The sequence below is a fragment of the Leptolyngbya sp. Heron Island J genome (assembly GCF_000482245.1).
Taxonomy (GTDB): domain Bacteria; phylum Cyanobacteriota; class Cyanobacteriia; order Phormidesmidales; family Phormidesmidaceae; genus Leptothoe.
In genome coordinates this window covers 1-115343 of sequence record NZ_AWNH01000098.1, presented here as the reverse complement: position 1 = coordinate 115343, position 115343 = coordinate 1, and the positions used below count along the sequence as shown (strand labels likewise).

Genomic DNA, 115343 nt, shown 5'->3' with positions numbered 1-115343 from the left:
AATACGAAAGCTATCTTAGTTTCTGAGCTGGGTAACTTGACTAGGAGCGTCCTTGCTCAGAGTCGTTATTAACCGACTCTAGCTGATCGCACCATCCCGGGGACAATCCTTTTTTCTAAAGGTATCTTCAGATGGCTTGTTCGGGTGCATGGGCAATTATGTACGTAAAATTGATCGTTTTTAGCCTGAACTAACACTGACCAAACTGAAGGTTAAAGAGAATCAATTTAGTGATTTATAAAAAATATTAAGCAAAACTTAAGATTCACCATTACAATGTGACCGGTGGGAAGGAGAACGCAAATGTTTGTTCGACTTGCAGAGCAACACCGCCAATTCGTAAAAGATTTGGTCCTAAACCTAAAAGCGCTAGCAATTGTCCTTGAGAATCAAGGCTATCTAGCATCTTGTTACACGTGCGGTGATCAGCTCAACAGTGCTTCGTTTATGGTCAGCTTAGGCAATGACCATTTGATTCGTTTCTTGGTATCAGACTATGGCATCACGTGGACAGAAATGCGTGATGATCGAGAGTTGATGAAGCTAGAAGGTGCTGAAGCAATTAATCAGCTTCAGGAACTTGCCAATCTAGTGAAGTATCGTATCCAGCCTGTTGAGTATCAGGTTGCCTATCGTTCTGCATAGTTACAGATTTAGTCAGTTATTTGTAACTTGTGCTACAAGGATATTAGAAGGTGGCATGTAAGCAATTCATAGCCATCACTTTGTAGTTTGGTTGGAGCCGCATCGTTGAGTTGGGAACATCAGTACGTAAAAGCTAATTCCGTGCAGCTCCATTACGTAACTCAAGGCAGTGGCAAGCTTTTAATCTTGCTACATGGGCTATTTGAATTTTGGTACTCTTGGCGTTATCAGTTACCTCACCTATCGCGACACTTTAAGGTGGTTGTCCCCGATCTGCGAGGCTACAACGATTCTGATAAGCCTCACAATGGCTACGACCTAGATACATTAAGTACCGATATTCATGCCTTAATTCATACGTTGGGATACACTAAGGCCCACGTTGTTGGGCATGACTGGGGTGGCACCATTGCCTGGAATCTGGCCCGGCGTTTCCCTAACAGTGTAGAGAAGTTAGCTATGTTGAGTACTCCTCAACGCTGGCAAACGGTACTGACTCATAGTCTTTCCAACAGTTGGGAGCATCTACAGCGAAATTGGCATCTCCTAGCGTTACAAACCCCAGGCTTACCCCAGTGGTTAATCCAGGAAAATCTGCCGTCTTTGCTGACCTATCTCTTTCAACAGCAATCTGTTAGGAAAAGTGCTTTTACGCAGGCAAACGCTGATTTATACCAGGCCGCATTGCAAAAACCTGGTGTGATGCCAGCCGTTTTACAACACGTTCGTCACTGTTTCAGCTTGAATGAATGGGTCAATAGCTGGCTCAATCCGCTACGACTTGCCCCCCTTCCTTTGAAATCTCCCACCTTATTCATGTGGGGTGAGGATGATAGCCTGGTGCCAACTAAGGGTAGTTTCTCTCAGGCGTTATCCAGTGATGCTTACATCAGACGAGCTATTCCTGATTGTGGCCACTGGATTCAGCAGGAGGCTCCTGATAGCGTTAATCGAGAACTTATCTTCTTCTTGAGCTAGGTCGCCAACTATGAAAGAGACGTTGCCAGAAAAATTTGCACTAAAGAATTTAGTAAGCGTCTCCTAAGCGAAGTCGAAGAGGGTACTGTCTGGGAGTGTTGGCTGCGACTTCGCTCAGCCAACGGTATCGGTGGGACAGTTAACGAATTTATCGATAGCTAATCACTAAAACCAGTGCTGCAGCTCGTAGGTTTTGACTGAAAATCATGCGAAAAAGTAAAAATAGTTGTTTAGCTCTGGGTAGTTAATCTCCGGAAGATTAATCGTTCTTTCACAATATTTCCGATCAAATTCAAGGTTTTATAGAAATGCCATAGTGTGTCCCACGTTACGTCAATCTTGACGAATACTGGAGCTAGACATCTAGTTTTTGAATCCATATCGTCACTAGTGAATTGGGCTCAAGCTAAACGTTCTATTTGAACTTTTTATGGTTTATCCAAACAACCTAGCTGAATATCGCATGATGTTCTCTGCGGCTGATAAAGCAGAGACAGACGCCAAGCTAGGCCTATTGCAAACTTTTTCTAAACTCTATGAGCATAACCGGGAACTATTGGATGACATGCTTGCCATTGATGTGGCTAATCCAGCACAGCTTGCTCAATATATTCAAGGGATGATTTGTGAGCAGCAAGTTTACATTATTAGTAACTTAACAACTGGCAAATCTAAAGGCTTTTATTCCAAAGATGGTCTGTGGACCATTGGCCGCGATCCACGACAATCGGATATTGCTGTTCCTGACAAACGCTTGTCCCGGTGCCATGCTGCGTTGCAATATAGCCAAGATCAAGGGTTTATCCTTTCCGATTTAGAGAGTACCAATGGTACCTACGTTAATGGTAAGAAACTGCAAAGGGTATATGCATTGCGAGATGGCGATCGCATTCGCATTGGTAGCTCCCTATTTCATTTCTTTAGCTGCAGCTCTTGTGATACTAAAGCCGGTAGCTCATGTGACTCAGTAGATAGTGCAGACGGGGGCAGAACCTTACACTAGTTAACCTGTGCAAGGATTTTATGTCTTTAATATAGAATCTACTAAATCCTTACACATCCAGCTGAAGAGCTTATCATTAGGCTCTTCAGCTGGATGTGTAAACTAATCAGGATTTACTCTTTTTGGAGGTCTTACCCCCATTATTTTCGGCGGCTGGTGTTGTGTCAGTAGTATCTTCCTCTGCCGCAGCTGCCTCTCCACCGATTTGTAAGGCCTGACGTAGCTTGGTCTCAATTTCAGCAGTCACGTCTGGATTGTCAACTAAATAGCGAATGGCGTTATCGCGCCCTTGGCTAATATTGTCTCCGTTATAGCTGTACCAGGCTCCCTTCCGGGTGAGAATGTTGCTTTCTTCAGCCAGATCGACGATACATCCCAGGGTAGAGATACCTTCCCCAAAGATAATGTCGAATTCAGCGATTTTAAATGGGGGAGCAATTTTGTTTTTAGCAACCTTGACTTTTGCTCGAATCCCAAACTGATCGTTGCCTTTTTTCAGGGTTTGAATACGGCGAATATCTAAGCGCACCGATGCATAAAACTTCAGTGCATTACCCCCGGTGGTTGTTTCAGGATTACCGTAGGTGACACCAATCTTGAGGCGAAGCTGGTTTAGAAAAATTACGGTACAGCCGGACTTGCCGATATTACCGGTGATTTTGCGTAGGGCCTGGCTCATGAGGCGGGCCTGCAAACCGACATGGGAATCTCCCATTTCTCCTTCGATTTCAGCCCGAGGCACCAGTGCGGCAACTGAGTCGATTACCACTAAATCGATAGCAGATGAACGTACCAGCTGATCCACAATTTCTAAGGCGGCTTCACCTGTATCAGGTTGGGATACTAGTAAATCATCAATGTTGACCCCCAGGGCTGCAGCGTAGACTGGATCAAGGGCATGCTCAGCATCTACAAATGCAGCTACCCCGCCTTGTTTTTGGGCCTCAGCGATCGCATGTAGCGCCAAAGTTGTTTTACCTGAACTTTCTGGGCCGTAGATCTCGATAATACGGCCCTTTGGCAAACCGCCACCCAGAGCCAAATCGAGCGTCATCGCCCCAGTTGGGATAGTCTCAACTTTCATGCGCTGTGCATCCCCCAGACGCATGATGGTACCTTTACCAAAGTTCCGCTCAATTTGATTGAGCACCATGTCTAGCGCTTTTTTGCGCTCGTTGCTTTCGGTGGATGTTTTTGCCATGCTGCCTGAGTTTTGCGATAAGGGTGGCCGAGTTCAGCAATTATAAGCTCACTCCGCAGGGGCGGGTTATATCAACCCGTGGAGCTTGCTAAGGACATCATGCCCAACTTTATTAGTGTACCCGAAAGTCATACAAATGTACTATTAAGATGCTGTTTAGATTGTTAAGAGATTGAGCACTTTGCTATGGCGACGGAGACTTTAGACTTCAAGGCGGTCAGTGTAACTGGGATTACCGAATATATTCAGCTGCTGCTGGAAGGGGATGAAAACCTCCGGAATATTTGGGTGATTGGTGAAGTGTCTAGCGCTCGGCAGCATGGGAGTGGTTGCTTTTTTTCGTTGCAAGAAGCAGATGGCTCAGCCACGCTCAATGCTGTGGTGTGGCGCAGTCAGTTGCCAAAACTGAGCATTGTGCCCAAAGTGGGTGAACAGGTAGTGGTTCTAGGGCAGCTTAAGGTTTATCCCAAACGGGGTAGCTATCAGCTGACAACCTGGCAAGTGTTACCTGCGGGAGATGGGCTTCAGGCGTTGCGCTATCGCCAGCTGCGCAACCGATTAGCAAGTGAAGGACTGTTTGATGCAGATCGTAAACGTCCTTTACCTACTTTGCCCGCATGTATTGCAGTCGTCACCTCACCTCAAGCTGCCGCATGGGGGGATATTCAGCGGACCCTGACTCAGAGACATCCAGGGTTAAAGGTGTTATTGTCACCGGCTATTGTGCAGGGGGAACAAGCTCCCAGGTCTATTGTGCAAGCAATTGAGCGGGCAGGTGCTGATGGTCAGGCGGATGTTTTATTACTAGGGCGAGGGGGTGGTGCGGTAGAGGATTTAGTGTGTTTTGACGATGAGCGGGTGGTGCGTGCGATCGCAACCTGCCCAATACCAGTGATCACCGGGATTGGGCATGAACGGGATGAATCCCTCGCTGATCTGGTCGCCGATGTTTGTGCTCATACCCCCACCGCTGCTGCCGAACAGATCGTGCCAGCCCTGAGCACTCTACGCTACACCCAGGTCCAATTGGCGCAGCGCCTCACCCAAGTGACTGGCACACAGCTATATCAGCACAAGAGAGAACTAGAACAGTTTTACCAACGGTTACAGCGACTACATCCCGAACGCCATTTAGAACAGATCAGACAGACCCATCAATGGCGTACACAGCGATTGATCAAAGCGTTACATCATCGATTGAAAACAGTAAAGCATCATCATCAGCTGCTCACTGAAAAACTCACAACTCTAGATCCTGCAGCTGTTCTTCGACGTGGCTATGCACTGGTTAGAGAAGAATCAGGCGATGTAGTTAACCAAGCCAGCCATCTTAATGTTGGCGATCATATCTCTGTGCAGTTGGGTCAGGGGCAAATTACAGCAGAGGTGTTGGGTATCACCGAGAAGCCATCAGTGTAAGTTTGATTCCTCAGGTATCCCAGCCCTTTTGATGTCAATTTTCACTAGCTGCTGTATAGTTTCAGTCTTGCAAACTGCTGTTGAGGCGTTAAGGACGCCACAGTTTAATCACACCGTCCGTGCTGCCACTTGCCAATAAATTACCCACTGGAGAGATGGCTACAGCGAGCACCGGGTTTGTATGTTGCTGATTGGTAGGAATCGCTAGCGGTTCCTCTTCGGCTAAATCCCACAGGCCCACCTGATCGCTGTTATCGCCGATAAACAGAGATTGACCATCGGCTAAAAAGACCATTGTGTTTACCCGTTTACCCACTTCTAGCTCGATTTCCTCCTCAACCCTTAAGCGCCCGCGTCGAGTACGAATAGACCGCATCTCTACACCTTTAAAGCTGCTACTGGCTAAGATTTCACCATCGGGACTAAACGCCACACTATCAACGCCATTACCCGTATCAATGTTCGTCAAGCGCTCAAATTCTTCTGCTGGGTCTAAACTCCACAGGGTAATGAAATCATCATGGCTGCCCGCTGCTAAATAGGCCTCATCTGGGCTAAATGTCAGTGAAGAGAAACGTCCATCTAGTCGAGACCCATCATGGGAGCCTGTTTCGGGTTCTAGTACGGCCATAATTTCACGACTGGCCCAATCCCAAAGGGTGACTGTGCCATCAAAGTTGCTGGCGGCTAACCAGCGACCGCTGGGGCTAAATTGGACCACGGGGGCTACACCGATATAATCACGATCTAGAATTAGCTGAGAATTGCAGACGGGACGCTCTTGCTCACAGTTATTGAGATCCCAAATGCGCACGTCTCCGTTATAGGTGCCGGTGACTAAATAACGATTGTTGGGGCTAAAGGCTAATGAAGTGACATAGCGATCAGAGCTTGGAATACTTATGAGTCGTTGCATCCAGCGTTCTTCATCTCCTTGCAAGGTGAAATTGATATCCCATACTCGAATCAAACCGTCTCCCCCAGCGGTAGCTAGCATTTGTCCATTGGGGCTAAATGCGATCGCATTTACATTCCTACCATGTTGAATATTCCGCAATAGCGTCAATTGGGCCGGAACCTGAGCGATCTCAACGGGTGACAATTGAGCTAAGGCAATTGAAGGTATGGCTAAAGCGGATAATACTGACGCCAAGCCAAGTCCAGCAGATACTAAAAGCTTGACACAGGTGTTAGAGACCGAATTGGATAGTTGCATAACAGGGAAAACCAGATAAAACTGCTGCAGCCAATCGTGCTCTTTACGGCAAACCATCAAAGAGCACTGCACTACAGCAGCATCCTGCTAGGCACTCAAAGCTTATTCCTCAACTTAAAAACAGTTGACATGTCTTGACGGCGTAGTTGCGGAAGGCTTTCGGGTAGGCAACACTATCCTTAAAGCTGCAACTCCTAAATCCCTATGCCCAGAGCTAAAAAGTCTGCTGACAACTGGAACTATGAAACCTCAGTTGAACAGGTTGAAGCTATCATCACCGATTTAGAAACCGGCGATCTGCCCTTAGCCGATATTTTTGAACAGTTTGAAAAAGCTGTCACCGAACTCAAAAAATGTGACAACTTTTTGCAAGACAAGCAGCAGCAGGCTCAGCTTCTGATTGAGACCTTGATTCCGGAATCAGATGAGCAGGTAAGTTAGTCAGGGGCGACTGCCAGCAAAATTGTAAATGCAGTACCTTTACCTGGGGTGCTACTGACCGCGATAGAAGCCCCGCAGTGAGCTAGTAATTGTTGTACCAGAGTCAGTCCCAAGCCACTACCTTCAGAAGTATGGCGGTAAAACGAATCAAACACCTGGTGTAAAACGGTAGATGGAATGCCGCGTCCATTATCCTGAATGATTAGCGCAATTTTGCCGTCATTGCGCTGATGAGCTTTCACCCATATGCACCCGCCAGCATCTGTAAACTGAATACTATTACTGACAAGACTAACCAATACTTGCTTCAGGTATGCCTCAACGGCAAACACAGGGGGCAGATGACTTGCTACTGTGTAGGCCAATAAGAGATTGTGTTCTGTGGCTAGGGGTTGATAGGTGCTGATCACCCCCGGTACTAAATCCCAAAGCTGAACTTTTTTGAGCGGTCTCGTTGGGGGAGTCAACTGCAGTTCCAGTAGCTTAAACACGCTATTGATCAGATGACTTTGCCGGTCACAGGCCTGGCCAATCATTTGTAAATAACGTTCGCGCTGTTTGGGTTTCAGGCTGGAAGAGTTGAGCAGCGTTAAAGCGGCCTTAATGGTTGTGACGGGGTTATTAAGCTCTTGGGCCGCAGTTTTGAAAAACTGGGGGTCAACCTTCGGAGCCGATAAGTGCGTTATTGATGTGTCAAAACGAGTCGTAGTGAATGTGGATGATGTCTCGACCGTGGAAGCGTCCATAATGACTCTAAAATATGCTGAGCGCGTATTAAATACAGCATCTATAGGGTCTAGGTTAGTTAAGGGCAATAACAGATAAATGGGTATTTCTACTTAACTTTCCGTACTAGCGCGGAGTTTCTCCATTAGGACTAAAAAATAATTAAGATGCTAATCGCTGTTTAAGAGCTAACTGCGACTGCTCACGATCGTCGAAGTGAATTTTTTCTGTGCCTAAAATTTGGTAGTCCTCGTGGCCTTTGCCAGCAATCAGTACTCCATCACCTGGTTGGGCTGTGAGGATGGCGTGTTGAATGGCAGCAGCGCGATCGCAAATCACTTCATCCTCGTTTAGCTCAGCCTCAATGCCAGCCACGACATCGGTCAGAATCTGCTGAGGATCTTCGGTGCGGGGATTGTCGGAAGTTACCACCACTCGGTCTGCTAGTTCGTAGGCAATGCGTCCCATCTGGGGGCGTTTAGTGCGGTCTCGATCGCCACCACAGCCAAACACACAAATCATTTGCCCAGTAATAAACGGACGGGCTGCCCGTAGTGCATTTTCGAGACTATCGGGCGTATGGGCATAGTCCACAATCACACTAATATCTTGAGCAGGGCTAACCTGGACCCGCTCCATGCGACCCGGCACCCCGCCAAATGCGGCTAATGCTGCGATCAAAGACTCCAGGGATACCCCGAGATGCAAGACCGCTCCTGCTGCTGCTAGTAAGTTTTCTAAGTTAAACCGACCGACTAAAGGGGACGTAAACGGTGCAGAGCCCATGGGGGTAATCAGGCTACCACGGACACCAGCAGCGCTGTAGGTCAAGTCTGTTGTATGGAGATCAGCGGCTAGATCATCAATGTGATAAGTCCACACCTGTTCCGGACTCAGCCGGTTAATCAGTTTTTGACCATAGGGATCGCGGCTATTGATAATGGCGCGACCCTTAAGATAATCCGGACTAAATAGAAGCGCCTTTGCTTCAAAATAGTCGTTTAGATTTTTGTGATAGTCGAGATGGTCCTGGGTGAGATTAGTAAAAACGCTTACTGCAAAGGGACACCCCCAGACTCGCTTTTGGTCCAGAGCATGGGAGCTGACTTCCATCACTGCGTGCTGACACCCTGCACTCACAACTTTTGCCAGTTCTCGCTGCAAATCAACGGGAAATGGTGTAGTGTGGACGGCTGTTTCTTGATGGCCTGGCCAGCGGGTGTAGAGGGTGCCGAGCAAACCAGTAGGGATCTCAGCGGCATTGAGAAAGTGCTCAATCACATGGGTGGTTGTGGTTTTGCCATTGGTGCCAGTGACCCCAACTAGGTTTAGGGTTTTTCCCGGATAGTTGTAAAACGCCGCTGCTAGCTCACCACAGACGGTTGGTATGTCATCCACGGGAATCAGCAAGGTGGATGCATCGGTGGCAGGCTGTTTTTGGCAGGCGTTAGGAGAAATGATGGCTGCGATCGCACCTTTTTCCAGAGCACTAGGCCAAAATTCACCCCCATCCACGCGAGTTCCTGGCATGCCAATAAATAAATTCCCTGGCTGACAGGTTTTGGAATTAGTACATAGCCCAGTCACGGCCTGATCTAAGCCGGGATAATCAGGGGCGATAGTAGGTATCAATTCAGCGGGTAATTTTGCCAGTAACTCACGCAACGTCATACAGATCTCCCTAAACCTGAATGCCGCTATTCTGCCTCAAAGGGGCCTAAATATGTCTGCAACATTTTTTCTAATTGACGCACCGGAGCCCGCGGGGAAAGACGAGGCAATGGCTGTTCCTGTGCCAATTCAGGTGTTTCAGGATGGTTAATCAAACGGCACAGTACTGGTATTTCGTATTGATACTCCGCAAACCAGACCGGGTTTTGGGTAATGTCACGGGCCTCAATATCAAGCGGCAGGTGATCTAACTGAGCCAGTTTTTCCTCTAACCCCTCGCAAAGGTGGCAACCGGGTTTTGTGTAAAAAATAAGCTTTTTCATGTTTGTCATTGTCCTACGCTATGTGGGCAAGATGCGAATGTTCGGTTAACGCCCTATCCTTGATCGGATAAATCTACATTTCCCCGGTGGGTTATGGGAGATTGTTGCGATAGGATATCTCCAGTGTTCGTTTATGGGCTGAAATCCCAATTACAGACATGGTTTCTTGCATAGAAGCGCAAGCGCTTACTCCCGCCAGATCAACTGAATGCCTTGCGTTTGATCCCAGTCAACTGGATTTAGTTGAACTTAATCAGCGGTTTGAATCCGCTACTCCCCAAGAGATTTTGGCATGGGCTGTGGCCACAGTGCCCAACCTGGCCCAGATGACATCTTTTAGCATGCTGACTATTACCCACATGCTTTATCACGAACTGCAGGCAAAGGTGCCAGTCATTTTTCTCAATACGCTCCACCTTTTCCCAGAAACACTGGAGACTGCCCAGCAGGCCCAAGCGCGTTATGGTCTCGATCTCCACATTTACCAGGCCACTCAAAGTCAAGAAGAGTTTATTGCTCGCTACGGTGATCGGCTTTGGGAACAGAACGTGGAGCGGTTTCATTATTTAACTAAAGTGCAGCCCATGGAGCGAGCCTTAGATGAACTGGCTATCCAAGGGTGGATCACCGGACGACGTCGCGATCAGGCAGCTACACGCCAAAACATGGCAATTTTAGAGCGAGACCAGCATGATCGCCTCAAAATTAACCCCCTGGCCAATTGGACCGTTAAAGATTTATGGCGATATACTTTTGCCCATAGCGTCTCATACAATCCGCTGCACGATCAGGGCTATACCAGCATCGGCGATCAGCCTTTGACGACTAAAGTGCAAGCTGGTGAAGATGAGCGTGCTGGCCGTTGGCGCGGCAGTGTCAAAACGGAATGCGGTATTCATTGATCACTCCTGAGAGATTAGAGCAACCTCTTCTTGATCTATGCAAGGAGAGACATGAGATCCCGCCGACAATTTTTCTTAACAGAGTCCGAAATTTTTAAGCTAAAGATTGATTTAAAGGCTACAGCCAACCAATGGTTCAGCCTAGATACATCTCAATAACCTGTGGCTGAGATCCCCCTGAATGCAGGCACACACTTATGGAATCCTCAAGTAGCGTAATCGGAAAACTCTGGCGGAGCCCCTCCGTAGGTGGCAACGGCGGTAAAGACTTCTCAGATATTAATTGGCCCCCAGCGGGCAGCGATCAAATTTTTGCCCAGCAAGCGCAACCTAGCGAAGTTAGGGTGCGGGTAGGTCGATATGTTGACCAAGTGCAGATGATTTGGGCTCACTATGAGCTACCGGCCCGTGGTGGAGAGGGCTCAGATTTAGAGTCGTTTATTCTTAATGCAAACGAATATATTACTAATGTTAAGCTGACGGGCGACCGTTACATTGGCTCCATAGAACTGATTACGAATCAGGGGCGGGATTTTCTCTTTGGTAAACAAACGGGAACAGTCACTGACCTGGCGGTCCCTGCCAACCATCATGTAATTGGCTTCTATGGTAATAGTGGCCGTTGGATAGACCAGCTCGGCGTGATTGCGGTGCCAGTGCGTGAACAAACAAGTGAACCTCCGGAACGGCCGCAAGTTCCTCAACCCGAAAGACCGTCTGATCCTGTGCTGGATAAGATTCCTCGGTCTGGTATTGAGCTAATCAAGGAATTTGAGGGATATGCTGAGGCCCTGCCTGATGGTCGGGCTAAGGCGTATGCCGATCCGCTTAAAGGCTGGTCTCTACCAACAATTGGCTATGGCACAACTCGCTATCCCAACAATGTTCCAGTTAAAGAAGGAGACATTATTACTAAAGATCAATCAGAAACGTATCTGATTGATCATGTGGATAAGTACTGCCGTGGAGCCCTAGAAAAAATTCCTACCTGGGGGCGCATGAATAGCAACCAGCGGGGGGCTTTGTACAGCTTTGCGTATAACTTGGGTGCGGGCTTCTATCGGGGCGATAACTTTGAATCGATTACACGGGTTTGCGATTCACCCGAACAATGGAATGATCACCGCTGGGTCGAGGCACAGTTTGTTAAATATAGAAATCCAGGTACGTCTGTTGAGGAAGGGCTGCGACGGCGACGACTGGCAGAGGCTGCTTTATTCTGTAAACATGTGACCTCCGCAACTCCAAATTGGGATGACGATCATGATGAGGCCGGTGAGGCAGGCGATCGCAAACCAGAAGAACGGTTAGAGCGCATTGTGGATGATGTTAAGGGGAATCAGCCTGTTGGGGCTCGCCTCACACCAGCCATGGACTTTAATACGCTGATCACCCCCCACATTACCTACGGTGAATTTGCTCTTTATGATGAGGCACGTCGGTTTCAGCAAGATTTTCAGTGCAAAACGGCCTATGAAATTTGTCTATTTCTAGAGAAATGCCGCGATCACTTTGGCGGTAATCCTCTGGTGATTACCTCGGGCTATCGCCCCCCTAGCATTAATGCCAAAGTTGGGGGTGCTCGTCGCTCCGAGCACCTTTATGATGCACCGAATACCGGCGCTGTTGACTTCTACATTAAAAATGTCAGCATCTATGAAGTGGAGGCGTGGTGCGATCAACACTATCCTCACAGTATTGGTTATGGTGCCAAACGGGGCTTTGTCCATTTAGGGATGCGCCCAGGTAAGCCACGTGTTCGGTGGGTTTATTGATTACTCTGGTAAGGCACATCTTATGAACAGCGGACACGGTGGATTTTTCGGTGTTGCCTACCACGGCATTTATTCGTCCTGATGGTAAAAATCAGGATGCGATCGCAACTCTTCTACACCAAGTAATTGACCAACTGGTTGAAATCATGGCTCAGGCAACGGAACGCTCTCCACTGCCTGAGCCTTTAATGTCAGATGACTATGTCTGGGCCACGGTACCCCACACCTCTGCGGACATTGCAGCGCTGTTAGTTGAGGTGAAAGCTCAGCTGCACCATTCTATGAATGCTGCCCATCCAGGCTATATCGGTCACATGGACTCAATTCCAACCACCGTATCGGTGATTGCCGATTTGCTGATCGCTGCCCTCAATAACAATATGTTGAGTGTGGAAATGTCGCCGGTGTTTTCGCGGTTAGAAACGCTAGTTCTAAAGCAAATTGCTCAGCTATTTGGTCTGGGGCCTCAGGCTAACGGCGTCTTAGTCAGCGGTGGCAGTCTGGCCAACCTGCAAGCCTTGATTGTGGCCCGTAATCAAGCATTCAATTCTCTAGAGCATGGCATTCCTGCAGGACAGCATCCTGTTTTCTTTGTTTCAGAAGCTGCCCATACCTCCTTTAAGAAAGCTTCGATGGTCATGGGTTTGGGCACCGAGGCGGCGATTCCAATCGCCACCAACCAAAATTCGCAAATTGACATTGACGACCTCAAGACTAAGCTGGCCCGGGCTAAGGCAGACGGTCAGCAGCCATTTGCGATTGTCGCCACAGCCGGGACTACGGTCACTGGCAGCATTGATCCTATAGTTGAAATGGGCCATATCGCTAAACTCCATCAGCTTTGGTTCCATGTGGATGCCGCCTATGGTGGAGCCCTAATATTTTCAGACCGCTATCGCTCTCAGCTAGCAGGCATTGAACAGGCTGACTCAGTTACCTTTAACCCACAGAAATGGCTATATGTGGCCAAAACCTGTGCCATGGTGATGTTCCGCCAATTTGAGCAGCTGCAGCAGCATTTTCGGGTGTTGGCCCCCTATATGCACGATCACGACGACTGGCCCAATTTGGGTGAACTCACGGTTCAGGGTACGCGCCACCCCGATATCCTCAAGCTATGGTTATCGCTACAGCACATAGGTCGTGACGGGTACAGTGCCATCATTGACCATAACTATGAAATCACGCAAACCTTTACGGCTGCTGTCAAAGCACGCCCATTTCTGACCCTGGCCAGCGAACCCCAAATGAACCTGGTATGTTTTCGTGCTCAGCCACCAGAATTAAGCCCCGATAAACTGGATGATTGGAATCACGGTCTGCAACAGCATCTGCTGCAGACAGGACATACCTTTTTGTCATTGCCGGTATACCGAGGTCAGCGTTGGTTGAAGGCCGTTTTGCTAAATCCATTTACGACTGCAGACCAGATTCATAGGCTGTTTACCCATATCGACGGCTATCATGCTGCCTCTAAATCTTGACGTTCTGAACTAGGACAAAGATACTGATAGCGATCGCAAAGTCGTACCGCACTATGGTAAAGCTTCTCCATCTCTCCGATATTCATATGGGTAGTGGCTTTAGCCATGGCCACATCAATCCAGACACCGGACTAAATACCCGTTTGGAGGATTTTGTTGCCACCCTCAGTCGTTGTATTGACCGCGCCCTGAGTGAGCCTGTCGATCTGGTGCTATTTGGGGGGGATGCTTTTCCTGATGCCACTCCTCCCCCCGTGGTGCAGCAGGCCTTTGCCCAACAGTTTCAACGCCTGGTTGAAGCCCATATTCCAACCGTGATGTTAGTTGGCAATCACGATCAGCACTCCCAGGGCATGGGCGGAGCCAGCTTATGTATCTATCGCACCCTGGGGGTGCCTGATGTGGTGGTGGGTGATAGTTTAACTACTCACCACATTGATACCCAGGCTGGTCCCGTTCAGGTGGTGACCCTTCCCTGGTTGACTCACTCCACATTGCTGACTCGCCCTGAAACGGAAGGATTATCCCTGGGTGAGGTCAATGAACTCATGCTCGACCGGCTACGAGTGGCCCTCGAAGCAGAAATTCGCCAGCTCCATCCAGAGATTCCCAGTATTCTGCTGGCCCATTTGATGACAGATACAGCCCGCTACGGGGCCGAGAAGTTTTTGGCCGTTGGCAAGGGCTTTACCGTACCGATGGCGCTGCTGGCACGTCCGTGTTTTGACTATGTTGCCTTAGGCCATGTCCACAAGCATCAGGTTCTCTGTCAGGATCCGCCTGTAGTCTACCCTGGCAGTATTGAACGGGTAGACTTTAGTGAAGAAAAGGAAGAAAAAGGCTTTGTTCTGGTTGAGCTCCAGCCTGGTCACACATCAGTAAACTTCTGTCCCCTGCCTGTCCGTATCTTCAAAACCATAGAAATAGACCTCTCAAAAACAGATACTCCTCAGGCACGGTTAGAAGCAGCCTTGACCAATGCTGATATCAACGATGCGGTCATCCGTCTGGTTTATAAACTTAGTCCGGCTCAAATTGATCAAATTGACCATGCTGCTCTGCATCAGGCATTAGCTACAGCCCATGCCTATACGATTCGTCCTGAACTGGTTAGTCAGCTATCTCGCCCCCGTCTACCCGAGCTGACCTCTGAGCATACTCGCGATCCTTTAAGTGCCTTGCAAACCTATTTAGCTAATCGCGATGATTTGACTGCACTGGCGGACGACATGATGTTAGCTGCCCAGGCTTTACTGAATGGGGATAACATGTCCCCTGAGCTTTCCGTCGAACCCGATACTGACGTCCTGGCTGAAGAGCAAAATCAGCAGCTCCGACTTCTGTAGCTGGCATTATCCCGTCGCTGCTGTTTTTTGCCATGCTGTGACATTGACTATAGCTTGGCAATACTACGCCCCAGACCGACACACACTTTAGTCAGAAATTCCAAGTCTAGTGTGGCGAAGGTGTCGGTTGGTGCATGATAGTGCGGGTTACGCAAATTAGCTGTGTCCGTCACCATGATGGCGCTATAACCTGCATCCCAAAAAGGGGCGTGATCACTGCGTCGGGTATCTGGTAGAAATTTCCCATGCTGAATCATCGGTAACCAGACACCATTAACACCTGCAACTCTCAATGCTCGTCTGATGTGCCACAGTGTAGGGATTGTTTGCCAATTCCCAATCAGAGCAATAAAGTCTCCTGTCTTGGGATAAATCGCCTCTAAAGCCGCAATGGGATAAGTCTGACTGGGCTGCTCTTGTGAAGCATCGACGCAATACCCCAACATCTCTAGGGACATCATTAGATGAATCGGGTCTCCCTTCAGTGATTTTACGTAGGCGCGACTCCCAACTAAACCATATTCTTCTAAATCAAAAGCGACCAAACGCACCGGTCGTCGTGGCGGCAGGCAGGCAAATTGTCTGGCTAGCTCTAGCAGAACAGCCACACCCGTCGCATTATCATCAGCTCCAGGACACCCAGGCACTGTATCGTAGTGGGCTCCCACCACCACTGGCGACAGGGCTTGGCGACCAGGTAAGTCAAGACAGAGGTTGTAATAGTCTCGTCCCTGCTCAGTAAAGCCCATTGTCGTTGCCTGTCCCCACTGGCTTAACTGAGCATAGATGTATTGCTGCACATAATAATGACCCTGGGTGGCGAGGTACGGGTCGCGTTCACGAATTAATTCTTTGAGGTGGTTAGTTAGGCGTTCTTTGATGTCTTTGTTGGCCATACCTAAGCTCTGTAGCCATTTGGCAGCTCTCAAGACAGTGCCGTATGACTATCAACTATATTTATTTGCTTAAAAGATTAAACTTACTTATTAGCGATCGCAAATTCTAGCTCTGATCGAGCAGGGCAATGACTGATGGCATCTATCTTTAACACATTACGTTTGCTCGACATCCTCATTGGAGTAGCTAATGAGTTGATGACAGACCGTGATGAATACTCAAAACAGACTGTATACTGAACGGATTGTAATTTTAGATACAATGCCCGGCCAGCGGCTGACGTTATTTCCTACTTTGCTGGCGACAGCTACCACCCAATAAATGTTGAAACTACGGTTTCTGTTTGAGGGTTAGTGCTGTTTCTTTAAAAAGTGTTCATCTGTAAGCTCTTTTATGTTTGATGTACCGGTTCCTGAAGTAACCGTATCTTCAGTACCTGCATTTATTGACGGCATCGGGCAAACTACTCAAACACCTCTACGCACACCTCAAGTTGCTTCCGCGTTACTCAATGCGCTGCCCGTATTAACTCAATCCAATCAGAAATCCAATCAGACACAGACATCGCCACAACTAGTAGTTGAAGCCCAAGAAGGCGATGTTCAGACGCTGCTTCCCAATGGCTCATTTCAACGGCTAGAGCCCCTGAATTTGGCAGCTGCGACCGATGCCCTAGAAAAGGTTTTTGCCTACTCACTGGGCAATTTGCCAACTCAGGCTACGGCAGCATCCCCACTCTCTGCTTCTGAAACTCGGACGGCAGCTCTGGCGTCCCCAGATTCTCTTGCACCAGATGTCGGTCTGCAATCATCTGTACCTCAGCCCCATGCAGACGGTATTGACTTAGCTCAACTAACGTCAGGGTTGATTTCTAGTGACGCCTTACATCAGTGTATTGACGTCTCCTACGAGGCCGTTGCTCCCCAAAGCATTCCTACTACTACCTTGCAAGTGTGGAGCAGAGGCACTTACAGAGGTGATATCCGTAGTGTGGAGAACGTTGATGATGTGGTGCGTTCTCTAAAAGAAATCTTGGTAGATGAGTCCTTTAACCCCGATGCGATCGCGCCAGTCTTAGGTACGGAGCAGCCTGCTATTGATTTGGGTAACGATATTACCCTCCAAGTTTTGTCTCAAGCAGCTACTGATGAACTCCCACGTACGGCAGTAGATACCTCTAGCTTGAGTAAACAATGGGCAGCCATCGTTTGGAGTGACCAGTTACGGCAAAAACTAGGGGCAACACCGCTGGATCCTGGCAATATTCAAGTAATGCTCAAAGAATTACAGCCTGCAGGCCAACAGCTCAACGGCACTGCATCCTGGTACGGTCCCTATTTCCACGGTCGGCTGACGGCTAATGGAGAAACATTTGACCAAAACACTCTGACCGCAGCTCATAAGACCCTGCCGTTCGGCACAATTCTCCAGGTACGTAATTTAAAAAATAATCGGACAGTGGTTGTTCGTATTAATGATCGAGGTCCCTACATTGGTAAACGCTCTTTAGATTTATCTAAAGCAGCGGCTCAATGTCTGGGCAGTGAAACAGCCGGGGTGATTCCCTATGAGGCGACTATTTTGGAATCAGTTTCCGTTGAGTAATCGGCAGGCTCGTTTGCCACGCTAGAGAGCTAACCTCCGATCGACAGCTTTCTAGGTTTGTCTAGGCTGCAGACTGTGAGCCATGGATTTCCCTTACCAGGTTGGATCAACGTAGAGATTGATCACATAGGGGGACTGGGTTGCTGGAACAGCCGAAATACAAGCACAGATAGGCTCATCTTGGTCTTCAATATCAACTTCACAGGCATGGCATGACCCCATCAAGCATCCAGTGGGAATGCTCACTCCGGCACGTTCGGCAACTTGCAAGATTGGTTCTCCTGGAGTTGCTGAAACAGTGACGTTATCAGGTAGAAAACGAACCTCAACACTCATAAATATTCGCGAATATGAATTGCTAAGAGACATTAATAATCCTATCGCAAGATTTCTGAAGCGGCTCTCTCCAGTCAGTCAGGCTCAAGCACAGATTCCTTAATCGCAGCAGTTTGCTCTAGATGGCGACGTTTCGTGTGCCACCAATTTTGCATGTCACTGGAAAAAGTAATCATGTAAAGCGTCACGACAATCGGCTGAGCGCGATACCCTTGCCCAATGATTTCAACACAGTAGGAGGGGTGACGTCTGGTGGACAAATCAACGATAAAGCGTCGGCCAATGCGTCGCCAACTGGGTTCTTTTCCTCGCCACTGCAGACGGCAGCAGGGCCAGGGTAATTGCTCTCGATCAAAAAGTCTGCAACAGGGACCAATAACACGATAGGTCAAGTGGGCACCGGGGCTTTGAAAGATATGCCCTGTTGGCCAGGGGTGCTCACCAGTTGGAGGATTAGAGGATAGTATCAACTGCCTAGGCAAGAAGAAATTACGGCTGCAGAACTCGGCATAGATGATGATGTATTGGCACAATCATGTCAAAGACCAGCCTATGATTTAGAACAGTAGTGTACGAAATTTTGTAGGAAAATTCTATGGCCGAGGCAATCACTCCAACCGTTAGCGATCGCATCTGCAAACACATGAATGACGATCATGCTGATGCTGTCCTGCTTTATGCCCAAGCGTTTGGCAACGCTATCAACGCTACAGCGGCCACGATGAAAGCCATTGACACTACTGGCATGGACTTAGATGCGACAGTAGACGGTCAAAATACCGCCGTTCGTGTCAGTTTTGAACGGCCCTTAGCCGATGCCAAAGACGCTCACCATGTACTAGTTGAAATGCTGAAGCAAGTGAAAAAGGCTTAGTGAGGTCAACCAAGTTTGAGTTTTGAATGTCTAAATTTTGAGTTCTACATCAAAGAGAACTCGACAGAGTCCTCTTCACTCAAAATTAAACACTCAAAACTCACAATTTTTCCTACTCTTCTAAGTCAGTGACCGGAGTATTACAGGCCCTTCTATAATCATTGCCGCCCCAATAGGTTGAACCGCAGAGGTTGGCCCCTGTTAACTCAATATCGTGTACAAAGGTCAAATCGAAATTGGAATCCTGGAGTTGGGAGCCGACAAATTGAGTCTTATGAATATAGGCTTCATAGAAATTAGCCTCCATCATCTCTGCGCCGGAGAAATTCGCATAGTTCAGTAATGCACCTTCTAAGTTCGCCCCCACAAATTGGGCTGGAAATTCAATAATTTCTCCGGTGCTATCACTGATCAATGTCAGCGCTCTCACATAGGATAAATTGGCCGAAGTGAGATCCGCGCCCGAAAAATTCGCCCCATCCAAAATCGCATAGAAAAAATTGGCACCAGAGAGGTTGGCACCAGAGAGGTTGGCACCAGAGAGGTCCAAACGACGTAAATCGGCTCCCTCTAAGTCACAACCTGAACATTCCCCTGTTTCAATCAAGCGTTTTAGATCACCATCATCTAATGCTTGAGCTGCTGGGCTGTGGGCTAACACCAGAGCCAATAGTGTGACGCCCGCCAAAGCGACCGGATTGCGATCGCAATGCCATAGTCGCTGGGTTATTCCTTGAACCATGGGTTCTATCCTCTAGGAGCTTCTTCACAACATGTCTATCGTGTCAAATCCACGATGACCCCGGCAAGTCTATATGGTCTAGTTTCCGTAATGGTACCTGATCGATAAGAAGCATAAAAGCGGCCATAGGAGCCCAGGCATAAATTTGTGTTGCCTCCTTTAATGCCATAAATAACCCTAAAAAAGTCAAAATAAAGGCTTTGGGTTGAACGTTAGTCCGTAGGGTAGAAACAATAGGCTAATACCTATTGTTTTCAAGCTAACGCTTCCATCAAGAAAAATTACTGTAACGTCACAATCCCTATGCCCATCGGGCAATATGACAAATCAGGCCCTGCTTCATAGTTCCAATAAACGAACAACACCATGAAATCACTACGCTTAGCTATCGCTGCCGCGACTGTAGCCACCCTGACAATTTTTGGAGCGACTACCCGCGTAGATGCCCAATCCTTCGACAGTATTGAAGTTGATCAGGAAGACTTTGTGCTTGTGGCCGCTCCGGGCGGTGGTCTGCTTGGTCGACCTCAATTGATGATCATCGAACAACGAACTGATGAGCGTCTATGCTGGAGTGAGTCAGGCTCACAGCCAACCGAAATTGATCCGCTATTGCTGAACTTCGACTTTAGCGGTATCTGCGGACGTAGCACTGATAGCAACGGTTACTCAATTCGCGCTGGTGACGGCGATGTGGGTAGCAGATTCAACCTTGAAATTAGAGAGGAAAATGGTGAATTTACTCTCATTGGTCGCCCCAGTAGCTTCCCGACCAACCCCTATCGCAACTCTTCGCCAATAAATCTCGGTCGTACGTTTGGTCAGGCCAGTAACGGGTTTACCAAAGTCTTTTTAAATCCCGGCTGGCGTTTAACGCGTCGCTCATTAGATGGGCGAGTCCTCGGTCATCTCTATTTAACGAACGATGCTCCCCTGGCCACCCTGGTGGAAGGTGGTGAACCTGTTGTAACCGAGCCCCCTACCACACCCGATGAGCCCACCCCTGTCACCTTCCGCGATGTGACCAATGATGTTTATGCAACCGAAATTGGTCGTGCTGTCGAAATTGGTTTTATTGCTGGCTTTCAGGATGGAACGTTCCGTCCTCGGACAGCCGTGACCCGTGAGCAGCTGGTGTCAATGGTGATTGAAGCGCTCGATGCTCAGGATAATATTTCGATCGCGCTGCCCAGCCAGGTTACCAGCTCACCTTTTACTGATGTCGCTAGAGATCGCTGGAGTGCCGCGAAGATTCAGTTTGCTAGCCAGAGCGGTATTGTCAGTGGTTATCCTGAAGGCGATTTCCGCCCAGCCCAGGAAGTGACCCGTGCTGAGATGATGGCTGTATTACGTCGGGCTGCTGAATATCGTAAGCGCGTCCTTGGCGAAGGGACTGCTTTAACACCGACTCAAGCCGTCTTTAATTTCTCAGATACGCAAGGTCATTGGGCAGGTGATGTAATTTCTAGTCTCTCAGCCTACTGTGGTATCGCCAGTCCTGTAAATGAGAGTGGTACAGCGTTTGCTCCTAACACCGATGCTCTCCGTAACTATGCGGCCACGGCTGTTGTGCGCTTGGTCGATTGCTCTAATTAACTTGTAGAACAATCAAAGGGGGCTGACTAGATAGCATTTAGTACAACTCCATCTCGCATAGCCTGGGTAGGATCGCGTCTACCTGGGCTTTGTGTTGAGTACAGCTGAATGCTTTTATTCAGCCTATGGGCGGAGTCATCGGGGACGGCCGCACATCTTAAGATAGGGAGACAGCGTGTCTATTGCTGTAGCTCTCCCGTATGACGACTCTGCGAGAAAATTATCAATGACCGTTTCAAGGACTGTATGCATTGGCTTTTTAACGGTCATTACTGTTGGCACAATACTGTTGATGCTGCCCATCTCCACGGCATCCGGTGCCTGGAATAACCTGATTGTGGCGTTATTTACCGCCACTTCAGCAGTGTGTGTAACTGGCTTAATTGTCGTCGATACGGGGTCGTATTTTTCGCCCCTGGGTCAGGGGATTATTTTGCTACTTATACAGCTGGGCGGTTTGGGCTATATGACCGCGACTACAGTACTCCTGCTGCTTTTAGGCAAACGATTGGGGTTAAAAGATCGGCTAGCCATTCAGCAGTCATTAGATACAACTGAACTGTCATCTGCGGCATCCCTGATTAAATCCATCATTGCCATGACAATGATTTTTGAGCTGAGTGGGGTGTTTTTGCTAATGCTGCGTTTTACCAGTGACTATGGTGCGGGGCGTAGTCTCTGGCTGTCAGTTTTTCATAGCATTAGTGCGTTTAATAATGCGGGCTTTAGTCTATTTGCCGATAGTTTAGTGCAGTATGCGCGGTCTCCCTGGATTAATGGGGTGATTGCTGCTCTGGTAATTCTGGGTGGTATTGGCTACCAGGTGATTATGGAAATTTTTATCTGGGCTCGCGATCGCATCCGTCGCAAACGTCAGTGTCAGGTTTTTTCTCTTCACTTCAAGGTGGTGACTAGCACTTCCTTTGTTCTGCTGGTGTTGGGAACGCTGGCCTTTTTTGCTGTAGAGTTCTTTAACCCCGCAACCTTAGGCCCTGAACCTGTAAATGTGAAACTGATCGAGGCCGGGTTTCAATCGGTGATTATGCGCACCGCTGGGTTTAACTCCATTGATATTGGGGCAATGGAGACTAGTTCGTTATTTATTGCGATCGCGCTGATGTTTATCGGTGCTAGCCCCGGCAGTACTGGTGGTGGTATCAAAACCACGACAGTCAGAATTTTGCTCAACTGCACCCGCACCGTTCTCAAAGGCGAAGATGAGGTGCTGGCCTATCAAAGAGAAATCCCAGACAAGCGAGTACTTAAAGCCGTTGGGGTGGTGGTTGCCTCGGGTATGACTGTCGTCATGGTCACCATTTTGCTTTCGCTCACAGACCCAGGCATTGAATTTATTGACCTGCTGTTTGAAACCGTTTCTGCCTTTGCCACAGTGGGACTATCTACAGGTATCACCTCAGAGCTATCCACCCTGGGTCAGCTAGTCATTATTGGCACCATGTATATTGGCCGAGTCGGCATCTTACTACTGATGTCCGCCCTCCTCGGTGACCCAAGACCCAGCACTATTCACTATCCCGAAGAAGATTTGTTGGTTGGCTAGCAACCTCGTCAGAGTCACGCATCTAGCTATATCGAGACCAGAAAGCCTTACCGACATTGCCAGGTCTTGAGTTAAGACTGCCCGCTCAAGAGGTTTTTAGTTAGCTGTCTTTGCCAGATTATCCTGTCCCACAGTACCTCTATAGAACAATTATTCTCCGTTACCAGCAACAAACTCAATCTTACGGCTTAGGCCTTAGTAGCTAATTTAATGAAATCGCTACAGGCCATTTCCGTCTCTTTAAACTGATTGTTCTGGAATGGTGATGTCTATCGGGGTAATTTTAACTTCTTCGGCTAAGGTCCCAAGTGATGGATTAATTGCATTGATATTGCCAACCACAATGGTGACTAAATCGCTGGGCTTCAAGTTACGCTGAGCTGCTTCTAGCACTTGCTCTACAGTGGCAGACTCAACTGCCTGCTGAAACTGGAAGACAAAATCTGATGGGTAGCCATGGTACTCATAGCGAATCAGGCGGGAAAGCGTTTGCTCTGGTGTGGCAAAGTTAAACACAAAGCTGTTAAGCACAGCATCTTTAGCAAATTGAAGCTCCTTCGCCGAGATGGGCTCCTCGCGCACCCGCTGGATTTCTTTGTACATGGTTTGAATAAACGGCACGGTTGCCTCAGACCGCGTTTGACCACCGCCAATAAACAATCCAGGATGGTCATAGCGAGGACTCCAGAACGCATAGACCACATAGGCTAATCCCTGGCGGGAACGAATATCGTTAAATAACCGACCGCCAAAGCCATTGAGGACTTCGTTGAGAATCACCATGGGGGCATGGTCAGGATTATCCAAACGACCGCCTAAATGCCCGATATGAATATAGCTCTGGGTTAGCTGGGGTTGATCGACAACATATAGGCCATTATTTTGCTGTGCTACCTTGGGTAACTCTACGTTGGCTTTTGCTCTCACCGAAGGTGACCAGTCAGCAAAAAATTCTTCAATCAGTGCTTTCATTTGGACGGCATCAAAATCGCCGCTAATGCCTAAAATTGTGCCTCTGGGTTGAATCGCTGTTTGGTAAAAGTCAACGATGTCGTCGCGTGAAATGTTATCGATATCGCTGTACTCCACCATGCGAGCAAACGGGCTCTCATCTCCGTAAATCAGTTTGCGAAACTCGCGGGTGGTGACATCATCAGGATCATCGTTGCGACGGGCAATGCTGCCACGATACTGGGTTTTAATCAGCTCAACTTTTTCTGGTGCAAAGGCTGGCTGCTGAATCACCTCCGCAAAAATCGAAAATACGTCAGCTAAGTCTTCGCTCAGGGCATTAAAGCTTGCACTGCCGCTGGTGGCACCAAGACTCGTTTCAACTGATGCGGCCCGCTGCTCTAAAAACTGATTGAGCTGATCGGGGCTATAGTTTGCAGTACCTCCAACCCGCATCGCTTGCCCCATGATGCCGGCTAAACCGGCTTTATCGTCGGGCTCCATAAATTCCCCAGTCTTAAATGTTGCAGAACCGCCCACCAGAGGCAAATCGTGGTTTTCCATGAGATATACCACCATGCCATTGGGCAACTCATAGCGCTCAAAGTCAGGAATTTGAATCTCGCTGAGGGGGCCAAATTCTAAGTCAGTGTAGTGACGTGCTGTCACAGCATTGGCAGGTTTACTCCAACCCAAGGTCAGCACCAAGCCCAGAGCAGCCATGGCCAGAATGATACTTTTGGTCAGACGACGTTTGGAAAACCAGAACATAGGGGTTAAGGGAAATAGGAAATGAGAAGAGTGGGCAAGACCTATGGAACAATGCGCGTTATGGTCTACCAATGGATTAGGGCTATGACTCAGCCGAGAGCAGTCTACCAACGGTGCGGTTGCTGGGTACGAAGGTTGCTTGAGCTACACGCTGAACGTCTTCGGCACTTACTGCTTCAATGGCTTTGAGTTCTTCAAATACGTTGCGCCAGTTGTTTGTTTTGGCTTCGTATTCCGTGAGCAAACTGGCTATTCCTGAGTTGGAATCCAGGCTACGCAGCATTGAGGCTCTGGCTTGGGTTTTGACTCGCTCTAATTCCTCAGGTGTCACGGGTTCTTGCTTGAGCTGGGTCAGCAAGACATCCATGCGCTCAGCCATCTCATCAACCGTGTGATCAGGTGCGGTCAGTCCGTAGAGCAACAGAATATTGTCGTAGCGGTCTCCTGGGAAACCATTGGCACTGCCAATGTTGAGGGCAACCTGGGATTGCTCCACCATATCTTGGTACATACGGGATGTACGCCCCCCCACTAAGATGCTTTCAATCATGGAGTAGACCACATGGTCGGGATGATTGATACCGGGCCGATGGAAGCCTTCTAGATACCAGGGCTGACTGGGTAGTCTGATTTCAAAGGATTTAGGAGCTGTCTGCTGGGGTTCTTTGATGGTAACTTCTGGCGGCAAGCTACGGGACTGGATGCGGCCAAAATAGGCAGTGGCTAATGCTTTGACATTATCAGGATCAACATCCCCCACTACGGCGGCAATCAAATTGCTCGGTCCATAGTAAGCATCAAAAAATTCGGTAATATCTTCGCGGGTGGCCAGGCGTAGATCTTCCTGGTAGCCAATGACTGGTCGACGGTAGGGATGCTTGTCAAAGGCAACCTCTAAGAATTTTTCGACGATTTGGCCAATGGGGGAGTTGTCTACCCGCATGCGGCGTTCTTCAAGGATGACTTCTTTTTCTTTATAGAATTCGCGGAATACTGGATCGATAAAGCGTTCAGACTCCAGAGACATCCAGAGTTCAAACTTATTGGAGGGTAAGCTGTAGAAGTAGCGGGTGGCGTCGGCAGAGGTGGTGGCATTAAGACCACGACCGCCAGACTGCTCAATAATTTGACCAAACTTGTTTTGTTCGACGAACTCTGCAGCTTGTGCTTGCAAAGTATCGAACTGCGATCGCAACGCCGTCACCTGTTCTTCATTCCCTGTTTTCTCAGCCGCCATCAGCTGGTCAAACACCACGTCCATTTCTTGTAGCAGAGGTGCTTCTGCTACATAGTCTTTGGTGCCAATTTTGGTCGTCCCTTTAAATGCCAGATGCTCTAGATAGTGAGCAACACCAGTATGACCATCGGCCTCATTCACTGCTCCTACATTGGCATACAACATCATCGACACGACCGGAGCCTGATGACGTTCCAGCACGATGAACTTCATGCCATTGTCGAGGGTGAACTCACTAACATCATTAGCCACTCGATCAATGTAGGGCTGAATCGAGTTGGCTGGACCTGTATCAACAGCCAGCTGCTCTTGAGCAGTTACAGGCTCAGAAACTTCAGCCCAGGCGGGGTCAACCCACACTAACCACATAGAAATTGTCAGGACAGCGGCCCATAGCAATACTACTTTTTGCCTAGCTAACGGAGTGACGCCCATAGCACCTCAGCGCAAAATACCGTTACCAGCATAGATACTTTTCTTTATATTGTGACAACAAGATAGTTGATAGTCCGCAGAATCGCTGATATTTGCCCTGATGTCGCGAGAGTAAATACCTAATGGGTGAATAATGCATGAACCTAGTGCAGACGTACTTATGCGCTATTTCAAGTAGAGATACTTGTAGAAAGTAAACATCTCAAATAATCCGCCTACCATACTCATGGTTAGGCAAATGATCACAAATCCGGCCACTACATCACCAGCACCGAACGTGATTAAAAAATCTATCAGATGATCTTTGCCAACATCACTGATCGTAGCCAGTGGCGACCAAGTTCCTAGGGTCAATGCTCCCCATGCCATGCCTAGTCCGATAGCAGGTAGTGCAAAGCAGATAATTAATGTCAGAACTAAAGAACTCAACAAATGCAAGCCCATCTCTACCTCCCGCTGTCATGCGCCTGAATGGGCGTAAGAAACCACCCCAAAGATAATCAGCTGTCTACCAAAATAACGGTTAGCTTGAGGAATCTTAAATTTTCATAAAATTACAGAGCATTTGTAGTCTTGCCTTAATCCATTAGCCGTTGCTGGTTTATGAGGAGGAGCTAATCGGTTAGAAATGTGATGCAGTGACATCCTACTCTTGAAGGGAAACTATGCCGAGGATCAGCAACTCCACCCATTAAAATAAGTAGCCATTGCCGCCCCGCCTCTAGGAGCTATTCTCTGTGTCCGCTGCCTTTCCTACATCGAGCCTAATTAAATGGGGCCAGCGTTTGATGGCTGCCATTCTACTCGGTGGTCAAGTTATTGTGCATTTAGTCACTCGACCGTTACATCGGCGTAACACTATTGAGCAAATGGCTGCTGTTGGTCCAGAGTCCTTATTGATTACTTTGGTAACAGCCAGCTTTGTTGGCATGGTGTTTACCATTCAAGTTACTCGCGAATTTATTAACTTTGGAGCCAGTACAGCTGTGGGTGGGGTCCTAGCGTTAACCCTGGCCAGGGAGTTAGCCCCTGTATTAACTGCTGTGATTATTGCGGGTCGGGTTGGGTCTGCCTTTGCTGCTGAAATTGGCACTATGCAGGTAACTGAGCAAATTGATGCGTTGCAGCTACTCAAAACCGATCCAGTAGATTATTTGGTGCTGCCTCGGGTTGTTGCTTGTGCGCTGATGCTGCCGCTGCTGACCCTCTTGTCATTTGTTACGGGAATGACGGGTGGTCTACTGATTTCAAGCACGATGTTTGATATTTCTCAAACCGTTTTTCTGGATTCAGCCCGTTTGTTTTTAGAAGTGCGGGACTTGGTAACAGCCATGATCAAGTCCTTAGTATTTGGCAGTTTGATCGCAATCATTGGTTCTAGTTGGGGGTTGACCACAACTGGGGGAGCTAAAGGTGTAGGGCAGTCAACTACCACGGCAGTAGTAACTGCCTTACTAGCCATCTTTATCAGTAACTTTTTTCTATCGTGGCTGATGTTTCAAAGTGGCTTTGGTGCATAATTCAACCCTTAACTTACAAGGGTCTTAGGTATTGGGAAGGTTGGAAATGGAACATTTTACTAGATTTTGATCGCTGAAACCCTTGATACAAATGGATTTATTTATGCACCAAAGCCTTTCAAAGTTCGATTTTGAATGCTGCAGCATGATTTGAGCACCTAAAACACTCTTGACGCCAGGAACAGCCTTGGTTGGCTATATTTCCACTTCAGTCAGCTTGTTGAGATAGCGTTCGATTAGCAAAATTGCCACGATGTCATCAATCGGTCGTGGAATGCTGCGCATACTCTGGGGCAGAATGCGGTTGAGGCCTTTTGGCGGAAACATTTCCCAGTAGCGATCGCGAGCCTCTAAACTGCTGTAGCGTTCATCTACCAAAATAATATTAGGTCCCTCTTTCAGCTGTTCCAAGAGTGCCTGTTTCCAAATTTTTGCTCCAGTCTGATCACCCATCACAATTAATGAAATCGGGTAGGTCTGACGTAATGATTTAATTTGTTCGATCACATCATCTGCTGAGACCACTTCGTGGTAACACAGTGAGCGATCTAAACCCACAATCGCTAAGCCACACTTATAGCGGCCAGGGTCAAACCCCAATATGACGGGTTGCGACAGCTTAGAAAAAACAGTGGAGGTCACAAGGTTAGGAAAAAGGCACTATGAACAAACTGGAATTCAAAGGGCTTATACCCAGAGCTGCATTTTGAACAGATCACCGTCAGCGCTCAACTGGAATATAGCCTAGACAAAAAGGGCCTTTGTCTTCCTTATAACCATCTTAAGGCTATCCACAGGTAGCCTGCAGCAAACACATCAATTCTGGAAATTCAATAAGGTTCGCTGGCTATTGCAACAAAATCTGGCAGACTGTAGTCTGGCGAGATGACTGATTCGCCTCCGATGACCAGTTGGATTGTTCGATCTTTTTGATTTAACCCACCAAGTCTTGCCGTTTGGAGTGCAGTTGTTTCAGTAGCTGTTGATCACCATTGCACTGGCTCTACATGGAACGCAAATGCTATGGTTTAAGTACACTTGTACGCACTAATGCGAGTGCGTTTGCTTTGTGTACGTAAAGCGAGTTGAACTTTCCCACTTTAAATCTTTTGGAGGCACGACACAGGTTCCTCTGCTACCAGGGTTTACGGTGATTTCTGGTCCCAATGGTTCGGGAAAGTCGAACATCCTAGACGCACTGCTATTTTGTTTAGGGCTAGCCAGTTCTAAGGGCATGCGGGCAGAGCGCTTGCCAGATTTGGTTAATCAAAATCATGTCAGTCGACGTTCCACGGCAGAAGCCAGCGTTACCGTCACTTTTGACATTAGTGATGTGCCGTCAGAACTGCTCAGGGATGACAGTAATGACGACCCCTCCGCCCAGCGTTTGCTTGCAGATGAGACAGAAGCGATCGCAACAGATTCTTCTCCCACAGACGAAGCAGCGTCCACCACAGCATTATCCACACAAACAGCAGCAGTAGAGACCGATACGGCTAATGCTGATACCTCGGTCCCTCCCACCCCCGACAATGTGGTTCCTCTGCCGCGAGAGTGGAATGTGACTCGTCGTCTGCGAGTTACGGCTCAAGGCACCTATACCTCCAATTATTTTATTGATGGCCAGCCTTGTACCTTAACTGAACTGCATGAGCAGCTACAGCGATTTCGCATTTATCCAGAAGGCTATAACGTAGTGCTGCAGGGGGACGTCACCAGCATCATCTCGATGAAAGGACGGGAGCGTCGGGAAATTATTGATGAGCTAGCCGGAGTGGCCTCATTTGACCGCAAGATTGACCAAGCTAAGCTTAAGCTAGATATGGTGCGGGAGCGAGAAGAACGCTTTCGCATTGTGGAGCGTGAGTTAATTGATCAGCTAGAACGGCTCGATCAGGATCGCAAAAAAGCAGAGAAATATAAGCAACTCAAGGCTACACTTCAGGAAAAGACCCAGTGGCAAGCGGTGCTGGAATGGCGACAGCACCAACAGCAAGCTCAGAAGCTAGGGAATCAGCTGAGCCAGGGCAAGGAGCAGGCTGTGCAGCTAGCTCAGCAGCGAGCAGCTCTAGTTAAGCTGATTGAAACTACGACTGCCGAACTGGATGGATTGAACACAAAGGTCAAGGCCCTGGGTGAAGATGAATATCTAGCTTTGCAGTCAAAGCTAGCCACTCAGGAGGCCGAACTGCGGCAGCTGGAACGACAGGAACAAGCACTCAAACAATCGATACGAGACTTGGCCACCAACCTGCAGGCGACTCAGGTTGAGTTACAGCAACGTAACCAGGAACTAGTGTCTCTAGATCAGCAGCTAAAGGTATTGAGCAGCAATGAGATCGCCCAGCTTCAGACAGAGCACGATCGCGCTGCCCAGGCAGTGGAGGCCAGTCGAGAGGCGACAAGTGCGATCGCAACCGCCTCCCAAGCCTGGGTCGAAACCCAAACCAACCTGAGGCGCGAAGTTGAATCCCTGCTCAACGAACTTGAACCCCAGCGGGCTGAACAAGTCCGATTGCAAGAGCGTCTGAATCAGCTCCAGATCCAAATTACGGCTCAAACCAGTGCGATTCAAACCCTGGAGACTGAACTGGCGGGCTCACCTCAAACAGCAGGTACTGAGCTGTCTGCTATGGAAGCCAACATCCAAACCCTAGCCCAGGCCATTTCAGCGGCTGAGCAGGACCTGAAGACTCAGCGAGAAACCCGTGACCGGTTGCTGCGCGAACAGCGAGAGAAGCAACGCGAGCTAGATAAATTAGAGGCTCAAGAGCAAGCACTACAGGAAACCCGTGGCACCCAGGCCACGGAAGTATTGATTCAAAGTGGCTTAACCGGGATCTGCGGTTTGGTGGCGCAGCTGGGGCGAGTGGACCCCAAATATCAAACCGCTTTAGAAATTGCCGCTGGGGCTAGACTTGGCTATTTGGTGGTTGACAATGATGGTGTTGCCGCCAGGGGCATTGATATTCTGAAACGTAAGCGGGCTGGGCGAGCGACATTTTTACCCCTAAATGCAATTCGCGCACCGCGTCATCAGAAGTTAGGTCGCTGGGAACGTCCCGATGGGTTTATAGACTATGCGGTTGACCTGATTGAGTGTGACGACATTTATCGCGACGTGTTCGCCTTTGTGTTTGGTAACACAGCCGTCTTTGAACGACTTGACGATGCGCGCTGTCACTTGGGTAAGTTTCGCATGGTTACCCTGGAGGGTGAGGTGCTAGAAAGCAGTGGTGCCATGACTGGCGGTAGTTTACGCCGTCAGGGGCGGTTACATTTTGGCACAGTCGAGGCGGGAGAATCGGCGGAAGCCCAAGCCCTACGTAAACGTCTGCAGGAAATTGAGCAAATTTTGAGTAGCTGCGATCGCGTGCTGACCCAAGCCGATACTACTGTCAAAGCCCAATCTAAAGCGCTGATCGAAGCTCGTCAAAGCTACCGAGAACAGCAGTTACGAAACACCCAGGTTCAGCAACAGCAGCTGCAGCTGCAGCAACGATTAACCAATGCTCAACAGCAACAACAGCAGTATCAGTCTGAGTACAGAGCGGCGCAGCAACGGTTACAGGAATTAGAAACAGCGTTGCCTGCCCAGGAAGCCCTAATGCAGCAAAAGCGGCAAGAACTGACGGCCCTGGAAGCATCCCAGCGTCATAGCGAATGGCAGCAGGCCCAGGAGCAAGTCCGAGCTCTGGAAACTGAACTTACACAAAGACAGCAAAGCCTGCAAGCTGCCCAGCAGCGCCAGAATGAATTGGCAGCCCAGTATCAGCGGCTCCAGGAAAAAATCCAAACCCATCAGCAAAGCCTCGATCAGGGGCGTCAACAGCAGCAAACTCAAATTAATCAACAAACAGAAACTAATAAGCAGCAGGTCGCTCTAAAGCAAGAAATTATTGCTACCCAGGCGGCTCTGGCTGAACTTGACAAGACCCTGGCTGGTGAGAAAGCAGAGCGCGATCGCAAAGAATATCAGCTCCGTGAGCAGCGAAATCAGCTCCAGCAGCTAGAGTGGCAGCAGCAAAAACTCAGTGAAACCCAGCAAGAGCGACAGCAGCAGCTCAATGAGTTACAAACCGTCATCGCCACCAAACAGGCTGAACTGCCTGAACCATTGCCAGAACTACCTGAAGACCTGACCTTAGAAGCTTTGCAAAAACAGCTTAAGTCGCTGCAGCGTCGCCTGGAGGCGATGGAGCCTGTCAATATGTTGGCTCTTGAGGAATATGAACGCACTCAGGAGCGCTTAGAAGAACTCACCCATAAGCTCACCACCCTAGAGGAAGAACGAACAGAGCTGTTACTGCGGATTGAAAACTTTACTACCCTACGCCGCCGCGCCTTCCAAGAAGCCTTTGAGGCCGTTAACAAAAACTTCCAGGCGATTTTTGCCGAACTGTCCGATGGCGACGGCTATTTACAGCTCGATGATCCGCAAGATCCCTTTAATGGCGGTTTAAACCTGGTCGCCCACCCCAAGGGCAAGCCGGTGCGTCGGCTGGCCTCAATGTCTGGGGGCGAAAAATCCCTCACCGCCCTAAGTTTTATCTTTGCTCTGCAACGCTACCGGCCCTCACCTTTCTATGCCTTTGACGAAGTAGACATGTTCTTAGACGGTGCTAACGTTGAACGTCTTTCAAAAATGATTCGTCACCAGGCCCAGCAGGCCCAATTCATCGTCGTCAGTCTGCGCCGCCCCATGATTGAGTCTGCTGAACGCACGATCGGTGTAACTCAAGCTCGCGGAGCCTACACTCAGGTGCTCGGTATTAATCTGCAGAGAGCCTCCGCTGGAGGCTAAAGCCAGGTTTGCAGTTTGAGTTTCCTCCCCAATCCGGTTTCGGTTTCACACACTGTCAAAAAAACGAAGTATAGGGTGTAATGTGAGGAGGCACGTTTCTTGAAATTAAGAAACGTGCATTCTGGTTAAGCAAATCCCTTAGACACCACACAGTAGACCCCCAGCAATGAGTTTTGAACAAAGTCGGCTACGTTCCGACATGATTGGCACCCAAGTAATTACCCGTTCTACAGGCCGTCGTTTAGGGGTGGTAAGTCAGCTGTGGGTCGATATAGATCGCGGTCGTGGTGAAGGTGGCGAAGTAGTCGCCATGGGTCTTAGGGATAATATTCTGTCTAAAGTGGTCTCGGGGCCTGAGCAAATTATGCTGCTCAGTAGTATTCGTCAGATCGGTGACGTTATTTTGGTGGATGACGATTCGGTCATTGAGGATGACATTAGCGTTGCTAACTACACCACCTTGATCAAGAGTGAAGTGATCACCGAGTCAGGGGAAGGGCTGGGGCGTGTTCGTGGATTTAAGTTTGATGTGGTCAGCGGCAAATTGGAGTCGATTGTGATTGCCTCCATGGGGTTGCCTCAGATTCCAGACCAGGTGATTAGCTCCTACGAGCTACCGGTTGAAGAGATTGTCAGCACAGGACCAGACCGGATTATCGTTTTTGAAGGCTCGGAAGAAAAGTTAAAGCAGATAAGTGTCGGTTTACTTGAACGCCTTGGTTTGGGCTCAGCCCCCTGGGAGCGTGAAGATGACGGCTACATTATGCCGACTTCTGCCAGTAACCAACTACCCTCAGGTATCAAGCAGGCAGCGCCTGAAGCACGTCGTGAAGCGGCCCCACCTCAACGCCTTGAACTGGAGCAACCAGTCCGTCCGCCAGTGGAACAGGCTAGACCTGAAGAAGAGCCGTACCAAGCTCAGCCATTAAATATTCCGCAAAAGAAAAAAGTTATTGAATACGAAGAAGAAGATTTCTAAGGTTATGGCAGGATGGATATTGCCATTTGGGGATAAATCGATCTACGGTATGCGCGATATCGTTCTCGATATTACCCAGTTATTTTCATTCATACGGTTACTATAATCTGTGCTTGTTCTTCCAGCTTCCCTCAATCAGTTGCATGTTATGGGCTTACCGGTACATCAGAGTGCCGACTACGTGGGCTGGCTTTTAGAAACTATGCGCTCAGGTCACAGTGGTCATATCGTCACCCTGAATGCTGAGATGTGTGTCCAGGCTGAAACGAATGCTGAGCTGCGGAGGATTATTCAAAATGCAACTTTGGTTCTGCCCGATGGAGCTGGCATAGAGCTTTATTTTCAGTGGGTCCAGCGACGAAAAGTCAAACGCTACCCTGGCATTGAATTTGCAGCAGATGTCTTACAGCAGCTCCAGCCCACAGAATCTGTTGTATTTTATGGTGGGGCTCCGGGCATGGCTGCTGAAGCGGCTCAGACCTGTCAGCAGCAGTTTCCAGGTTTGCAAGTTGCGATCGCACAGCATGGATACCTATCTGACACAGAACAAGTAAACTTCCACAAACAATTGCAAGCGCTGCAGCCCAGCATAATTTTTGTCGGTCTTGGGGTACCCCGGCAAGAATTATGGATTGCAGCCAATCGCTCCCTTTGCCCTCAATCGATCTGGATTGGTGTAGGCGGTAGTTTTGACATCTGGGCAGGAAAAAAGCAGCGTGCTCCTGCCTGGATGTGTAACAACAACTTGGAATGGCTCTACCGGCTCTATCAAGAACCCTGGCGTTGGCGGCGCATGTTAGCCTTGCCTAAGTTTGTGTTCCGTTCCGTTGGCTACGATTTGGGTTGGCGTCCATTCTAGTCAAGAAAATTTTTCAGACGTTCTATCTATAGACCGTGCATTAAACCTCAATAAAAATTGTCAAGGGGCTAGACATTCCTCCTATTACCTATATCCTTGTACAGAGGCAAAATTAATTCTCAAATTTTCTTGGCAATCTCTTCACAATCTGTTTTAGATAGCATTCCCCAATGACATCCACCGTGACTCCGCCCCAAACCCCTTACAGTCGCCGCCGTCCTCAGGATTCGCCAACCAGGCGTGCTGTAAAGTTTCAGACGGTGCCGGTTAATCCATCATCTCAGAAGGCCAATAAAAAATCCCAAGCTAGCCCCAACAGCGCTCAATCTCCTCTGGTGGCTTTAACTGGGGTTAATAAAACCTACGAAAATGGTAGCCAGGCATTACGCAACCTCAATTTGCAGGTTAGACGCGGTGACTTTTTATTTGTGACAGGGCCTTCCGGTGCTGGCAAATCTACCTTACTCAAGTTGCTCTATGGTCAAGAGCGGGCCACATCTGGAGATATCCTGGTGGATGGACAAAACCTGGCAAAACTGCGTGGCAATCGGCTAGCCATGTTACGCCGTCGTATTGGTATTGTTTTTCAAGACTATAAGCTGATTCCTCGTCGTACGGTTGCGGAAAATGTTTCCTTTGTCCTTTGGGCGCAGGGATATAACCGGCGAGAAATCAATCGTCGCCTACGACCCACGCTGCGAATGGTAGGTTTGCAACATAAGGCAAATTGCTTCCCCGACCAGCTATCAGGGGGAGAACAGCAGCGAGTCAGCATTGCTCGTGCGGTTGTCAGTACTCCTCCGCTACTGCTGGCTGATGAACCTACTGGCAATCTGGACGTAGATAATTCCCGTCAGGTTATCAAGATTCTCGAAAAACTCAACTCCATGGGCATCACTGTCATCGTTACGACCCATGATGAACAGCTAGTACGATCATCGAGTCATCCTGTCGTTCAGATTAAAGACGGACGTTTGACCTATGTCAGACATTAAACAGCTCTGAAGTGCGGGTGAGTTCTCACCACCTTGGTCTCAATCTCACAAACCCAATCCACCCAGGTGTTATCTATTTGAGGCTGCTCTTGGGGCAGGGCTCGTTTGAGCAGCAACGCAATGTACTGGGATTCGCAGCAGATGATGACGATATTGCCCACCTTGGTACGGATCATGGCGTGGTTTAAATCCGGTAACCCCATGGTCGAGACCATCAATTGCTGCAGCCCTAATGACTGGAAAACCAGCTTCACCCAGTCGATATCTTCGTGCTGTGACGTAATGAAGTAGTCACGCGGTAAACCAACCGCATCGAAGACAGCTAAGCCTAGTATCTGCTCAATATCAGGTAAACCAACCGATCTCAATGGCTGTGGATTTGAAGTAGACACCAAAATAGATTTCAGTTTCTCAATGTGCGGCTAGATCTGAAGTCTTGAGTTTCCAAACTAAACTAGACACTATATTAGTAAATACATGAGCCACCACTGGCACCAACAGATTTTGGCTAACCAGAGCGCTATAGCCTAATATCCCTCCCACACAAGTTGCCCACACCATATATGGCCACTGGCGTAAATCACTCATGTGTAGCAAGCCGAAACATAAGCTAGACAGCCCCAGTGCCAAGTAGTTAGCTCCCAAAGCCGGTAGCATAACTCCCCGAAACAGCAGCTCTTCACTAATGCCGGGCAGTAGTCCTAACCACAGTACATCTGGTAAGGCGAGGGGCTTCAAGATGTAGTCCAGATAGACTTCGGCACTGCGACGATATCGAGGCCAAATTCGATAGAAGAGACTGCTGACCAGGGTAATTCCTATTCCCAAAAGTAAACCTATACCGACTGGATAGATCCCAAGCTGACTGGGCAGCTGTTCAACAGTATCTAGGACGAGCCATAGACGAGCCAAAATAAACAGCACCAATGCGGTTGCTGCGATCGCAACTAGTACCTGAGTGCGGGTCAAAGGCTCCATGCTTAAATTAGGTGGGGCAGGCTGATTCAAAAAGCAAGACGGCAAGGTTATGCCGTAATAACAGACAATACTATTTTACGCTGTTCGAGAACCCTAACCTATTGACAAAATCATAAGACTTCTAATTTAGCATCTGTAAACACTCGCTACAAAATTGTAGCTTTTGAAGTACATGCTTTGTTTTGCAAGAAAATCAATCAAATATGTGATTAAAAATACTTCTAGAAAACTTTTTAGTGTGGCTTAAGTCAATGCATTATTCTGAATTATTTTAATTAACTAAAAAGCTTACTGGTCTAATAAGGGTTTCTAGGAAATCAACATTTCTGAAAACATTAGAGACGGCTCAAGGCTAATTATTTCGGTAATTTATGAAAATATAAAGGAAGTATATATCAGGTTCTATTGAGATTTAGTTGATTGTAAAAAGTAGTTTTGTTGGCTATTTTTTTGCTGCTTACTCCTAAAATGAATCAACCGAATCAGATGTTATTGCTTAGCAGAAAGTGGGCTCTATTTAACTAGTTGAATTCTTCAAGGCAACAGTAATGCGTCAACTATCAGGTAAATCTGATGTCAATCATCTCCTATCCCCTATCCGGCTTTACTTTTCGCGTTAAAGGTCCATCCCTGGAACTAAACTATGGAAAAACGTCCTGGCCAGTCCAGCCAAACCGACAATGTTAACATTTATGAATGTGAGGTCCATCTCAAGTTTCGCATTATCGAAAATGAACTTTCCCTTGATAGCACGGACAACAGTGCATTGATAGAAACCCTGGTAGATGCCTATAGCTATGGAGAGGATGAGTATTTAGAATCCCTGGAATCGCAAATCAATATCCAGGAAATTGCTGCATTAGAGGCATCACCTGAAATGCGGCGGCAGCTTATTCGACTACGAAACTCTCGTAAGTTAGCTTAATTTGCCTGATCGACATCCCCTTCACAGCCAATACGACCAGAATTTAGAAAAAACTACCGAGATAGGTTTGACATTGATTCCCTCAAATTTGTATATTTATATAGGCAAGGGCAATTAAGCCATGCCCATAGGCCCCCATCGTCTAGAGGCCTAGGACACCTCCCTTTCACGGAGGCGACGGGGATTCGAATTCCCCTGGGGGTATTAAAAAGGGGTCGCTGATAAACTTATCAGCGACCTCTTTTGTCTAATACGTGTATATAGCGAGCACAATGGTCTTGTTATGAGCATTGTGCAGCCTACCTGCTCGCGATATGACGTCCGTAGCAGATAGAAAGTTTGTTTAGAACAATTTAGAGCATTAAAACTCTACGGATGCAAGTACCTTCTGCATTCCTGCCTCCTCATTATTTCTTGTATGGTCTGCCGAGTGTTGGCTTCGGGGCAGAATAACCCAAAACCTGATCCCATTGCTGGGGCCCTAGAACCTACTCATCATAAATAAGATAAATACGGAAAAAGCTGTTTACTTAAGCAAATTGCTCTGTGGCACGATCGCAAATTGCCATCAAATTTTGAGTCAGGTTGTGACAAATGTGTCTCTCAATCAGCTGTACAGGCATTGCCAGCGGTGGTTGTACCATCAGCTCATAGGACAATATTGTAGCTGCCTCATCACCTAACAAAGCAGGGCTTAACGTCCATCTGCCCATGAACTTTTTGAAGTCACCTTCAACCATGGAAAACCCAATTTCTTGAGGGAAGACTTCTGTCATATCCAAAATGACCCGAGCGCAGAATTGAAAGTTCAGAAAACACTGCGCCCCAATTTGCTCTAAACGAATGCCACCATTGGGACAACTTAACAGACGACTGCTCGTCAAGTTAGGAATAAAATCTGCCAATCGCTCATAATCTGTCAGCACCACCCACACCTGCTCCAGTGATTGTGGGATAGCCACAGAGGCCACAATTCTACGCTGTCGAGGAGCAGATTTTTCAGTTTTGATACTTACTTGCTGACAAGCATCATCACTCAGACGCACGATAGAGTGATCGTCTGCAGCGGCATCATCAGAAGTAAAAGTTAAAATATCCCGATTCACACTAACTAAACCTATAAGACAGCAGATGTGTAACTAGGTATCTATTCCTAGTAGCTTAACCTATCTCCCTCCAATAATTGCATTGGTAAATGGGATTACCCAACCTGTTCTCTCTTAGAATGCCCAATTCATGACCGGGTTAGGGATGCAACTAGTCTAATCACGACTCTATGTTCATAACTACAACAGCAACGGCATCCATACCGAAAAACTTTTTGCCTATCTATATATATGTAGCGATACATATAGTGAGTCATCGCCCCATTACCTTCGCCATTTACACGTGGCTTATGGAATTATTTTCTATTTATATAGAGATAGAGAATTTTTCTTATATATTTCCCTCTATACATAGATGATACAGAAAGCAAATTAACTCAAGCTAGATTTTGCTGGTCTAGACTAAAACCCATCACGAAGCGACCGCTCCAGTCCACGCCTCAGCCTTTAAGATGGACAGGTGCCACGCTTGCAAAACGTAAAGCGCTTACATCGGAGTAACATCGTGCTGCTGTCAAAAGGGTTTGAAGTCGAAATGTATACTGGCCGCACCGATGGAGAAATCATCGGTCTGTCCGACAAAATTGTGAAATCCTTAAGCGGATTTGTTCGAGAACCCGACAGTCGCAACGTTGAGTACACTACTCCACCCTTACATCAATATGAACAGTTGCTCTGTGAATTGGTTACTCCCCGACGTCGACTCAGACGTTTTCTAGATAGCCTCGATTCAGGCTATACCCTTATTCCTGGTAGTACTTTATCCACCGGCAATAGTCAGGTCTTTTATCGATCCGATCCACAAAATCCTTATCATGCCTACATTGAGAACACTTATGGTACCGATGTAGTAACTGCTAGTATCCATATCAATATTGGTATTAGTGACCCAGAGGTGTTGATGCGTGCCTGTCGGCTAATTAGGGCTGAAGCTCCTTTAATTTTGGCCCTAAGTGCGTCATCTCCGTTTCTCGATCACCAAGTGACTGGCTATCATTCCACTCGCTGGCATGTGTTTCCCCAAACTCCTAAACAAGTTCCCCTATTTGAAAGTCACGCTCACTTTATTCAGTGGACGGAAGCCCAGCTCAAGCTGGGTACGATGCAAAATGTCAGGCACCTATGGAACTCAGTGCGCCCCAACGGAGATTGCCGTCCTTATAATCTAAATCGTCTTGAAATTCGGATTTCGGATTTAGTGACCGATCCGATTCATTTGTTGGCAATTACGGCCCTCCTCGAATCACGTATTCTTCAACTTCAGCAAGATCCAAGGCTGGACCCTCTGGTATCCAGTCAGTTGCCTATGAATAATCGTCATAATGATTTGCTAGCGATTATTCATGCCAACGAACAAGCAGTTGCTAAGGCGAGCCTCAATGCCCAGTTGCGACATTGGCATAACGGTAAAGTGATTAATGCGACGGACTGGATCACTCAGCTTTACAACCAGGTCCTACCCATGGCTAAAGCCCATGGCATTGCCTGTTTTCTAACGCCTATCAAACAAATCTTGAGGGAAGGCAACCAGGCACAAAACTGGTTAAAGCAAGTGGAGTCTGGCTCAGACGTATCCCAGGTAATTGCTCAAACCATTCAGATTATGGAGCGGCAGGAACAAGCACTACAAAGCGATTTATGCCAACCTGCTTAGCCTCACACCTTCAACGTTTCTCGATGAAAACCTATAGTTATATATTAAGAAGCGATTGATTGGTCAATGCTATGGATTGATAGTGTATTCAGCCGTTTCATCCATCAGGACATTTAAAAACGGGTCTGAGCCAATTACTTCGATCGATTGATTAGTAACTCCTATATAAAAGTGGTTCGAAATGGGCATCGGAACACAAAAAAGCCTAATTGAGACAGAAGAGTGCCCTATTTAGAATGATGTCAATGCCCAAAATTGTCCTTGTTTATCCCGAGATCCCGCCAAACACAGGCAATATTGCCCGTACATGTGCTGCCACAGCGACTGAACTCCATCTTGTGGAGCCGCTTGGGTTTGAACTTAGCGATCGCTATCTCAAGCGAGCGGGATTAGATTATTGGCCACACGTTAATTTGCAGGTCCACCCAAACCTCGGAAGCTTTTACCAATATCAACAAAGTCGGGGGGGGAGACTGATTGGCTTCACGACCAAAAGCACATATAGCTACGTAGAGATTAAGTATCAAGAGGATGACTGGCTATTATTTGGCAGCGAGAGCCAAGGTCTTCCTGAAACATTGCTAGAGTCATGTGAACACACGGCTAAAATTCCCATGCTGCACGATAGCGTGCGGAGTTTGAATCTGTCAGTGAGCGCGGCAATCGGACTTTTTGAAGCCCTGAGGCAGCTTGATCATCTATCTTTCCCTGCTGAAATAAAATAGCCTCAGCACAGCAATACCCTGTCTGGTATGGTAACCAATCAGACTATATATCTATGAACCTATAGATATATAGATCACTTTTCTCTAACCACTGTTTAACGCGAGACGATGGGTTGGCAGCGAGAGTCATCGTCTTCTATTGCTGTATGAGCCTCCAATTCAGCTCTGCGCTCATTTGCCAGATACTCTGTTTAGCCATTTATCCCCTTCCCTAGGACAGTTACCTGAGATACAAATCAAGCATTCCTGCGATAAAAATTTTCTATCATGGTCGAGCCATCTCCACCTCAGCATTGCGTTCAAATGCATAAAACAACTGGGAAACCTAGGATACAAGACTGTTTAGAGCACTCAGCTCTAGCATTCACTAGTGAGGACGGTTTGGCGTACTTTTGTCCATAAATGCTTCCTGAGACAACTTGAGCACGATGGCTTAAACAGTCTCCTACAAAAGGATTTCGGGAATTCCAGAAAGCAGTCCTAACCCCTTATCCAAAAAAAAATCCATAGCAAATTCAATTTTGTGTTGATTTTGGAGAGTCCAATGGAACTTGTTTTGTGCAGGATTGATCTTTTGATTAAGTCGTGTAAACTTGCCTAAGTTGGGTAAGAAAGGTATTAGCCTGTCAGGAGTATTTTTCAACCCTGCGCATGTGCCTCATCTACCTAATTCAACTTGTAGTCAACGGCCTGCTATCGGGCAACTGCATAGGGACAAGTTGGTTTCGAACAGTTGAACGCTGGTCATTTAGGAGGTTATTCCTTGAAACGAGCAAATTTTCAGGAGCCCAAGTCTGAAACAAGCCATTCATGTTTTTCCTGCGTGAATGCTGTTGTTGAGCAAGCTCCGTCTGGAAACGCTGGCAGGTCAAAGTCTGTCGCTATGCTGGGACTTGCACTCTCAGTTGGTGCATCTGGAGTTTTATTCGCAGATAGTGAAGCCACCGCAGCTGTTGAATCTTTCGCGATTACAACCTCGGCAAACTCAAGCGAATCACCCCAGTTGCCATCTGTACTCCACGGTCGTCTGGAGCAACCTTTAGTCAATGGTCAAGCCGTGTATCACACGGTTGAGCAAGGGGATAGTCTTTGGCAGATTGCCAAAGAGCATCATGTTGAGATTCAAGATATTAAGCTTGCAAACCGTATATCGCCTGATGCTACTCTTCAAGTCGGCCAGGTTATTAAGGTTCCTAGCGAAGAGTCAGTAACGTCACCAACCTTAGTTTCTCTCCTTCCAGGTGTTCAGGGAAATTTTGGAGAGCAGACTCAAACTCCCAATCTTGAACGCTTGGTTGCAGGCATTCCTAATGCTGACAACAGCACTGTTTCAAAATTGCCACAGGCTGCTAATGAGCTGTCGAGGACAGTAGATGCACCAGCTGTTGTGGCTACTGAAGAGCTAACTGGAGACGTTTCTCTTCGCTCAGCTGGTCTTGTGTCTCAGTCTGATGGGTTCCAGGCTGATCTAAAGCGGCTTGAATCGAGCAATCAGACCAATAGCCTGCAAACTGAGACGGTTGATGAACTGCAAGTTGAATTACCTACATCGACTGCAGATGCATCAATTGCCTCATCGTCTGAAGATTTGATGCTGCAATCACCTGCAGGTTATGAGGTCCGTCCTGGCGATACCGTTGAGGACATTGCCATTTCCTTAGGGACGACTTCTGATCGCATTGCAGAGACTAATGGCCTAGATGATCCTGACTTTATCGTAGCTGGTGAAACCTTAGCCATGCCAGAGGAGGTCATTGAAGATCTAGGAGTTGCTGAGGAGATGGCTTCCTTAGATCAGGATGCTCCTGCCCTTACTGCATCCTCGTCTCTTAGTGATTTTGATGGCACTCGTTTAAGCCGATTGCAGTCAACGGTTGAGAACCGAATCAATAGTTCCTCCACCTTACAGCGATTGCGTGGTGGACAGGGTGGTGCTATCGTTGCCCAGCCTGACACACTCGTTGAGTCAGAGATTTCTACTGTCACTGTTGAAGATCCCTATACAGCTGATTTGTTGGCAGAAGTTAGCTCTGCTCAGGAGTTGCTTGTATCGGCTGACACTGAGCTGGCCTCGGATGTTGGTAGTTTGGACGCTGACAGTGATATTGCATTGAATCCGTCAACCCTAGCCCCTGATACGACGGTTGTTAATCCGGAGTTTCAGAGCGATCGCTTAGAAGCAAGAGCTGTTTCTACTAGTAGCTCGTCTCAGCAGTCTGAGTTGTTGGCAGCAGCTCCCCTCGATCCCAGCGTTTATGTATCTTCGCCCACTCCAGCGGCTGGGCAAGTGGTATCTCCTGAGATGCCGATCATGCCGTCTGCTGATGAGTATTTGCCAGAAGCACCTGACTATTTCAATGGCTATATCTGGCCTACCCATGGCACTTTGACTTCTGGTTATGGTTGGCGTTGGGGACGTATGCATCGCGGTATTGATGTGGCAGGCCCTGTGGGCACGCCGATTGTATCTGCAGCGGCTGGTGTTGTTGAACGCGCTGGCTGGAACTCGGGTGGGTATGGCAATTTAGTTGAAGTTCGCCACGCCGATGGCAGTATGACCCGCTACGCTCACAACAGTCGGATTACGGTTAGACCGGGGCAACGTGTGGCTCAAGGTCAGCACATTGCTGATATGGGTAGTACTGGCTATAGCACTGGGCCTCACTTACACTTTGAGGTTCATCTACCTGATCGTGGCACAGTGAATCCCATGGCAATGTTGCCCAACCGATAAATAGTTTAGTGTTGCTGATTTCGGTTGATTTCAGGTGCAAGATGTTGGTATCTGACGCTTTTAGCAACTCGATTTATCCTCTCAATCAGCCACGGTATAGTTTTGGTCTCTAGCTCCTTTGATTATTAGAAACGCCAGTCTTTTAGAAGGCTGGCGTTTTTTTGAGCCAGGACCAGGATATAAACCTGATAAAAGCTGCACTCACAGCCCCTGATAAAAGAGACTGATAAGTACTTCAATTCTCTATGTGGTTCCTTGACATTTCGTGATAAATTTAATGAGTTACTGCATCTGAAGTAACTAAACCGGCTCAGTAGCTCAGTGGTAGAGCAGGGGACTCATAAGCCCTTGGTCACGTGTTCAAATCACGTCTGAGCCATTTTTATTTTTTTATTTGATATAACGCGGTACTCTAAGGACTGTGCTGCTAGTTTGGTGGAGCCGATCGAGTAAGTGTATCTAATGACTTGTGTCTGAAAAGTAAGCGGTGCTGATATCGAGCGTTGCTTTTGCTGGTGAATGACTTACTTTGAAATCATCTGTGGCTCATGTTTGCTGGCACAGTAGTTAATTGGATTTTTTGTGGGAGACAAACGGATGATTACCCCAGCGGAAGGATGTCTGCGCGTTGGTCAACCTGCTCCTGATTTCACGGCAACCGCTGTAGTTGATCAAGAGTTTAAAACTATTAAGCTATCTGACTATCGTGGCCAGTACGTTGTTCTATTTTTCTATCCGCTAGATTTCACCTTTGTTTGCCCGACTGAAATCACAGCCTTCAGCGACCAGTATGGAGAATTTAAGGGGTTAAACACAGAAGTATTGGGAGTCTCGGTTGATAGTGAATTTTCTCACTTAGCCTGGATTCAAACTGAGCGCAAAGAAGGTGGCCTGGGTGACTTAGCGTATCCTTTAGTCTCAGATATTAAAAAGGAAGTTAGTGCTGCTTACAATGTACTGGAGCATGAGGCAGGAGTCGCTTTACGTGGGTTATTTATCATTGATAAGGATGGGGTAGTACAGCATTCCACTATCAATAACCTATCCTTTGGCCGTAGCGTTGATGAAACGTTGCGTGTTCTACAGGCAATCCAGCACGTGCAGTCGCATCCTGATGAAGTGTGTCCGGCAGGGTGGACGCCGGGTGAAAAGACGATGAATCCTGATCCTGTGAAGTCTAAGGAATTCTTTGCGTCGATTTAGCGACCGCCTTACTGACCGCAAGCTCTTAAATCTCAACTTTTAGTCATCAATGACAACAGCTTTCAGGCTGACCTCTATGGATTTTCGAGGGGTCATTAGTCAAAGGTTTGTTAAAAATTTTTTGCCATTACCTGCACTTAGCAAGTTTCGAGTAGGTCAAACCCTACCTGATTTTGAGCTATCTGTAGTCGGCCAAAGGGCTCCCATTCAGCTGTCTAACTATCGTCAGAGGTCAGTTGTAGTCATTGTATTTACACGTATTTTTACGGAAAAGCAGTACTGCCCGTTCTGCTATCCACACATTGTGTCGATGGTGGTTGCCTATAAGAAGTTTGCACAGCTAGGGGCGGAGGTGCTGATGATTACAAGCACTGATATGCGTCAAAGCAAAATTGTCCATAGTGATTTGGGGCTAGAGATGCCGCTCTTAGTGGATCCTGACTGCAGCGTGTTTCGCCAATATGGTACAGGTCAGGCGTTGGGAGCACCGTTGCCAGCCCAGTTTGTTGTAGATCGCTCAGGCCGCCTCACATTTCAGCATTTGTTTTCCTTTGCACATCCAAACGCTAGCTCAGAACGGCTACTATGGGCCGTACACAATGCCAGCCGTTAGCTGATGAGAAACGATGAAATCAAAACGGAGAGGGAGGGATTCGAACCCTCGATAGAGCTTACGCCCTATAACTCCTTAGCAGGGAGCCGCTTTCAACCACTCAGCCACCTCTCCAAGGTCAGAGCTGCATTATAACAAGCTATCTTCTGTAGGGTAAAGCTCTCTGGCGCTCTTTTTTTTCATAATCCGCGGTAATCGGTGTTTAAAGCCGCATAAAATTTCCCATGAAATCGTGCCAATGCCTTTGGCCCAGTCGTCTGCGGTGATTTGGTGGGAGGCCGAATTGCCGAGCAGGGTAACGATATCGCCTTCCCTGAGACCGTGGATGTCAGACACGTCTAGCATCAGTTGGTCCATGGTGATCGCGCCAATCTGACGAATGTGCCGATCGCCAATTAACACTGTGAGCTGGTTCGACAGCTGACGAGGGACACCATCGGCATAACCAATGCCTACTACGGCGATGGTCATGGGATGTTGGGCAATAAACTGATGGCCATAGCTGACCCCAGTCCCAGCCGGAATAGTTTTAATGTGGGTAATACGTGCCTTAACTGCTAAGGCGGGTTTAAGTTTGAGTGAGGATTGCAGGTGTGGTGCAGGCGCTAGGCCATATAGACCAAGCCCAACCCGTGCCATGTCGTACTGTAGTGCGTTGGCATCTGTAAGGGTCGCTGCTGTGTTGGCTAGGTGTAGATGGGCAGGTAATTGGTTGTGATTTTTGAGAGTTGCGATCGCACTCTCAAACCGCTCATGTTGACGACGCATTTCTGTCTCATCTGGATCGTCTGCTGTTGCAAAATGAGAATAAAGGCTAGTTATTTGCAATGCCGGCAGTCTGCCTACAAACTCAATAAACTCTAAGGCCCGCTGCCAATCAAAGCCCAACCGTGACATCCCCGTATCCAACTTAATGTGTACGGGTAGTGGTAGACAGGCGTCGCTCAAAGCTTCAGCAAACACCAGCGCTTGTTTGGGCGTGACTATAGTGGGCTGCAGTTGCCAGCGAGCCAGAGCCCGTACTTCTTCGGCATGATGTAACGCTCCCATGACCAAAATAGGAGCATTTATTCCAGCCTGACGCAGTTCAATACCTTCGGGTACCGTTGCTACCCCCAGCCATGTCGCCCCCGCCGCTAAAGCAGTTTGAGCCACCGCAACAGCACCATGACCATAGGCATCCGCTTTGACCACAGCCATCAGCTCAGTCGTCGGTCGCAACAACCCACGAAACAGGCATACGTTGTGATAGACCGCATCCAAATTGACTTCTACCCAGGCGCGTGAGCATCGCATGGCTGACACACTCGGCGTATCATCCCACTTCAACATCTTGTATCTCCTTGACCAAAACAGCACACCACAGACACAGTATCGCAAGTGTCAAAGCACCTCAGCGACCTGTGTTAGTATCAAATCACAACTTTTCGATGAACCTCAATGAGCAAGGTTCTAGTCTTAAATGCTTCTTATGAGCCCTTGAACATCACAAGCTGGCGTAGAGCCATTGTGTTGATTATCAAGGGTAAAGCCGAAACTGTGGAACATAACGGTCGCTCTGTATACGCGAACTTTCCCTTACCCACAGTTATCCGCTTACGTCACTATGTTCGCATACCCTACAAGGAAATTCCCCTAACGCGACGTAATCTGCTATATCGCGATAATCATACCTGTCAGTACTGCGGTTATGCTGGTGATGGGCTGACCCTAGATCATGTCGTTCCCCGGTCTCGTGGTGGGAAGGAAGTCTGGGAGAATATGGTATCAGCCTGTGTGCGTTGCAATGTTAAAAAAGGAAATCGTACACCTAAAGAGGCTAGAATGCCGCTGCGGATTACACCCCGCAAACCCTATAGCAGTCTTTATTTTGAAATTGCCCGCCACACGCGTGGAGATGCTCATCAAGAATGGCGTAAGTATGTAATTGGTCTCACGGGTTAATCCACTTACGTTCTTCCAATTATCTTCTTCAACTCCAACCTAATTTCTTGCACGCATGGCATCCCAAGACGCATTGCTTAAATCTACTAACCGGACCAGTTACAGACCAAACGTGGATTTAAGCGATGGCCCTGCGGCATCACTACGTCATTTATTAATCACCCATGCTGGCAGTCGGCAGCTGGTTGTAATTCAAGACTTTCCCGATCCTGATGCGCTCTCCTCAGCCTGGGCGTATCAGCTAATTGCTGCTGCTTATGATGTGGACTGCGATATTTTCTATTCAGGGACGCTGAGCCATCAAGAAAACATTGCATTGGTGAAGCTTACTAACTTACCGGCCAAACGCTGGCAAAGTAAAAAGAAACCAGATTTATCGCAGTATGTAGGCTATGTGTTGGTCGATACTCAAGGCACCACCAGCCAACTCCTGGAGCAGGTTAATAAGGCAGGTGTGCCCTTATTAGTCGTCATTGACCACCATACTGTGCAAGGTAAGTCTCAAGCAGAGTTTGCAGATATTCGTCCAGAAGCCCGAGCCACCGCCACTATTTTGACCCAGTATTTGCAGGCTGGGCTCCTGGATCTCGACCGTAGCAATAGTAAACATGTCAAATGTGCCACTGCGTTGATGCATGGATTGAGGTCGGATACGGGGCAACTCATGCAGGCGGCTGAAGCAGATTTTATGGCAGCGGCTTATCTTAGTCAGTATTGCGATGCGCAGTTGCTTAGCGCTATTCTCCAGGCCGCTCGCTCAAAACGTGCCATGGATGTGATTGAGCGATCGCTACGTAACCGTAATATTCAAAACAGTGTCTCCATTGCCGGGGTGGGCTACTTGCGCTACGAAGATCGTGATGCGATCCCCCAGGCTACCGACTTTCTTCTAACTGAAGAGGACGTTCACACTGCGGTTGTGTATGGCATTGTCCATGACGAAGACGACGAGCGCGAAGTGGTGATTGGCTCCCTACGCACCAGTAAAATCACCCTTGATCCAGATGAATTTATCAAAGAAGCCTTTGGCCAAGATGACCAGGGTCGCTTTTTTGGTGGTGGTCGTTCGACGGCTGGTGGTTTTGAAGTGCCCGTGGGCTTTTTGTCTGGCTTTTATGAGAATAGTGACTATAACCGGCTGAAATGGGAAGTGTTTGATGTGCAGATCAAACAAAAGCTGCTGAAACTAATTAACCCTAAGGACGGGGTGATGAATACGGACTAGGGCGACTAGGGCTAGGTATGGCACATTCCCCTGACTACGTGACAACGGTGTACTTTATTCGCCATGGGATTGCCGCCGAGCGCGGTACCTATCTTGACGACAACCAGCGCCCCCTAATCGAAAAAGGAATTCGTAAAACTGAGAAAACTGCCCAGCGATTACTGACCCTGAGATTGCGATTTGATATGTTGCTAACCAGTCCATTAGTACGGGCGGTTCAGACGGCTGAAATTTTTTGTCAAGCTGGTTTAACCCAGAATTATCAGGTCTTCAAACCATTGGCTCCCAACGGTAGTGTCCAAGACTGGTTAGATTGGTTAGGTGCCTGGCAGTCGGTTGACCCTATGAGCCTGGCCCTTGTCGGCCATGAACCGGATCTGAGCCAATGGGCTCAACTGCTGGTACAAGGTAGTATCGATAACCGCTGGGTTTTGAAAAAGGCTGGCATCATTGGGGTAACCGTGCCTGCCGCGAGGAGCGCACTTGGCCATAGCCAACTTTTTTGGCTCGCGCCACCTCGCTTAATGCTCTAGTGAAACGTCATTTTCCTTTGACAAAGACTTATATCAATCAGAGGAAAATATCGGAATAGCACACTTCTCGATATCCTTAAAGAATAAAAGAGAGCAGCGATAGGACGGCTAAAGATGACCCTATGCGAATATCGCCCTGGTTTAGAGGGAATTCCTGCGACAGAATCCAGCATTAGTTATGTGAATGGTCAGGAAGGGATTTTAGAATACCGAGGCATTCGTATTGAAGAGTTGGCTCAGAAAAGCACCTTTCTAGAAACGGCTTATTTATTGATTTGGGGCGGTTTGCCCACCAAGCAAGAACTGGATGCCTTTAAAGATGAAATCCAACATCATCGTCGGTTGAAATATCGCATTCGGGACATGATGAAGTGCTTTCCGGAAAGTGGTCATCCTATGGATGCTCTCCAGGCCTGTGCGGCTGCATTGGGACTGTTCTATTCTCGCCGGGCCTTGGAAGATCCAGCTTATATTCAAGCTGCCGTTGTCCGGCTATTGGCTAAAATTCCGACCATGGTGGCGGCGTTCAAACTCATTCGTAAAGGAAATGATCCGGTTCAACCTCGTGACGATCTGGACTATGCTGCCAATTTTTTGTACATGCTCAATGAGGAAGTTCCCGATCCTCTGGCAGCTCGAATTTTTGATGTGTGCCTGACGCTGCATGCTGAACACACCATCAACGCCTCCACATTTTCAGCGATGGTGACGGCTTCAACCCTGACCGATCCCTATGCCGTTGTTGCCTCAGCAGTGGGAACCCTGGCTGGTCCACTTCATGGTGGTGCTAATGAAGAAGTGATTGCGATGCTCCAGGAGATTGGCTCGGTGGACAATGTCCGCCCCTTTGTTGACGATCGCATTGCCCGTAAAGCTAAGATTATGGGCTTTGGCCATCGGGTATATAAGGTTAAGGACCCCAGGGCGGTGATTTTGCAAGGGTTGGCTGAACAGCTATTCGATAAGTTTGGGCTGGATGAATACTACGAAATTGCTCTGGAGCTAGAGACGGCTGTTACTGAACGTTTGGGCCACAAGGGGGTATATCCCAATGTGGACTTTTACTCAGGCTTGGTTTATCGGAAGCTAGGCATTCCAACGGATTTATTTACACCAATATTTGCGATCGCACGGGTCGCTGGTTGGTTAGCCCACTGGAAAGAACAATTAGCCGAGAACCGTATTTTCCGACCGACGCAAATATATACCGGCCCCCATGAACAGGCATACACCAGTGTGTCAGAGCGTCTACAGCTTTGGGACAAGAAGGCCCACCCCCCCACTGCTGTACGCAATGGCTCCGTATAGATCCTGATTTCTTCCTTGTGATGGGCATCACCCCTCTTGTCAATACTGATAAATCCAACGAAACTGATATCAGTGACGATTTTCAGGAACTCCAGCCCCCCTTGATATGCATCAAGGGGGGTTTTTGTATGGGTAAGTTTGCATAACTAATGTTTAATCTATGTCCATGAGTAGTAATTCCTATTGGTGCTACTCCAGTAATTTCCCCTTTGAAGACATATTAAGCGTTAGAATCATTAAGGAAATTGGCCGTTGGGCCCTCCACTCCGTCTATATACGCTGGGTATGAGTTCTGGAATTGACCTACAAGCGAGCTTTATTGAAATATTAGTCTCACTGGGGTTGCCCCCAGCCGTAGCCAAAGTGGTTTGGATGCCACTACCGATGTTGTTGATACTTATTGCCGCCACAATTAGTATCTTTATTGCAGTTTGGTTAGAACGAAAAATATCAGCCGCTGCTCAACAGCGTATTGGCCCTGAGTATGTTGGCCCCCTCGGTGCACTGCAAGCCACTGCCGATGGCGTCAAACTAATATTCAAAGAAGATATCAATCCTGCTCAGGCAGATCCCTGGCTCTTTACATTGGGACCGGCCTTAGTGGTGATTCCAGTATTTGTCTCTTATCTGGTTGTGCCTTTTGGGCAGAACATGGTGATTACTGACCTGGGCGTAGGCATCTTCCTGTGGATTGCCCTGTCGAGCATAACGCCCATTGGTTTTTTAATGTCTGGGTATTCCTCCAATAACAAGTATTCGTTGCTTGGAGGTTTGCGAGCGACAGCCCAGTCCATCAGCTATGAAATTCCTCTGGCATTAGCTGTGCTGGCTGTAGTGATGATGTCCAACAGCCTCAGTACCGTAGATATTGTTAACCAGCAGGCAGGCTACGGCATTCTGAGCTGGAATATTTGGCGACAGCCGGTTGGTTTTATTTTGTTCTGGATTGCAGCTCTGGCTGAATGTGAGCGACTGCCCTTTGACTTACCTGAAGCAGAGGAGGAGATTGTCGCTGGTTACCAAACTGAATATGGCGGTATGAAGTTCGGGCTCTTCTATGTTGGCTCTTACGTCAACTTAGTTCTGTCGGCCATGTTAGTTTCGGTGCTCTACCTGGGTGGATGGAGTTTCCCGGTGCCTGTAGAGGTGATTGCTGATGGCTTGGGAATTAGCGAGACTACTCCCTGGTTGCAGGTGATTACAGCCGCCTTGGGGATCATGATGACCCTGATTAAGGCCTATTTTCTAGTATTTCTCGCCGTCCTTTTGCGGTGGACCGTACCTCGCGTTCGTATCGATCAGCTCTTAGACCTGGGCTGGAAGTTTTTGCTACCGGTTGCCTTGGTCAATCTACTACTTACAGCAGCACTCAAGCTCGCATTCCCATTTGCGTTTGGAGGGTAAAAACAATGCTCAACTTTCTAAAGCAGGTTGGCGACTACGCCAAAGAGACCGTCCAAGCCGCTAAGTATATTGGTCAGGGGCTATCTGTAACCTTTGATCATATGAAGCGTCGCCCTGTGACGGTGCAGTATCCCTATGAAAAGCTAATTCCATCTGAACGTTATCGTGGTCGTATTCACTTTGAATTCGATAAGTGTATTTCTTGCGAAGTCTGCGTCCGTGTCTGTCCTATCAATCTGCCTGTGGTTGACTGGACCTTTGATAAGGCGACTAAGAAAAAGGTACTAGACCACTACAGCATTGACTTTGGTGTTTGTATTTTTTGCGGCAACTGCGTAGAGTACTGCCCCACCAACTGTCTATCGATGACAGAGGAGTATGAGCTTGCAGCTTACGATCGCCATGAGCTGAACTACGATAGTGTTGCCCTAGGTCGTTTGCCCTATAAGGTTACCGATGATCCAATGGTGACCCCGATGCGAGAGCTGGCGTATCTACCCAAGGGAGTTATGGACCCCCATGATTTGCCCGAAGGAGCTCGTCGCGCTGGTAAACTACCTCAAGAGATCTTGGAAGAAATAGAAGCATCCAAACCATCAACAACTGAGCAAGCAACCGACTAGGTGGTTTGTTATCGTCTGTTTGGATAGCTAGCTACCAGCCAAGCTTATAGCAGCCCAAATAATCGGAGTAGCCGTGAACTTAGCAGAAGGCGTACAATTCGTTTCCTTAGGCATCCTTGGTGTCTTGATGTTGGCAGCAGCTCTAGGGGTAGTGCTGCTATCCAACATTGTTTACTCAGCATTTTTGCTGGGCATGGTGTTCGTCAGTATTTCAGGTCTTTACATTCTGTTGAATGCAGGGTTTGTTGCCGCGGCTCAAGTCCTGGTTTACGTGGGTGCTGTGAATATCTTGATTCTGTTTGGCATCATGCTGGTGAACAAGCGAGAAGACTTTCAGCCAGTGGCCAATGCCTGGATTGGTAAAGTGGCCACGGCTGCTGTGTGTTCCGGTTTGTTCGCGCTGCTGAGTTCCATGGTGTTAGCAACGTCCTGGCAGCTGTCTTCAGCGATTCCTGCTGGTGAAGCTTCGATTGAGGTCATTGGTCAGCACTTCTTCAGTGATTTTCTGTTGCCGTTTGAATTGGCATCGGTACTGTTGCTGATGGCGCTAGTTGGAGCGATCATTCTGGCCCGCCGGGAATATGTTCCAGACTATGAGCCAGCTGATGAGCAGAAAGTTCTGACCTTGCGCGAGCGTCCTCGTGAGCTAGTAGCTGCTAGCAGCGATACCCAGGACAGCTAAGGCAGATATGCGCCAGTATCCATAAGAGGAAAAATTTAGAACCCATGCAACTAGAGTACTTTTTGATTCTTGCCGCTGCGCTTTTCTGCATAGGTATTTACGGTCTTGTTACCAGCCGCAATGTCATTCGGGTACTGATGTCGATTGAGCTGATGCTTAACGCGGTTAACCTGAATCTAATGGCGTTCTCTAATTATTTGGACCCAGCTGAAATTAAGGGCCAGGTATTTGCGGTGTTTGTGATTACGATTGCTGCTGCAGAAGCGGCTGTGGGTCTAGCCATTGTGCTGTCGATCTATCGCAACCGTGACACTGTTGATATGGAGCAGTTTAATTTGCTGAAGTGGTGAGTCCTGGCTGCTAAGCTGATCTGTTTTTTCATTAGAAAAGCGCCCAAGCATTGCTCGGGCGCTTTCTTGTATTTGATTTTTGAGCGACTAGAGAATTCGTTGCTACGATCGCACCCTAGATTTATTCTTGCCAGCCACTTTCAGACTGAGCTTTGACGTAAGCGGCGACATCGGCAATGGCTTTATCGCTGATTCGTCCCTGAAAAGAAGGCATTGCACCTCTACCATTAGCGACCTGATATGCGATCGCATCAACATTATGCTCGGTACCATAGTTAAACAAATACTGCTCCAGGGCTTCTTGCTTTAGGGTCTGCGAAGATATCACAGCATTGCTACCACCGGCGTGGCACGTGGCACAGTTGTTAGTAAATACTCTCTCCCCAGCGGCAACATCACCTGCATAGGCAGGCGTGGCAAACATTACACTGGCAACGAGCGCCAGGATTGCAGTCAAAATTGCTCTCATTCCGATTAATTCTCTCAACAGAGTAGACTGTCTGGATCACAGACCAGCGTACTAACCAATATAGATAGGGTTTTAGCGATGTTGAAACATGCAACCGTAGATCTTACGGTTTTGTAATGTCAGCCTAGGTCTGAGTTGGCATTTCTGGTGGAATATGTCCTAATTGAGTTCATAAAACTCACAACCCTCGTTGATGGGCGGCAATACCTACCTGCTAGCTGGGGGAACACCGACCCTCTGATCTTGGGGGATTTGCCTAGAATGCAAACAGGCGCACATGAGGAGGCTTGGCTATGCAACCATCAAATCCTAATCAGTTTACTGAGCGGGCGTGGGCTGCGATCGCAACCACGACCGATCTGGCAAAACAGTGGCAGCATCAACAAATTGAAACCGAACACTTGATGTTGGCGCTGCTCGATCAAGATGGCTTGGCCAGTCGGATTTTGCAAAAAGCCGGAGCTTCCGTCGATCAGCTGCGCACTGCTACTGAAGCTTTTTTGCGGAAACAACCCCAGCTGCAGGGTCAAGGCGACAACCTATATTTAGGTCGGTCTTTGAATACCCTGCTGGATAATGCTGAGGCCTTTCGCAAAGAATTTGAAGACGATTATATTTCGATTGAACATTTACTACTGGGCTACCCTGAGGATGCCCGCTTTGGTAAATCCCTGCTGCGGGAGGCGGGTATCAACGCCAAGCAGCTCAAAAATGCTGTTAAACAAGTACGAGGCCATCAAAAGGTGACCGATCAAAACCCTGAAGGTAAATACGAAGCGCTAGAGAAATATGGACGTGACCTGACTGAGTATGCTCGCGAGGGACGTCTCGACCCGGTGATTGGCCGGGATGATGAAATTCGTCGAACTATTCAAATTTTGTCCCGCCGTACAAAAAATAATCCGGTGCTGATTGGTGAGCCGGGTGTGGGTAAAACGGCGATTGCTGAAGGTATGGCCCAGCGGATTATTAATAATGATGTGCCTCAGTCGCTGCGCGATCGCAAACTAATTGCCCTAGACATGGGTGCATTAATTGCTGGAGCCAAGTATCGCGGTGAATTTGAAGAACGTCTAAAAGCGGTACTCAAGGAAGTCACAGACTCCCAGGGACAAATCATCCTATTTATTGATGAAATTCATACCGTAGTTGGCGCTGGGGCAACTCAGGGAGCCATGGATGCAGGCAACTTGCTGAAGCCCATGCTAGCCCGTGGCGAGCTGCGCTGTATTGGTGCCACTACTCTTGACGAATATCGCCAGTACATTGAAAAAGATGCCGCTTTAGAGCGTCGCTTCCAGCAGGTGTATATTGATCAGCCCTCAGTGGCCGACACAATTTCTATCCTGCGGGGTCTGAAAGAACGCTATGAGCTACACCATGGTGTCACCATTGCTGACAATGCTCTGGTAGCCGCTGCAACGTTGTCCACTCGCTATATTAGCGATCGCTTCTTGCCCGATAAGGCGATTGACCTGGTGGACGAAGCCGCCGCTAAACTCAAAATGGAGATTACCTCCAAGCCCGAAGAACTAGACGAAGTCGATCGCAAGATCCTGCAGCTAGAAATGGAGAGACTCTCACTCAAAAACGAAACCGATGTCGCTTCCATTGAGCGTCTGGAACGCTTAGAGAGAGAACTTGCCAATCTCAAAGAAGAACAAAGTACCCTCAACGCCCAGTGGCAGTCAGAAAAAGACGGAATTGATCAAATTCAAGTCATTAAAGAAGAGATTGACAAAGTCAATATCGAAATTGCCCAGGCAGAGAGAGATTACGACTATAATCGCGCAGCTGAACTTAAGTATGGCAAGCTTACCGAGCTGCAGGAAAAAGTCTCCCATGCAGAAAACAAGCTAGCCGCATCCCAAGCCAGTGGTCATACCCTATTGCGCGAAGAAGTCACCGAGGCTGATATTGCCGAGATTATCTCTAAGTGGACCGGCATTCCCATCAGCAAGCTAGTGCAGTCAGAAATGCAAAAGCTGTTGCTATTGGAAGACGAACTTCACAAGCGAGTCATTGGTCAAGACGAAGCCGTCACCGCTGTTGCGGATGCCATCCAGCGCTCTCGGGCTGGGTTGGCAGACCCCAATCGACCGACCGCCAGCTTTATCTTCCTGGGGCCAACCGGTGTCGGTAAAACAGAGCTAGCAAAAGCCCTGGCCAGCTACCTATTTGACACAGAAGAAGCCATTGTCCGCATCGACATGTCCGAGTACATGGAGAAGCATGCCGTTTCTCGTTTAATCGGTGCCCCGCCGGGATATGTCGGCTATGACGAAGGAGGTCAACTCACAGAAGCACTGCGTCGTCGTCCCTATTCAGTGATTCTCTTTGATGAAATTGAAAAGGCTCACCCCGATGTGTTCAATGTCATGTTGCAGATCCTCGACGATGGTCGCGTCACCGATTCTCAAGGCCGCACCGTAGACTTCAAGAACTCGGTGATCATTATGACCAGCAACATCGGCTCCCAATTTATTTTGGATGTAGCCGGTGATGATAGTCGCTATGAGGAAATGCGGAGTCGGGTCATGGATGCACTGCGTTCCAACTTCCGGCCCGAGTTTCTCAACCGGGTAGACGAGATGATTATCTTCCATAGCTTACTGAAGTCTCAGCTAAGAGAGATTGTCAAACTTCAGGTGCAGGCCCTAGAGAAACGATTGGCGGATCAAAAGATTGGCCTATCGTTATCAGAGTCAGCCTTAGACTTTTTGGCTGATGTCGGTTACGACCCCGTATATGGAGCCAGACCGTTAAAGCGGGCGATTCAGCGAGAGTTAGAGACAACCATTGCCAAAGGTATTCTTCGAGGCGATTACAAAGGTGGAGATACTGTTGTGGTTGATGTGGAGAATGAGAGGCTGGTGTTTAAGGTCAAAGTTGTCGTGTAATGCTTTGAGCTAAGACTAATTTGGCAGGGTGGGCATTGGTCCCGCCCTTTTCAATACATTGAAAACGATCGGGTTTGATGGTTTGCCCCACCTCTAAGAAGCATGATTGTAGAGGCGTTCCATGGAACGCCTCTACATCCAAAAATAGACCTTGGTTAACTCTTAATTCCTTGGTGTTCGTGAATTTTTCGTGTATTTGGCGAGTCCGGCCAGATCGTTTTTTCCGTTTTTATTTTTTTGTCTGACAATGAAGTAAGTGCGTCAACTAGCTTACTGTTGTTACTGAATTTACAAAATGTCAGTTCCCTCGCCTTTTGTCGCTCTCACTGTTGGTTTAGGGGTGACGACCGCAACCCTGTCGGCAGTGCCTGTCATTGCAGCTATCGTCTCTAGACCCCCGGTTGTTTCCGTAACTGTAGGTGCCGAAACCTTCAACTTAAAGACTCGCACTACCAGTTTCGATGAACTGGAGGCAGATCCAGATTTTGACCGTTTAGTTCCTTTCTTTGAAGATGCTGATTTGGCACAAGAATTGGCATCCCTGGTTGGTCCTGATTTGGGACTGCCATCATTATTTATGGGCTCTGCGAGTGGGCCGTTTTTTGTGATCGAAGAGGGTGAGTTTTTACCGACATTTGAAGGCGAGGATGTAGAGGGGGTTGCTTTTTTTGAAAGTGTCGATACTCCTGGTGTATTGGCTCTCCATCGTTTTGCTGTTGTGGATTATGTCGTCGTCGATTTGGAACCTGACACCACGGCGGCAGCTGTGCCTGTACAGGCTTTTCTCCCTGAGATGGTGGATGTGAGTCTGACTGCTGTGTATGAGCAAGATTGAGAACGGTCTGACGATAGCGCGTGTTAGAGAGTAGCCTCAAAGTTCTGCTCCCTCGGAGAGAAGGATTTAGGATGAGGGCAAATAAGGCTACAGTGTACACACAAGTGATCGAAAATGGCGATTACGATTGTATCACCCCCTCTAACTCCCCCTTGGTAAGGGCTACTGTGTATACACATCTAGAAGATAGTGCTTTGAATGCTTCATACCTTGAGTTGGCCCTCTCCCCAAACCCCTCTCCCGCAGGGAGAGGGACTTTGAGCTGACTCCCCTTCTCCCACGGGGAGAAGGGGGTGGGGGATGAGGGCTCGAACTCTAGAGCTATTCTCCGACTTATGTATACACGGTAGCTTGGTAAGGGGGAGGATATGAGATGGCTTACAACCGTTTCATCAGGATGCTGATGACGTCGCCCTGGTCGGGGGTGAGAATCAGCTGATGGTCGGGGATGTCGATGAGAGGGCTCCACTGGCTGGGCTCGACGTATTTGAGGTTGTGGAGCAGGTGGATAGTTTGGCGGATGCCGCCGGGGCTGCCGAGCAGAATATGGCGGATGGTTTCGCCAGTAGGCAGGGTAATGGATAGATCGGCGGGTAGGGAAGTCGGCTGTGAAGGTACGGTCATGGGGCGTTTTCCTTTGGTTTATGGGTATGGCAATGACGAGTTAGTTTGAACGGTGTTGAGTCCTGGAAATTCAATGGTTCCAGGAGTTTTTCGTTCTTACGCTTTCGTCCGTTGCCGTGGGTCAGGAAAGCGCCCAAAAAGGTAGCCACCCTGCAACTAAAATCAGGGTGGCTGTAAAATGCTCACAGCTCGTGCGACACGAAGTCGCACAAATTGAGTGATGGTGCTACAACATCATCCTAGCCAGTGTCTAGGCTAGTTCCCAATCGGTCCATGCGTCGGTGGTAACAACGGGGTGTGAAGCAGCTGATAAAGCCCAAGGAAGCCTGCAACCACAAGCCGGTGACCGGGCGAGGGAAAGACCCAAGCGATAGTCATCACTTTGTGGTTTGGTATTTCTCTTGGTGGTGATTAGCTCTAGTTCAACATTTTGTCCTCCGTTCTATTCTCACGTGCGCTGGCAAGACTCCCTGGAACTATGCCCGTTTTCTCAACTACTGTGCCGAACGTCGTTTGCTCCAGCGCATTGGCGGACGCTATCGCTTTATTCACCGCGATCTGCTAGATCATTTTGCAGAGATGTAAGCGATGGGTGTCGGATTCGTTGGGTTGACGAGATGTGAGTGTGTAGGCGATGGGGTTGGTTTTGTAGCAACCCAACCTACGATTTCTGTTGTCTTGCCCAGGCGCGGAAATTGATTTCGGCTTCTACTTCGTTCTGTTGACAAACGGCTAAAAACTCGTAGAGTTTCTCTTTCGCTACCATAGGAAATGTTGGTGAGCGATCGACCTCTACATAGGTGTTCTCCTGCAGCTGATAAATCCGCCAGGCTTTTCCATTAAATCGCCAAAATTCTGGCACGCCCATCGCTGCATACAATGCATTCTTATCAATGTCCGTGTGGGTAATATCAACCTCTACGACTAAATCTGGCGGTGGGTCTACAGCTAAATCAACTGTGCGTCCAGTGACTTGGGGTTGATTTTGGATGTAGTAGCCATTGTCTGGTTCAGAACCTCGGTCTAAATCCTCCCTATCCAGAGTGGTTGGCCCTAAAGTCTTTATCTGTAACCCCAGCTCTACAACCAAAATACGGATAAATAGCTCAATCAGCCGAGCATAGAACTCATGAGGTTCGGAGGGCATCGTAATTTCTAAAGTGCCGCGATCATAGGTTAACCGTGCTCTAGTGCGTTCATTGAGTAACGCTTTCATCTGCTGGTAGGCAAGCCAGTCTAGCCCTCTGAGGGCGACACGCTTTTCGCCAGGGGCAACGGGTAGCTTATTGGTAGTAGAGTTGGCTAGCATGGGATTTTGCCAAACACCTATGAGCCTATAGGATAAACCATTTTAGAAAATCATTCACGCGATGTCCTTGATGTAGATGGGGGTTGGATTTGTTGGGTTGATGAGATGTTGGTGTAGTGGTTATCAATGTTGAAGGGCAACCATAAAGGATTGCCCTTATATTGGATTTGTGGTGTTTTGCAGACCAAAAATCTCTTTATTCTGACAATGTTAAAGACTGGTTGACGGTTAGTGTAAGATCTGTATCAGGATTAACTGAAATCACTTCTACTCGTTCTCGTCCTAAGAACAGTCCACCGATTGCTCCGGCTACAGTGCCTGTCAATACTTCCCAGGTTTGAATCTCATCATCCCCGGTTACCGAACCAACGGCGGCAGCAGCTCCAGAACCTAATACAGCTCCAGCAAATACCTCGCCAACGCTGGCTCCCCGACGAATGGTTTCAGTGGTGGTGATCACGCTAGACTGAGCCTGGAGCTCAAGCTGACGCCCGCTCTCTAATACCAAAGTTTGAGCAATAAACTGAGTGCCTTGCTGGCTCCCGACAGTAATCGGGCGTAATTCTCCAATAATTTCGCTGTTGCGAGGAATGAGTACCTGGCCTTGATTATCCCGAATCGCTTCTGTTACCTGCAGTGTGAGGGGCAGTGTTTCATCGGGTAAGAGAACAATTTTGTCTCCGTCGGTGTAAGTGACTGGAATTGTTGTTCCTTCTGTAATGGTTGACTGAGCGGTTGTTGTGGTTCTTCTTACTTGAACAATATAAGGAGACTGGACTGTCGCTACCTGATTCTGGCTGGCTAGTGCCTGATAGATAAAGGCGGCTACATCTGCCCGTGTGGCGGTTTGATTGGGGCGCAATGCCTGGATGTCGGGATAGTTGACGACCATGCGTTGTTCGGTGGCAGCGGCAATACTGGCAGTGGCGTAATTAGGAATGGACTGCGAATCGCGATAAACGTCGGCACTGGCCAGGGTAGTCGCTTGATAGTCGAGACCATTGGCTAAGGAGACTAGTACCTGAGCGCGGGGAATGTTTTGATTGGGCTGGAATACGTTGTTGGGATAGCCAGATAGAAAACCCATACGATAGGCTTCATCAATGGCTCCGGCGGCCCAGAAGTTGGTTGAGACATCTACAAAACTGGTGGAGCTGCGTATATAGCTTGTGCTAAAGGCTTTGCGTACCATGGCGGCATACTGGGCACGGGTGACTGGCTCATCGGGGCGAAATGTGCCATCGGGGAAGCCTGCGATGATCTCTTGTTCGGCCAGGCTGATGATAAACTGGCTAGCCCAATGGCTGGCAGTAACATCAGTGAACTGGATTTGGGTTTGGGCAACAACTGGGGCGGGAGTGATCAGGGGTGAGAGTGTGCCTGCACTCATGCTTAGGGCGATTAATAGAGCTGTTGTTGTTTGAAGGCGTTTCATGATCAATATAGTGAAGATTTCAAAAATGATGAATAGTCAGGCTGTACCTTTTGCCAGCCCTGTAATATCGGTAATTATTGGCCAGGCTGCTGGATTCTGTAATGTGGAAGATAAAGAACTAAAACAATTTGAGACTTGCCGTTGCTGATTTAGAGGATGTACCGATCTAGCAGCAATGCTATTCATCTGCAGCTTGTAGATGGAATCATGCCGGGGTTTAGCAACGCCGAGATTTTATTGGTTGAGGCTGACGGAGAGATATGTGGGGAGAAACGTGATGTATGGTTCTGAATGTAGTTGGCTTGATACTTCAGACGGACTATTCGACAAAGTGGTAGAGACCCTGTCAACGGTTTGACTTTAACAGGGCTGGTTTTTGATATTCGAATGGTATCGTTACGCCTTTTTAACTGGCATAGTCGATGTTTGGGATATAAAGTGTTGACTTCAGAGTGCTTATTTTTGGCTGCAGTGTGGTTTGAGCCTGCAATGGATAAGATGTCTTATTTTCTGGGCTTTGGGTGGGGTTTGTAGAAAACTACAAATGGCTGTGTTGTTATTTTGAATCTGCTGTTTGTGGTTGAAACTGGCACAGTCGATGGTAACAATGTTGGGGAGTATTGTTGGGTTGGTGAGGTGTGGGTTGAGTGGTGAGATTTTGGGTTTTGTTCAACCCAACCTACGGGGTGGTGCGATGGGGGATAACGATGTTGTTGGGTGGATTGTTGGGTTGGTGAGGTGTGGGTGTGGTGGTGAGGGGTTTGGTTTTGTTCAACCCAACCTACCGGGGGGCGTTGCCGGCTTGCTGGCTGATGAAGTCGCGGACGGTGTCCCAAATGGCGGCGGGGCCGATGCCAAAGAAGATTTGCAGCCCTAACAAAATTAGGGCTGCTAAAAAGGCTGTTTTAAGGGTGGCCTTGACGACCTTTATTAACCAGGTGAAGACCAGGATCGAAATAGCGATCGCACCAATCACAACCACAATGTCGCCCATGGGTCGTACTTCCTCTTAGAATCTGACCAATCTTAACCTATGAGCCTAGGGCTACAACCTGACGTTCGATCAGCGTATTGCTGACGTTAATCACTTCCTGGCGGGCCCACTGGTCGGCATCAAGGATGTCCTGGAGGGAAGGGGTGGCGGTGAGGTGGTCGCGGTTGCGATCGCATACCTTCTCAATCACCTTAGGAATGTCTAGATAATGAATCTTTTCGTCCAAGAATAAAGCCACGGCTTGCTCATTGGCGGCATTGAGTACAGCTGTCATGGAACCGCCTGCTCGTCCGGCTTCATAGGCCAGGTTGATGCAGGGATACTTGGCGTGGTCGGGTTCCTTAAAGGTGAGGGTGGCGAGTTGGGCTAAATCTAAGGACTTCCAGTCAGTGAAAATTCGCTCGGGCCAGGAAACGGCATAGAGCAGCGGTAGTCGCATATCGGGCCAGCCTAGCTGGGCCAGCATTGATGTGTCCTGGGTTTCAATCAGTGAGTGAATAATGCTTTGGGGATGAATCAGGGTATCAATGTGGTCGTAGTCCAAGCCAAATAGGTAGTGGGCCTCAATCACTTCCAGCCCCTTATTCATCATGGTGGCGGAATCTACGGTAATTTTGCGACCCATGGACCAGTTAGGGTGCTTAACCGCATCGGCCACGGTGACATGCTTCAGTTTTTCAACCGGCCAGTCGCGGAAGGCTCCGCCGGATGCGGTCAGGATAATGCGGCGTAGGCCACCTTCAGGCAGTCCCTGCATACATTGGAAAATGGCCGAGTGCTCAGAGTCTGCGGGCAATAGCTTGACTCCGTGCTTTTCCACCAAGGGTAGAACGACTGGGCCACCGGCAATCAAGGTTTCTTTATTGGCTAAAGCAATGTCTTTACCGGCTTCGATGGCGGCAATGGTGGGGAGTAGTCCGGCGCAGCCGACAATGCCAGTCACAACGGCTTCTGCGTTACCGTAGCGGGCGACTTCGACAATGCCATCGTCCCCGGCCAAAATTTGTGGCTGGGGATCGACATCTGCGATCGCTTCTTTTAATTCAGCTAGCTTACTTTCATCACAGATGGCCACAATTTCTGGCTTAAACTGACGCACTTGCTCAGCTAACAGCGTCACATTGCGACCTGCTGCGATCCCCACCAAACGAAATTTGTCAGGGTGATGCTCAATAATATCCAGGGTTTGGGTGCCGATGGAGCCAGTTGAACCAAGCAGAGTGATTGCCTTCACGGGAATTGCCTATTGCTAGAGGTCTACAGCTGACCGGGAACGCACCTGGCCCGCCCTGTTTTAACTATAGATTCTTAATGTCTTTTCACAAAATTTAAGGGGCGAGGTGTGAATGGTTCGCTTTTAAAAATCATGACCATAATTGATTTAAGGAGACGTTAGCGAATCGCCCTAATTATCTATGGAAGCTTTTTCCCCTAACCCACCTCAGTGGGTCGAGTCTGCAACTCATGCCCTGACGTTTTCCTGCCCGCACTGTGGTGAATCGGCCAGTGTAGCCACGGCTGTTTGGATTAATCGCCGAGCCCCTGTGTATACCCACAACCATAAGCGTAAGTGGCAAGAGTTTTATCACTGTAAATGTGGTGTAGCCTGGTGGGCGTGGAGTAGCGATCGCCCACCGAATTCCTGGCAAGCAGATGATCCCCAGGAAGAAATTCCCCCGAGTTTAGACCCATTAACCGGGTTAGGTGACAGTTGGGGTAGTTTGGAACCTTAAGCGTATGGTTTTCTAATCTCGACTCACCCTATGCCTATCATCGTCTTTGGCAGTCTCAATATGGACTTGGTGGCCCAGGTGCCTAGTTTGCCTCAGGCTGGAGAAACATTATTGGGTACAGCCTTTACCACGGTGCCAGGGGGCAAAGGAGCCAATCAGGCGGTGGCGGCGGCTCGTCTGGGCCTGCCGACGACCATGGTGGGTCGGGTTGGTAATGATGGTTTTGGTGTGGCGCTGTGCGATAGTCTGCAGACCGCCAATGTGGCGACGAATTTAGTCCTGACCGATCGGGGGCCATCGGGGGTGGCATTGATCAATGTGGACGAAGCTGGTGAAAACCAAATTGTTGTAGTGCCTGGGGCCAATGGCAAGGTGGATGTATCCGATGTAGAACGTCTGCCTTTGGGCACGCAACCTGCGGTTTTGCTAATGCAGTTTGAAATTCCCTTGATGGCCGTACAGGCGGCGGCAAAACGGGCTGCTGAGCATTGTGTGATTGTAGATCCGGCTCCGGCTTGCTCAGATTTGCCTGCAGAGTTTTATGGCCTGGTGGATATTCTGACGCCCAATCAAACAGAAGCGTCTCAGCTCGTGGGTTTGCAGGTGAAGGGAGTGCCTGCGGCGATGGAGGCTGCGCAGGTGTTACGGCAGCGGGGAATCTCGACTGTGATTGTCAAATTAGGGAGTCAGGGGGCTGTGGTGGCATCTGATTTAGAGGTATTTCATGTGCCTGCATTTGAGGTGAATGTGGTGGATACGGTGGCTGCAGGAGATGCCTTTAATGGTGGGTTAGCCGTTGCTCTGGCAGAAGGAAAATCCCTGCGTTCAGCAGTAGTGTGGGCCAGTGCGGTAGCGGCGCTATCGGTGACAAAATCTGGGGCTCAGCCATCTATGCCGACCCGAAAGCAGGTCGAGGAATTTTTACTCAGTCACCATTCAGGTAGTTTAGAGTCTTGATGCTCTAGACTGAACTAGTACTGCTTGTCATTAAGCTCCCTGCGCTTCAATGCCTTCAAATCAACCGGATATCATTTTTTTGGTGCTCGACACTCAGCGTGTGGATCGCCTGTCGTGTTATGGCTATGAAAAGCCGACATCGCCAAATATTGATGCGTTTGCTAAAGGGGCAACTCGGTTTAAGGTTGCGATCGCACCCGGCCAATGGACCATCCCTTCCCACGCGTCCATGTTCACCGGGTTATACCCATCACAGCATCAGATGCAGCAGTCCTACTCAGTGCTGCCACCCCACCTTAAAACCCTGGCAGAGCGGCTGCAAGACGGTGGCTACTACACCGCTGCCTTTTGCAATAACCCCCTAGTTGGTGTCATCAATAACGGCCTGCGCCGTGGGTTTTACAGCTTTCTCAACTACAGTGGTCTACTCAGCTCCAGACCTAATCAAGCCGGTATCCCCTCCAGCTTTTTAGATAAATATCGCCAGCTGTTCAAACGTATTGTTGCCAAGGCCCTCAACAAAGTGCAAGATGCCTTTGCCCGGTCTGACTGGCTGCTGGCATTATCGTTTACACCGCTGATGGTCCCCCTATGGCAAACAGCCCTCAGCTTTAAAGGAAATACCCGCAAGTCTTTAGACGATGCCGCCAAACTGTTGATTGAACGTCAAGGTGTTGATCAAACTCAGCCCGTTTTTACCTTCATCAACCTGATGGGCACCCACATGCCCTATCATCCCCCTCGCGAGTACATTGAAAAATTTGCCCCCAATGTCCTCAAAGATCGCGATGCCCAGACGTACCTGCGTCGGTTTAACAGCGATGTCTACGGTTGGCTAGCCCCCCTAATGGGAGCCTTAGGAGGCCAGCAAAAAGACACGCTAGATGGCATGTACGATGCTGAGGTAGCTGCCCAAGACGCTCAGGTCGGGCAGTTCCTAGAGCAGCTAAAACAGTCAGGGCGTTTAGAGAATACCTATATTGTTGTCTGTGCCGATCATGGAGAGCACCTCGGAGAGAAACAACTGATCGGCCACAGTCTCTCGATTTATAACGAACTGGTGCAAGTGCCATTAATTATCCATGACCCTAACGATGCGATTGATCGGGGCACGGTACGCGAAGATGTCGTTTCCACCCGTTGTTTATTCCAGACGGTGCTGGCTGCAGCCGGTCTGGCGACACCGGAAGAGGCCGAGTTCAGCCTGGAGCATCAAAACACAGGCAAGACTCTAGAGGAGATCGAACCCGAGCACTGTGTTTATGCAGAAGCCATCACCCCACAAAACGTACTGAACCTGATTCAAAAACGTCAGCCTGAACTTATCTCCCAACATGCCTGCGACCAGACGAGACGGGCAGTGTGGGTCGGTAACCATAAGCTAATTGAAATCGAGGATAATCCTCCAGAACTCTATGACGTACAAGATGATCCTGGCGAGAGTCTTGACCTAAGTGAGATTTTTCCAGAGATGGTGGAATCCTTACAAGATTCTCTCTCTGTCTTTGGTCAAGATGCTGATAAACATCGGGCGCTATATTCTCAAGCCCGCGCCACTGGATTTGACGATCCAGAAGTTCGTCGCCGTCTCAAAGACCTTGGATATTTAGAAGAGTAAATATGTATCCCCCAGTAGATCCGACCATTGTCGAAATAGGACCGTTTGCACTGCGTTGGTATGGTTTACTCATGGCCACCGCCGTAATTACTGGTTCCTGGTTTGCCAGTAAAGAAATCGAGCGCCGTGGTAAGAACCCTGAAGACTTCTGGGACATGTTGATTTGGGTACTCATCCCAGCCTTTCTCGGTGCTCGTCTCTACTATGTGTTTATCCAGTCGGGTGATAGCGCCTACTATCTCCAAAACCCTGGTCAGATTTTACAAATCTGGGGTGGTGGTATTCATATCTTTGGTGCGTTTATCTTTGGCAGCATCGCCCTCTGGCTATTTACCAAGGTGCGTCGTTTGCCCACACTGGTGTATTTAGATGCAGCTGCAGTAGGGTTGCCCATTGCTCAAGCCATTGGCCGTTGGGGTAATTTTATCAACCAAGAACTTTATGGCCCACCGACCAATTGGCCCCTGGGTTTACGTATCGACCTGCAGCACCGTTTAGCCCCCTATAACGACTTAATCGCGTATCCCGAAGCCACCCGATTCCACGCCTTGTTTTTATACGAGTCTGTGTGGAATTTTTTAGGGTTTTTGTTCTTATATTGGGTGTCTAAACGCTTTGCGAACCAGCTCAGACCAGGTGACCTATCGCTGTTGTATTTGGTTTGGTATCCCTTTGGCCGTTTCTTTATTGAATTCCTGAGAACAGATTCCTGGTTCTTTCCTGGCACACCGTTTAATGTGGTCCACATTCTGTCGCTGGTGGCGGTTGTTGCTTCAGTTGCCACGCTGGTGCTACGACGACGGCTTGGGAAGACGGTGAATAATTATTGAATTTCGGTTAATGTTGGGACGGCTGGAATTGTTGGGTTTCGTGCCTCAACCCAACCTCGGTTTTGTTTGTCGATCGATCATCTTTTATTGCTGCTGCTGTTTTTCCCATGCCTTCTTCTCCTCGCCTGATCATCATTGGCCTTGACTGCATGGAGCCTTCCCTGGTGTTTGAGAAATGGCGGGATGATCTGCCAAATCTCTCACAGCTGATGAGCCAGGGAAGTTACGGTCGTTTGGAGAGTTCGATCCCAGCCATTACGGTCCCCGCCTGGAGCTGTATGATGACCGGGCGTGATCCAGGAGAGCTAGGTATCTATGGCTTTCGTAATCGAGCAACACGGGCCTATCAGAACATGACCATCGCTGATGGTCGAGCTGTGCGCTTCCCGCGCCTATGGGATTATTTAGGCGATGCTGGCTGGAAGGTGGCAGCTCTGAGTGTCCCAGGTACATCACCACCCTATGAGGTGAATGGTTCGATGGTGTCATGTTTTCTGACACCTAGCCCCCAAGTTACCTTTACCCATCCACCGGAACTAGGCAACCAGATCCTGAACTGGATGCCCGATTTCATGATGGATGTGCCAGAGTTTCGCTCAGAAGATAAGGCGGAAATTCTATCGAACATTCATAAACTATGTGACCAGCGTTTTACCCTTGCCGAAAAGCTGATTGTCCAAGATCAGCCAGACTTTTTGATGCTGGTGGATATGGGTGTAGATCGCATTCACCATGCCTTTTGGAAGCCGATGGACCCGCGCCATCCAGACTATCAGCCGGATATGCCATTCTCCACCGCGATTCATGACTACTACTGTCATGTGGATGAACGGGTAGGGCAGCTACTGGCTCAGTGTGATGAAGATACGGCTGTTCTTGTCGTATCCGACCATGGAGCGCAGCCGCTAATGGGGGGCATCTGCATCAATGAATGGCTGATGGACAAGGGATATCTCACGCTCAAAGAGAAACCAAGCGAACCGACTGCCCTGGATAAGGTTGAGGTGGATTGGGAGAAAACTAAGGTCTGGGGTGCAGGTGGTTACTACGCTAGGATCTTTTTGAATATTCAGGGACGAGAACCTCAGGGAACAATTCCACTAAAAGAGTTTAGAGAATTTCGTAAGCAGCTGATTGAGGAATTAGAGGCGATTACGTACCCCGATGGTTCTCCCATGGAGGTGAAGGCCTATGTGCCTCAGGAGACTTATCAAAAGGTGCGGGGAATGGCTCCAGATTTGCTGGTGTATTTTGATTGGCTGGCATGGCGGTCTGTGGGTAGTGTAGGTACAGGGGAGCTATATGCCAAGGGGAATGATACTGGGCCAGACGATGCTAACCATGCTCAGTATGGACTGATGATTTTCCACGATCCAAAGGAGCCTAAGGGCGGACAAGTGTTAGAGAATGCGCAACTGTATGATATTACACCGACCATGCTAAAGCGTTACGGTGTGGATGGTCCTGGTGATTTGCGAGGTAAAGTTTTATCTGTATAAAAGAATAAAAGCTGGTCAGATGATTATTCGGGAATGCTGACTAATTTTTGAATCTCAATTGCTACATCGGGAAAAGCAATTGGATAAATAATTCCATCGCTGCTCGTATTTTGAGTTAGAAAATCACCGTTTTGTAAGTCTCTAAATACGGTCAATTGTCTTTTGGTTACGTCAATGACCCAATATTCTTGGATGCCTGCTGACGCATAAAGCTTACGTTTGGTATCCAAATCATAGGAGAGAGTGGTGTCTGCTACTTCGACCAGCCAGTAGATATCCTCTGGATAAGGATGACGCTCTAGATAGCGAGTATCAGGTAGCCGAACAATAGAAACGTCTGGCTGTGGTTCAGAGTCAGCAAGAGTAATGGGATGAGCTTCAAAAACCTTGGCTTGACCTTGCAGAACTCGTCTGAGGTACTCGGCACCGCGATCGTTAATGAATCGATGAAATGTACCCTCTGGAGCCGTGTCCCAAATTTCTCCGTTGATGAGTTCGCAGCGGCGGTGATCGAGAATGCCTAAATCTCTCATGTGCTGGTAATCTGCGACTGACCATTTGGTGAGTGTGCGCATGCCTTGAACCCTCTATTGCCGGTGGATGGCTATCCATATACTAGCGTTACAGGGCTATCCGCTTCAGGTGTCTAAAGAGCGATCGCACCCTCCTGAGACAGTGCGATCGCATAGCCCTAGCTAATCTTCACCTTTTTGGTCAAAATCGCCATCACTTCATTGGGTCGCCCGGTGGGTAGTGGACGGCTCCAGTCGTTGGGTTCGGTATAGTTGAGTTTATGCAGTAGCTTGATGGTGGTTTGCACAAAGGTCAAACTGCCCAGCAGCAAATGCCGTCCGGTTTCGTAGGAAGATTCTGGCAGCGGAGTAGGTTGACGAGTGAGCGCATTTGCGCCCTGGGTTGGGTCTTGAAACATGGTTCTGGTTCTCCAGAGAAACGATAAGGAAAGCCAGAACCCAACAGCTCAGCCCCCGCGATGCATGGCAAATCGCAGGGGTTGAGGCATAATAAGCCCAGCCCAAGGATTGCTCTGGAATCCGCGGGTCAGCCATCGGTTAGGTGTAGCAGCACCTACCGATGGTGCCAAGTTATTAGGTTCTAGTAGAACAGCTGCACTTGCAGCATTGAGTCACTGTAGACTGGGGGTTAGGCTTTCGTCAAGCAGGCTGTTATGGGCTGTATGACTCTGTTATCAAGGCGCTTAGGGGATACTTCTGACCTGGAAAATTCTCATTTCTCTGGTTTAGCTGTCAAAAACAGCAGATATTGACCCCAATGGGCAAGAACATTCTTAGCGATCCACTAAATCATCACTCATCATGGGTGTGATTGTTTAGTGGGCTCAATAGTATTTGAACTAGTAAAAGAGACGTTAAGCTTTCTGGATAACTACGACTCTGAGAGTGTTATCCAGAAACTTTCTAGGCGATATGCTTATAGGGAGTTATCCAGAAACTTTCTGGATAACTCCGGTCTGAAAGGTATTATCCAGAAAGTTTCCGTATATATAGTAGTTATGCGGCACCGACAATTGCTGTAAAAATCTATTTCCCATTATTGACTTGATCTAGCCAAGATCCTGCCAGTTGCTTTACCTTCCTCACAAAATCCTCACCTTTTTGTTCCAGGATCAAAATGTAAGAAGGAGGTATATTTTTGTCTCTGAGTGCGCCGCTCAACTCGATGAAATTATAGGCATGGAGAGAGATTGTGGAGGTCAGCCCATGAAGAGAGTCACTGCGTTCGTTGGAAGCGCCCGAAAGAAGCACACATACAACGCCGTCCGCAAATTCATGGATCACCTGCAATCGCTAGGTGATGTTGAGTGCGAGATCGTCGCCCTCAGCGATTATCAACTTGGAACTTGTAGAGGTTGTAAGCTGTGCTTTGAGAAGGGTGAGGAGTTCTGTCCCTTGAAGGATGACCGGGATGTGCTCATCAAGAAAATGATGGCGTCTGATGGCGTGGTCTTCGCATCTCCGAACTACGCGTTCCAGGTCTCCGCCATCATGAAGATATTCCTCGACAGGCTTGCCTTTATCTGCCATCGCCCACGCTTCTTCGGGAAGACCTTCACTAGCATTGTTACCCAAGGCATCTGCGGCGGCAACAAGATTGTACGCTACCTCGATTGGGTCGGCAAAGTTCTGGGATTCAACACTGTCAAAGGGAGTTGTCTCACGGCGCTTGAGCCGATGACAGAGACGGAAAAACTGAAGATAGACAGGGCGATTGCGAGGCATAGTAAGCGGTTCTACAAACGACTAATTAAGTTGGATTATCCGGTGCCAACGTTGTTCAAGCTCATGGGTTTCAGGATGGCCCGAACGAGTATGCGACTGGAGCTCGATGATACCAACTGTGACTACCGATACTACAAAGACAAGGGCTGGTTCGAATCTGACTACTACTATCCCGTGCGCTTAGGCGTACTGAAGAAGGCAGTCGGCAACCTCTTTGACTGGGTCCAAGCGAGAAAGGCTAGGAACCGGAAGGCGCTGCCACTTTAGCCTAAGGGGGGCTGTGTCAAGGCATCGTCAGAGACGCTAAGACAGGAGATGCCAAGGCATGTCTATCCCCCCCTAGCGGGGTCGTGACGCCTGTTGTTGATTATCTGTTGACTCGGCCTGAAGTGGAGCCTACCTCTACGATCTCCGCCTAACTATCCGGTTGCACCCGATGGAGTACAGTTGATCAGCGAATATATTGAAATAATCTGCCACGGGTGAACCGGGGCGTTAGACAGCAAAAAAATAAAGGAGAAGCAAATGATTCGAAATTACAGAGAGTCAGATTTTGAATATTGTCAATATCTCGTAAATAGAGTTTGGCATTTTGATAAGCATTTTTACCCACCAGAACTCGCTAAGGTCTTTTCGCAAATATATGTCGCCAGTCCATTGGCACTAAGTAATTTCATTAAAGTAGTTGATGTAAACAAAAAGCCATGTGGTTTTTTGTTTGGAAGAGTGGAAAATCTACCACGAAGAAAATCAGATTACAGTGGACTTGTCGGTCAACTAAAGATCATGAGCAAATTGTTTTTCATTCCAGGTGTGTCCTTAAAAAGAAAACTATCCTATTTCCATAAGATCTACCTTCATGAAACAAACAGGAGGAAAGCTGAAAATGAGATAGATAGTGAAATTTTACTATTGGTAGTCGATCCAGATAGCCAGGGGAAAGGATGGGGAAAAGAACTTGTAAATACTTTCATCGAATCTTGTGTTGAAAATGAAGTAAAAAAGGTGGTGCTTGAGACCGATGCTGAAAGTAATTATGGTTTCTATAACCATTTAGGATTTTCAGTTAAAGGTGATTTTTATTCTCCACTTCTCAAGGAATTTTCTGGCAAATCGGGCAAAACGTATATTTACGAACTAGATTTAGAGCAATTATCTGCCCTAAGTAAGCGGTCGAACGGACAATCCTTTCGGAATTAAAGGGGTCGGGATAGAATTATTTTCCAGGCACCAAATCAACCCGCAATCAATCGCCTAACGAACGCCTTCAGCCCGACCGCTCGCTACGCTCGCAGCGGCTGAGGCTGGCGTTAGACAGCAGCGCTAATATAAGAGCTAACTATTTTTGAGTATCCGAGACGACGACAGTTCATATCACCTGCATAACAAACTAGCTGCTCAGGTACAAATGATATCCTTTACATAGGCAAGTCACCCATTTAATACCTATGGCTTCCATCACCATTGAGCTTCCAGATAGCCATCTAAAAAACCTACAAGAGTTAGCCAACGCCCATGGTATTCCTCTTGAGGTGCTTTTACGCTCCAGCTTAGAAAACTGGATAAGTTCTCAGAACACTGATTTCGTCAACGCAGCTGATTATGTCCTGGAGAAAAATGCTGAACTGTATCAGCGTTTAGCATGATGCGTTATCTAACGCTAATCGAAGTATTAGAGCTACATTGCAGGATAATTGAACAATCTGGGGGAGCATTAGGTATTCGAGATTTTGGTTTATTGGCATCAGCGATTACTCAACCCAAAATGATTTTTGGAGGAGAGGAGCTTTACCCAAGCCTACTGGAAAAATCAGCCGCCCTAGGATTGGCCATCATTATCAATCATCCGTTCATAGATGGAAACAAACGTGTAGGGCATGGGGCATTGGAAACTTTCCTGATTTTGAATGGTGCAGAAATTGGCGCGTCGGTAAACGAACAAGAGACTATTATACTGGCACTGGCATCAGGCGAAATGGCTCGCGCAGCATTCATAGAATGGTTGCAGCAGAAAACCATTGCCCGCTAAACTTTACTTTGACGTTGCTTCTACAATGACAACTGGTAGAGGGCTAGTTTCTACGACTGTGCGTGAAACGGAGCCAACGAGAAAGTTTTCTAGATAGCGATGTCCTCGCTTACCCATGACAATTTCGGCTGTTCCGTAGTCTTGAGCGATGCGTAGAATTTCCGTTGGGATGGCCCCAGATGTAGTAATAAACTGGTGGCGAATGTCGGCTAAGTGTTGTTTAGCCTGTTGTTTTAAGTATTTGATACCTTGAGGATCGTCAATACGCGAGACATGTAAAACCACTACATCACCATCACATCGACGGGCCAGGTCAGCTGCTTTTGTGAGAACTTGCTCAGCTAGCGGAGAGGTGTCAACTGCTGCCAGCAGAACAATATGGCGATTTACAGAGACTTTGGTTGGGTCTACCTCACCCCGTTCTAACAGCTTAGGTGCAAAGGTGGGAATGGCCCAGGCACCTAAGGGAGCTGTAACTAAAATCGATAGGGCCGCTAGGGCAAGAATTGTGTCGCCTCCAGTAACACCTTGCGCTAGGGGAATCGCTCCAATCGCTGCTTGTACCGTAGCTTTTGCAGAATTGCCTGAGAGTAAAAACAGGCGTTCTCTGCTAGTCCAGTTGCTGCCTAACGTAGCGAGATACCAACCGAGAGATCGTCCCACGAATGTGCCGATGGCTAATATTAACAGCCCAACGAGGAGAGTATCCTCTAACACATTGAGCTGAATACTGGCTCCCAACAACACAAACAAGATAATCTCAGCGATAATCCATAGACTGTTGAACCCTTCTCTGAGTCGCCTTGCTAGGGGAGCGTCTAGTTCAATCAGAAAGAATCCGGTGGCCATAACGGCTAAATAACCAGAGAAAAGGGGAATATGTTCTGCAAGGACAACAAGCAATAATGCAACACTGGCGGCAACAAGGCCATCTTGGACAGCATTCTGGGTCCAGTTTTGTTTGGCTAGCAATATCACTAAGAAACGAGCAGTGAGCCAGCCTAACAGAATTCCTAAACTGACTTGTAGAACAACCTGTAGCGGTAGTAGTTGTACAGGACTGAGACTGAGACTGCCCAATGTCATCCCTGTAGCGGTTTCTTGGGTGAGAAAGGCTAACAATAGACTAAACACCAGCAATAGCAGCACATCGGACAGGGCACTGCCGGTCAAAATAGCGTCGGGAATGCCTTTTTTGACGCCCCAGCCCAGGCTCTTGAGCCGTAGCATGCCGGGCACGATGACGGCGGGAGATTCTGCTCCGAGGATGCAGCCGAGCAGGAGGCCGGTGGCTAAATCAAATTGGAAAAGCCAGATAGCGGCTAGGGCAACGGCGATGGCTTCGCAGGTGGCGGGCAAGAAGCCAAGGCGCAGGGCGACGGTACCTTGCTGGGCTAATTTGTCGCGATCTAGCCCCAGCCCCGCTTTCATCAGGATCACCATGACGGCGATGGTGCGCAGGGAGTCGGCAGCATTTAGTACTCCAGGACTGAGTCGGTTGGCAACCTGAGGCCCGAGCAAGATGCCTGCGAGAACCATGCCGACCAGGGCTGGAGCTTTGAGCCTGCGAGCGAGCTGTCCGGCGAAAAAGCCTGTGAGGAGTATCCAGATGATGCTTTCTAGCATTGGGGAGATGACTAAGGGCAGTCATCACCATACCGTTCTTCTACTGGGTGCTTTCTGCCTGGTAGTGACCTCCGGCCATCATCAGGTCGATGAGGCCGTCGACCATGCGATCGCACTCCAGCGGCATCATATTTTTCCCACCCAGCATCTCCTGCACAATCAAGTAATGCACCATCGCACCTGCAAATGTCCGAGCTGCAACCTCTGGGTCGGCAAACTCCAGCTGAGGATGGTTCGCCAGATAGGCCGTGAGCTTTTCTAAAAAAGGTTTAGTTAATACCCGCACAAATGTTTGAGCCAGCTCAGGAAACTGCTCAGACTCGCCAATAATCAACCGCATTAGTGTCAAGAATGGCTTATTGCTAGCCGCTTCACTTAAAAAAGAGGTGGCCATGGCGCGCAATGGGGCTTCAGGGGATGGGGGCATTTCAGCCACCACCGGCAAGCTCAATGCCATGTGATTGCTTTTGTGCAGCAGCTGTTGCACTACTGCGATGAATAACCCCTCTTTGTCTTGAAAGTAGCTGTAGAGCGTCGGTTTCGATACGCCTGCTGCTTTGGCAATGCGGGCCATACTCGCTGCTGCAAACCCCTGGCTGGTAAATACTTCAAAGGCCCCTGCCAAGATGGCATTGGCTTTGTCAACTTTGGGATCTGAGTTGGCAGATGGGACAGTGGGGGTCACTCAAACAGCTCCGGGTACGGCATCTAATTTTACTAAATGGTGGAATTGTATTGACTTTACTAAACGGTTTAGTAAAATAAAGCCATGCTGAGTGACAAAAACTCTATGAATCTAACTGTGTTACGTCATCAATCCGTTGCTATAAACCGCCGTTGGTTAGTTGTTCTAGGGACTGTGATTTTGGGTGTCATGGGTGTGATGGCATGGCGCGGCATCCAGGCTCCAGAAGAAGAGCCGGTAGCTGTCCTGCCGGAAATTACTACTGTAACGGCCTTGGGGCGCTTAGAGCCGGAGGGAGAAATCATTCAGCTGACGGCTCCCACCTCTGCTCAAGAAAGTCGAATTCAAGCGCTTTTAGTGGCAGAGGGGGATGTGGTGGAGCAGGGACAGGTCATTGCGATTTTGGATAATCACGATCGCATGGAAGCTGCTTTCCAAAAAGCCGAACAGCAGGTGCAAATCGCCCGCGCTCAACTAGCCCAGGTAAAAGCCGGTGCCCAGACCGGGGAAATTCAGGCCCAGGAGGCAGAAATTGCCCGACTGGAGGCAAATCAGGCGGGTAATGTCAGTGCTCAACGGGCAACGGTTGCCCGTCTAGATGCTGAGGTGCAAAATGCCCAGCTGGAGGCCCAACGCTATGAGACGCTTTATCAGCAAGGGGCGGTGTCTGCCTCCCAGCGAGATAGTAAGCAGCTGACCTATACGACGGCTCAGCGTCAGCTCCAGGAGGCCCAAGCGGCCCTCAGTCGGATTGAGTCAACGGGGCAAGAGCAGATTACCCAAGCCAGGGCTACCCTCGACCGGATTGCGGAAGTGCGTCCGGTGGACGTGGATGCAGCAGAGGCAGAGGTGCAGTCTGCGATCGCAAGTGTTGCCGAAGCCCAGGCCAATCTCGACCAATCCTATGTACGTTCTCCTGCCAATGGCCAGGTCCTGGAGATTCACACCCTGGCAGGAGAGACCATTGGTAATGACGGTATTGCTACCCTGGGTCAAACTCAGCAAATGTTAGTGGTGGCCGATGTCTATCAAGACGATATTACCAAGGTGAAAATCGGTCAGCCGGTGGCGATAATAACCCCCGTCATGGACGAAGTTTTGCAGGGAACAGTTCAGCGTATTGGTCTGCAGGTGAAAGCTCAGGATGTGATTAACGAAGACCCGGCAGCAAACATCGATGCCAAAGTGGTCGAGGTGCATATTCAGATGGATGAGGATGATAGTGAGACGGTGGCGGCGCTGACCAATTTACAGGTAACGACGACTATTCAGATGGAGTAGAGAATATGCATCCTCTCAAGATTGTCAAAGCGCTGCAAGAACGAACGGCCCTGGGATTGTTGCAGTTGAAACACGATCCGGTACGGTTGTTGACTGCGATCGCAGGTATCACCTTTGCTGACGTGCTGATCTTTATGCAGTTGGGTTTCTCAGACGCGCTCTATAAAACCAACACCCAGTATCCTCGCACGCTACAGGCAGATATTGTTCTGATTAACACCCAGGCCAAGAACTTTGGTCAACTGCGCACCTTTCCTAGACGACGGTTATACCAGGCCCAAGATGTGCCAGGGGTGAGTGCCGCTGATGCGCTCTATATCGGCTCTGTGCAATGGCGAAATCCCCAGACTCGCAAAAAGACATCAATGATGATTGTGGGGCAGAATCCCAATCGTCCCGCTTTTGATTTACCGGAAGTCAATGCCAAGATTGCCGCCACTCGGATGCCTTACCATGTGTTGTTTGACCAGGCCTCACGGGGGGATTATCAAGAGATGATTGCCCAGGTAGCAGCGGGGCAGCCTGCGAGTACGGAGATTGGGGTCAATACGGCGCATATCTCCGGGCTATTTACGGTCGGGGCATCGTTTTCCGATGATGGAGCCTTAATCACCAGCGATCAAAACTTTTTGCGCTTTTTTCCAAAACGTCAGCCGGGAGCGGTCAGTCTAGGATTAGTGAATGTCGAGTCTGGGTATGACATTGAGCAGGTCAGACAACAATTAATGTCTCGGTTATCTGACGATGTACTAGTGCTCACCCATGAGGGCTATATTGAGTTTGAGTTAGCTGAGATTCAAGCAAACTCTCCCATTGGCTTTGTGTTTGGCTTGGGAACGGCCATGGGTTTTATTGTTGGTGTGGTGATTGTCTATCAGGTATTGTCCACGGATGTGAATAGTCACCTGGCAGAGTATGCCACATTTAAGGCGATGGGATATCGCAACAGTTATCTCCTCGGCGTGGTGTTTGAAGAAGCCTTGATTCTCTCGTTTTTAGGGTTTTGGCCAAGTTTGGCAATTGCCCTGGGAGCCTATCAGCTGACAGCAGCGGCCACAGCCTTACCGATTGCGATGCCTGTGAGCCGGACATTTGTGGTGTTTTTGCTGACGTTGGTGATGTGTAATGTGTCGGGGGCCATTGCCACTCGTCGTCTGCATGCGGCTGATCCGGCTGATATTTTCTGATGTGAACTACGAGAATCAACGGCCCCTGTTACCCCATCACTCATCTACCCATCTACAGCCTCAACCTGGAACTTTATTTTTGTGCAATCCTCTTACCTATGTGATTGTTTATTATGACTATTACATCTGCTATTTCTGTTCACAAACTAGATCATTATTTTGGGTCTGGGCAGCTGCGCAAGCAGGCTCTGTTTGATATCAATTTAGAAATTGCAGCGGGTGAAATTGTGATTATGACTGGTCCCTCTGGGTCTGGTAAAACTACGCTGTTAACTCTCATTGGCGGTCTGCGCTCAGCCCAGACTGGTAGTTTAAATGTGGTAGGCCATGAGCTATGTCAGGCTAGTGAAGCTGCTCTGGTCAAAGCGCGACGCAATAATGGGTATATCTTTCAGGCTCACAATCTGCATGGGAGTCTCACGGCTTTGGAGAATGTGCAAATGGGCTTAGAAGTGCAGGGGACATTTACTAAAGAAGATCGTCATCGTCGCGCTGCAGACATGCTAAAACAGGTCGGTCTGGAAGAGAGAGTGGATTATTATCCGGCAGATCTCTCTGGTGGACAAAAGCAAAGGGTTGCGATCGCACGTGCCCTAGTCAGTCATCCTAAAATTGTGCTGGCGGATGAACCCACAGCGGCCCTCGATAAAAAATCAGGCCGTGACGTGGTGGACATCATGTATCGGCTGGCCAAGGAACAAGGCTGTACAATTCTACTCGTCACCCACGACAACCGCATTTTAGACATTGCTGATCGCATTATCTATATGGAAGACGGGCGCTTATCCAAGCAGCCAGAAAATTAGATTGCATGGAGTCGTGATCTCCATGTTTATGGTTCATCTTCTCTACGAAGCATGTCAGCGTAATCATTTATTCCTGCTTCAGCCAATTCTGTCGCTAATGGAGCTAATTGCTCAGGATTCAGTAAAAGGCGACGACGTTTTGACTGAAACTTTAAGAATGCAATGAAATCTATGCCTTGTTGCAGCTGATCGGTCGTGAGTTCGTCAAGATCTTGCTTAATTGTTCCAGTGCTGATCGACATAACATTTTATCTATCGGTGCTATAAACAAACTCATGCAGGTCTTTGACTGTCTATGGTAGCTCAGGTAGCGATTAAGGCTTGTACTGCATATGGTTCTGTAAGGATGGCAGGACATGCTCAAGACGCCTCTATAATTGAGCTATTAAAGCCATATTTATAGCAGTTTCCAGCATGGGTAAACCCGTTGATGTTTTCATTTCTTACTCCCATAAGGATGAGGATTTGAAAGATGAGCTGTACGTGCATTTAGCTCCTTTGATTCGTCAGGGGCAGATCAAACCTTGGCAAGATCGGGCGATTGAAGCTGGGGCGGAGTGGGAACAGGAAATTAAGACACGATTAGAATCGGCGGAAATAATTCTGCTACTGATTACACCCAGGTTTATTGCATCTGACTATTGCTTTGATAAGGAAATGCAGCGGGCCATGGCTCGTCATAATGCTGGTACTGCTAGGGTGATTCCTGTGATTATGAAGCCCTGTTACTGGCAAGGGTCTGCCTTTAGTAAGCTGCAGGCATTGCCCAAGGATGCCAAACCCGTCACGAGATGGGATGACTGGGATGAGGCATTGCTCGATGTGGTTCAAGGAATGCTTAGGGTGATTGCAGGTCGTCAGCAACAGGGTGATTTGGAACAAAAGCCTGCTCCCGCAAAACAAGATGCTGTTCAAAAACCTGTGCCTATTGATGTACCTACGGTACTTGATCCACCAGTGGTAAAGGAGCAGGCATCTACAGATGATTTTACAGAGCGTCTGAGCAATGGTGTTGAGTTAGAAATGGTCAAAATCCAGGCAGGGCAGTTTTGGATGGGATCTCCTGACAGTGACTCACAAGGTGATAGCAGTGAACGCCCTCAACATTTGGTGGCAGTGTCTGAATTTTGGTTAGGTAAGTATCCAGTTACCCAGGCTCAATGGACTGAGGTAGCAGCTTTACCAAAAGTAGAATGCGAATTAGAGCCGTTCCCATCGCACTTTAAAGGGGCTACTTTGCCAGTGGAGCAAGTCAGCTGGTATGAAGCGGTAGAGTTTTGTCAGCGGTTGTCCCAGGCAACAGGACGTGCCTATCGTTTGCCCAGTGAGGCAGAGTGGGAATATGCCTGTCGGGCTGGGACGGATACTCCCTATTCCTTTGGAGATACGATCACGGGGGAACAAGTAAATTGTGATTTTCGAAAAACTGTTGTTGTTAGTGAAGGTTTAATGGGGTTGGGGCGTAAGGAAGAGAAGCGAGGCACTTACAGGGAAAAGACAACGGCGGTGGGTAGTTTCTCGTCTAATGCCTGGGACCTATACGACATGCACGGAAATGTTTGGGAATGGTGTGCTGATCATGGGCATAGCAATTATTATGATTATCCTTCTGATGGTTCTCCATGGTTGTCTGATGATGAGTCATCTTCTCGTGTAATACGCGGCGGCTCCTGGCTCATCGATCCAGAGTCTTGTCGCTCTGCCCGTCGCTACATCTTCTTTCTGCCCGACTACCACTACGACGAGGTCGCTTTTCGAGTTGTGAGTGCTCCCCCCAGGATTCTTCAATAGCCCTTTTCTCTCTTACCCTTTTACGCTTTTTGCCAAATTCTTTTCTCTCGTCTTTGGCGCGAAGCGCCTCGATTTTTTTACGATTTTTGGGGTGACTTAATCTTGCAAGAGATGGTTAAATCCGAATTCCTTAACCTTGATTAACCATGGCCATCTCCATAGGGGCACACCCTTGTGATTGCCCTTCGATATCCACCGCAGATAACCGAGATTTCGGATGATTCCCAAGATAAACAACAAGCTTCATAAACAGACATTGACCAGTACGAGATCCTGATCCATAGCAATCGTTATCCCAGTGCAGGCACAAGACCTGCCCCTACAGAATAGTCCCTTTTGAACTAGGTGAGCGAATTTAGATTTATGCTACTCTGCCAGTTTTGTCAGCTTCTCTAGAAACTGACCGATATCTTGTTTTACAGAACGACTGGCCTGTAATGCTGTATCAATATTCGGCTGCAGCTGACTCAGCTCGATTTCAGTGCCATAGGCATGGCGAAACATATGGCGAAAGCTTCTCAGCTTATTCAGCGCGTCAAACGCTTCCTCAGATAAAAAAGCTGGCCTGATGCCCTCTACAGGTTGGCTTAGCCGTAATAGCAGAACCCGATGCCATTCACTACTGGTGCCGATCCGATTCTCAAAGGCATTCGCGATGAGCTTTAGTAAATCTTCGATAGAGCAGTACAAGTTGTGAATCTGATAAGCTATGCTATCCAGCTGTCCTGGCGTATCAAGCCCTTCATCAACACGTGCCTGCAACCGATTGCTGACTCTCTCGATCAGTCGCCACTGTCCGTTAATTTCTGCGGTGAGTCCAGCGAGTCGTTCACGCTCCATGGCATTCCGATGCGGCGAATCTTATCAGCAAAATGACACTGGTCTAAGGGTACTACATCTACATCACGGTTTAGATGTAACGATAGATAGCCCATCAAGCCACAAATATCACCCGTCTTCCAGGTATCCACCGCTATGTCAATATCCGACGTCTGAGTAAAGCGTCCTGGTTCAACCACAGATCCAAAAATATACCCGTGGGTAATACCGTAGGTAGCTCCATGGGTTTGCAGCCATTCTAACGCTGACGACAATAATCTCTGCCGATCTGCTTCATTCTTTTCTTTTTCCCTTGCTAGCCTTGTGTCTAGTAATGGTGTTGGAAATGTCATGAACGACTTGCTAACTACTGCTGGTCAAATGTCAGATGCTCTCTTCTATCCTAGTAGCTTAGTCATGATGATTACCAGATTTGGCTGTGGGTTGAAGCGCTTTAAACGATGATTCTGTATAAAATAGCTGTCATACCCAGAGTGAGAAGATGTAGGGGCGCTAGCTTCAGCCACGGCTGTTGAGCAATACGCTGGGTTAGCAACACACTGAAGCAGGCCCCTAAGATTAGGCTAACGCCTTGCAGAAATGCAATCACTGCCGGGTGCGCAACGACTATAGGCCCTGTAGTGGCAACGCCAAAACTGGCAAACGTTATAGGGATAATGCGACCTGCTTCGGTAAGACCGAGGCGTAAGTAATGGGCCAGACTACTAAAGAGGACGATGGGTAGCCAGCCATAGGCGACTTGGATAAATGGACGGGCTGCAAGCCGAGGTCGAATTAGCTGGGTGAGTTTGTGGGTTGCCCAGGCTAGAGGCCATGGCGCAAACAGTAACAAAATGGTTGCGATCGCATGTCCTCCAAACCCCTCAACCATGGCTGAAATTCCCAGCTGTGCTGTTACCTCTGGCAGCCGATGCACAAACACCGCGCCCCATAACAATAGCAACAGCGCCACTTCATGATGCGTTGGTGTATGGGTGGTCCATAGCTCAATGCCGGGCGGTCGTAAATTAAACTCCACCGACCGATGGGGACACGCCTTTAAACACGTCATGCACAACACACAGTTGCGATTATCCACCAGCTGTGCCGGGTGGGAATATACCGGACAGCCGCCAGTCTCCTGTCCTTCCCCTTTCGCCGGTCCACCTTTATAACACTGATAGGTACTACAGGTAGCTGAACAAATCCCTGTTTGTCCCCGTAATTCTGTCATGGAGAGTTTGGCAAATAGTCCATTCATGCCACCAATGGGGCACAGGTAGCGACACCAAAACCGCCGCTCAAATAGGGCGGAGCAGACCATTGCCCCAGCTGTAATAATTAATAGTAACCAGGCTGAGAGATAAGCTGTATTTTCCAAGTTCCACAGCTCTTCCCAAATTAAAATAGCGGCAAACCCGGCATATAAAATCCAGCCGCCCCAGCGTTCAGCCCACTGCCTGGGCCATTCTCCTAGCCGTCGAGGCCAAATCCAGAGAGATAGCTTTTGAGTGATCTCTCCATAAATCATAAAGGGGCAAACGGCGCACCATAGCCGACCTACAAATGGAAACAATACCAAAATTAACGGCCACCACCAGGCCCAAAAGAAATTAAGGGCGATATTGGTATCACGGGTTTGAGGACCTAGAAATAATAAAGCGACAACTAGCGCATAGAACCAGCTGGTAAAGCCAAAGTTGATCCGATCGGGCCACCAGGGGCTGCGCAAAAATTGTCGTAGCTGTGGATAGGCATTGAGTAGATTGATGCGAAATCGACTTTGTTGTTCACTGGCTGACCAAAAGATTTCCTCATTCAGGCGAGGGTTGCCATCTGACTGCTCAATTGCCCGCTGTACCAGGCTGTCTAGTTCCCGCAGGTTGCCTGGAAAATCATAGCTTTGTAAGCGGCGCAGGGCCTCAGGGGTTAAAGTGGGCTTCTTGATCCCACCTTTGCGACAGTACAGCTGAATGTAATAGTTGACCTGGGCTGCGATGTCGGCTTTGCGGACACGTAGGGGGGGAGTTTTGATGGTTTGTTTGGCCAGATTGGCAAAGGGCGTCAGGCTTTTTTCTGAGATCATCATGATCCAGGCCGTACTGTCCTTGACGGTTGGTGGTGCACTGCCAGCCTGGCTCGTGGGTTGATACTGTCCTGTTTTGATTAGTCGCAAAATTGCGGGGCGCAGCTCGGGGTCCAGGTCTTGAATGTTGTTGAGCAGCAGGGTGCCCTGGTCAAGCCAATCAAGCAGTCCTGGTCGACTCTCGCCGCGTCCAAACAAGTCAACCGCCCGCAAGGTTTTGCAATTCACCTTGATCATGGGCTCTTGTTTATAGTCAGAGCCAAAATGAATGAGGGCGGCAAGGTTGTCTTTTTCTAACCCCGGTTCACCAAAGATCAGCACTGGATCACGCTGTCCGTGTTCATCGGGCATGACACTGGCGGCTGTCCGTACGGCCTGGCGCAGACGTTGGGCATAGCGGCTGGCACCGACTACACCCCGACTGACCCTGGGGACCAGGTAAGGACGTAGTTCTTGCTGGCGTTCTTGTTCATATAGCAGTTGGGCAGACAGCTGCTCGACTTCTTCGGCGAGTAGTTCGGAGAGTTGCTGGTTGAGGCTGGGGTGTTCGTCGGCAATCTGTTTAAGCCGCTCGGCAGATAGCTGCCATAGTTCGCAATCGTTGAGGGTAATAATGGTGTAATCAGTCGGCTGGTCTAGCAGAATTTCCTGCAGGTGTAGGATCACCCCCGGCAACAGTTCTACGGTCTGGGCCATGGAGGTGCGCTGGGTGCGGTAGCGCTCTAGCTGGCCTGTTTTGAGGATGTATAGTGCTTGCGGATGGGTGTCTTCTAAGATCAAGCGGCGATTGGCCTGGAATGAGACTGGGGTGAGGTGGGTTGCGATCGCAACCAGCACTTCCTCCGGCAACACCCTGAGACAGGTAGCCTCTTGCAGCCAAGCAACCCGTGCTGGCACCTTGGCCATCTCAGTCGAATACTCCACCATAGCTGATGCATCCTGACTATTTTGATGGTTTGGATGATGACACAATCACTCGCCACACTACAAATAGCAAAAAACTGAGATAAGTAATGGTAAACAGCCAGTTCTGCCAGCTGTCACCCGCTTGAATAAAGTCTATGTCCATCATATTTATTTACTTATCAGCCGATAGTAGAGGTGAAAATGATCATATGACCTTTAGGTATCTATAGAGATGCAGCAGAGCATAGACATACGGCTAACAGTTGCCCATGCAAAAGAGTCTTGGGCACAGCAGGAATCTCCATTTATTGAGTTACTACGCCACGGTTCTCTTACGGTTGAGTTCTATCAGCCCCGGCTGGTAGACAAACAGCAACCCCACAGCCGCGATGAGATCTATGTTGTAGTCTCAGGTACAGGTGAATTTATCAATGGCACCTGCAGACAGCGATTTGAGCCAGGAGAGGTTTTATTTGTGCCAGCAGGTGTAGAATACCGCTTTGAGAACTTTTCAGAAGATTTTGCTACCTGGGTCTTTTTCTATGGCCCCAAGGGAGGTGAAGCTCCCTCGGGGCCATAGGGCTTTGTGAATCCCACGTCATCGGCAGGAGATGATTCAAAGCCAGGGGCATCGATATGTTGAGCGCATAATATAGCTTCTAACCTGGGATACCCTCAAAAAGTTTCGGTAAACCGTACGGTAACTAACCAAAGTTGCTTGAAGTAATCGCTAGGATAAAATTAACCCAACCCCCTGTGATAGGTGGTTTATGATGCTCAATAAAACCCTGAAAACTACAAATACTCAAGACGTATGGCTACAGAAGCCACTGAAAAAGCTCAGCCGTCGCACCTTACAAACTTCGCACCCCCACTGGAGTGAAAGCGAGCTAAATCAGGCAATTTTAATGCTTGACCTAAAACAGGACGATCCCTGTGGAGATTTGGGCGTTATTCTCACGTAGATTGCCTGGGACACATCCAAGATAGACCTCGTAATTGTTCCTATAGAAACCTGAGGGCTGGAATACGAAAGTATTTATATCAAGCCTTCCTCACAAGTCGTCTAGACAACGATTCTGGCCCGAATTTCTGTGTTAAGGTGGCCCTGGATGAGCAGTCAATTGCTGCTAGTCAGTTTGTCTAGACCTATCTGGGTGCCAGCTGTCTAAGTGTTACTCTCGTCAATTTTTCGTCTTAATTGTTTGGAGAAGGTCCATGTCCATTTATGTAGGGAATATCGCCTACACGGTTTCGCAGGAAGATATTCAGGAAGTATTCGCTGATTACGGTACCGTTAAGCGAGTAACTGTTCCTATGGATCGCGAAACCGGTCGTCCTCGCGGGTTTGCATTTGTAGAGATGTCTGCAGATGCTGAAGAAGATGCTGCTATTGAAGCCCTGGATGGGGCTGAGTGGCTCGGTCGTGAGATTCGGGTCAATAAAGCACGTCCTCGGGAGGAACGACCAAAGCGCTAGAACCTGCCTCATCCTGTCTAATTAAAGATTGATAGCAAGTGCCACATTCATCATAGAGATGTGGCACTTCTTGGTATTACTGCCAAAAGTACGTTCCCAAGAACACTGCAGCTGTCCCGCCAAAAAGTAAGGCCCAAATGATCATTTCTGTTGGAGTAATGCGTTTGGGATCAAACTTAAAGCGCTTGGCCTTAGGTCGCTTTTGAGCGACTTTCCCATAGTTGGGATCTTGTTCTTTTCTGCGTTTAGCTTCGCCCATGGGGTTACTCCATCACCAGCTTTGCTTGTAACTCAGCTTCTTTTGCTCGAAAGCCTACCAATACAGCCTGATCGTTTTTGACAAATAGAGGCCGTTTTAGCAGCATGGCGTCTTCTGCAAAAGCATCTATCCATTGTTCATCGCTCCAGGTTTTCTTTTCTTCTCCTAAGGCTCGATACGACATGCCAGATGTATTACGCATCGGTCGAGCTGTTAATGTGTTGACCCAGTCGGTAATTTGCTCACGATTGGGGGGCTGCTCCTTAGTGTTGATAAATTCATAATCAATACCGCTATCGTCTAGCCATTTCAGAGCTTTTTTGCAGGTGCCGCAGTTGGGAATGCCGTAAACCTGGAGCGCCATAGTTAAGGGTAAGTTGGTAATTTGCTTACGGATGGTAGCATCTTTGCACTTTGGGGATTAGCTATGGGGTTTCGGTTAATTATTGGTAACAAGAACTACTCTTCATGGTCTTTGCGGGCGTGGCTGTTTTTGACTGCAAGCGATCTGCCGTTTGAGGAAATTCGGTTGCCGTTGTTTACGGATGCTTGGCAGCAGATTAGTCAATATAGTCCGGCTAAGCGGGTGCCGGTGCTGATGGATGGGGATATTGCGGTTTGGGATACGAGTGCTATCTATGGCTATGTGCGATCGCAACACCCCAGTGCCATTGGCTGGCCTGCCGACCTCAAGGCTCAGGCAACAGCTCGTTCAATTGCAGCTGAGATGCATAGTGGTTTTTTGGGCATTCGTGAGCAGCTACCTCAGAATATTCGGGCTCGTATTCCCGTAGAGCGCACCACCTTAGAACCCGCAACGCAGCAGGAAATTAACCGAGTTGAGCAAATGTGGACCCAAGCCTATGAAACCTATGGTGGTCCCTGGCTATTTGGCGATTTCTCCCTTGCTGATGTTGCCTATGCGCCCGTTGCTCTCAGGTTCGTTACCTATCAAATTCATCTGCTACCTGCAGCTCAAACATTTGTAAACGCAGTTCAAGCGTTGCCATCTATCCAAGCTTGGGCGCAGGCGGCCGCCACTGAACCTGAAGTGATAAGCTTTATTGATCAACTACACACTGCTGAAACTGATGCGTAGACTGGAAGCATACCAGTGTGTCTGTCGAACAGCCATATAAGGTAGATTGATTATTCTTTACAGAATCACAATCATTACTGTAGATCCGTTGCATTATTGAAACGGTAAGCTACGATTAGGAAATTCGTTAAGTTGTTCAAGCGCAGATAGCCTATGGCTGCTCGTATCGAGTCTAGCTTAATTACTATCTAATGCATTGACAACGACCTTGTCCATTTAGTCCTGTCGAGTTCTAAGTAAAGAGGGAAAGACCTATCGTACAGAAACATCGGATAAACCGTCAGATTAAAGCTCCACAAGTATTACTGATTGATCACGAAAATAATAATCGTGGTCTGACTGACACTAGGGATGCGCTCAAGTTGGCTGAAGAGGTAGAGCTAGATTTGGTTCTAGTCTCTGAAAGTAAGCAGGCCCCCGTGGCCAAGATATTGGACTATGGTAAGTTCCAGTATCAGCAAAAGAAACGCCAGAAACAGAGCGCACGCACCACAGTTAAGGAGGTGAAGTTTCGCCCCAATGTTGGTGAGTCTGATTATCAACTGCGTATTAACCAGGCGATTCAGTGGTTGGGCAAGGGAGATTCTGTTAAGTTTCGAGTGCGCTTGCGAGGACGAGAACACCAGCATCGCGACCGAGCCCTGGAGTTGCTAGAACGGATTGTTAAGGATCTTAAAGAAGCTGGTAAAATCCAGTCTTTTGATCGTCGTGCGCTTGTTTTGCAGCTAATGCCAGCGTAGCGGTCTATTAAACTTTTATACGACTTTGACCCCTAGGTTGTTGCTTGTGAGTAGTAACCTAGGGGTTTTCGTGCTGGCAGACCATGGTCTCAATGTCTTGAGCTGCTCTGGTCAGACCATTGAGGCTGAGACTGGTGGTGGTGGGGTAGTGGCGTTCGCCCAGCTGGGTATAGATTGTCATGGTGACTTGCTCGGCAGTTTGATCCTTTGGGACTAAATGTGGGGTTAAGTGTGAGGCAACCTGGGTTAAGACATCGAGCAGGCTGGAACGATAAACCTGTAATGTGAAGATGCCGGGTTCCCATTGGGCGATGTCATCTGGGCCAAGTTGCTCTGCTTGGGTGGTAAATCGTTTGATTTGGTTAATGGCTGGATGAGCCATCAGGGTCAGAAAAAGCTGTGGCGTGATGTTGTCTGTTGGTGTGGGTAAGCAACTGGCAAAGTCAAATGTTAACCACAGGAAACGTAAAGGCTGTGGCGACGTGTTGCGAGGTTGTTGTGGTATCACAGGCAAGTCCTTCTGCGTAGGTGCTTTATGATATCAGGGTTGTGGGCTTAGGACAGAAGTAGCACTGCAGCTATAACAGTTGTTTAACTCATGGTCTTGCCTGTCTCAAAGCAGACCTGCTCGCCCCTTGAAGATACTGTTCTCTTGTCAGCCTGGCCGTAAAAGCCTTCAGACCACTCCTGTTAGCAACAGAAGTGGTCTGACAAGATTATTTGGTTGTCTCTCATTCATCCTCTGAAGAGGAGAGCATGGATGGCGTTAAGCCCCTACTGGTTCTTTTTCGAGTTCCAGCAGTCGCTCTACCCGTTGGTCTGTTGATGGATGTGTGGAAAATAAGCCGCTAAACATTTGCTTGGGTACAGCGTGCATGATCATTAAAGGCTCATAGGCGGGATTGCCGGTCATGGGCATTTGTCTAGCACTGGCTTCAAGACGCTTGAGGGCGCTGGCGAGGGCACGCGGGTTGCCAGTGAGTTGAGCGGCTCCCGCATCGGCAGCAAACTCGCGGGTACGGCTGATCCCTAACTGGATCACGGTGGCTGCCATCGGTGCTAAGAACAATGTGGCTATTAGGGCAATGGGATTTGGACCGTTGTCATCGCGGGAGCCACCCATGCCGCCAAACCACATGGAGTATTGCAGGATCTGGGCTAGAAATGCGATCGCACCGGCAATGGTTGCTGCAACCGCCTGGGTCAGGGTATCGCGGTTCATGATATGGCTAAGTTCGTGGGCAATCACCCCTTCTAGCTCATCGGCGGGCAGCATTTGCATAATGCCCTGGGTAACGGCTACAGCGGCATGCTCAGGATCGCGACCAGTGGCAAAAGCATTGGCGGACTGGGTAGGTAACAGATAGACTCCAGGGACAGGGATGTCAGCCTTTTCTGCTAGCTTTTCCACCATGGCATGTAGCTCAGGGGCTGCTTCTCGGCTGACGGGCTGGGCTCCGTGGGCAGCCAGGGCAATCTTATCGGAATAAAACCAGGACCCTAGATTGGTCATGGCCGCAATTAGGATGCCAAAGAAAACCCCACCAGTACCACCAATCGTGTAGTAACTGATGCTGATCAGCAGAGCACTGAGAACGCTTAGCAACGCAAGAGTTTTAAACTGATTCATACTATCTCAACCCTTTGATTTCGCCATTATGCTTATAGTACTGAGAAAAGCAAAAACGGGACAGGGATGGCAATCCGAACCTGTGACCGAACCGTGCTCGCTTAGACAAGGTTCAAGGTTAAGTTGAGTCACCTATTTTAGTTGTTAATTAGTCAGGAGTTTTTTTGTGATTAATCGATGGGGAACGGCAGCGCTTGCATTCGCTTTTTTGGCCACACCTCTGGCTGCCCAAGAGCCATCGTTAGCAAATTCAGAGCCGGTTGAGGAGTCTGCGCCATCGTCAGAGCCACTGGAATCAGAGGAGGAGTTGCCTGAGAGCCCTGAGGCTGAGCAGCCAGTGGACGAATTCTCCGAACCTACGGTTGATGTGACAGAATTAGAGGCCACTCTAGAAGAATTGCTGCCTGAGTCGGCTCCACCGCCACCGATTATTTCTAATATTTTGCCGATAGATACCCCGGCGGCAATAATTATCAATACCCGTGAGGATGCCTGGTCTGCGCTCAAACAATATGCTTTGTTTAGTCAGCTGAGTGAGTCCTTTGGTGTTGATCCTAGTCCCCAGGCATTACCGCTGCTGCCATTAGGGATGAACTATGGCGAGGATGTGCAGCCATGGGTCGGGGATGGAGTTGCGATCGCGCTCCTCCCCATCCCCAGTATTCGCACCATCAATCCTGTTGAGCGGCTCGTCACCGTTTTGCCCATCAAGGATGCCGCCGCCTTTTTTGACTTTATCCCTACCCTGGCAGAAGTGAGAGGTGCCTTACCCGAACAGCACTCCTACAGAACATTCCCCATCTGGCTTTGGCCCTCTGAGTTTGTTCCCTATGAAGACTATTCGTGGGAAGAGTTTCCTGAAGATTCTGAACTAAAAGAATTTCCTGAGCCAGAACCTGTCGAACTCTCCCCTGTTTCTCCTAGCCCCAGCGCTTACCACCAATTCGAACCTCCCTACATCTATTTCCCCGACCCGGACTACTCTGCAGATGGCTATACCATCCCCGGTTATGCCATTGCCCATCTAGGGAATTACATTGTGGCTGCAGATGATATAGACAGTCTTCGACAGTGGATTGAGTACCAGACCCAAGGAGGGCCAACGCTGACGAATAACCCTAGTTTTGAGAAAACTCAAAACCATCCCCAGGCCCAAAATAGTCTGGCTACCGTATATGGCAATCTGGGTCAGCTGCTCAGCTTCGAATTTAGCAATCCATTTCAGGGGTTTGGACTACCGCCGATTCCGCGGCCCAGTCTGAGCGAACGGGCTGCTGTGGCTAACTTATTTAGTAATGTCACCTTTGATGCACTAATTTACCCCGAAGCCCAGGGCATGCAATTCGAAGCGCATCTTTACACTGAGGGCGCACTGCCGGATCTACCGCCGTCACCGAATGCCGATCACTCGATTCTGGGGCTAATACCGGCAGCGACTTATTTTATGGGGAGTGGCTATGATATCAGCGGTTTCTGGGACGATGTGTCGTCAGCATTTTCCATCAATGAGGTGACTGGCGGGTTGATTGAAACGGCTCGGTCTATTGTCGCCCTGGCAACTGGCTTAGATCTGGATGCCGAGATTTTGGGCTGGATGGATGGGGAGTACAGTCTATTTTTGTTTCCTAGTCGTTCTGGATTATTAAATTCGTTTTTTCCTGGTGTGGGCTTAGAAGCTGGCGTATTACTGGAAACCAGCAACCGTGCGGCGGCTGAAACTGCGCTGACTGCGTTAGATAATGTTGTTGGTGAAGAGGTAGCCTTGCCAGCTGCGATCGCAGATCATGCGGTGGTCAACTGGCAGTACGACGTGAATGGCGACGGGCTGATGGATAGCGTACTGGCGCACACCTGGCTCACGGACGATACGCTGGCATTCACCAGCGGTAGTGGGGCGATGGAGCGTTTGGTCGTGCCTGCAGGATTCAATTCCCTCAGTAGTCATAGCACCTTTCGTAATGCAACGGATAGCTTCCCCACACCTAACAACGGCTACGTATATGTCAATGCCAGTTCCACCCTGTCATTTTTCTACAATCTCTTTGGCTTTAATCAAACGACCGACCCCTGGGCTGTTAGTCTGCGTAGCTATTTTGGCACAGTTCGCAGCTTAAGCTTAAGCACATCTAGCAGTGCGCAACAGTTTCAGATCAATGCTCTCTTAGGCCTGGCAGCCAGTGAAGAAACGGCCACTGAAGAAATGATCGAGGAAATCGCAGCAGAGAATTCCGAAGAGAAAGAGTCTGCAGAAGAGATGGAAGCGGTTGAACCCATGGGAACAGAATAGAGAGAACTCACCATATTAGATACGTTTGACATACCCTCCGCAGTATTCTCTCTCTAAGGAGTTGTTGCTCTATCAGAATATAAGCTTGATCCATCAGAGGTAATTCAAGGGCCATAGATGCACCACACCATCTTGATCAATGGTGAGCAAATGCTTGCCATCAGGGGTAAACCCAAGTACCTCATCTATTTGCGCATCCAGCTCATGACCAAACTGTTCTTGTGTATCAAAAACAGAGCCAGGAAATTCCGCCAAAAAATTACCTAATTGGTCATAAACCCGGCTTATATCTTGGTCCATCAGGGTTGTCACCAACAGATCATCTTGAGGATGAAACTCACTAAATCGTCCTTTAAGACGTATATCCTGCAGGTTCCCGTTCAAATCATAAAACAGTGTCGACCGTTCTTGAGGTGAATAGATGAGGAGCTGCTGACCATCATCCGTAAAGCCTCTAAATTCACCATCAAGGTTAGCTAGTTTTTTGCCAGTGGAGTCATAGAGTTGGTTGGTAGCCTCATCGTAGGCATAACTCACCAGTCGCTGACCATCATGACTGAGTCCCTTAAAGGCACCCTGTATGCTGGCGAGTTGTGAGCCAGTACTGTCATAAACCCGGTAGGCTAAATCGTCGTAGGAATAGATCACCAGCCGTGTACCCGTCTCACTCAAGTGTGTGAACTCGCCTGGAAAGCTCACGAGTGGGTTGCCATTGGTGTCATAAAGCCGAGTGTTCAGCCTGCTATAGGTTATCAGCCGTTGTTGGTGCTCACTAAAGTATCTAAACCCACCTTCAAAGGTTGCGATTTCCTGACCAGATTGATCATAAAATTGAGTGCTGGAGTCATCTCCCGTATCAACTATCAGCCACTGGCCATCGTGACTAAAGCCTCGGAATCTACCTGGTAAACTGGCGAGTCTGTTGCCATTGGTGTCATAAAGCCGTGTAGTCGCATCGTCATAAGAGAAGGTGACCAGCTGTTGACCATCGGGACTAAAGCCTTGAAAGTCGCCCCGAAACGTGCTTAATTCGTGGCCAGTGGAGTCATAGAGTCGAGTACTAGCATCGCTGTCGGCATAAACTATATAATCCACCGTCCATCCTGACTCAGCTTTCTAAAGCCGCCGTTCAGACTGGCCAGCTTGTTCCCAGCCAGGTCATACAGTTGAGTTATGGAATAATCGCCATCGGCATAGGCTAAAAGGGATTGCCCATCCTGACTAAAGCTGATAAATTCTCCTTCAAAATGGGCCAGTTCCCTGCCACTGGCATCGTAAAGTCGAGTGATAGCTGTCCTTTGGGCGGCGGCTCGATAGCGAGTCGTATCATCAGGAGACCGCTGCTCTGTTGCCATTTCCTGCTCTATTGCTTGGAGTGGAACCTCCGCTATCCTTGTGCCTGTAGGTTGATGGGTGCAGCTACTCGTCAATCCTGTGATGAGGATGGTTCCAATGAAAACTATTGAATTCCATATAATCTGCTGACTACGATGTGCCATGGAATGATGCCCCTGCCAGGCTGACTACTGTTAACTCAGTAGTCCAGCACTACAGAATCAATGCCATCGATTCCCAACGCATCCAATGACGGCTCATCTGTCTAGCCAAAAATTGACCGACTGTTTCCCAGGGCCGTTTGACTTGATCAACGATAGATGACGTTCTGGTGGTGGCAGGACCTCACTTAGGCCACAAGAAGATTGCTGTCATTGACCTACCACCCTGACACCGAGCAGGGTGGTAGGTCAATGACAGTCTGTATTTTGGGCAAAACTAACTGCCGCTGACCTACTTACAGGATTGCCAGCACTGAACTCAAACCTTAAGCCTTTTATTTAGTAACTCTCATCACCATCAACATCTTTTAGGGCTAATAAGTGATTAGCCTGTTGTAAGCGTTCTGCAATATTCTGTCGCAGGGTTTCACTAACGGAGAGATCAGCTAATACAGCCTGGGCTAACTGCCGATAGCGAGCGCTGGTCACTGTATCAACCTTTTCTAGATCATTTAAGTTCTCATAGATGATTGTGGGAGAAAGCTTTTCCATGAGACTCCTTGAGTTAACTATTGCTGGCCTTGTAACTAAGGATACTATTGTGCGGCAAAGATCTCAGAACAACAGGAGAACGTCGCTAGAACCCAAAAAACAACATGAATCAGATCATTTTGTATCAAAACTAAACATTCAATAGGTCGATACATCTGCGCTTAACAACAATCTGCGAGATCCGCTCACGAATGGTCCATTAGAAGGACTTGTCAAGTAGACGTGTATGGTAGGACAGCACGTTTAACAATTTGACAGTTTTATTAAGGATTAGTGCAAAACTGCTTTTCTCGTTAGAGAATGAAAACTCATCTTGAATTGTCTTGGGCGATGTTGATGAAGCGGCTTGTGTTACTGTGGCGTTCCCGACAAGCTCAGTTTCTCTAGCTGCCCTTGGGAATTCTTAATCAATACTTGCGCGTTTGTCAAACACTTCTATGACTAGTCACCAATTGCCGCCTAAGCAGGGTCTGTATGATCCTCAGTTTGAGCACGATGCGTGCGGAGTCGGGTTCGTTGTGCAAATGAAGGGACTAGCTTCCCATGAGATTGTGCAACAAGGGCTACAAATTCTCTGCAATTTAGAACATCGTGGAGCCTGTGGTAGTGAAGCGAACACCGGAGACGGTGCTGGTATTCTCGTGCAGCTTCCCCATCAATTTTTGCAGAAGGTGGCGAGGGTAGAGGGGTTTCGGTTACCCGCTCCAGGTCAATATGGGGCAGGCATTATTTTTACGTCACCGGATGCAGCGGTTCGGGCTGAGAGTCGTCGTCGGTTTGAGTCAGTGGCAGCTCAGATGGGGCAAAAGGTGTTGGGATGGCGCGATGTTCCGACAGACAATAGTGCCTTAGGGGCCACGGCTCAGGCGAGTGAGCCCCATATGCAGCAAGTATTTATTGAACGTTCGGCTGATCTGGAAGATGAGCTGGCCTTCGAACGCAAGCTCTATGTTATTCGTAAGCTGGCCTACACCGCTATTGGTAAGTCTGGGCACGATACCTACTGGTATCCGGCTAGTTTGTCGTGTCGCACGATGGTTTATAAGGGAATGTTGACACCGCCCCAGGTGAGAGACTTTTTCCCGGATTTAAGCGATCCTGAGTTTGAAAGCGCTCTAGCTTTGGTGCATTCTCGTTTTAGTACTAATACATTCCCTAGCTGGGAGCGGTCTCATCCCTATCGCTACATCGCCCACAACGGTGAGATTAACACTCTGCGCGGCAACATTAACTGGATGATCGCTCGACAGTCGATGTTTGAGTCAGAGCTGTTTGGTGATGATATGGCTAAGGTGAAGCCAGTCATTAATGTTAATGGCAGTGACTCGACCATTTTTGACAATGCTTTAGAACTGTTGGTGTTGGCGGGGAGATCGCTCCCCCACGCCATGATGATGATGATCCCCGAGCCTTGGACCGGGCATGAGTCCATGGATGATGCGAGTAAAGCATTCTATGAGTACCATGCCTGTCTGATGGAGCCCTGGGATGGCCCAGCATCGGTGGCGTTTACCGATGGTTCGATGATTGGGGCTGTGCTGGATCGCAATGGTCTCAGACCTTCTCGCTACTATGTGACCAAAGATGACCGGGTCATTATGGCCTCCGAGGCCGGGGTGTTGCCTGTAGGACCAGAGCAGGTTTTGGAAAAAGGTCGGCTGCAGCCAGGGCGCATGTTCTTGGTGGATATGGCGGCTGGCCGCATTGTTGGTGATGAAGAAGTCAAGTCAGAGATTGTTAACGCTCAGCCCTATCGTCAGTGGCTAGATCAGCATCAGCTGACCTTGCCGACATTGTCTGCAAAAATCCCCCAGGTGGAAGCGTCAAGTAGTGGCACGCTGCGTCAGCGGCAGATGGCCTTTGGCTATACCTTTGAAGAATTGCGGATGTTGCTGACACCCATGGCGCAGAATGGGGTGGAGGCGATTGGTTCTATGGGGACTGATACGCCTTTGGCTGTGCTGTCAGATCGGCCTAAGCTGCTGTACGACTATTTTCAACAACTGTTTGCTCAGGTGACAAACCCGCCAATTGACTCTATTCGTGAGGCGATTATTACGTCAGCGGTCACTACTCTGGGGTCAGAACGTAATTTGCTGGACCCGCAACCTGATAGCTGTCGGTTGATTCAGCTAAAGACGCCGGTGATTGGTAATGATGATCTGGCTAAGCTGAAAAGTGTGGATGAGCCTGGGTTCGCTGCCCTGACTCTGCCGATTCTCTTTGATCCTAAGGCGGGTGCCCAGGGTGTGGAGTCGGCGATGGCGGCATTGTTTGAACAGGTGGATGCTGCGATCGCAACCGGCACCAATTTAATTATCCTGTCCGATCGCGGCATGGACCCTGAGCATGCCCCAATCCCAGCCCTCCTGGCAGTATCTGGACTACACCACCATCTGATCCGCGAGGGTACCCGTACCCGTGTCGGCATTATTCTTGAATCTGGTGAGCCCCGCGAAGTGCATCATTTTGCCGTCCTGTTAGGTTACGGCTGCAGCGCCATCAATCCCTATCTAGCCTTTGAAACCCTTGAAGGTATGATTGCCGATGGCATGCTGGTGGACATTACCCCTGACGATGCCTGCAAAAACTACATCAAAGCAGTCACTAAGGGCACTATCAAAATTGCCTCTAAAATAGGCATTTCTACCCTGCAAAGCTATCGCGGTGCCCAAATTTTTGAAGCCATCGGCCTCAATCAAGGTGTAATCGACCAGTACTTTACCTGGACTGCTTCCCGGATTGAAGGCATTGGTCTGGATGTGATTGCTCAAGAGGCGGTTATGCGCCACGGCCATGGCTTTGCTGAGCGAGGTGATATTCCTGTTCTAGATGTGGGGGGTGACTACCAATGGCGCAAAGAGGGTGAAGCCCACCTATTTAATCCAGATACCATCCACACGTTGCAGCAGGCGGTGCGCTCAGGTGACTACGACACCTACAAGCGTTATGCCAATCTGGTTAACGATCAGAGCAAACAGCACTTTACCTTACGAGGATTGCTGGATTTCAAGGCACGTCAGCCTATCCCGATTGATGAGGTAGAGCCGATTGAAGCGATTACTCGTCGGTTCAAAACTGGGGCCATGAGCTATGGTTCCATCTCCAAAGAAGCCCATGAATCCCTGGCCATTGCCATGAACCGGGTGGGCGGTAAATCGAATACGGGTGAGGGTGGTGAAGATCCCGAGAGATTTACCTGGACCAACGAGCGAGGTGACTCCAAAAACAGCGCGATCAAGCAAGTGGCTTCGGGCCGATTTGGTGTTACCAGTCTCTATCTCTCCAAAGCAAAAGAGATTCAAATTAAAATGGCCCAGGGTGCAAAGCCTGGCGAAGGGGGGCAGCTACCGGGACGTAAGGTGTATCCCTGGATTGCCAAAGTCCGTCACTCCACCCCCGGTGTCGGTCTGATTTCGCCACCCCCCCATCATGACATCTACTCTATTGAGGATTTAGCTGAGCTCATCCACGATTTGAAGAATGCCAATCGTAGTGCCCGCATCAACGTCAAATTGGTGTCTGAGGTGGGTGTTGGCACCATTGCGGCTGGTGTGGCCAAAGCCCATGCCGATGTGGTGTTAATTTCTGGGTTTGATGGTGGTACTGGAGCCTCTCCCCAAACCTCGATTAAGCATGCTGGATTGCCATGGGAGCTAGGCCTGGCAGAAACCCATCAGACCCTGGTTCTGAATAACCTGCGAAGTCGCATTGTGGTCGAGACCGATGGTCAAATGAAGACCGGGCGCGATGTAGTGATGGCTGCACTACTGGGGGCAGAAGAGTTTGGCTTTTCCACCGCGCCCCTCGTTTCTTTGGGCTGTATCATGATGCGAGTTTGCCAGAAGAATACCTGCCCCGCTGGCATTGCTACCCAAGACCCACAGCTACGTAAGAGCTTTATCGGCGATCCTGACCACGTGGTGAACTTTATGCAGTTTATCGCTCAGGATGTGCGAGAACTTATGGCCCAGCTAGGTGTGCGCACCTTTGACGAACTGGTAGGCCATACCGATTGGCTCAACGTCAAGTCAGCCGTTGAGCACTGGAAAGCAAAAGGTGTTAATCTCTCCAAGATTCTGGAGCAACCTGATGTCGATGACAGTGTAGGACGCTACTGCCAGATCCCTCAAGATCATGGTTTAGAGAAGTCTCTGGATATCACCACGTTGTTGGATCTGTGTAAGCCTGCTATTGAAAATGGTGAATCAGTTAGTGCCACGTTGCCGATTTGTAACATCAACCGGGTAGTGGGCACCATTGTTGGTAATGAAATTACTAAGCGACATTGGGAAGGACTGCCAGAAGATACCGTACGTCTCAAATTCCAGGGCAGTGCTGGTCAGAGCTTTGGTGCCTTTGTCCCGGCTGGTATGACTCTGGAGTTAGAGGGAGATGGAAATGACTATCTCGGCAAAGGCTTAAGTGGTGGCAAGCTTATTGTCTATCCACCCAAGGCCTCCACATTTGTACCTGAAGACAACATTATTATTGGTAATGTGGCTTTCTATGGAGCAACAGGTGGTGAAGCCTATATCTACGGCATGGCTGGAGAGCGTTTCGGTGTCCGGAACTCTGGTGTGCATGCGGTGGTGGAAGCTGTCGGCGACCATGGTTGTGAGTATATGACGGGTGGCAAAGTTGTTGTCCTAGGCTCAACTGGTCGCAACTTTGCAGCGGGCATGAGTGGTGGTATTGCCTATGTGCTAGACGAAACTGGAGACTTTGCAACACGCTGCAACACCGAGATGGTGGATTTAGAACGTCTGGAGGAAGCAGAGGAGATTGCCGATCTGCGTGAGATGATTGCCAAACATCATCTTTATACCGGTAGTCGTAAGGCAAAAGAAGTTCTGGATGCTTGGGACGCTTACTTACCTAAGTTTGTCAAAGTAATCCCTCGCGACTATAAGCGAGTGATTCAGTCTCTGCAGCAGGCATTGCAAGATGGCCTGAGTGGCGATGATGCTTTATCAGCGGCGTTTGAAGCCAACATTAAAGATGTTGCACGGGTCGCAGGCAATTAACACATTTTGAGTGTTGGGTTTTGAATTTAGAGGTGAGATTGTTCACTAGTCTCTAAAAATGCTGGTTCTTCCTCAGTTCAAAATTCAGCACTTCAAACTCAAAACGTTTTCTTTGGATCACTCACTATTCATTACTGACGATTTCTCCCATGGGTAAACCAACAGGCTTTCTCGAATATGCTCGCGAAATGGCACCAGATGTCTCACCGCTGATGCGAATTCATCATTGGCGGGAGTTTCATACGCTCTTGCCGGATGAGAAACTGCGCAATCAAACGGCGCGTTGTATGGACTGTGGCACTCCCTTTTGCCATACCGGCAACACCATTAACCGTATGGCCAGTGGGTGCCCGATCAACAATCTCATCCCTGAGTGGAATGACCTGGTTTATCGTGGTTTGTGGAAAGAGGCCCTAGACCGTTTGCATAAGACCAATAACTTTCCTGAATTTACCGGGCGGGTATGTCCAGCTCCCTGTGAAGGGTCCTGTGTGCTGGGGATTCATAATCCACCAGTCACGATTAAAAATATTGAGCATGCCATTATCGATAAAGGCTGGGAAGAAGGTTGGGTAACGGCAGAGCCTCCGGCTAAGCGTACGGGCAAAACGGTTGCTGTTGTTGGTTCTGGGCCAGCGGGTCTATCGGCAGCGGCTCAGCTGAATAAAGCTGGGCATCTGGTGACTGTGTATGAGCGGGCCGACCGACCGGGCGGATTGCTGATGTACGGCATTCCCAATATGAAGCTTGAGAAAGAGGCAGTTGTGATGCGTCGGCTGAAATTGCTGGAGCAAGAAGGTGTGCGGTTTATTTGCAACACCGAGATTGGTAAGGATCTGCCTGCCGAGGATTTAGTTAAGGAATACGATGCCGTCATTCTTTGCACGGGGGCGACGCGACCACGGGATCTGCCAATTGAAGGGCGTGATGCTCAGGGTGTTCACTTTGCTATGGAGTTTTTGACTAAAAACACTCAGGCGGTCATCGATCCTACCCAGAATGAACATGTGATTTCTGCGGCGGGTAAGGATGTGGTGATTATCGGCGGTGGTGATACGGGTACCGACTGTGTGGGCACGTCGATTCGCCATGGCTGTACTAGTCTGACGCAGCTAGAAATTATGCCTAAACCTCCGGCTGAGCGGGCTGCCAATAATCCCTGGCCCGAATGGCCCAAAGTTTATCGGATGGACTACGGTCAAGAGGAGGCGGCCGCCAAGTTTGGTGACGATCCTCGCTCCTATTTATCTACGGCCACCAAGTTTGAGGCCGATGACAATGGCCATGTTAAGGCGGTTCATGTGGTCGATGTGGCCTGGGAAAAGAACGATCAAGGGCGGTTTGTCATGCAGCAGGTGCCGGGGTCAGAGCGAGTGATTCCGACTCAGTTGGTGCTGCTGGCCATGGGGTTCTTGGGGCCAGAGCAGCCCCTGATTGATGCCCTTGGACTAGAGCAGGATGGCCGTAGCAATATTCAGGCTGAATATAACCAGTACACGACATCTATTCCTGGTGTGTTTGCAGCTGGTGATTGCCGTCGTGGTCAAAGCCTGGTGGTGTGGGCGTTTAATGAAGGGCGCGGGGTGGCACGGGAGTGCGATCGCTACCTTATGGGTCACACCGATCTGCCCTAGACTGCCTGCCGCTGCCGTCGTTTTTGACTGACCCGAATCCACCGTCGAACTACCTGTTGCCAGGCTTCCAGCTCACTATCACTAGGGCTGGATACCTTCCAGGCGGGTCGAGTCGTGATTGCCTGGCACCAACGGCTCAGGACCGGATAAGGTGCGAGGGAAAAGCCTAATCGCTGAAATAGCGGAATAGTTGCTCCTGCAACAATATCTGCCAGATTGAGCGTATCTCCGCCAAAGTATGTGTGTTGAACTAAATAAGCTTCTAAAAACTGCATAATTTGATGGAGCTGCTCGTTTAACCCTGGGGCAAGGGGACGTTCAGCCATCATGATCACCTGGGAAATTTTGGGCATCAACTCATTTACAATCACTAGTTGCAGCATTTTCATTGTTGCGATCGCTTCACAAGAAGAAGGCACTAAAGTCGGTTCGGGATACTTAAGTTCTAAATAATCAAGAATCGCCAGGGACTCAATCAGCCGAAAGTCATTATCCTGAATCACCGGCACATGGTGGAATGGATTTAAAGCCAAAAACTCCGACTGTAAATGTTCTTTGTTCGGTAAATCCACCACCACCGGCTTAAATGGAATCTCCTTTTCCAGTAAGGCTAGCCAGACTCGACGTGAAATTGGAGATAGGGGATGGTAATAAAACGTCAGCATTGTTGCCTCCTATGGATTAAAAGGTACTCGTCAAAAAGACCGATCGGTCTTTTTGACATCAAAAAAATACGTAGATATTGGCAAAGAATTGAATTCTTAGATTTTCAGCGTTTCAATATAGTCCAGCAAATGTTGCTGAGCATGGCGCAAATGATCAGGTGCACCATAGAGTTGAGTCATCATTAGTCCCCCCTCTAACGTAGAAATAATCACGGTAGCCACGGCTTCAGGATCCGTAGAGGCATCAACTTGCTGATGCTTAATGCCCAGGGTAATGATTTTGGCCAGCAGGCGCTGCCAATTATCCATGGCCTGACGAGCCTGACGACGCAGAGTGGGATGGGTATCATCACTTTCAATCGCTGTATTCAAAATTGGACAACCTCCTTTGACAGTTGGAGGGTTCGCCATTAAAGAACAAAACGCTGCCACCATAGTCCTTAAACGCACAATGGCGTGGCGCTGCCCTCGTAAAGCTTCTGTGTAATGGGTCTGCACAAGCCCCACTGAAAAATCAAATGCAGCTACAGCCAAGTCATCTTTGCTTTTGAAATGGTTGTAAATACCTCCTTTCTTGAGACCTGTTGCCTGCATAATGTCGGACATAGATGTCCCTGCATAGCCCTGCTGATTAAAGACAACGGCGGCCTGTTGAATAATATGCTCTCTCGTGACTTGAGCCTTTGACACAGAAAATTCAATCAAGCAACTAAAAGACCGATCGGTCTTTTTAAGAGGGTATCAAGTTTTAATCAAAGCTACAAGAGCCCTATCCATCTTCCTGTGAGCTTCCTGGCGGCACTACCACCCAAGCATTCCGCTAGACGGTATACAATTTTAAGGGCAACCTTAGACCTCTCAGATTCAATGACCTTGCAAGTTGGCGATCCCGCTCCGGACTTTAGTTTGGCTGATGCTGACGGGAATACTGTTAGCCTGGCAGAATTAAAGGGTAAGCGTGTAGTGCTATATTTTTATCCTCGTGATAATACCCCTGGGTGTATGAAAGAAGCCTGTGCTTTCCGCGATAACTATTCAGCCTATCAGGCAAAAGATGTAGTTGTCTTAGGCGTCAGTGCAGACGATGCCAAATCCCATCAAAAGTTTATTGCCAAACATGACCTGCCCTTTCCACTGCTGGTGGATGAAGACGCTAAGGTGGCCACTGCCTATGGTAGCTATGGTCTAAAAAAGTTTATGGGTAAGGAATACATGGGCATCAGTCGCAGTACCTTTGTGATTGACCCAGATGGATGTCTGGAGAAGATCTACCGCAAAGTAAAAGCTGAAAAACATCCGGTTGAACTTCTTGCTGAACTCGACGAGCTTTGAACCCATGCCACAATTCTGGCGACCGTTACGCACGCTGTTAGGGTTACTATTACGGCGGCCTTTGGTTGGTACCTGTGTGATTCCGATTTTGCCTGATGGCCGTATTGTTTTGATTCAGCGCCGTGATAGCGGTCGTTGGGGGTTGCCCGGTGGTTTAGTGGATTGGGGTGAGGACATTGCCACCTCGGCTAAACGTGAACTACTGGAAGAAACCGGTTTAGATATCTTAAGCATCGGTCGTCTAGTGGGCGTATACTCTCACCCAGAGCGTGACCCGCGATTTGATTCAGTCTGTGTCGCCCTTGAAGCCTACGTGGATGGCGAGTTCCATATTCGAGATAAGGCTGAGGTGATGAGAATTGCCGCCTTTGCAGTAGACGACATTCCCCGTGGTAATCTGGCCCACGATCACGATCAGCAGCTACAGGACTACTTTAATGGGGCCACTGTTTTGGCCTAGATTTGATTCGGTAGCCCTTACTGGTAAATAAAGACCCGTTTGGCGGCACGGGTAAACGCTACATAACATAGCTGATTGCGCTCGACTACCTTGGAGTTTCTCATCAGGTCTGGCAGGTCCACAAAGATATCCTGAAAGGTTGAACCCTGACTTTTATGTACTGTCAGGCTGTATGCGTAGTTGACATCGTGAAACTGTTGTCGAAACTCCCAGAAAATCTCCCATTGTTTGTTGCTAGCATAGTCGCGTGAACGTCTCTCATATTCGGGGATACTGACTTCCTGCAGCACATTGAGAGTCTGGAATTTACCTTCTTCTGTGTAAACAGCAAGTTCCCAGATGGGCAGGTCTTCTATTTTTCCAGGCTTGACTTCTAATACTTCACATTCTTCTGAGGTTTGCAAAATAATCCCTCCTTCCTCAAGGCACGGATTGTTAGCAATCAGTCTTTCTCCAGGCACAAACTGTTCTAGATCATCGCCATAAATAGCGCGACGGATGACGCGATTTAATGTTTTGACTCGCTGATTTGTGTAAGCTAAGACTCGGACATAGTTGGGATCGGCTTTGTAGTTGTCGCAGGTGAAAGCGCGGATAAGTACATCGCGCCAGGGATATTTGGGGAGGACAAAAAAGCCTTCGGTACGATCTTCGCTGACATCGCTGACATACCTCGGTAGCTGTGCCCGTTCAATATTCCGGCGAATATCATCAGCAATTACTCCAATTGCCCCGCCATAGCGAATGACCTGAGTCAGGGACGACTGATGCATAATCTGGCTAAAGCAGCAGGATTCCGTTTCATTGACCGGTGGCAGCTGAGCCGGATCGCCCACAAACAGCATCTGGGTGGGAATATCTAGCCGAGAAATGGCCTCCACTAGCAGCTTCCACATTTCCTGGTTAATCATGGAACACTCATCCACGATCACCAGCCGATAGTCTGGCACCTGATTATGCTGGTCACTGACCGACTTAAAAATCTGTTCGCCGCTGCCTGTATCAATCACCGGTTTCAACCCGAGCAAACGACAGCAGGTCAGCGACTCTACCTTCAGATCCCACTGAGCTGCCATGGTTTTCAGAACCTTAGTGGCCTTATTACTAAAAGCTGTCAACACAATCGGCCAATCACAGCCCTGCTCCCGTAGGTAGGTGACTAGGGCTTGTAGCAGGGTCGTTTTTCCAGTGCCTGCATAGCCTGTCATCAAATACAGCTTTGACTGACTTTGCAAAAATTCCTCAATGGACTGCAGTGTCTCCCACTGCTCCTCGCTTAACTCAATCCCTGGCAGTATTTCTGGAATCGTGGCAGCGCTATCCATCTGAGCGAAGCATCCGGGTACGAAACCTATCATACCTGAGGAGTAAATAAGTACAAAAGAACTATTTATAAATACATCGACGCTATTCCTATAAAGAAGCCGTGCTCAATCCAATCTGGTTGAGCACTATGGCACCGAAAATGGGTTTGGTTGGAAACTCAATGAAATTGTTGGCGCTCAAATGCTGTATTTACCGATTGAAGACTTTGCCGATACCGATCGTTCTTTGTTAAGTAAAGTGATGGCCGTTTTTGTGACTGTGATGGCGGTTGCTCTAATGGTAATCAGGTTTTGGTTGAGAAGGGGATAAACAGCTCTTCTCCTTTCTGTTACAGCTGAGCCGTAATGGTTCTGCTATCTACAGGTGTGCCCCACAAATAGCCTTGCATATATTCACAGCCTAATGTTTCCAGGGTGGCCAATTGCACCGAGTTTTCCACGCCTTCAGCAGTTACGGTCATGCCCAGCTCATGGGCTAAATTAACAATGGCTTTAATCACCTTTAGTCCTTTAGCTGTATTGTTCATTTGCAGGATGAAGGAACGATCGATCTTTAAGTTTTCGATTTTTAAGCTATACAAATAGCTGAGAGAAGATGAGCCTGTCCCAAAGTCATCAATACTCACCATGATTTGGTATCGTTTGAGCTTTTCCAGGGTAACCATCACCGCATCTGTTTTTTGCATTAACCCATATTCAGTAATATCAAACGCTAGATTGTGATGCTCAATCTGCGTTTCTGCCAGAATGTCATCCAAATAGTCAATAAAATCTCCTTGGGTTAATTGTTGGGCTGATAGATTGACATGTAACCTAAATGAAGGGTGCAGTAATTTTTTATCTTGCCACTCTTTTAGCTGATGACAGGCCTGATGTAATACATAGCGGTCTAGCTTAAGAATTATTTCCGTTTCTTCGGCCACCGGAATAAAATCATCAGCGACAAGCAGTCCTTTTTGAGGATGGTGCCAGCGGACCAGAGCTTCCAAACCGTTAAGAGAATTATCTGCTAAGGAAATAATCGGATGATAGACAAGGACTAATTCTTGATTCTGTAAGGCCTGGTGTAGCTGATTTTGAACATGAAAGAAGGAGAGAGTCCGCTGATACATTTCAGCATTGAAAACCTGAATGTTGCCAGCACCTGCTGATTGAGCCTGGGATAAGGCCGTACTCGCATCCCTAAGCATATGCGTGGATTGGGTATATTGATTCGCATATAAAACAATGCCAATATCAAGCTGAGTATAAATTAAATCGTTGTTGATACGAAAAGGGTGGCTGATCTCTCGTTGCAGCTTTTGGGCAAATTGGATGATTGCCTCCGGAGAATTAGATGTTTCGATCAGGATTGAGAATGTATCCTCACCAAAATTAGTTAACAGTGAACCTGGCTCGATTAGGGACTCTAATCGCCTGGTCATAGCTATAATTAGCTGATCCACAGCATGATGCCCCAGGGAGTTTTTAACTAGCTCAGTCTTGTTGCATTTCAGCAAAATCAAAGCAGGTTTATGAGATTGACTTGATTGTGCCTGGTTTAGTACCTGTTGCAGGCGCTGAGCCAGTAAGACTCGATTAGGTAACTCTGTCAGACTACTGTGGGTAGCCATGTGTACCATTTCTTCTTTCATTCGCAGACGCTCACCTATTTCCATTTCTAGCTGAGCAGTGCGTTGTATAACCCGCTGTTCTAGTTCAGTATTGAGTTGTTGGATTTCAGACTGGGCGGCTCGCAACTTGAGGTGATTGCTGACCCGTGCTAACAATTCTTCTGCATGAAAGGGTTTGGGAATATAGTCTACGCCTCCCAGGCCAAATGCTTTGACTTTGTCATCGGTTTGATCTAATGCACTTAGAAAAATAACCGGAATCTCTTGGGTGAGCGGATTGGCTTTCAGCAATCGGCACACCTCATAGCCATCCATCCCAGGCATTTTAATATCTAATAAGATCAGGTCTGGCCTGGCGGCTTTGGCAATTTTGAGGGCAACTTGGCCACTAATGGCGCTCCGCACCTTATATCCTTGTTGGGTGAGTACGGTGGATAGGAAGTCTAGATTGGGAGGAACATCGTCCACAACCAAGATATCTCCAAAAAGAGCGTAATTCTTTGATGCGTCTGATAGTGAAGTCATGGTGCTCAAAATTAGAGAAAGCGTGGAAGTGGGGGTATTTAGACAATTAATCAACAATAGTGACGCTACCTGTGCATTGTTTCATCATAAACTCAGGTTCTATGGCTTCCAATGGATGCAGCGGATAGTTCTGCAATCAGGTCACAGCGGAAGCCTTTGACTAGCTTTTTCAACGCTGTTGCTAATTGATGGTCAGCTGTTGGTATTTCCTGAATTAGATGAGAGACCCATGCTGCATCACCCAGTTCGGAGGCCTGATAGAGCTGGGTGAGCCAGTTCTGGGGCTGTAAGGAGAGCAACTGGGCGATAATTTGATGCTGAGTGTCGGATGATAACAGACCTGTATTGCCAGGTGGCTGATGTTCATAGATGTATTGCACTCCCAGATGTTGCTGTAGCTTTTGAAAAATAACGCTGTCTTGGAAAGGTTTACGTACAAAATCATCACAGCCTATGGACAAGACCATCTGTTTCTCGCTTTCCAAAGCGCTGGCTGTGAGAGCAATGATGGCTGGTGCCTGACCTTTGATGCTGGCACGAATATGCTGTGTAGCTTCATATCCGTCCATTATCGGCATGCGCATGTCCATCCAAATCAGGTGAGGATGCCATTCTTCCCAAAGAGATACGGCTTCTTGGCCGTTAGCGGCTGATCTCACCTCAAATCCGACGGTCTCAAGTAGTTGAACGAGCAGAGTCCGGCTATTCCACTGGTCTTCGACGACGAGGATACGGTAGCTCGGTTGAGCGGGAGCCAGGTGAATAACGACTGGATGGGCTGTATTTTCTTCAACCTTCAGTTGTTCGATGGGGGTGATGGGTAGATTGAATTGAAAGGTACTGCCTTGGCCGAGAGTACTCTGGACCGATAAGTGTCCCCCTAAAAGTTCGACGTAGGTTTGACTAATGGCTAGCCCTAACCCTGTGCCACTTTGAGATTGGCGGCCAGCGTCGGTTTGATAAAAAGCTTGGAAGAGATGTTCAAGTTCGTGGGGGGCAATGCCCTGCCCAGTATCTTGCACTTCGATGCACAGGGGAGCATGGCCATACACTTTGAGGGTAATGTGGCCATCATCGGTGAATTTAATGGCATTACCCAGCAAGTTAATCAGAATTTGGCGTAGTTTGGCCTCATCAGTTTGAACGTATTGAGGCACCTCAGGGCCGTAGTCACAGGTTAAGAGCACTCCCTTTTCCATGGCTTTGGTCTGAAACATTGCTGTGACTGACTGGAGTAAATTGTGGAGATTGAATGGGTGGGAGTGAAGATGGGTGCGGCCAGCCTCGATTTTGGCCATATCGAGAACACTATTAATCAGGGTGAGTAGATGATCGCCGCTGGTTCGAATGACGTCTAAATGCTGGACTGAGTCTTGCTGAAACTGGGCAGGATTGTACTTAAGGGCGCGCTGCATAATCTGAACAAAGCCAAGAATCGCGTTGAGAGGTGTGCGTAATTCATGGCTCATGTTGGCCAGAAACTCACTTTTGACCTGGCTGGCTTGTTCGGCGGCTTGAATGGCAGTTTCTAGGGCAATATTTTGACGAGCCAGCTCTTTGCGCTGTGCATGTTCTTGTTCCAGTAGGCGTGCCTGGGCGATCGCAATTCCAACTTGGGCGGCAACGGATTCTAGGAGTTCAATTTCCCAGGCTAACCAGGTACGTTGGCGATCGCACTGATGAATTTCGATCACACCGTTGGGCTGGTCTTGATAGGAAGTGCGAATAGCGATGATAGATTTGATGTGCAGTTGCTCCCACAGGGCCAGTTCCTGTTGGAATTCAGCAGTCTGGGCCACATCGTCAGTGACCAATGCATTTTCTTGGGAGAGCACGGTTTGGATATGAGAACTTTGCAGAATGGGAAGTTCAAAATCTTTTCGAGAGCTATAGTCAGGGATCAAATACTCAGCAACAGTGTCTAATTTTGGCCCTGATGCATCCGTATAGATGTGCAGACAGCAGCGACTGATTCCAAAGGCCAGACCAATCTCTTCTACGGTTGTTTGGTATGTTTTCTGAGTGTTCAGGCTTTGGCGAATTTCATTACTGATTTTTGTGAGTAGCCTTTCACTTTGAACTTGCTGGGCGAGTTCTTCTTCAATGGTTTTGCGAGCTGTAATATTGACTGTGGTGCCAATGATGCGATGGATATCTCCTTCGCTATTGTGCAGTGGGGTGAGGGTGGTTAACCACCAGTTCCATTGATGATTAATCAACAACTGTTCTTCAAATGTGCGGGGTTGGCCACAATCAACACAGTGCTGATATTTATGAATAATTTCAATCGCGGTTTCTGGTGAAAACAGATCTTCTGGTGTAGAGTCAATCAGGCTTTGTCGTTTTGTGCCAGACATGCGCTCAACGGTGGCGTTGGAGTCTACATAGCGAAACTGGTGATGTCCTAGTACATCGACCACAAAAATTCCCACCGCTACTCCATTGTAAATACTGCGGAGGAATTGTTCTTGCTGCTGAATTGTGGCTTCGTTGCGTTTACGATCGCTAATATCTGTGTGGGAGCCTACCATGCGGATGGGGGTGCCAGTTGCATCCCACAGCGCTTGTCCACGATCTAAAATCCACTTATACTGGCCGTTTTTACAGCGCAGACGATATTCTTCCGTAAAAAACGAGGTTTGTTGTGCTAGATGAGCCTGAGTCGATCGTAGCACCCGCTCACGATCAGCTGGATGTAGACGGCGTTCCCATTCAGATTTATGATTACGAATTTCGTCGTCGCAGTAGCCTAAAATCTCCTTCCATCTTGCCGAGTAAAAGATCTCATTTGAGGCCAGATTCCAATCCCAGATGCCGTCATTATTCCCTTTTAAGGCAAGCTGCCAGCGTTCTTCGCTTTGGCGAAGCTGTTCTTGTTTGGCAATGCGATCGCTAATATCATTGGCAATCACCAATACACAGGCTTCTTCCTGAAAATAAATAATTTCAGCTGATAAGAGCACAGTTTTGACCTCTCGCAACGCGTTGCGAACAGACCACTCCTGATTTCGAAGTCTGTTGTGTATCAGCTCTTGACGGAAAACTTCACGAGTTTTTGGCTCAATCCAAATGCCTAATTCTGTGCTGGTGTGGCCGAGAATCTTCTCTCTAGGTAGACCTAGTAACTCTACAAAGCGATCGTTGACTTTGATATAGCGTCCCTCATCCAGGGTACTGAGGGTGATGGCATTGGGACTGGCCTGAAACACCTTGGCAAAGGTCTCTTCTGAGTGTTGCAGTGCCTGGGTGCGCCGCTCAACCAGGCTCTCAAGTTGTTGAGAATAGGTTTTTAGTTGCGATCGCGATGTCTTTAAATCATCTGCCATCCGATTAAAGCTATCGATCAACAGGTTTAACTCCTGAATCGAAGATGGCAAGAGACCCTGGGAGGTATTACCCTGTGCCAGGGACTGAGTCGCTAGCCCCAGGTGCCGGATGGGGCGATTAATCCACCGAGCAATGAGAATACTCACCCCGCTAGAAATTGCCATGGCCAATAACGACAACAGGACGGTATTGCGACTATTGGCTCGAATTTGGCCGGTAAAATCAGCTTCAGGTAGTAGGGATACCCCTAGCCAATGGAGGCCATAGTTATCGGTAAACGGCGTGATTTGTACCCAGTAATTTTCACGTTGAATCCGAAAGCTAAATTGCTGTGCACTCTGCAGTGGCTGATTGGTTAACCGATTAAGTACATGTTCAGCTGCGGTTTCCACTAAGACTTGTTGCTCAACCTGTTCATTTGATGCAGATGGTGTTGGTTGATCGAAAGGAGGTTGTCCAGCGGAACTGACCAAAATTTTGCCATCGGTGTCCATAAGAAACATGGCATTGGCAGGGCTAGTTTGGACCCGCCGCACAAAGGTTTCAATGGCATCAAGGGTAAAGTCTGCACCTAGGACGCCTTGAAAGCTGTTATCAGTGCCCAAGTAGGGACGTACAAAGCTAATTCCTAAGGTGGGTGATGGGTCTTCAAAATCGTAGATTCCCGTCCATCGAGGACTTTGGTTATTAGTCGCAATCTGATACCAGGGCCGTTGGCGGGGGTCGTAGGAGTTTTTGGGTGCCCTAGTCTGCAGACGACCATCGCTCGTCACTGGAGAAATCTTGACTAATTCGTCTGCAGCGTCATCTTTGATGGCAAACTCCAGGCTATCGTCGGGCAGTCGGCTAAGTTCCACATACCGTCCGTCAGCATCGCCGTAGTAAATGTAGGTAACCTCTGGAAACCGCTGAATTTGACGAAACAGGTGGGGAAACCAACGGTTTAGATTTTCAGTGTCTAGCTGCTGTAACGCCAGTTCATCTTCATTTTCTTGCGTGATGAGTCGTGGAACAGAGGTGTAAGTCTCTAGCTTGTGCTGAAAATGTTCTCCAGTTTGATTAAGCAGCTGGTAAGCTAATGTCTCGACGGCTTCTTGCCCATTACGATGCGCTAACCAACCGGTGACTGCTGTAACGCCAACGATCTGAGCAATCAAAGGAATCGTAATCAGTGATCTTAACGATAATTTCACTGGGGAGTGGCTGCGTAAAAATGCTTAAAACCTAAGCATAGCGATTCATTGATGGAAACGCAGAATATGGTTGATAAGACTTGATGAGGGGCTCTTCAGACCTTCGACCTATGGCTAGGGTGATGGCTAGAATCCCTATGATATTGCTGCTAAAACTATCTAATAATCGTATCTTTTAACGGCTATGCTGGATGCCATTCTCCAGCTGTTTCTACTTCTATGATTGAGGGTGTTCGCAATGTTTTACGGATAAAAGGGGCAATCGATCGTTTTATTCATGCGCCTCAGACTGAAATTGCGCTGGTGACACTGATTTTAATATCCGTAGTTCTGGTCGTATTTGAGGTGGTTCTAGAAACTCGTGGGTTGACAACTCGCTGGGTGAATCATATTCAGGCGGGGCTAACGAGTATTTTTATTTTGGAGTTGAGCTGCCGGTATTGGGTGGCGCGAAAAAAGCGGCGTTTCTGGCGTAACTACTGGCTGGATGTGCTGGCAGTGATGCCTATGATCACCGCGTTTCGATTGCTACGACTGCTGCGGATTTTGCGGTTGCTACGGGCAGGAATTTTGCTGAATCGTAGCTTAGGGCGGTTGTCGAGTGCGATCGCAACCAGCCTTGGTCTACAAATAGGCGTGTTTATGGTGATTGGCCTCATCGTACTCACAAGCGGCTTAGCGACCTATCTATTCGAAGCCCCCCATAATCCCAGCCTTAACTCCTTACGAGACTCCATGTGGTGGAGCTTTTTATCCCTGGTAGCCGGAGAGCCCGTTGGTGGCGATCCTCAAACAGATATTGGCCGTGTGATTGCCCTGGTGGTGATGATGGGTGGACTCACCACCTTTGCCGTATTTACCGGCGTTGTTTCTGCCGTCATGATGCGCAAACTAGAAACATTTATGGATTTTAAAGCTTTGGAAATTGACGAACTGCGCGACCATATTGTGATTTGTGGCTGGAATCGAGGCGGCCATCTGATTGTCGAAGAGCTACTGGCCGATGGCGCTATGAATCGCTGTGCTGTAGTGATTGTGGCCGAAGCAACCGATGAACCCTCCCAAGCACTGAGCCATCTCAACCAATCCCAGCTGTACTTTTATCCCGAGGACTATACCAAGATCGACATCCTTGAAACCATAGGGATTAACTATGCCTCGCGAGCAATTTTATTAGCAGATGCCACCCATCCCCGCACCGACCAAGATCGAGATGCTCGGACAGTGCTAGCAGCCCTCACCATCGAAAAATTGAACCCTTCGATTTACACCTGTGCGCAGCTGTTAGACCGGCGCAACGACGTCCAACTCAAGCTGGCCGGAGTCGATGATGTCATTGTCACCGAAGAAGTATCGAGCCATCTGATTGCCACATCAGCCCGCAATCAAGGTTCAGTAGAAGCTCTAGCCGAACTATTAACCGTCCAAAGCGGCAATCAAATTTATGAAGTCCCCATGCCGCCTACTTGGGTCGGTAAGGAATATTGGGCGCTAGCTCAGCATCTGAAACAACAATCTGATGCATTATTGTTAGCCATCGAGTCCATAAAACAAGGAGAACGCATTACCCAAGTGAATCCTCCAGCATCTTTAATCTTATCGATAGAGGACCGATTGGTCGTTATTGCACAGCAGGTGCCGCGATTGTGAGGGGTTCTATGTATAGCTGTTTTATGGCACGCTATATGTATGATTTTAAGTATTTGACAGCTATGACTTTTCTAGGTGCATCGTCCCTAGAAGAACGGTGACTAAGTTGTTTTTCTTCTGAGAGGTATAGCCCACGCTCTATCTAATCTTCTGGATAAGTTTGCTGATTGTTTGATTGATGGTCAAAATCTGGCCTCATTAGAGCGTCTTGCAACTGCTAAGAAAGCTGTTTATTGAGTAAAAACGTGCTACATAGTCGTTTAAATGAGAAGTGAAGCAGGTGGTGTCCTCGAATGTGGAACTTTTAGCCTTCACCAGATTGCTTGAGCGCAAAGTCAATCACCCTTTGACTTAAACGAATGTTGCGAATTTGCATATTGTTGATTGCTTGTTTGACTGACAAAACTGAATTATGTTGTTTTGCCTTTAGCAAGATGCCAACAGACCCTGTGAGGGAAAGGCCGCTCAACCTGGCTACTCGACGACCAACAGCTTCATCAATACAAACAATATGAATTCCCTGATCCATAGCTAACTGAATGACAGACGCTTCTCCCAAATCTAGCGAGTTGAGCAATAAAGGTGAGATTTTTAATGGAGCGAATTGTTTTTTTAGCCAGGTTGTCTGCTGAAATTCTAGAACGCCAAAATTTGCAGGACCACCTGTAAGAATCTCTTGGCACACCTCAAATGGGACCAATACTTGATCATATAAAGGTTCTAATGGCTGTAAATCTCCCCAGGCTGCAATCAATGCGATCAGAGGTGAGGTATTAATCACAATAGTTTCAGTCGATCTAGGCATTGGCTAGATCAGACATTAGATCTGCCTCGGATAGGTCAATCATAGGCACGTTATAGTCTGCTAATTTAAGCAAAAACGTCAGTCGATCAACTCCTAGCAATACAGCGGCCATTCCAGATGAAAGGCGCTGCATTTCGAAAAGCTTTACCGCCATTGCCCATTTAGCTTCCTGCTCAAACTGCTCTCGGGTATGGCCTAAAGCGTCAGGAAATGCCTCTGGATAATCTATTGTTAGCTGTAGTGCCATAGTTTCAAATCCCTAGTGCTTTTGACTTAGTCTACAAAATTACTCTAGCCATCAACTACCCTCACCCCTACTCCCTTCTACTAAGCATCAATAACCGGAAAAGGCACAATACCAGTCCATCCTCACTCTCTCCTTATTATCTTTTTTCCCTATCATTCAACTCCCTCAGCGCCCGCCTTGCTAACTTCGAATACGTTTTTGCCGTCTCATAGGCCAGTTCCATATCATCTGCAATTTCTAGCAGTGAGTCTCCCTGTTCTCGTCGGGCCACAATCGTCGCCCAGGTTTCTGCGGTGTCAATGGCGCGTCGTCCGCCCTGACGCTTTTTCATGGAGAGAAATATCTCGGTTAGCTCGTCCATGCGTTCGGCTAGCAAACGCTGCTGGGTGGGTATCTGTGGTGCAGCTTGGGCTGTGTGCCAGCCTAGCTGCGTTTCGCCAAGGCCAAAGGTGGTTTTGTGTCCTGTGCCGCAGTAGGGGGCTAGCTGGGTGAGGGCGTAAAACATGGCGACAAACGGTTTCTCAGTAATGCCACGTCGGTCAATGCCATAGGTAACTGCACCCGTAAACCCGGTTACAGAACCCTGTTTGCCGACGGCGACTTTGGTGGTGGATATTTGATGCTGAGTGACGATCACATAGGTATCCACCCAGTCGAGAAAGTCGTCCTGATTAATGGGTTTGTTGGAAAAGTGGTTCCAGCGGCGCAGGTAGCTGTGAAAGACATTGGTGGGCCACGGTAATGGCAAATGATGTCCCTTACGGCGAAAGCTGGTAGGACTATGGAAACTCAGGCTGACGCTACCTTCTCCACTCTGGCCTTGCCGCAATAGTTTGGCATAGGTGGTAGGTGGATGAGCAAACTTGACAGATTCTATCGTCAAAGGAGAATTTTTTAGTACAATCTCGTCTGGTAGTTGCCGTAGCCAGGTGGCTAGCCCTTGAGTTACCGGCTTACAGAGAGCACTGACCCGCCAGCGATAGGGTTTATTTCGCTGTAGCTGCAACGATTGACTTTGGGGGATAAACTGACCGTCCAGACCAGTGAGGCTAAAGGGCTTTTCTGATTCGCCGTCGTGCATGTAGGCGGATAGCTCTGGGTCGATATCTCGCATCTGGTGCAGAAACCAGGCATGGAGGCCAATGGTGTACTGGGCGTAGAGGTCGCTATTGGCCACAGGCTTGAGTATAAACTCTAAGCTGACCAGGTCTGTGGTCTTAGGCCAGTAGGTTTTGGCGGCAAGGTTGAGGGTAGTGTCTGATTTTTTGGGTCGTGCCATGGTGCAGCCCTCTTACAGAAAAGTTGCCGCAATTGTATCCCCTTTGGGGGATTTTAGAACACTATTCAATCAATTTTTTACGACTTTTCTTTATCCGTTTTTACCCTTCACCATAAAGCTCACATAATGGTCTTCCTAACACTTCAGCAAGTGCAATGGCCTGATCACGATACACATTAGGCGGTTGCACATAAATAAAAACCCAGACAAGAAACAGTTGAGCAAAATCCTCCCCTTACCAAGGGGAGGTGCCGAAGGCGGAGGGGTCTGCGGTTGCTAGCGCTAGATGTCGAGATCCCTCCCTAACGGTTCCCCTTACTAGGCTACGGTGTATGCACATCTAGGGATCTAGCCTGAAAAGTGGCTCCAGACGCTGCATTTGCCCTCATCCTAAATCCTTCTCCCCCAGGGAGAAGGATTTAGGATGAGGGCTCTATATCTTGAGTCATTACTCGACTTGTGTGTACACCGTAGCCTTACTAAGGGGAACCAGATATCGCCGAGCTTCAAAACGGTCTCTTATTTTCATGCATATCCCTTAGTACTCTGGAAAGTAAATTTATTGCCATATCGTAGATGGGTTCGATAGGCTGAATTAACGTCTCCACCCCCGATCAATTCGCAAATGAACAAACGTCATCTTGAGTTAAGCGCCACTGACCGCAGCGACCTAGAAGCCCTTTTGAGCAAAGGTCAACTGGGGGCACGGCAATTCAAACGAGCGACTGGTCTGCTGGAGTTGG

Annotated in this window: 104 protein-coding genes, 3 tRNA genes and 1 pseudogene; 61 read left to right on the top strand and 47 right to left on the bottom strand. The window is 48.5% G+C overall.

Annotated features, from left to right (window positions below; all coding sequences use genetic code 11):
* The first annotated feature begins 303 nt into the window (after positions 1-303).
* From N836_RS65665 to N836_RS0139275, 3 genes are all read left to right on the top strand, one after another.
* A complete protein-coding gene (locus N836_RS65665; RefSeq protein ID WP_006517269.1) occupies positions 304-645 on the top strand; it encodes a DUF1815 family protein in 342 nt (113 codons plus the stop codon).
* A gap of 141 nt (positions 646-786) precedes the next feature.
* Positions 787-1623: an alpha/beta fold hydrolase gene (locus N836_RS65660; RefSeq protein WP_023075680.1), complete on the top strand. Its 837-nt coding sequence runs from the start codon at positions 787-789 to the stop codon at positions 1621-1623.
* A 430-nt stretch (positions 1624-2053) separates the two neighbouring features.
* Positions 2054-2626 carry an FHA domain-containing protein gene (locus N836_RS0139275; protein ID WP_023075679.1) on the top strand — a complete coding sequence of 191 codons (573 nt, stop codon included), beginning with the start codon at positions 2054-2056 and terminating at the stop codon, positions 2624-2626.
* Between the two features lie 106 nt (positions 2627-2732).
* Here N836_RS0139275 and recA read toward each other — a convergent pair whose 3' ends face one another.
* The gene (gene recA / locus N836_RS65655) at positions 2733-3827 is read right to left on the bottom strand and encodes a recombinase RecA (protein WP_023075678.1); all 1095 of its coding nucleotides are present in this window, start codon (positions 3825-3827) and stop codon (positions 2733-2735) included.
* Between the two features lie 186 nt (positions 3828-4013).
* On the opposite strand from recA, the gene xseA reads away from it, so the two are divergent.
* Positions 4014-5246 (top strand): exodeoxyribonuclease VII large subunit, encoded by a 1233-nt coding sequence (gene xseA / locus N836_RS65650; protein WP_023075677.1) that lies wholly within the window; start codon positions 4014-4016, stop codon positions 5244-5246.
* Positions 5247-5334: 88 nt separating this feature from the next.
* Here xseA and N836_RS65645 read toward each other — a convergent pair whose 3' ends face one another.
* Positions 5335-6462, bottom strand: a complete 1128-nt coding sequence (locus N836_RS65645) for a WD40 repeat domain-containing protein (RefSeq protein WP_161635032.1) — start codon at positions 6460-6462, stop codon at positions 5335-5337.
* 204 nt (positions 6463-6666) lie between these two features.
* Here N836_RS65645 and xseB point away from each other — a divergent pair, with 204 nt between their 5' ends.
* Positions 6667-6903, top strand: a complete 237-nt coding sequence (gene xseB / locus N836_RS65640) for an exodeoxyribonuclease VII small subunit (protein ID WP_023075675.1) — start codon at positions 6667-6669, stop codon at positions 6901-6903.
* On the opposite strand, the gene N836_RS65635 is transcribed toward xseB, so the two are convergent.
* From N836_RS65635 to N836_RS65625, 3 genes are all read right to left on the bottom strand, one after another.
* On the bottom strand, positions 6900-7649 hold the full coding sequence (locus N836_RS65635; protein ID WP_023075674.1) for a sensor histidine kinase: 750 nt from the start codon (positions 7647-7649) through the stop codon (positions 6900-6902). The genes xseB and N836_RS65635 overlap by 4 nt on opposite strands.
* A gap of 142 nt (positions 7650-7791) precedes the next feature.
* Positions 7792-9300 (bottom strand): UDP-N-acetylmuramoyl-L-alanyl-D-glutamate--2,6-diaminopimelate ligase, encoded by a 1509-nt coding sequence (locus tag N836_RS65630; RefSeq protein WP_023075673.1) that lies wholly within the window; start codon positions 9298-9300, stop codon positions 7792-7794.
* A gap of 26 nt (positions 9301-9326) precedes the next feature.
* Positions 9327-9623: a glutaredoxin family protein gene (locus N836_RS65625; RefSeq protein ID WP_023075672.1), complete on the bottom strand. Its 297-nt coding sequence runs from the start codon at positions 9621-9623 to the stop codon at positions 9327-9329.
* A 158-nt stretch (positions 9624-9781) separates the two neighbouring features.
* Here N836_RS65625 and cysH point away from each other — a divergent pair, with 158 nt between their 5' ends.
* From cysH to sbcD, 4 genes are all read left to right on the top strand, one after another.
* Entirely contained in the window at positions 9782-10525 is a 744-nt protein-coding gene (cysH, locus tag N836_RS65620; RefSeq protein WP_023075671.1) for a phosphoadenosine phosphosulfate reductase, read from the top strand.
* 197 nt (positions 10526-10722) lie between these two features.
* Entirely contained in the window at positions 10723-12300 is a 1578-nt protein-coding gene (locus tag N836_RS73830) for a D-Ala-D-Ala carboxypeptidase family metallohydrolase (protein WP_023075670.1), read from the top strand.
* Between the two features lie 38 nt (positions 12301-12338).
* The gene (locus N836_RS65605; RefSeq protein WP_023075669.1) at positions 12339-13784 is read left to right on the top strand and encodes a pyridoxal phosphate-dependent decarboxylase family protein; all 1446 of its coding nucleotides are present in this window, start codon (positions 12339-12341) and stop codon (positions 13782-13784) included.
* A gap of 53 nt (positions 13785-13837) precedes the next feature.
* Positions 13838-15130 carry an exonuclease subunit SbcD gene (sbcD, locus tag N836_RS65600; RefSeq protein WP_031293933.1) on the top strand — a complete coding sequence of 431 codons (1293 nt, stop codon included), beginning with the start codon at positions 13838-13840 and terminating at the stop codon, positions 15128-15130.
* Between the two features lie 47 nt (positions 15131-15177).
* Here sbcD and N836_RS65595 read toward each other — a convergent pair whose 3' ends face one another.
* A complete protein-coding gene (locus N836_RS65595) occupies positions 15178-16026 on the bottom strand; it encodes a M28 family peptidase (protein WP_023075667.1) in 849 nt (282 codons plus the stop codon).
* A gap of 394 nt (positions 16027-16420) precedes the next feature.
* On the opposite strand from N836_RS65595, the gene N836_RS77725 reads away from it, so the two are divergent.
* The gene (locus N836_RS77725) at positions 16421-17632 is read left to right on the top strand and encodes a septal ring lytic transglycosylase RlpA family protein (protein WP_023075665.1); all 1212 of its coding nucleotides are present in this window, start codon (positions 16421-16423) and stop codon (positions 17630-17632) included.
* Between the two features lie 93 nt (positions 17633-17725).
* Here the strand turns inward: N836_RS77725 and N836_RS65585 are convergent, their stop codons facing one another.
* Positions 17726-17968 carry a 2Fe-2S iron-sulfur cluster-binding protein gene (locus tag N836_RS65585; RefSeq protein ID WP_023075664.1) on the bottom strand — a complete coding sequence of 81 codons (243 nt, stop codon included), beginning with the start codon at positions 17966-17968 and terminating at the stop codon, positions 17726-17728.
* Positions 17969-18042: 74 nt separating this feature from the next.
* On the bottom strand, positions 18043-18438 hold the full coding sequence (locus N836_RS65580; protein ID WP_023075663.1) for a hypothetical protein: 396 nt from the start codon (positions 18436-18438) through the stop codon (positions 18043-18045).
* Between the two features lie 125 nt (positions 18439-18563).
* On the opposite strand from N836_RS65580, the gene N836_RS65575 reads away from it, so the two are divergent.
* Positions 18564-18842 carry a DUF2470 domain-containing protein gene (locus N836_RS65575; RefSeq protein ID WP_023075662.1) on the top strand — a complete coding sequence of 93 codons (279 nt, stop codon included), beginning with the start codon at positions 18564-18566 and terminating at the stop codon, positions 18840-18842.
* 112 nt (positions 18843-18954) lie between these two features.
* On the opposite strand, the gene N836_RS76755 is transcribed toward N836_RS65575, so the two are convergent.
* Positions 18955-19584 carry a pentapeptide repeat-containing protein gene (locus N836_RS76755; RefSeq protein ID WP_023075661.1) on the bottom strand — a complete coding sequence of 210 codons (630 nt, stop codon included), beginning with the start codon at positions 19582-19584 and terminating at the stop codon, positions 18955-18957.
* Positions 19585-19950: 366 nt separating this feature from the next.
* Here N836_RS76755 and N836_RS65570 point away from each other — a divergent pair, with 366 nt between their 5' ends.
* Together N836_RS65570 and N836_RS65565 are read left to right on the top strand one after the other, a co-directional pair.
* The gene (locus N836_RS65570) at positions 19951-21180 is read left to right on the top strand and encodes a DUF3747 domain-containing protein (RefSeq protein WP_023075660.1); all 1230 of its coding nucleotides are present in this window, start codon (positions 19951-19953) and stop codon (positions 21178-21180) included.
* Between the two features lie 226 nt (positions 21181-21406).
* Positions 21407-22741 (top strand): TrkH family potassium uptake protein, encoded by a 1335-nt coding sequence (locus N836_RS65565; RefSeq protein ID WP_023075659.1) that lies wholly within the window; start codon positions 21407-21409, stop codon positions 22739-22741.
* Positions 22742-22981: 240 nt separating this feature from the next.
* Here N836_RS65565 and N836_RS65560 read toward each other — a convergent pair whose 3' ends face one another.
* The 3 genes from N836_RS65560 to N836_RS65550 form a co-directional block, all read right to left on the bottom strand.
* Positions 22982-24463 carry a M16 family metallopeptidase gene (locus N836_RS65560; RefSeq protein WP_023075658.1) on the bottom strand — a complete coding sequence of 494 codons (1482 nt, stop codon included), beginning with the start codon at positions 24461-24463 and terminating at the stop codon, positions 22982-22984.
* Between the two features lie 82 nt (positions 24464-24545).
* Positions 24546-26135: a M16 family metallopeptidase gene (locus N836_RS65555; RefSeq protein ID WP_023075657.1), complete on the bottom strand. Its 1590-nt coding sequence runs from the start codon at positions 26133-26135 to the stop codon at positions 24546-24548.
* A gap of 165 nt (positions 26136-26300) precedes the next feature.
* A complete protein-coding gene (locus N836_RS65550; RefSeq protein ID WP_023075656.1) occupies positions 26301-26579 on the bottom strand; it encodes a hypothetical protein in 279 nt (92 codons plus the stop codon).
* A gap of 293 nt (positions 26580-26872) precedes the next feature.
* Between N836_RS65550 and N836_RS65545 the strand changes: the two genes are divergently transcribed.
* Positions 26873-27655 carry an MlaE family lipid ABC transporter permease subunit gene (locus tag N836_RS65545; protein ID WP_023075655.1) on the top strand — a complete coding sequence of 261 codons (783 nt, stop codon included), beginning with the start codon at positions 26873-26875 and terminating at the stop codon, positions 27653-27655.
* A gap of 195 nt (positions 27656-27850) precedes the next feature.
* Here the strand turns inward: N836_RS65545 and N836_RS65540 are convergent, their stop codons facing one another.
* On the bottom strand, positions 27851-28297 hold the full coding sequence (locus N836_RS65540) for a pre-16S rRNA-processing nuclease YqgF (RefSeq protein ID WP_023075654.1): 447 nt from the start codon (positions 28295-28297) through the stop codon (positions 27851-27853).
* A 427-nt stretch (positions 28298-28724) separates the two neighbouring features.
* Here N836_RS65540 and smc point away from each other — a divergent pair, with 427 nt between their 5' ends.
* The 4 genes from smc to ftsE all read left to right on the top strand — a co-directional run bounded on the left by smc (position 28725) and on the right by ftsE (position 35292).
* Entirely contained in the window at positions 28725-32459 is a 3735-nt protein-coding gene (gene smc / locus N836_RS65535; protein WP_023075653.1) for a chromosome segregation protein SMC, read from the top strand.
* 166 nt (positions 32460-32625) lie between these two features.
* Positions 32626-33438: a PRC-barrel domain-containing protein gene (locus tag N836_RS65530; RefSeq protein ID WP_023075652.1), complete on the top strand. Its 813-nt coding sequence runs from the start codon at positions 32626-32628 to the stop codon at positions 33436-33438.
* 148 nt (positions 33439-33586) lie between these two features.
* Positions 33587-34297, top strand: a complete 711-nt coding sequence (locus N836_RS65525) for a WecB/TagA/CpsF family glycosyltransferase (protein ID WP_023075651.1) — start codon at positions 33587-33589, stop codon at positions 34295-34297.
* Positions 34298-34467: 170 nt separating this feature from the next.
* Entirely contained in the window at positions 34468-35292 is an 825-nt protein-coding gene (ftsE, locus tag N836_RS65520; RefSeq protein WP_023075650.1) for a cell division ATP-binding protein FtsE, read from the top strand.
* Here ftsE and N836_RS65515 read toward each other — a convergent pair.
* Both N836_RS65515 and N836_RS65510 read right to left on the bottom strand, forming a co-directional pair.
* The gene (locus N836_RS65515; protein ID WP_023075649.1) at positions 35289-35684 is read right to left on the bottom strand and encodes a hypothetical protein; all 396 of its coding nucleotides are present in this window, start codon (positions 35682-35684) and stop codon (positions 35289-35291) included. The genes ftsE and N836_RS65515 overlap by 4 nt on opposite strands.
* A 19-nt stretch (positions 35685-35703) precedes the next feature.
* On the bottom strand, positions 35704-36270 hold the full coding sequence (locus N836_RS65510; RefSeq protein ID WP_023075648.1) for a CPBP family intramembrane glutamic endopeptidase: 567 nt from the start codon (positions 36268-36270) through the stop codon (positions 35704-35706).
* Between the two features lie 643 nt (positions 36271-36913).
* Between N836_RS65510 and N836_RS65505 the strand changes: the two genes are divergently transcribed.
* The gene (locus N836_RS65505) at positions 36914-37195 is read left to right on the top strand and encodes an Npun_R1517 family heterocyst differentiation transcriptional regulator (protein ID WP_023075647.1); all 282 of its coding nucleotides are present in this window, start codon (positions 36914-36916) and stop codon (positions 37193-37195) included.
* Between the two features lie 131 nt (positions 37196-37326).
* Positions 37327-37399, top strand: a tRNA-Glu gene (locus N836_RS65500).
* Positions 37400-37725: 326 nt separating this feature from the next.
* Here N836_RS65500 and N836_RS65495 read toward each other — a convergent pair.
* Positions 37726-38301: an SRPBCC family protein gene (locus tag N836_RS65495; RefSeq protein ID WP_023075646.1), complete on the bottom strand. Its 576-nt coding sequence runs from the start codon at positions 38299-38301 to the stop codon at positions 37726-37728.
* A 505-nt stretch (positions 38302-38806) separates the two neighbouring features.
* Here N836_RS65495 and gshA point away from each other — a divergent pair.
* The 6 genes from gshA (at position 38807) to N836_RS65470 (ending at position 45230) form a co-directional block, all read left to right on the top strand.
* A complete protein-coding gene (gshA, locus tag N836_RS65490; protein ID WP_023075645.1) occupies positions 38807-39955 on the top strand; it encodes a glutamate--cysteine ligase in 1149 nt (382 codons plus the stop codon).
* A 245-nt stretch (positions 39956-40200) separates the two neighbouring features.
* Entirely contained in the window at positions 40201-40680 is a 480-nt protein-coding gene (locus tag N836_RS65485) for a tRNA (cytidine(34)-2'-O)-methyltransferase (protein ID WP_023075644.1), read from the top strand.
* A gap of 883 nt (positions 40681-41563) precedes the next feature.
* Complete coding sequence (locus N836_RS73815; protein ID WP_023075642.1) at positions 41564-43414, top strand: peptidoglycan DD-metalloendopeptidase family protein; 1851 nt, start codon at positions 41564-41566, stop codon at positions 43412-43414.
* Positions 43415-43721: 307 nt separating this feature from the next.
* Positions 43722-43793, top strand: a tRNA-Met gene (locus tag N836_RS65480).
* A gap of 218 nt (positions 43794-44011) precedes the next feature.
* Complete coding sequence (locus N836_RS65475; protein WP_023075641.1) at positions 44012-44617, top strand: peroxiredoxin; 606 nt, start codon at positions 44012-44014, stop codon at positions 44615-44617.
* Between the two features lie 49 nt (positions 44618-44666).
* Positions 44667-45230: a peroxiredoxin family protein gene (locus tag N836_RS65470; RefSeq protein WP_031293927.1), complete on the top strand. Its 564-nt coding sequence runs from the start codon at positions 44667-44669 to the stop codon at positions 45228-45230.
* Positions 45231-45255: 25 nt separating this feature from the next.
* Here the strand turns inward: N836_RS65470 and N836_RS65465 are convergent.
* A tRNA-Ser gene (locus tag N836_RS65465) sits at positions 45256-45344 on the bottom strand.
* A 15-nt stretch (positions 45345-45359) separates the two neighbouring features.
* Entirely contained in the window at positions 45360-46562 is a 1203-nt protein-coding gene (gene alr, locus N836_RS65460; RefSeq protein WP_023075639.1) for an alanine racemase, read from the bottom strand.
* A gap of 108 nt (positions 46563-46670) precedes the next feature.
* Between alr and N836_RS65455 the strand changes: the two genes are divergently transcribed.
* The 8 genes from N836_RS65455 (at position 46671) to nuoK (ending at position 53299) form a co-directional block, all read left to right on the top strand.
* Complete coding sequence (locus N836_RS65455) at positions 46671-47174, top strand: HNH endonuclease (protein WP_023075638.1); 504 nt, start codon at positions 46671-46673, stop codon at positions 47172-47174.
* Positions 47175-47229: 55 nt separating this feature from the next.
* Positions 47230-48399 (top strand): DHH family phosphoesterase, encoded by a 1170-nt coding sequence (locus N836_RS65450; RefSeq protein WP_023075637.1) that lies wholly within the window; start codon positions 47230-47232, stop codon positions 48397-48399.
* 17 nt (positions 48400-48416) lie between these two features.
* Positions 48417-48932 carry a phosphohistidine phosphatase SixA gene (gene sixA / locus N836_RS65445; RefSeq protein WP_023075636.1) on the top strand — a complete coding sequence of 172 codons (516 nt, stop codon included), beginning with the start codon at positions 48417-48419 and terminating at the stop codon, positions 48930-48932.
* 114 nt (positions 48933-49046) lie between these two features.
* A complete protein-coding gene (locus N836_RS65440; RefSeq protein ID WP_023075635.1) occupies positions 49047-50240 on the top strand; it encodes a citrate synthase in 1194 nt (397 codons plus the stop codon).
* 285 nt (positions 50241-50525) lie between these two features.
* Positions 50526-51644, top strand: a complete 1119-nt coding sequence (gene nuoH, locus N836_RS65435; RefSeq protein ID WP_023075633.1) for an NADH-quinone oxidoreductase subunit NuoH — start codon at positions 50526-50528, stop codon at positions 51642-51644.
* Positions 51645-51649: 5 nt separating this feature from the next.
* Positions 51650-52267, top strand: a complete 618-nt coding sequence (ndhI, locus tag N836_RS65430) for an NAD(P)H-quinone oxidoreductase subunit I (RefSeq protein WP_023075632.1) — start codon at positions 51650-51652, stop codon at positions 52265-52267.
* Positions 52268-52340: 73 nt separating this feature from the next.
* Positions 52341-52949, top strand: a complete 609-nt coding sequence (locus N836_RS65425) for an NADH-quinone oxidoreductase subunit J (protein WP_023075631.1) — start codon at positions 52341-52343, stop codon at positions 52947-52949.
* A gap of 44 nt (positions 52950-52993) precedes the next feature.
* Positions 52994-53299: an NADH-quinone oxidoreductase subunit NuoK gene (gene nuoK / locus N836_RS65420; protein ID WP_023075630.1), complete on the top strand. Its 306-nt coding sequence runs from the start codon at positions 52994-52996 to the stop codon at positions 53297-53299.
* Positions 53300-53420: 121 nt separating this feature from the next.
* On the opposite strand, the gene N836_RS65415 is transcribed toward nuoK, so the two are convergent.
* Positions 53421-53768 carry a c-type cytochrome gene (locus tag N836_RS65415; RefSeq protein ID WP_023075629.1) on the bottom strand — a complete coding sequence of 116 codons (348 nt, stop codon included), beginning with the start codon at positions 53766-53768 and terminating at the stop codon, positions 53421-53423.
* A 293-nt stretch (positions 53769-54061) separates the two neighbouring features.
* On the opposite strand from N836_RS65415, the gene clpB reads away from it, so the two are divergent.
* Both clpB and N836_RS65405 read left to right on the top strand, forming a co-directional pair.
* On the top strand, positions 54062-56668 hold the full coding sequence (gene clpB, locus N836_RS65410) for an ATP-dependent chaperone ClpB (protein WP_023075628.1): 2607 nt from the start codon (positions 54062-54064) through the stop codon (positions 56666-56668).
* A gap of 295 nt (positions 56669-56963) precedes the next feature.
* Positions 56964-57503 carry a hypothetical protein gene (locus tag N836_RS65405; RefSeq protein ID WP_023075627.1) on the top strand — a complete coding sequence of 180 codons (540 nt, stop codon included), beginning with the start codon at positions 56964-56966 and terminating at the stop codon, positions 57501-57503.
* Between the two features lie 378 nt (positions 57504-57881).
* Here the strand turns inward: N836_RS65405 and N836_RS75440 are convergent, their stop codons facing one another.
* The 5 genes from N836_RS75440 to dxr all read right to left on the bottom strand — a co-directional run bounded on the left by N836_RS75440 (position 57882) and on the right by dxr (position 63099).
* Positions 57882-58127: a hypothetical protein gene (locus N836_RS75440; protein WP_081716978.1), complete on the bottom strand. Its 246-nt coding sequence runs from the start codon at positions 58125-58127 to the stop codon at positions 57882-57884.
* A 661-nt stretch (positions 58128-58788) separates the two neighbouring features.
* Positions 58789-59436, bottom strand: coding sequence for a Uma2 family endonuclease (locus tag N836_RS65400; RefSeq protein WP_023075624.1), 648 nt, complete (start codon positions 59434-59436; stop codon positions 58789-58791).
* Between the two features lie 196 nt (positions 59437-59632).
* Positions 59633-60871 carry an S-layer homology domain-containing protein gene (locus tag N836_RS65395; protein ID WP_023075623.1) on the bottom strand — a complete coding sequence of 413 codons (1239 nt, stop codon included), beginning with the start codon at positions 60869-60871 and terminating at the stop codon, positions 59633-59635.
* Positions 60872-61652: 781 nt separating this feature from the next.
* Complete coding sequence (locus N836_RS74905; protein ID WP_071789090.1) at positions 61653-61865, bottom strand: hypothetical protein; 213 nt, start codon at positions 61863-61865, stop codon at positions 61653-61655.
* A 37-nt stretch (positions 61866-61902) separates the two neighbouring features.
* The gene (gene dxr, locus N836_RS65385; RefSeq protein WP_023075619.1) at positions 61903-63099 is read right to left on the bottom strand and encodes a 1-deoxy-D-xylulose-5-phosphate reductoisomerase; all 1197 of its coding nucleotides are present in this window, start codon (positions 63097-63099) and stop codon (positions 61903-61905) included.
* A gap of 181 nt (positions 63100-63280) precedes the next feature.
* Between dxr and N836_RS65380 the strand changes: the two genes are divergently transcribed.
* From N836_RS65380 to N836_RS65360, 5 genes are all read left to right on the top strand, one after another.
* On the top strand, positions 63281-63598 hold the full coding sequence (locus N836_RS65380) for a hypothetical protein (RefSeq protein WP_023075618.1): 318 nt from the start codon (positions 63281-63283) through the stop codon (positions 63596-63598).
* A gap of 30 nt (positions 63599-63628) precedes the next feature.
* On the top strand, positions 63629-64555 hold the full coding sequence (rbsK, locus tag N836_RS65375) for a ribokinase (protein ID WP_023075617.1): 927 nt from the start codon (positions 63629-63631) through the stop codon (positions 64553-64555).
* Positions 64556-64604: 49 nt separating this feature from the next.
* Positions 64605-66173, top strand: a complete 1569-nt coding sequence (locus N836_RS65370; RefSeq protein WP_023075616.1) for a sulfatase — start codon at positions 64605-64607, stop codon at positions 66171-66173.
* A gap of 2 nt (positions 66174-66175) precedes the next feature.
* Complete coding sequence (lgt, locus tag N836_RS65365; RefSeq protein ID WP_023075615.1) at positions 66176-67003, top strand: prolipoprotein diacylglyceryl transferase; 828 nt, start codon at positions 66176-66178, stop codon at positions 67001-67003.
* Positions 67004-67110: 107 nt separating this feature from the next.
* Positions 67111-68502: an alkaline phosphatase family protein gene (locus N836_RS65360; protein ID WP_031293926.1), complete on the top strand. Its 1392-nt coding sequence runs from the start codon at positions 67111-67113 to the stop codon at positions 68500-68502.
* 23 nt (positions 68503-68525) lie between these two features.
* Here N836_RS65360 and N836_RS65355 read toward each other — a convergent pair whose 3' ends face one another.
* The gene (locus N836_RS65355; protein ID WP_023075613.1) at positions 68526-69077 is read right to left on the bottom strand and encodes a Uma2 family endonuclease; all 552 of its coding nucleotides are present in this window, start codon (positions 69075-69077) and stop codon (positions 68526-68528) included.
* A gap of 116 nt (positions 69078-69193) precedes the next feature.
* Positions 69194-69433 (bottom strand): hypothetical protein, encoded by a 240-nt coding sequence (locus N836_RS65350; RefSeq protein ID WP_023075612.1) that lies wholly within the window; start codon positions 69431-69433, stop codon positions 69194-69196.
* A gap of 808 nt (positions 69434-70241) precedes the next feature.
* Here N836_RS65350 and N836_RS65345 point away from each other — a divergent pair.
* The 4 genes from N836_RS65345 (at position 70242) to N836_RS65330 (ending at position 72789) form a co-directional block, all read left to right on the top strand.
* Positions 70242-71027: a flavodoxin family protein gene (locus N836_RS65345; protein ID WP_031293925.1), complete on the top strand. Its 786-nt coding sequence runs from the start codon at positions 70242-70244 to the stop codon at positions 71025-71027.
* A 258-nt stretch (positions 71028-71285) separates the two neighbouring features.
* Positions 71286-71960, top strand: coding sequence for a GNAT family N-acetyltransferase (locus tag N836_RS65340; RefSeq protein WP_023075610.1), 675 nt, complete (start codon positions 71286-71288; stop codon positions 71958-71960).
* Positions 71961-72208: 248 nt separating this feature from the next.
* Positions 72209-72406 carry a hypothetical protein gene (locus tag N836_RS65335; RefSeq protein WP_023075609.1) on the top strand — a complete coding sequence of 66 codons (198 nt, stop codon included), beginning with the start codon at positions 72209-72211 and terminating at the stop codon, positions 72404-72406.
* On the top strand, positions 72403-72789 hold the full coding sequence (locus tag N836_RS65330; protein ID WP_023075608.1) for a type II toxin-antitoxin system death-on-curing family toxin: 387 nt from the start codon (positions 72403-72405) through the stop codon (positions 72787-72789). Before N836_RS65335 ends, N836_RS65330 begins: the two co-directional genes overlap by 4 nt.
* A 3-nt stretch (positions 72790-72792) precedes the next feature.
* Here the strand turns inward: N836_RS65330 and N836_RS65325 are convergent, their stop codons facing one another.
* Entirely contained in the window at positions 72793-74415 is a 1623-nt protein-coding gene (locus N836_RS65325) for a cation:proton antiporter (protein ID WP_023075607.1), read from the bottom strand.
* A 40-nt stretch (positions 74416-74455) separates the two neighbouring features.
* Positions 74456-75100 carry a TetR/AcrR family transcriptional regulator gene (locus N836_RS65320; RefSeq protein WP_023075606.1) on the bottom strand — a complete coding sequence of 215 codons (645 nt, stop codon included), beginning with the start codon at positions 75098-75100 and terminating at the stop codon, positions 74456-74458.
* A gap of 105 nt (positions 75101-75205) precedes the next feature.
* Here N836_RS65320 and N836_RS65315 point away from each other — a divergent pair, with 105 nt between their 5' ends.
* From N836_RS65315 to N836_RS65305, 3 genes are all read left to right on the top strand, one after another.
* The gene (locus N836_RS65315; RefSeq protein ID WP_031293924.1) at positions 75206-76381 is read left to right on the top strand and encodes an ABC exporter membrane fusion protein; all 1176 of its coding nucleotides are present in this window, start codon (positions 75206-75208) and stop codon (positions 76379-76381) included.
* A 5-nt stretch (positions 76382-76386) separates the two neighbouring features.
* A complete protein-coding gene (gene devC / locus N836_RS65310; RefSeq protein WP_023075604.1) occupies positions 76387-77568 on the top strand; it encodes an ABC transporter permease DevC in 1182 nt (393 codons plus the stop codon).
* 113 nt (positions 77569-77681) lie between these two features.
* Complete coding sequence (locus N836_RS65305; RefSeq protein ID WP_023075603.1) at positions 77682-78374, top strand: DevA family ABC transporter ATP-binding protein; 693 nt, start codon at positions 77682-77684, stop codon at positions 78372-78374.
* Positions 78375-78400: 26 nt separating this feature from the next.
* Here the strand turns inward: N836_RS65305 and N836_RS65300 are convergent, their stop codons facing one another.
* A complete protein-coding gene (locus N836_RS65300) occupies positions 78401-78616 on the bottom strand; it encodes a hypothetical protein (protein WP_023075602.1) in 216 nt (71 codons plus the stop codon).
* Positions 78617-78788: 172 nt separating this feature from the next.
* On the opposite strand from N836_RS65300, the gene N836_RS74245 reads away from it, so the two are divergent.
* A complete protein-coding gene (locus tag N836_RS74245) occupies positions 78789-80165 on the top strand; it encodes an SUMF1/EgtB/PvdO family nonheme iron enzyme (protein WP_023075601.1) in 1377 nt (458 codons plus the stop codon).
* Positions 80166-80531: 366 nt separating this feature from the next.
* Here the strand turns inward: N836_RS74245 and N836_RS65295 are convergent, their stop codons facing one another.
* The 3 genes from N836_RS65295 to N836_RS65285 all read right to left on the bottom strand — a co-directional run bounded on the left by N836_RS65295 (position 80532) and on the right by N836_RS65285 (position 83997).
* A complete protein-coding gene (locus N836_RS65295; protein WP_031293922.1) occupies positions 80532-81005 on the bottom strand; it encodes a hypothetical protein in 474 nt (157 codons plus the stop codon).
* Positions 80948-81337: a nucleotidyltransferase family protein gene (locus N836_RS65290; RefSeq protein ID WP_023075599.1), complete on the bottom strand. Its 390-nt coding sequence runs from the start codon at positions 81335-81337 to the stop codon at positions 80948-80950. The genes N836_RS65295 and N836_RS65290 overlap by 58 nt, the downstream gene beginning before the upstream one ends.
* A gap of 101 nt (positions 81338-81438) precedes the next feature.
* Entirely contained in the window at positions 81439-83997 is a 2559-nt protein-coding gene (locus N836_RS65285; RefSeq protein WP_023075597.1) for a cyclic nucleotide-binding domain-containing protein, read from the bottom strand.
* Positions 83998-84208: 211 nt separating this feature from the next.
* Here N836_RS65285 and N836_RS65280 point away from each other — a divergent pair, with 211 nt between their 5' ends.
* From N836_RS65280 to N836_RS65270, 3 genes are all read left to right on the top strand, one after another.
* Positions 84209-84556 (top strand): cupin domain-containing protein, encoded by a 348-nt coding sequence (locus N836_RS65280; RefSeq protein WP_023075595.1) that lies wholly within the window; start codon positions 84209-84211, stop codon positions 84554-84556.
* A 190-nt stretch (positions 84557-84746) separates the two neighbouring features.
* The gene (locus tag N836_RS65275) at positions 84747-84941 is read left to right on the top strand and encodes a hypothetical protein (RefSeq protein WP_023075594.1); all 195 of its coding nucleotides are present in this window, start codon (positions 84747-84749) and stop codon (positions 84939-84941) included.
* Between the two features lie 253 nt (positions 84942-85194).
* Positions 85195-85455, top strand: coding sequence for an RNA recognition motif domain-containing protein (locus tag N836_RS65270; RefSeq protein ID WP_006517380.1), 261 nt, complete (start codon positions 85195-85197; stop codon positions 85453-85455).
* A gap of 76 nt (positions 85456-85531) precedes the next feature.
* On the opposite strand, the gene N836_RS65265 is transcribed toward N836_RS65270, so the two are convergent.
* Entirely contained in the window at positions 85532-85714 is a 183-nt protein-coding gene (locus tag N836_RS65265) for a hypothetical protein (RefSeq protein ID WP_023075593.1), read from the bottom strand.
* Positions 85715-85718: 4 nt separating this feature from the next.
* Positions 85719-86078, bottom strand: a complete 360-nt coding sequence (locus tag N836_RS65260; protein ID WP_023075592.1) for a Spx/MgsR family RNA polymerase-binding regulatory protein — start codon at positions 86076-86078, stop codon at positions 85719-85721.
* A gap of 63 nt (positions 86079-86141) precedes the next feature.
* Between N836_RS65260 and N836_RS65255 the strand changes: the two genes are divergently transcribed.
* Together N836_RS65255 and infC are read left to right on the top strand one after the other, a co-directional pair.
* Positions 86142-86813, top strand: coding sequence for a glutathione S-transferase family protein (locus tag N836_RS65255; protein ID WP_023075591.1), 672 nt, complete (start codon positions 86142-86144; stop codon positions 86811-86813).
* A gap of 254 nt (positions 86814-87067) precedes the next feature.
* A complete protein-coding gene (gene infC, locus N836_RS65250; protein WP_081716976.1) occupies positions 87068-87553 on the top strand; it encodes a translation initiation factor IF-3 in 486 nt (161 codons plus the stop codon).
* A gap of 58 nt (positions 87554-87611) precedes the next feature.
* On the opposite strand, the gene N836_RS0139240 is transcribed toward infC, so the two are convergent.
* Both N836_RS0139240 and N836_RS65245 read right to left on the bottom strand, forming a co-directional pair.
* On the bottom strand, positions 87612-88061 hold the full coding sequence (locus N836_RS0139240) for a hypothetical protein (protein ID WP_031293918.1): 450 nt from the start codon (positions 88059-88061) through the stop codon (positions 87612-87614).
* Between the two features lie 258 nt (positions 88062-88319).
* Positions 88320-89183, bottom strand: a complete 864-nt coding sequence (locus N836_RS65245; protein ID WP_023075588.1) for a M48 family metalloprotease — start codon at positions 89181-89183, stop codon at positions 88320-88322.
* A 166-nt stretch (positions 89184-89349) separates the two neighbouring features.
* Between N836_RS65245 and N836_RS65240 the strand changes: the two genes are divergently transcribed.
* A complete protein-coding gene (locus tag N836_RS65240) occupies positions 89350-91470 on the top strand; it encodes a DUF3352 domain-containing protein (protein ID WP_023075587.1) in 2121 nt (706 codons plus the stop codon).
* A gap of 93 nt (positions 91471-91563) precedes the next feature.
* Here the strand turns inward: N836_RS65240 and N836_RS65235 are convergent, their stop codons facing one another.
* The 3 genes from N836_RS65235 to N836_RS65230 all read right to left on the bottom strand — a co-directional run bounded on the left by N836_RS65235 (position 91564) and on the right by N836_RS65230 (position 93518).
* Complete coding sequence (locus N836_RS65235; RefSeq protein WP_023075586.1) at positions 91564-92565, bottom strand: WD40 repeat domain-containing protein; 1002 nt, start codon at positions 92563-92565, stop codon at positions 91564-91566.
* Positions 92553-92825 (bottom strand): hypothetical protein, encoded by a 273-nt coding sequence (locus tag N836_RS0139235; protein ID WP_023075585.1) that lies wholly within the window; start codon positions 92823-92825, stop codon positions 92553-92555. Before N836_RS0139235 ends, N836_RS65235 begins: the two co-directional genes overlap by 13 nt.
* Before the next feature lie 480 nt (positions 92826-93305).
* Positions 93306-93518, bottom strand: coding sequence for a hypothetical protein (locus tag N836_RS65230; RefSeq protein ID WP_023075584.1), 213 nt, complete (start codon positions 93516-93518; stop codon positions 93306-93308).
* A 437-nt stretch (positions 93519-93955) separates the two neighbouring features.
* Here N836_RS65230 and gltB point away from each other — a divergent pair, with 437 nt between their 5' ends.
* Entirely contained in the window at positions 93956-98545 is a 4590-nt protein-coding gene (gltB, locus tag N836_RS65225) for a glutamate synthase large subunit (RefSeq protein ID WP_023075583.1), read from the top strand.
* A gap of 149 nt (positions 98546-98694) precedes the next feature.
* Positions 98695-100179 (top strand): glutamate synthase small subunit, encoded by a 1485-nt coding sequence (gene gltD, locus N836_RS65220; RefSeq protein ID WP_023075582.1) that lies wholly within the window; start codon positions 98695-98697, stop codon positions 100177-100179.
* Here the strand turns inward: gltD and N836_RS65215 are convergent.
* A complete protein-coding gene (locus N836_RS65215; protein WP_023075581.1) occupies positions 100176-100844 on the bottom strand; it encodes a glutathione S-transferase family protein in 669 nt (222 codons plus the stop codon). The genes gltD and N836_RS65215 overlap by 4 nt on opposite strands.
* Before the next feature lie 96 nt (positions 100845-100940).
* Complete coding sequence (locus N836_RS65210) at positions 100941-101534, bottom strand: TetR/AcrR family transcriptional regulator (RefSeq protein WP_031293916.1); 594 nt, start codon at positions 101532-101534, stop codon at positions 100941-100943.
* Between the two features lie 177 nt (positions 101535-101711).
* On the opposite strand from N836_RS65210, the gene bcp reads away from it, so the two are divergent.
* Together bcp and N836_RS65200 are read left to right on the top strand one after the other, a co-directional pair.
* Positions 101712-102176 carry a thioredoxin-dependent thiol peroxidase gene (gene bcp, locus N836_RS65205; RefSeq protein ID WP_023075579.1) on the top strand — a complete coding sequence of 155 codons (465 nt, stop codon included), beginning with the start codon at positions 101712-101714 and terminating at the stop codon, positions 102174-102176.
* 4 nt (positions 102177-102180) lie between these two features.
* Positions 102181-102636: an NUDIX domain-containing protein gene (locus tag N836_RS65200; protein WP_023075578.1), complete on the top strand. Its 456-nt coding sequence runs from the start codon at positions 102181-102183 to the stop codon at positions 102634-102636.
* Between the two features lie 17 nt (positions 102637-102653).
* Here N836_RS65200 and N836_RS65195 read toward each other — a convergent pair whose 3' ends face one another.
* Positions 102654-103961 carry an ATP-dependent DNA helicase gene (locus N836_RS65195; protein WP_023075577.1) on the bottom strand — a complete coding sequence of 436 codons (1308 nt, stop codon included), beginning with the start codon at positions 103959-103961 and terminating at the stop codon, positions 102654-102656.
* Positions 103962-104073: 112 nt separating this feature from the next.
* Here N836_RS65195 and N836_RS78275 point away from each other — a divergent pair.
* Positions 104074-104271: pseudogene (locus N836_RS78275) on the top strand (c-type heme family protein); the annotation flags it as partial.
* 19 nt (positions 104272-104290) lie between these two features.
* Here the strand turns inward: N836_RS78275 and N836_RS65190 are convergent.
* Together N836_RS65190 and N836_RS73810 are read right to left on the bottom strand one after the other, a co-directional pair.
* Positions 104291-106099: a putative bifunctional diguanylate cyclase/phosphodiesterase gene (locus tag N836_RS65190; RefSeq protein ID WP_023075576.1), complete on the bottom strand. Its 1809-nt coding sequence runs from the start codon at positions 106097-106099 to the stop codon at positions 104291-104293.
* A gap of 92 nt (positions 106100-106191) precedes the next feature.
* Positions 106192-110583, bottom strand: coding sequence for a PAS domain S-box protein (locus N836_RS73810; RefSeq protein ID WP_161635031.1), 4392 nt, complete (start codon positions 110581-110583; stop codon positions 106192-106194).
* 255 nt (positions 110584-110838) lie between these two features.
* On the opposite strand from N836_RS73810, the gene N836_RS65185 reads away from it, so the two are divergent.
* On the top strand, positions 110839-112269 hold the full coding sequence (locus N836_RS65185; RefSeq protein WP_023075574.1) for an ion transporter: 1431 nt from the start codon (positions 110839-110841) through the stop codon (positions 112267-112269).
* Between the two features lie 304 nt (positions 112270-112573).
* On the opposite strand, the gene N836_RS65180 is transcribed toward N836_RS65185, so the two are convergent.
* The 3 genes from N836_RS65180 to cas6 form a co-directional block, all read right to left on the bottom strand.
* Entirely contained in the window at positions 112574-113074 is a 501-nt protein-coding gene (locus N836_RS65180; protein ID WP_023075573.1) for a DUF3368 domain-containing protein, read from the bottom strand.
* Positions 113067-113321 carry a UPF0175 family protein gene (locus N836_RS65175; RefSeq protein ID WP_023075572.1) on the bottom strand — a complete coding sequence of 85 codons (255 nt, stop codon included), beginning with the start codon at positions 113319-113321 and terminating at the stop codon, positions 113067-113069. Before N836_RS65175 ends, N836_RS65180 begins: the two co-directional genes overlap by 8 nt.
* A 136-nt stretch (positions 113322-113457) precedes the next feature.
* Positions 113458-114600 carry a CRISPR-associated endoribonuclease Cas6 gene (cas6, locus tag N836_RS65170; RefSeq protein WP_023075571.1) on the bottom strand — a complete coding sequence of 381 codons (1143 nt, stop codon included), beginning with the start codon at positions 114598-114600 and terminating at the stop codon, positions 113458-113460.
* Positions 114601-115343 lie beyond the last annotated feature (743 nt).

Excerpts from the sequence above, each read along its gene's own strand:
- recA (WP_023075678.1), bottom strand. The coding sequence starts at position 3,827 with ATGGCAAAAACATCCACCGAAAGCAACGAGCGCAAAAAAGCGCTAGAC.
- N836_RS65645 (WP_161635032.1), bottom strand. The coding sequence starts at position 6,462 with ATGCAACTATCCAATTCGGTCTCTAACACCTGTGTCAAGCTTTTAGTA.
- N836_RS65215 (WP_023075581.1), bottom strand. The coding sequence starts at position 100,844 with ATGCTGACGTTTTATTACCATCCCCTATCTCCAATTTCACGTCGAGTC.
- N836_RS65470 (WP_031293927.1), top strand. The coding sequence starts at position 44,667 with ATGACAACAGCTTTCAGGCTGACCTCTATGGATTTTCGAGGGGTCATT.
- N836_RS65585 (WP_023075664.1), bottom strand. The coding sequence starts at position 17,968 with ATGAGTGTTGAGGTTCGTTTTCTACCTGATAACGTCACTGTTTCAGCA.
- N836_RS65275 (WP_023075594.1), top strand. The coding sequence starts at position 84,747 with ATGATGCTCAATAAAACCCTGAAAACTACAAATACTCAAGACGTATGG.
- N836_RS65395 (WP_023075623.1), bottom strand. The coding sequence starts at position 60,871 with ATGAAACGCCTTCAAACAACAACAGCTCTATTAATCGCCCTAAGCATG.
- N836_RS65340 (WP_023075610.1), top strand. The coding sequence starts at position 71,286 with ATGATTCGAAATTACAGAGAGTCAGATTTTGAATATTGTCAATATCTC.
- N836_RS65415 (WP_023075629.1), bottom strand. The coding sequence starts at position 53,768 with ATGAGAGCAATTTTGACTGCAATCCTGGCGCTCGTTGCCAGTGTAATG.
- N836_RS65565 (WP_023075659.1), top strand. The coding sequence starts at position 21,407 with ATGACCGTTTCAAGGACTGTATGCATTGGCTTTTTAACGGTCATTACT.
- N836_RS65265 (WP_023075593.1), bottom strand. The coding sequence starts at position 85,714 with ATGGGCGAAGCTAAACGCAGAAAAGAACAAGATCCCAACTATGGGAAA.
- N836_RS65325 (WP_023075607.1), bottom strand. The coding sequence starts at position 74,415 with ATGCTAGAAAGCATCATCTGGATACTCCTCACAGGCTTTTTCGCCGGA.
- N836_RS65305 (WP_023075603.1), top strand. The coding sequence starts at position 77,682 with ATGACTATTACATCTGCTATTTCTGTTCACAAACTAGATCATTATTTT.
- N836_RS65360 (WP_031293926.1), top strand. The coding sequence starts at position 67,111 with ATGCCTTCTTCTCCTCGCCTGATCATCATTGGCCTTGACTGCATGGAG.
- ftsE (WP_023075650.1), top strand. The coding sequence starts at position 34,468 with ATGACATCCACCGTGACTCCGCCCCAAACCCCTTACAGTCGCCGCCGT.
- N836_RS65505 (WP_023075647.1), top strand. The coding sequence starts at position 36,914 with ATGGAAAAACGTCCTGGCCAGTCCAGCCAAACCGACAATGTTAACATT.
- N836_RS65185 (WP_023075574.1), top strand. The coding sequence starts at position 110,839 with ATGATTGAGGGTGTTCGCAATGTTTTACGGATAAAAGGGGCAATCGAT.
- N836_RS65350 (WP_023075612.1), bottom strand. The coding sequence starts at position 69,433 with ATGTTTCAAGACCCAACCCAGGGCGCAAATGCGCTCACTCGTCAACCT.
- devC (WP_023075604.1), top strand. The coding sequence starts at position 76,387 with ATGCATCCTCTCAAGATTGTCAAAGCGCTGCAAGAACGAACGGCCCTG.
- N836_RS65510 (WP_023075648.1), bottom strand. The coding sequence starts at position 36,270 with ATGGAGCCTTTGACCCGCACTCAGGTACTAGTTGCGATCGCAGCAACC.
- N836_RS65475 (WP_023075641.1), top strand. The coding sequence starts at position 44,012 with ATGATTACCCCAGCGGAAGGATGTCTGCGCGTTGGTCAACCTGCTCCT.
- N836_RS74245 (WP_023075601.1), top strand. The coding sequence starts at position 78,789 with ATGGGTAAACCCGTTGATGTTTTCATTTCTTACTCCCATAAGGATGAG.
- N836_RS65560 (WP_023075658.1), bottom strand. The coding sequence starts at position 24,463 with ATGTTCTGGTTTTCCAAACGTCGTCTGACCAAAAGTATCATTCTGGCC.
- N836_RS65295 (WP_031293922.1), bottom strand. The coding sequence starts at position 81,005 with ATGGAGCGTGAACGACTCGCTGGACTCACCGCAGAAATTAACGGACAG.
- N836_RS76755 (WP_023075661.1), bottom strand. The coding sequence starts at position 19,584 with ATGGTTCAAGGAATAACCCAGCGACTATGGCATTGCGATCGCAATCCG.
- N836_RS65315 (WP_031293924.1), top strand. The coding sequence starts at position 75,206 with ATGAATCTAACTGTGTTACGTCATCAATCCGTTGCTATAAACCGCCGT.
- cysH (WP_023075671.1), top strand. The coding sequence starts at position 9,782 with ATGGTTTCTTGCATAGAAGCGCAAGCGCTTACTCCCGCCAGATCAACT.
- N836_RS65270 (WP_006517380.1), top strand. The coding sequence starts at position 85,195 with ATGTCCATTTATGTAGGGAATATCGCCTACACGGTTTCGCAGGAAGAT.
- sbcD (WP_031293933.1), top strand. The coding sequence starts at position 13,838 with ATGGTAAAGCTTCTCCATCTCTCCGATATTCATATGGGTAGTGGCTTT.
- N836_RS65630 (WP_023075673.1), bottom strand. The coding sequence starts at position 9,300 with ATGACGTTGCGTGAGTTACTGGCAAAATTACCCGCTGAATTGATACCT.
- lgt (WP_023075615.1), top strand. The coding sequence starts at position 66,176 with ATGTATCCCCCAGTAGATCCGACCATTGTCGAAATAGGACCGTTTGCA.
- alr (WP_023075639.1), bottom strand. The coding sequence starts at position 46,562 with ATGTTGAAGTGGGATGATACGCCGAGTGTGTCAGCCATGCGATGCTCA.
- N836_RS74905 (WP_071789090.1), bottom strand. The coding sequence starts at position 61,865 with ATGGGCGACATTGTGGTTGTGATTGGTGCGATCGCTATTTCGATCCTG.
- sixA (WP_023075636.1), top strand. The coding sequence starts at position 48,417 with ATGGCACATTCCCCTGACTACGTGACAACGGTGTACTTTATTCGCCAT.
- nuoH (WP_023075633.1), top strand. The coding sequence starts at position 50,526 with ATGAGTTCTGGAATTGACCTACAAGCGAGCTTTATTGAAATATTAGTC.
- cas6 (WP_023075571.1), bottom strand. The coding sequence starts at position 114,600 with ATGGCACGACCCAAAAAATCAGACACTACCCTCAACCTTGCCGCCAAA.
- gltD (WP_023075582.1), top strand. The coding sequence starts at position 98,695 with ATGGGTAAACCAACAGGCTTTCTCGAATATGCTCGCGAAATGGCACCA.
- N836_RS65440 (WP_023075635.1), top strand. The coding sequence starts at position 49,047 with ATGACCCTATGCGAATATCGCCCTGGTTTAGAGGGAATTCCTGCGACA.
- N836_RS65290 (WP_023075599.1), bottom strand. The coding sequence starts at position 81,337 with ATGACATTTCCAACACCATTACTAGACACAAGGCTAGCAAGGGAAAAA.
- N836_RS65260 (WP_023075592.1), bottom strand. The coding sequence starts at position 86,078 with ATGGCGCTCCAGGTTTACGGCATTCCCAACTGCGGCACCTGCAAAAAA.
- N836_RS65555 (WP_023075657.1), bottom strand. The coding sequence starts at position 26,135 with ATGGGCGTCACTCCGTTAGCTAGGCAAAAAGTAGTATTGCTATGGGCC.
- N836_RS65180 (WP_023075573.1), bottom strand. The coding sequence starts at position 113,074 with ATGCCTAGATCGACTGAAACTATTGTGATTAATACCTCACCTCTGATC.
- N836_RS65575 (WP_023075662.1), top strand. The coding sequence starts at position 18,564 with ATGGCCGAGGCAATCACTCCAACCGTTAGCGATCGCATCTGCAAACAC.
- N836_RS75440 (WP_081716978.1), bottom strand. The coding sequence starts at position 58,127 with ATGACCGTACCTTCACAGCCGACTTCCCTACCCGCCGATCTATCCATT.
- N836_RS65570 (WP_023075660.1), top strand. The coding sequence starts at position 19,951 with ATGAAATCACTACGCTTAGCTATCGCTGCCGCGACTGTAGCCACCCTG.
- N836_RS65335 (WP_023075609.1), top strand. The coding sequence starts at position 72,209 with ATGGCTTCCATCACCATTGAGCTTCCAGATAGCCATCTAAAAAACCTA.
- N836_RS65330 (WP_023075608.1), top strand. The coding sequence starts at position 72,403 with ATGATGCGTTATCTAACGCTAATCGAAGTATTAGAGCTACATTGCAGG.
- N836_RS65455 (WP_023075638.1), top strand. The coding sequence starts at position 46,671 with ATGAGCAAGGTTCTAGTCTTAAATGCTTCTTATGAGCCCTTGAACATC.
- N836_RS73830 (WP_023075670.1), top strand. The coding sequence starts at position 10,723 with ATGGAATCCTCAAGTAGCGTAATCGGAAAACTCTGGCGGAGCCCCTCC.
- N836_RS73815 (WP_023075642.1), top strand. The coding sequence starts at position 41,564 with ATGCTGGGACTTGCACTCTCAGTTGGTGCATCTGGAGTTTTATTCGCA.
- N836_RS65255 (WP_023075591.1), top strand. The coding sequence starts at position 86,142 with ATGGGGTTTCGGTTAATTATTGGTAACAAGAACTACTCTTCATGGTCT.
- xseA (WP_023075677.1), top strand. The coding sequence starts at position 4,014 with ATGGCGACGGAGACTTTAGACTTCAAGGCGGTCAGTGTAACTGGGATT.
- N836_RS65190 (WP_023075576.1), bottom strand. The coding sequence starts at position 106,099 with ATGACTTCACTATCAGACGCATCAAAGAATTACGCTCTTTTTGGAGAT.
- N836_RS65195 (WP_023075577.1), bottom strand. The coding sequence starts at position 103,961 with ATGGATAGCGCTGCCACGATTCCAGAAATACTGCCAGGGATTGAGTTA.
- N836_RS65450 (WP_023075637.1), top strand. The coding sequence starts at position 47,230 with ATGGCATCCCAAGACGCATTGCTTAAATCTACTAACCGGACCAGTTAC.
- N836_RS65635 (WP_023075674.1), bottom strand. The coding sequence starts at position 7,649 with ATGGACGCTTCCACGGTCGAGACATCATCCACATTCACTACGACTCGT.
- N836_RS65245 (WP_023075588.1), bottom strand. The coding sequence starts at position 89,183 with ATGAATCAGTTTAAAACTCTTGCGTTGCTAAGCGTTCTCAGTGCTCTG.
- N836_RS65230 (WP_023075584.1), bottom strand. The coding sequence starts at position 93,518 with ATGGAAAAGCTTTCTCCCACAATCATCTATGAGAACTTAAATGATCTA.
- xseB (WP_023075675.1), top strand. The coding sequence starts at position 6,667 with ATGCCCAGAGCTAAAAAGTCTGCTGACAACTGGAACTATGAAACCTCA.
- N836_RS65550 (WP_023075656.1), bottom strand. The coding sequence starts at position 26,579 with ATGGGCTTGCATTTGTTGAGTTCTTTAGTTCTGACATTAATTATCTGC.
- N836_RS65200 (WP_023075578.1), top strand. The coding sequence starts at position 102,181 with ATGCCACAATTCTGGCGACCGTTACGCACGCTGTTAGGGTTACTATTA.
- N836_RS0139275 (WP_023075679.1), top strand. The coding sequence starts at position 2,054 with ATGGTTTATCCAAACAACCTAGCTGAATATCGCATGATGTTCTCTGCG.
- N836_RS65485 (WP_023075644.1), top strand. The coding sequence starts at position 40,201 with ATGCCCAAAATTGTCCTTGTTTATCCCGAGATCCCGCCAAACACAGGC.
- rbsK (WP_023075617.1), top strand. The coding sequence starts at position 63,629 with ATGCCTATCATCGTCTTTGGCAGTCTCAATATGGACTTGGTGGCCCAG.
- N836_RS65530 (WP_023075652.1), top strand. The coding sequence starts at position 32,626 with ATGAGTTTTGAACAAAGTCGGCTACGTTCCGACATGATTGGCACCCAA.
- N836_RS65300 (WP_023075602.1), bottom strand. The coding sequence starts at position 78,616 with ATGTCGATCAGCACTGGAACAATTAAGCAAGATCTTGACGAACTCACG.
- clpB (WP_023075628.1), top strand. The coding sequence starts at position 54,062 with ATGCAACCATCAAATCCTAATCAGTTTACTGAGCGGGCGTGGGCTGCG.
- N836_RS77725 (WP_023075665.1), top strand. The coding sequence starts at position 16,421 with ATGTTTGATGTACCGGTTCCTGAAGTAACCGTATCTTCAGTACCTGCA.
- gltB (WP_023075583.1), top strand. The coding sequence starts at position 93,956 with ATGACTAGTCACCAATTGCCGCCTAAGCAGGGTCTGTATGATCCTCAG.
- N836_RS0139235 (WP_023075585.1), bottom strand. The coding sequence starts at position 92,825 with ATGGCAACAGAGCAGCGGTCTCCTGATGATACGACTCGCTATCGAGCC.
- N836_RS65285 (WP_023075597.1), bottom strand. The coding sequence starts at position 83,997 with ATGGTGGAGTATTCGACTGAGATGGCCAAGGTGCCAGCACGGGTTGCT.
- N836_RS65280 (WP_023075595.1), top strand. The coding sequence starts at position 84,209 with ATGCAGCAGAGCATAGACATACGGCTAACAGTTGCCCATGCAAAAGAG.
- N836_RS65355 (WP_023075613.1), bottom strand. The coding sequence starts at position 69,077 with ATGCGCACACTCACCAAATGGTCAGTCGCAGATTACCAGCACATGAGA.
- N836_RS65380 (WP_023075618.1), top strand. The coding sequence starts at position 63,281 with ATGGAAGCTTTTTCCCCTAACCCACCTCAGTGGGTCGAGTCTGCAACT.
- N836_RS65405 (WP_023075627.1), top strand. The coding sequence starts at position 56,964 with ATGTCAGTTCCCTCGCCTTTTGTCGCTCTCACTGTTGGTTTAGGGGTG.
- ndhI (WP_023075632.1), top strand. The coding sequence starts at position 51,650 with ATGCTCAACTTTCTAAAGCAGGTTGGCGACTACGCCAAAGAGACCGTC.
- N836_RS65595 (WP_023075667.1), bottom strand. The coding sequence starts at position 16,026 with ATGGCCAACAAAGACATCAAAGAACGCCTAACTAACCACCTCAAAGAA.
- nuoK (WP_023075630.1), top strand. The coding sequence starts at position 52,994 with ATGCAACTAGAGTACTTTTTGATTCTTGCCGCTGCGCTTTTCTGCATA.
- N836_RS65625 (WP_023075672.1), bottom strand. The coding sequence starts at position 9,623 with ATGAAAAAGCTTATTTTTTACACAAAACCCGGTTGCCACCTTTGCGAG.
- bcp (WP_023075579.1), top strand. The coding sequence starts at position 101,712 with ATGACCTTGCAAGTTGGCGATCCCGCTCCGGACTTTAGTTTGGCTGAT.
- N836_RS65345 (WP_031293925.1), top strand. The coding sequence starts at position 70,242 with ATGAAGAGAGTCACTGCGTTCGTTGGAAGCGCCCGAAAGAAGCACACA.
- N836_RS65370 (WP_023075616.1), top strand. The coding sequence starts at position 64,605 with ATGCCTTCAAATCAACCGGATATCATTTTTTTGGTGCTCGACACTCAG.
- N836_RS65400 (WP_023075624.1), bottom strand. The coding sequence starts at position 59,436 with ATGCTAGCCAACTCTACTACCAATAAGCTACCCGTTGCCCCTGGCGAA.
- N836_RS65665 (WP_006517269.1), top strand. The coding sequence starts at position 304 with ATGTTTGTTCGACTTGCAGAGCAACACCGCCAATTCGTAAAAGATTTG.
- N836_RS65175 (WP_023075572.1), bottom strand. The coding sequence starts at position 113,321 with ATGGCACTACAGCTAACAATAGATTATCCAGAGGCATTTCCTGACGCT.
- N836_RS65525 (WP_023075651.1), top strand. The coding sequence starts at position 33,587 with ATGGGCTTACCGGTACATCAGAGTGCCGACTACGTGGGCTGGCTTTTA.